The sequence below is a fragment of the Variovorax sp. YR566 genome (genome assembly GCF_051992195.1).
Classification (GTDB): domain Bacteria; phylum Pseudomonadota; class Gammaproteobacteria; order Burkholderiales; family Burkholderiaceae_C; genus Variovorax.
This window is the reverse complement of sequence record NZ_CP197092.1, coordinates 6,643,504-6,742,500: the sequence shown is the minus strand read 5'-3', so window position 1 is coordinate 6,742,500 and position 98,997 is coordinate 6,643,504. Positions and strand designations below refer to the sequence as shown.

General features: G+C 66.3%; 87 protein-coding genes, 2 rRNA genes and 1 riboswitch (1 of these 90 only partly in view). Of the genes, 58 read left to right on the top strand and 31 right to left on the bottom strand.

Features of this window, described 5'->3' with window-relative positions:
- Positions 1 to 309: 309 nt before the first annotated feature.
- Both ACTG4X_RS31580 and rrf read left to right on the top strand, forming a co-directional pair.
- Positions 310 to 3,182 (top strand): 23S ribosomal RNA (locus ACTG4X_RS31580).
- A 128-nt stretch (positions 3,183 to 3,310) separates the two neighbouring features.
- Positions 3,311 to 3,423 (top strand): 5S ribosomal RNA (gene rrf / locus ACTG4X_RS31575).
- A 74-nt stretch (positions 3,424 to 3,497) separates the two neighbouring features.
- On the opposite strand, the gene ACTG4X_RS31570 is transcribed toward rrf, so the two are convergent.
- The 5 genes from ACTG4X_RS31570 to hppD form a co-directional block, all read right to left on the bottom strand.
- Positions 3,498 to 4,430 carry an MBL fold metallo-hydrolase gene (locus ACTG4X_RS31570; RefSeq protein WP_097197873.1) on the bottom strand — a complete coding sequence of 311 codons (933 nt, stop codon included), beginning with the start codon at positions 4,428 to 4,430 and terminating at the stop codon, positions 3,498 to 3,500.
- Positions 4,431 to 6,125: an AMP-binding protein gene (locus tag ACTG4X_RS31565; protein WP_097197874.1), complete on the bottom strand. Its 1,695-nt coding sequence runs from the start codon at positions 6,123 to 6,125 to the stop codon at positions 4,431 to 4,433. It lies immediately after the preceding gene.
- 128 nt (positions 6,126 to 6,253) lie between these two features.
- The gene (phhA, locus tag ACTG4X_RS31560; RefSeq protein WP_093177222.1) at positions 6,254 to 7,126 is read right to left on the bottom strand and encodes a phenylalanine 4-monooxygenase; all 873 of its coding nucleotides are present in this window, start codon (positions 7,124 to 7,126) and stop codon (positions 6,254 to 6,256) included.
- Positions 7,127 to 7,141: 15 nt separating this feature from the next.
- On the bottom strand, positions 7,142 to 7,945 hold the full coding sequence (locus ACTG4X_RS31555; protein WP_097197875.1) for a transporter substrate-binding domain-containing protein: 804 nt from the start codon (positions 7,943 to 7,945) through the stop codon (positions 7,142 to 7,144).
- A 32-nt stretch (positions 7,946 to 7,977) separates the two neighbouring features.
- Positions 7,978 to 9,105: a 4-hydroxyphenylpyruvate dioxygenase gene (gene hppD / locus ACTG4X_RS31550; protein WP_093059826.1), complete on the bottom strand. Its 1,128-nt coding sequence runs from the start codon at positions 9,103 to 9,105 to the stop codon at positions 7,978 to 7,980.
- 144 nt (positions 9,106 to 9,249) lie between these two features.
- Between hppD and ACTG4X_RS31545 the strand changes: the two genes are divergently transcribed.
- From ACTG4X_RS31545 to lnt, 4 genes are all read left to right on the top strand, one after another.
- Positions 9,250 to 9,723 (top strand): Lrp/AsnC family transcriptional regulator, encoded by a 474-nt coding sequence (locus ACTG4X_RS31545; protein ID WP_093059828.1) that lies wholly within the window; start codon positions 9,250 to 9,252, stop codon positions 9,721 to 9,723.
- 108 nt (positions 9,724 to 9,831) lie between these two features.
- Positions 9,832 to 10,560, top strand: a complete 729-nt coding sequence (locus tag ACTG4X_RS31540; protein WP_093059830.1) for a GNAT family N-acetyltransferase — start codon at positions 9,832 to 9,834, stop codon at positions 10,558 to 10,560.
- Between the two features lie 99 nt (positions 10,561 to 10,659).
- The gene (locus ACTG4X_RS31535; RefSeq protein ID WP_007836122.1) at positions 10,660 to 11,538 is read left to right on the top strand and encodes an HlyC/CorC family transporter; all 879 of its coding nucleotides are present in this window, start codon (positions 10,660 to 10,662) and stop codon (positions 11,536 to 11,538) included.
- Positions 11,538 to 13,103 carry an apolipoprotein N-acyltransferase gene (lnt, locus tag ACTG4X_RS31530; RefSeq protein WP_440532816.1) on the top strand — a complete coding sequence of 522 codons (1,566 nt, stop codon included), beginning with the start codon at positions 11,538 to 11,540 and terminating at the stop codon, positions 13,101 to 13,103. Before ACTG4X_RS31535 ends, lnt begins: the two co-directional genes overlap by 1 nt.
- Before the next feature lie 3 nt (positions 13,104 to 13,106).
- On the opposite strand, the gene ACTG4X_RS31525 is transcribed toward lnt, so the two are convergent.
- The 7 genes from ACTG4X_RS31525 to ACTG4X_RS31495 all read right to left on the bottom strand — a co-directional run bounded on the left by ACTG4X_RS31525 (position 13,107) and on the right by ACTG4X_RS31495 (position 19,972).
- Positions 13,107 to 14,489, bottom strand: coding sequence for an FAD-binding oxidoreductase (locus ACTG4X_RS31525; RefSeq protein ID WP_440532815.1), 1,383 nt, complete (start codon positions 14,487 to 14,489; stop codon positions 13,107 to 13,109).
- A gap of 9 nt (positions 14,490 to 14,498) precedes the next feature.
- Entirely contained in the window at positions 14,499 to 15,311 is an 813-nt protein-coding gene (locus tag ACTG4X_RS31520) for an ABC transporter permease (protein ID WP_177142370.1), read from the bottom strand.
- Positions 15,308 to 16,138, bottom strand: coding sequence for an ABC transporter ATP-binding protein (locus ACTG4X_RS31515; protein WP_093059836.1), 831 nt, complete (start codon positions 16,136 to 16,138; stop codon positions 15,308 to 15,310). The genes ACTG4X_RS31520 and ACTG4X_RS31515 overlap by 4 nt, the downstream gene beginning before the upstream one ends.
- Before the next feature lie 16 nt (positions 16,139 to 16,154).
- Positions 16,155 to 17,138, bottom strand: a complete 984-nt coding sequence (locus ACTG4X_RS31510) for an ABC transporter substrate-binding protein (protein WP_093059838.1) — start codon at positions 17,136 to 17,138, stop codon at positions 16,155 to 16,157.
- Positions 17,139 to 17,225: 87 nt separating this feature from the next.
- Positions 17,226 to 18,089: a creatininase family protein gene (locus ACTG4X_RS31505; protein ID WP_093059840.1), complete on the bottom strand. Its 864-nt coding sequence runs from the start codon at positions 18,087 to 18,089 to the stop codon at positions 17,226 to 17,228.
- Positions 18,090 to 18,113: 24 nt separating this feature from the next.
- Positions 18,114 to 19,388 carry an amidohydrolase family protein gene (locus tag ACTG4X_RS31500; protein ID WP_440532814.1) on the bottom strand — a complete coding sequence of 425 codons (1,275 nt, stop codon included), beginning with the start codon at positions 19,386 to 19,388 and terminating at the stop codon, positions 18,114 to 18,116.
- Positions 19,385 to 19,972, bottom strand: coding sequence for an NAD(P)H-dependent oxidoreductase (locus tag ACTG4X_RS31495; protein WP_093059844.1), 588 nt, complete (start codon positions 19,970 to 19,972; stop codon positions 19,385 to 19,387). The genes ACTG4X_RS31500 and ACTG4X_RS31495 overlap by 4 nt, the downstream gene beginning before the upstream one ends.
- Before the next feature lie 316 nt (positions 19,973 to 20,288).
- Here ACTG4X_RS31495 and ACTG4X_RS31490 point away from each other — a divergent pair, with 316 nt between their 5' ends.
- The 6 genes from ACTG4X_RS31490 (at position 20,289) to ACTG4X_RS31465 (ending at position 25,446) form a co-directional block, all read left to right on the top strand.
- A complete protein-coding gene (locus ACTG4X_RS31490; RefSeq protein ID WP_440532813.1) occupies positions 20,289 to 20,921 on the top strand; it encodes a hypothetical protein in 633 nt (210 codons plus the stop codon).
- Positions 20,922 to 20,989: 68 nt separating this feature from the next.
- The gene (locus ACTG4X_RS31485) at positions 20,990 to 21,622 is read left to right on the top strand and encodes a hypothetical protein (RefSeq protein WP_143047759.1); all 633 of its coding nucleotides are present in this window, start codon (positions 20,990 to 20,992) and stop codon (positions 21,620 to 21,622) included.
- Positions 21,619 to 22,083 carry a hypothetical protein gene (locus ACTG4X_RS31480; protein ID WP_093177234.1) on the top strand — a complete coding sequence of 155 codons (465 nt, stop codon included), beginning with the start codon at positions 21,619 to 21,621 and terminating at the stop codon, positions 22,081 to 22,083. The genes ACTG4X_RS31485 and ACTG4X_RS31480 overlap by 4 nt, the downstream gene beginning before the upstream one ends.
- Positions 22,080 to 22,907 carry a COG1470 family protein gene (locus ACTG4X_RS31475; RefSeq protein WP_440532812.1) on the top strand — a complete coding sequence of 276 codons (828 nt, stop codon included), beginning with the start codon at positions 22,080 to 22,082 and terminating at the stop codon, positions 22,905 to 22,907. Before ACTG4X_RS31480 ends, ACTG4X_RS31475 begins: the two co-directional genes overlap by 4 nt.
- Entirely contained in the window at positions 22,904 to 25,024 is a 2,121-nt protein-coding gene (locus ACTG4X_RS31470; RefSeq protein ID WP_440532811.1) for an SdrD B-like domain-containing protein, read from the top strand. The genes ACTG4X_RS31475 and ACTG4X_RS31470 overlap by 4 nt, the downstream gene beginning before the upstream one ends.
- A 110-nt stretch (positions 25,025 to 25,134) precedes the next feature.
- Positions 25,135 to 25,446: a hypothetical protein gene (locus ACTG4X_RS31465; RefSeq protein ID WP_093177237.1), complete on the top strand. Its 312-nt coding sequence runs from the start codon at positions 25,135 to 25,137 to the stop codon at positions 25,444 to 25,446.
- Between the two features lie 60 nt (positions 25,447 to 25,506).
- Here ACTG4X_RS31465 and ACTG4X_RS31460 read toward each other — a convergent pair whose 3' ends face one another.
- Positions 25,507 to 26,634: a hypothetical protein gene (locus tag ACTG4X_RS31460; RefSeq protein WP_143047760.1), complete on the bottom strand. Its 1,128-nt coding sequence runs from the start codon at positions 26,632 to 26,634 to the stop codon at positions 25,507 to 25,509.
- A gap of 153 nt (positions 26,635 to 26,787) precedes the next feature.
- Positions 26,788 to 27,465, bottom strand: coding sequence for a TetR/AcrR family transcriptional regulator (locus tag ACTG4X_RS31455; RefSeq protein ID WP_176929073.1), 678 nt, complete (start codon positions 27,463 to 27,465; stop codon positions 26,788 to 26,790).
- Between the two features lie 178 nt (positions 27,466 to 27,643).
- Between ACTG4X_RS31455 and ACTG4X_RS31450 the strand changes: the two genes are divergently transcribed.
- The gene (locus ACTG4X_RS31450; protein ID WP_093059858.1) at positions 27,644 to 28,714 is read left to right on the top strand and encodes an asparaginase; all 1,071 of its coding nucleotides are present in this window, start codon (positions 27,644 to 27,646) and stop codon (positions 28,712 to 28,714) included.
- 69 nt (positions 28,715 to 28,783) lie between these two features.
- On the opposite strand, the gene ACTG4X_RS31445 is transcribed toward ACTG4X_RS31450, so the two are convergent.
- On the bottom strand, positions 28,784 to 29,599 hold the full coding sequence (locus tag ACTG4X_RS31445; protein WP_440532810.1) for a phosphatase PAP2 family protein: 816 nt from the start codon (positions 29,597 to 29,599) through the stop codon (positions 28,784 to 28,786).
- 172 nt (positions 29,600 to 29,771) lie between these two features.
- Here ACTG4X_RS31445 and glyQ point away from each other — a divergent pair, with 172 nt between their 5' ends.
- The 5 genes from glyQ to ACTG4X_RS31420 are packed head-to-tail and all read left to right on the top strand — an operon-like array spanning position 29,772 to position 35,209.
- Positions 29,772 to 30,695, top strand: coding sequence for a glycine--tRNA ligase subunit alpha (gene glyQ / locus ACTG4X_RS31440; RefSeq protein WP_093059862.1), 924 nt, complete (start codon positions 29,772 to 29,774; stop codon positions 30,693 to 30,695).
- Positions 30,696 to 30,710: 15 nt separating this feature from the next.
- Positions 30,711 to 32,843 (top strand): glycine--tRNA ligase subunit beta, encoded by a 2,133-nt coding sequence (glyS, locus tag ACTG4X_RS31435; protein WP_440532809.1) that lies wholly within the window; start codon positions 30,711 to 30,713, stop codon positions 32,841 to 32,843.
- 37 nt (positions 32,844 to 32,880) lie between these two features.
- Positions 32,881 to 33,459 carry a D-glycero-beta-D-manno-heptose 1,7-bisphosphate 7-phosphatase gene (gene gmhB, locus ACTG4X_RS31430; protein WP_093059864.1) on the top strand — a complete coding sequence of 193 codons (579 nt, stop codon included), beginning with the start codon at positions 32,881 to 32,883 and terminating at the stop codon, positions 33,457 to 33,459.
- Positions 33,459 to 34,229: a lysophospholipid acyltransferase family protein gene (locus ACTG4X_RS31425; RefSeq protein ID WP_093059866.1), complete on the top strand. Its 771-nt coding sequence runs from the start codon at positions 33,459 to 33,461 to the stop codon at positions 34,227 to 34,229. The genes gmhB and ACTG4X_RS31425 overlap by 1 nt, the downstream gene beginning before the upstream one ends.
- A gap of 41 nt (positions 34,230 to 34,270) precedes the next feature.
- The gene (locus ACTG4X_RS31420) at positions 34,271 to 35,209 is read left to right on the top strand and encodes a M48 family metallopeptidase (RefSeq protein WP_440534446.1); all 939 of its coding nucleotides are present in this window, start codon (positions 34,271 to 34,273) and stop codon (positions 35,207 to 35,209) included.
- Between the two features lie 575 nt (positions 35,210 to 35,784).
- Here ACTG4X_RS31420 and ACTG4X_RS31415 read toward each other — a convergent pair.
- The 4 genes from ACTG4X_RS31415 to ACTG4X_RS31400 form a co-directional block, all read right to left on the bottom strand.
- Positions 35,785 to 36,555 (bottom strand): SDR family oxidoreductase, encoded by a 771-nt coding sequence (locus tag ACTG4X_RS31415; RefSeq protein WP_093078323.1) that lies wholly within the window; start codon positions 36,553 to 36,555, stop codon positions 35,785 to 35,787.
- Between the two features lie 79 nt (positions 36,556 to 36,634).
- On the bottom strand, positions 36,635 to 37,555 hold the full coding sequence (locus ACTG4X_RS31410) for a pseudouridine synthase (protein ID WP_440532808.1): 921 nt from the start codon (positions 37,553 to 37,555) through the stop codon (positions 36,635 to 36,637).
- Positions 37,552 to 38,862 (bottom strand): leucine-rich repeat-containing protein kinase family protein, encoded by a 1,311-nt coding sequence (locus tag ACTG4X_RS31405; RefSeq protein WP_440532807.1) that lies wholly within the window; start codon positions 38,860 to 38,862, stop codon positions 37,552 to 37,554. Before ACTG4X_RS31405 ends, ACTG4X_RS31410 begins: the two co-directional genes overlap by 4 nt.
- Positions 38,863 to 38,872: 10 nt before the next feature.
- Positions 38,873 to 39,937 carry an MBL fold metallo-hydrolase gene (locus ACTG4X_RS31400; protein WP_093056766.1) on the bottom strand — a complete coding sequence of 355 codons (1,065 nt, stop codon included), beginning with the start codon at positions 39,935 to 39,937 and terminating at the stop codon, positions 38,873 to 38,875.
- Between the two features lie 106 nt (positions 39,938 to 40,043).
- On the opposite strand from ACTG4X_RS31400, the gene ACTG4X_RS31395 reads away from it, so the two are divergent.
- The 7 genes from ACTG4X_RS31395 to iaaH all read left to right on the top strand — a co-directional run bounded on the left by ACTG4X_RS31395 (position 40,044) and on the right by iaaH (position 48,514).
- Positions 40,044 to 40,472, top strand: coding sequence for a MerR family transcriptional regulator (locus ACTG4X_RS31395; protein WP_093056765.1), 429 nt, complete (start codon positions 40,044 to 40,046; stop codon positions 40,470 to 40,472).
- A gap of 29 nt (positions 40,473 to 40,501) precedes the next feature.
- The gene (gene can, locus ACTG4X_RS31390; RefSeq protein ID WP_093056764.1) at positions 40,502 to 41,290 is read left to right on the top strand and encodes a carbonate dehydratase; all 789 of its coding nucleotides are present in this window, start codon (positions 40,502 to 40,504) and stop codon (positions 41,288 to 41,290) included.
- A 33-nt stretch (positions 41,291 to 41,323) separates the two neighbouring features.
- Entirely contained in the window at positions 41,324 to 43,144 is a 1,821-nt protein-coding gene (gene aceK / locus ACTG4X_RS31385) for a bifunctional isocitrate dehydrogenase kinase/phosphatase (RefSeq protein ID WP_440532806.1), read from the top strand.
- A gap of 46 nt (positions 43,145 to 43,190) precedes the next feature.
- Positions 43,191 to 44,375 carry an acetyl-CoA C-acyltransferase gene (locus ACTG4X_RS31380; RefSeq protein WP_097197888.1) on the top strand — a complete coding sequence of 395 codons (1,185 nt, stop codon included), beginning with the start codon at positions 43,191 to 43,193 and terminating at the stop codon, positions 44,373 to 44,375.
- A gap of 86 nt (positions 44,376 to 44,461) precedes the next feature.
- Positions 44,462 to 45,709 (top strand): glutamate carboxypeptidase, encoded by a 1,248-nt coding sequence (locus ACTG4X_RS31375; protein WP_093056761.1) that lies wholly within the window; start codon positions 44,462 to 44,464, stop codon positions 45,707 to 45,709.
- 33 nt (positions 45,710 to 45,742) lie between these two features.
- A complete protein-coding gene (locus ACTG4X_RS31370) occupies positions 45,743 to 46,873 on the top strand; it encodes an acyl-CoA dehydrogenase family protein (protein WP_097197889.1) in 1,131 nt (376 codons plus the stop codon).
- A gap of 129 nt (positions 46,874 to 47,002) precedes the next feature.
- Positions 47,003 to 48,514 (top strand): indoleacetamide hydrolase, encoded by a 1,512-nt coding sequence (iaaH, locus tag ACTG4X_RS31365; RefSeq protein WP_440532805.1) that lies wholly within the window; start codon positions 47,003 to 47,005, stop codon positions 48,512 to 48,514.
- Here iaaH and ACTG4X_RS31360 read toward each other — a convergent pair.
- The gene (locus tag ACTG4X_RS31360; RefSeq protein WP_097197890.1) at positions 48,507 to 49,253 is read right to left on the bottom strand and encodes a helix-turn-helix transcriptional regulator; all 747 of its coding nucleotides are present in this window, start codon (positions 49,251 to 49,253) and stop codon (positions 48,507 to 48,509) included. The genes iaaH and ACTG4X_RS31360 overlap by 8 nt on opposite strands.
- 130 nt (positions 49,254 to 49,383) lie before the next feature.
- Between ACTG4X_RS31360 and ACTG4X_RS31355 the strand changes: the two genes are divergently transcribed.
- The 5 genes from ACTG4X_RS31355 (at position 49,384) to ACTG4X_RS31335 (ending at position 54,902) form a co-directional block, all read left to right on the top strand.
- The gene (locus ACTG4X_RS31355) at positions 49,384 to 51,171 is read left to right on the top strand and encodes a hybrid sensor histidine kinase/response regulator (RefSeq protein ID WP_179830371.1); all 1,788 of its coding nucleotides are present in this window, start codon (positions 49,384 to 49,386) and stop codon (positions 51,169 to 51,171) included.
- Positions 51,172 to 51,227: 56 nt separating this feature from the next.
- Positions 51,228 to 51,662, top strand: coding sequence for a YchJ family protein (locus ACTG4X_RS31350; RefSeq protein ID WP_093177258.1), 435 nt, complete (start codon positions 51,228 to 51,230; stop codon positions 51,660 to 51,662).
- Between the two features lie 26 nt (positions 51,663 to 51,688).
- Positions 51,689 to 51,794: riboswitch (TPP riboswitch) on the top strand.
- 90 nt (positions 51,795 to 51,884) lie between these two features.
- Positions 51,885 to 53,768 (top strand): phosphomethylpyrimidine synthase ThiC, encoded by a 1,884-nt coding sequence (gene thiC, locus ACTG4X_RS31345; protein WP_440532804.1) that lies wholly within the window; start codon positions 51,885 to 51,887, stop codon positions 53,766 to 53,768.
- 63 nt (positions 53,769 to 53,831) lie between these two features.
- Positions 53,832 to 54,524: an HAD family hydrolase gene (locus ACTG4X_RS31340; RefSeq protein WP_093056755.1), complete on the top strand. Its 693-nt coding sequence runs from the start codon at positions 53,832 to 53,834 to the stop codon at positions 54,522 to 54,524.
- A 51-nt stretch (positions 54,525 to 54,575) separates the two neighbouring features.
- Positions 54,576 to 54,902 carry a thioredoxin family protein gene (locus tag ACTG4X_RS31335; protein ID WP_093056754.1) on the top strand — a complete coding sequence of 109 codons (327 nt, stop codon included), beginning with the start codon at positions 54,576 to 54,578 and terminating at the stop codon, positions 54,900 to 54,902.
- A 70-nt stretch (positions 54,903 to 54,972) separates the two neighbouring features.
- On the opposite strand, the gene ACTG4X_RS31330 is transcribed toward ACTG4X_RS31335, so the two are convergent.
- Positions 54,973 to 56,001 carry an AraC family transcriptional regulator gene (locus ACTG4X_RS31330; RefSeq protein ID WP_440532803.1) on the bottom strand — a complete coding sequence of 343 codons (1,029 nt, stop codon included), beginning with the start codon at positions 55,999 to 56,001 and terminating at the stop codon, positions 54,973 to 54,975.
- A 143-nt stretch (positions 56,002 to 56,144) separates the two neighbouring features.
- On the opposite strand from ACTG4X_RS31330, the gene ACTG4X_RS31325 reads away from it, so the two are divergent.
- From ACTG4X_RS31325 to yfcF, 10 genes are all read left to right on the top strand, one after another.
- Entirely contained in the window at positions 56,145 to 57,317 is a 1,173-nt protein-coding gene (locus ACTG4X_RS31325; protein ID WP_093056752.1) for an isovaleryl-CoA dehydrogenase, read from the top strand.
- Positions 57,318 to 57,334: 17 nt separating this feature from the next.
- Positions 57,335 to 59,005: an AMP-binding protein gene (locus tag ACTG4X_RS31320; RefSeq protein ID WP_440532802.1), complete on the top strand. Its 1,671-nt coding sequence runs from the start codon at positions 57,335 to 57,337 to the stop codon at positions 59,003 to 59,005.
- On the top strand, positions 59,002 to 60,624 hold the full coding sequence (locus ACTG4X_RS31315; protein ID WP_093056750.1) for a carboxyl transferase domain-containing protein: 1,623 nt from the start codon (positions 59,002 to 59,004) through the stop codon (positions 60,622 to 60,624). The genes ACTG4X_RS31320 and ACTG4X_RS31315 overlap by 4 nt, the downstream gene beginning before the upstream one ends.
- A gap of 22 nt (positions 60,625 to 60,646) precedes the next feature.
- Entirely contained in the window at positions 60,647 to 61,510 is an 864-nt protein-coding gene (locus tag ACTG4X_RS31310; protein ID WP_440532801.1) for an alpha/beta hydrolase family protein, read from the top strand.
- Positions 61,511 to 61,527: 17 nt separating this feature from the next.
- Positions 61,528 to 62,328 carry an enoyl-CoA hydratase/isomerase family protein gene (locus tag ACTG4X_RS31305; RefSeq protein WP_440532800.1) on the top strand — a complete coding sequence of 267 codons (801 nt, stop codon included), beginning with the start codon at positions 61,528 to 61,530 and terminating at the stop codon, positions 62,326 to 62,328.
- A gap of 5 nt (positions 62,329 to 62,333) precedes the next feature.
- Positions 62,334 to 62,837 carry an SMI1/KNR4 family protein gene (locus ACTG4X_RS31300; RefSeq protein WP_093177268.1) on the top strand — a complete coding sequence of 168 codons (504 nt, stop codon included), beginning with the start codon at positions 62,334 to 62,336 and terminating at the stop codon, positions 62,835 to 62,837.
- Between the two features lie 12 nt (positions 62,838 to 62,849).
- Positions 62,850 to 63,524 (top strand): DUF4126 domain-containing protein, encoded by a 675-nt coding sequence (locus ACTG4X_RS31295; RefSeq protein ID WP_093177270.1) that lies wholly within the window; start codon positions 62,850 to 62,852, stop codon positions 63,522 to 63,524.
- Positions 63,517 to 65,520, top strand: coding sequence for an acetyl-CoA carboxylase biotin carboxylase subunit (locus tag ACTG4X_RS31290; protein WP_440532799.1), 2,004 nt, complete (start codon positions 63,517 to 63,519; stop codon positions 65,518 to 65,520). The genes ACTG4X_RS31295 and ACTG4X_RS31290 overlap by 8 nt, the downstream gene beginning before the upstream one ends.
- Before the next feature lie 69 nt (positions 65,521 to 65,589).
- Entirely contained in the window at positions 65,590 to 66,573 is a 984-nt protein-coding gene (locus ACTG4X_RS31285) for a DUF4349 domain-containing protein (RefSeq protein WP_440532798.1), read from the top strand.
- Positions 66,574 to 66,630: 57 nt separating this feature from the next.
- Positions 66,631 to 67,263, top strand: a complete 633-nt coding sequence (gene yfcF / locus ACTG4X_RS31280; protein WP_440532797.1) for a glutathione transferase — start codon at positions 66,631 to 66,633, stop codon at positions 67,261 to 67,263.
- Between the two features lie 15 nt (positions 67,264 to 67,278).
- Here the strand turns inward: yfcF and ACTG4X_RS31275 are convergent, their stop codons facing one another.
- The gene (locus ACTG4X_RS31275; protein WP_093056743.1) at positions 67,279 to 67,593 is read right to left on the bottom strand and encodes an EthD family reductase; all 315 of its coding nucleotides are present in this window, start codon (positions 67,591 to 67,593) and stop codon (positions 67,279 to 67,281) included.
- Between the two features lie 94 nt (positions 67,594 to 67,687).
- Between ACTG4X_RS31275 and ACTG4X_RS31270 the strand changes: the two genes are divergently transcribed.
- The 14 genes from ACTG4X_RS31270 to ACTG4X_RS31205 all read left to right on the top strand — a co-directional run bounded on the left by ACTG4X_RS31270 (position 67,688) and on the right by ACTG4X_RS31205 (position 78,893).
- Positions 67,688 to 68,608, top strand: a complete 921-nt coding sequence (locus ACTG4X_RS31270) for a 2-hydroxyacid dehydrogenase (protein ID WP_440532796.1) — start codon at positions 67,688 to 67,690, stop codon at positions 68,606 to 68,608.
- Between the two features lie 89 nt (positions 68,609 to 68,697).
- The gene (locus tag ACTG4X_RS31265; RefSeq protein WP_093177277.1) at positions 68,698 to 69,447 is read left to right on the top strand and encodes an IclR family transcriptional regulator; all 750 of its coding nucleotides are present in this window, start codon (positions 68,698 to 68,700) and stop codon (positions 69,445 to 69,447) included.
- Positions 69,444 to 69,839: a cupin domain-containing protein gene (locus ACTG4X_RS31260; protein ID WP_093078353.1), complete on the top strand. Its 396-nt coding sequence runs from the start codon at positions 69,444 to 69,446 to the stop codon at positions 69,837 to 69,839. Before ACTG4X_RS31265 ends, ACTG4X_RS31260 begins: the two co-directional genes overlap by 4 nt.
- Before the next feature lie 28 nt (positions 69,840 to 69,867).
- On the top strand, positions 69,868 to 70,884 hold the full coding sequence (locus ACTG4X_RS31255; protein WP_093056739.1) for a Bug family tripartite tricarboxylate transporter substrate binding protein: 1,017 nt from the start codon (positions 69,868 to 69,870) through the stop codon (positions 70,882 to 70,884).
- Positions 70,881 to 72,110 (top strand): CaiB/BaiF CoA transferase family protein, encoded by a 1,230-nt coding sequence (locus ACTG4X_RS31250; protein WP_440532795.1) that lies wholly within the window; start codon positions 70,881 to 70,883, stop codon positions 72,108 to 72,110. The genes ACTG4X_RS31255 and ACTG4X_RS31250 overlap by 4 nt, the downstream gene beginning before the upstream one ends.
- Positions 72,107 to 73,276, top strand: a complete 1,170-nt coding sequence (locus ACTG4X_RS31245; RefSeq protein WP_097197904.1) for an acyl-CoA dehydrogenase family protein — start codon at positions 72,107 to 72,109, stop codon at positions 73,274 to 73,276. The genes ACTG4X_RS31250 and ACTG4X_RS31245 overlap by 4 nt, the downstream gene beginning before the upstream one ends.
- 16 nt (positions 73,277 to 73,292) lie before the next feature.
- Entirely contained in the window at positions 73,293 to 73,586 is a 294-nt protein-coding gene (locus ACTG4X_RS31240; protein WP_440532794.1) for an acylphosphatase, read from the top strand.
- Positions 73,587 to 73,724: 138 nt separating this feature from the next.
- Positions 73,725 to 74,645, top strand: coding sequence for a hydroxymethylglutaryl-CoA lyase (locus tag ACTG4X_RS31235; RefSeq protein ID WP_440532793.1), 921 nt, complete (start codon positions 73,725 to 73,727; stop codon positions 74,643 to 74,645).
- A 3-nt stretch (positions 74,646 to 74,648) separates the two neighbouring features.
- The gene (gene rhtB / locus ACTG4X_RS31230) at positions 74,649 to 75,287 is read left to right on the top strand and encodes a homoserine/homoserine lactone efflux protein (protein WP_093056734.1); all 639 of its coding nucleotides are present in this window, start codon (positions 74,649 to 74,651) and stop codon (positions 75,285 to 75,287) included.
- Between the two features lie 65 nt (positions 75,288 to 75,352).
- Positions 75,353 to 75,841: a YbaK/EbsC family protein gene (locus tag ACTG4X_RS31225; RefSeq protein WP_093056785.1), complete on the top strand. Its 489-nt coding sequence runs from the start codon at positions 75,353 to 75,355 to the stop codon at positions 75,839 to 75,841.
- Positions 75,838 to 76,104, top strand: coding sequence for a DUF1289 domain-containing protein (locus ACTG4X_RS31220; protein ID WP_093056733.1), 267 nt, complete (start codon positions 75,838 to 75,840; stop codon positions 76,102 to 76,104). Before ACTG4X_RS31225 ends, ACTG4X_RS31220 begins: the two co-directional genes overlap by 4 nt.
- Positions 76,101 to 76,757, top strand: coding sequence for a 2-hydroxychromene-2-carboxylate isomerase (locus ACTG4X_RS31215; protein ID WP_093078364.1), 657 nt, complete (start codon positions 76,101 to 76,103; stop codon positions 76,755 to 76,757). Before ACTG4X_RS31220 ends, ACTG4X_RS31215 begins: the two co-directional genes overlap by 4 nt.
- A gap of 172 nt (positions 76,758 to 76,929) precedes the next feature.
- Positions 76,930 to 78,624: an MFS transporter gene (locus ACTG4X_RS31210; RefSeq protein WP_093056731.1), complete on the top strand. Its 1,695-nt coding sequence runs from the start codon at positions 76,930 to 76,932 to the stop codon at positions 78,622 to 78,624.
- Positions 78,625 to 78,743: 119 nt separating this feature from the next.
- Positions 78,744 to 78,893: a hypothetical protein gene (locus ACTG4X_RS31205; RefSeq protein ID WP_019656389.1), complete on the top strand. Its 150-nt coding sequence runs from the start codon at positions 78,744 to 78,746 to the stop codon at positions 78,891 to 78,893.
- Positions 78,894 to 78,902: 9 nt separating this feature from the next.
- Here ACTG4X_RS31205 and ACTG4X_RS31200 read toward each other — a convergent pair whose 3' ends face one another.
- Positions 78,903 to 80,015 (bottom strand): ABC transporter substrate-binding protein, encoded by a 1,113-nt coding sequence (locus tag ACTG4X_RS31200; protein ID WP_093056730.1) that lies wholly within the window; start codon positions 80,013 to 80,015, stop codon positions 78,903 to 78,905.
- Between the two features lie 185 nt (positions 80,016 to 80,200).
- Positions 80,201 to 81,313 carry an ABC transporter substrate-binding protein gene (locus ACTG4X_RS31195; protein WP_093078365.1) on the bottom strand — a complete coding sequence of 371 codons (1,113 nt, stop codon included), beginning with the start codon at positions 81,311 to 81,313 and terminating at the stop codon, positions 80,201 to 80,203.
- A 186-nt stretch (positions 81,314 to 81,499) separates the two neighbouring features.
- On the opposite strand from ACTG4X_RS31195, the gene uvrA reads away from it, so the two are divergent.
- Complete coding sequence (gene uvrA / locus ACTG4X_RS31190; protein WP_440534445.1) at positions 81,500 to 87,250, top strand: excinuclease ABC subunit UvrA; 5,751 nt, start codon at positions 81,500 to 81,502, stop codon at positions 87,248 to 87,250.
- A gap of 40 nt (positions 87,251 to 87,290) precedes the next feature.
- On the opposite strand, the gene ACTG4X_RS31185 is transcribed toward uvrA, so the two are convergent.
- From ACTG4X_RS31185 to gabT, 7 genes are all read right to left on the bottom strand, one after another.
- Positions 87,291 to 88,769 (bottom strand): NAD-dependent succinate-semialdehyde dehydrogenase, encoded by a 1,479-nt coding sequence (locus ACTG4X_RS31185; RefSeq protein ID WP_426390525.1) that lies wholly within the window; start codon positions 88,767 to 88,769, stop codon positions 87,291 to 87,293.
- Positions 88,770 to 88,819: 50 nt separating this feature from the next.
- Positions 88,820 to 89,779, bottom strand: a complete 960-nt coding sequence (gene speB, locus ACTG4X_RS31180) for an agmatinase (protein WP_440532792.1) — start codon at positions 89,777 to 89,779, stop codon at positions 88,820 to 88,822.
- A gap of 15 nt (positions 89,780 to 89,794) precedes the next feature.
- Positions 89,795 to 90,613, bottom strand: a complete 819-nt coding sequence (locus ACTG4X_RS31175; RefSeq protein ID WP_093056725.1) for an ABC transporter permease — start codon at positions 90,611 to 90,613, stop codon at positions 89,795 to 89,797.
- 34 nt (positions 90,614 to 90,647) lie between these two features.
- Positions 90,648 to 91,904 carry an ABC transporter permease gene (locus ACTG4X_RS31170; protein WP_093056724.1) on the bottom strand — a complete coding sequence of 419 codons (1,257 nt, stop codon included), beginning with the start codon at positions 91,902 to 91,904 and terminating at the stop codon, positions 90,648 to 90,650.
- A 30-nt stretch (positions 91,905 to 91,934) separates the two neighbouring features.
- Complete coding sequence (locus tag ACTG4X_RS31165; protein ID WP_440532791.1) at positions 91,935 to 92,963, bottom strand: ABC transporter substrate-binding protein; 1,029 nt, start codon at positions 92,961 to 92,963, stop codon at positions 91,935 to 91,937.
- 61 nt (positions 92,964 to 93,024) lie between these two features.
- Entirely contained in the window at positions 93,025 to 94,128 is a 1,104-nt protein-coding gene (locus ACTG4X_RS31160) for an ABC transporter ATP-binding protein (RefSeq protein ID WP_440532790.1), read from the bottom strand.
- Between the two features lie 30 nt (positions 94,129 to 94,158).
- On the bottom strand, positions 94,159 to 95,451 hold the full coding sequence (gene gabT, locus ACTG4X_RS31155) for a 4-aminobutyrate--2-oxoglutarate transaminase (protein ID WP_093056721.1): 1,293 nt from the start codon (positions 95,449 to 95,451) through the stop codon (positions 94,159 to 94,161).
- A gap of 170 nt (positions 95,452 to 95,621) precedes the next feature.
- On the opposite strand from gabT, the gene ACTG4X_RS31150 reads away from it, so the two are divergent.
- From ACTG4X_RS31150 to ACTG4X_RS31140, 3 genes are all read left to right on the top strand, one after another.
- Positions 95,622 to 97,031, top strand: coding sequence for an aminotransferase-like domain-containing protein (locus tag ACTG4X_RS31150; RefSeq protein WP_093056784.1), 1,410 nt, complete (start codon positions 95,622 to 95,624; stop codon positions 97,029 to 97,031).
- Positions 97,032 to 97,180: 149 nt separating this feature from the next.
- Complete coding sequence (locus ACTG4X_RS31145) at positions 97,181 to 98,230, top strand: ornithine cyclodeaminase (protein WP_093056783.1); 1,050 nt, start codon at positions 97,181 to 97,183, stop codon at positions 98,228 to 98,230.
- 36 nt (positions 98,231 to 98,266) lie between these two features.
- A protein-coding gene (locus ACTG4X_RS31140) for a histone deacetylase family protein (protein WP_440532789.1) crosses the window boundary here: on the top strand, positions 98,267 to 98,997 show its 5' portion. The gene runs 310 nt beyond the window's last position; only the first 731 of its 1,041 coding nucleotides appear in the window; its start codon is at positions 98,267 to 98,269; its stop codon lies beyond the right edge, outside the window.

Below are 98,997 nucleotides of genomic sequence, written 5' to 3'. Positions count from 1 at the left end.
CTTATTCAACACCAAAGCGGCTTCCTGCGAAGGCATGAGGCTTCTTTGTTGTTGATCAGGATCTCTTGATCAATCGGCTGTTCTTTAAAAATTCATAGAGTCGAATCAGCGTTGCTGATGGAAACTGCACATTCGTAAAGGTTTAGTGCAGACCGTGCCATCAGCAACATAGAATTTTTGATTGCGTCAAAAGAAACTTCAATTTCGAGTCAAATCGAATTTTGAATGTAACGGCATAACGCGCCAGGTGAAAGACCTGGCAATTCCTTGATTGACTTTGGTTTCCGTGAGGAAACGTCAAAGTTATAGGGTCAAGTGAATAAGAGCACGTGGTGGATGCCTTGGCAATGATAGGCGACGAAGGACGTGATAGCCTGCGATAAGCTTCGGGGAGCTGGCAAATTAGCTTTGATCCGGAGATTTCCGAATGGGGAAACCCACCGAAAGGTATCGCATGATGAATACATAGTCATGCGAGGCGAACCGGGTGAACTGAAACATCTCAGTAGCTCGAGGAAAAGACATCAACCGAGATTCCGAAAGTAGTGGCGAGCGAAATCGGAGAAGCCTGTTAGTGATAGCACAAGACATAACGGAACAGCTTGGAAAGGCTGGCCATAGCGGGTGATAGCCCCGTACGTGAAATGACCTGTGTGGTACTGAGCTAACGACAAGTAGGGCGGGACACGAGAAATCCTGTCTGAATATGGGGGGACCATCCTCCAAGGCTAAATACTCATCATTGACCGATAGTGAACTAGTACCGTGAGGGAAAGGCGAAAAGAACCCCGGGAGGGGAGTGAAATAGATCCTGAAACCGCGTGCTTACAAAAAGTAGGAGCCTCGTAAGGGGTGACTGCGTACCTTTTGTATAATGGGTCAGCGACTTACATTCAGTGGCAAGGTTAACCGAATAGGGAAGCCGTAGAGAAATCGAGTCCGAATAGGGCGATCAGTCGCTGGGTGTAGACCCGAAACCAAGTGATCTATCCATGGCCAGGATGAAGGTGCCGTAACAGGTACTGGAGGTCCGAACCGACTAGTGTTGCAAAACTAGCGGATGAGCTGTGGATAGGGGTGAAAGGCTAAACAAACTTGGAAATAGCTGGTTCTCTCCGAAAACTATTTAGGTAGTGCCTCAAGTATTACCATCGGGGGTAGAGCACTGTTTTGGCTAGGGGGTCATGGCGACTTACCAAACCAAGGCAAACTCCGAATACCGATGAGTACAGCTTGGGAGACAGAGCACCGGGTGCTAACGTCCGGACTCAAGAGGGAAACAACCCAGACCGCCAGCTAAGGTCCCTAAAATTGGCTAAGTGGGAAACGAAGTGGGAAGGCTAAAACAGTCAGGATGTTGGCTTAGAAGCAGCCATCATTTAAAGAAAGCGTAATAGCTCACTGATCGAGTCGTCCTGCGCGGAAGATGTAACGGGGCTAAGCCAGTTACCGAAGCTGCGGATTTGCAATTTATTGCAAGTGGTAGGAGAGCGTTCTGTAAGCCTGTGAAGGTGCGTTGTAAAGCGTGCTGGAGGTATCAGAAGTGCGAATGCTGACATGAGTAGCGTTAAAGGGGGTGAAAAGCCCCCTCGCCGTAAGCGCAAGGTTTTCTACGCAACGTTCATCGGCGTAGAGTGAGTCGGCCCCTAAGGCGAGGCAGAGATGCGTAGCTGATGGGAAACAGGTCAATATTCCTGTACCGATATATAGTGCGATGTGGGGACGGATCTTAATAGGTCATCCGGGTGTTGGATATCCCGGTTTAGTTGGATGTAGGCGTGCATTAGGCAAATCCGGTGCACATATACCGAGGCCAACGATCGAGCCAGCTTGCTGGTGAAGTGACTGAACGAGGTTCCAGGAAAAGCCACTAAGCTTCAGCTATATACGACCGTACCGCAAACCGACACTGGTGCGCGAGATGAGTATTCTAAGGCGCTTGAGAGAACTCAGGAGAAGGAACTCGGCAAATTGACACCGTAACTTCGGAAGAAGGTGTGCCCTATTAGTGTGAAGTGAACAACGGAGCATGAATGGGTTGCAAAAAATCGGTGGCTGCGACTGTTTATTAAAAACACAGCACTCTGCAAACACGAAAGTGGACGTATAGGGTGTGACGCCTGCCCGGTGCTGGAAGATTAAATGATGGGGTGCAAGCTCTTGATTGAAGTCCCAGTAAACGGCGGCCGTAACTATAACGGTCCTAAGGTAGCGAAATTCCTTGTCGGGTAAGTTCCGACCTGCACGAATGGCGTAACGATGGCCACACTGTCTCCTCCTGAGACTCAGCGAAGTTGAAATGTTTGTGATGATGCAATCTCCCCGCGGAAAGACGGAAAGACCCCATGAACCTTTACTGTAGCTTTGTATTGGACTTTGAACAGATCTGTGTAGGATAGGTGGGAGGCTTTGAAGCAGGGTCGCTAGATCTTGTGGAGCCAACGTTGAAATACCACCCTGGTGTGTTTGAGGTTCTAACCTAGGTCCATTATCTGGATCGGGGACAGTGCATGGTAGGCAGTTTGACTGGGGCGGTCTCCTCCCAAAGCGTAACGGAGGAGTTCGAAGGTACGCTAGTTACGGTCGGACATCGTGACGATAGTGCAATGGCATAAGCGTGCTTAACTGCGAGACTGACAAGTCGAGCAGATGCGAAAGCAGGACATAGTGATCCGGTGGTTCTGTATGGAAGGGCCATCGCTCAACGGATAAAAGGTACTCTGGGGATAACAGGCTGATACCGCCCAAGAGTTCATATCGACGGCGGTGTTTGGCACCTCGATGTCGGCTCATCTCATCCTGGGGCTGTAGCCGGTCCCAAGGGTATGGCTGTTCGCCATTTAAAGAGGTACGTGAGCTGGGTTTAAAACGTCGTGAGACAGTTTGGTCCCTATCTTCCGTGGGCGCTGCAGATTTGAGGAAGCCTGCTCCTAGTACGAGAGGACCGGAGTGGACACACCTCTGGTGTATCGGTTGTCACGCCAGTGGCATTGCCGAGTAGCTAAGTGTGGAAGAGATAACCGCTGAAAGCATCTAAGCGGGAAACTCGTTTCAAGATGAGATCTGCCGGGGCCTTGAGCCCCCTGAAGAGTCGTTCAAGACCAGGACGTTGATAGGTCAGGTGTGGAAGCGCAGTAATGCGTTAAGCTAACTGATACTAATTGCTCGTGCGGCTTGACCCTATAACTTTGATCAGTCTGATCAAGGTGTTATGCCAAGTTGACGCATTCAAAACAATTCGCCAAAAGCTGATTCCAAACTCTATGAATTCGTTTGATTGATCATGTGATCAGTCAGACAACCCTTTATGCCTGATGACCATAGCGACGTGGTACCACTCCTTCCCATCCCGAACAGGACAGTGAAACGCGTCAGCGCCGATGATAGTGCGGGTTCCCGTGTGAAAGTAGGTCATCGTCAGGCTCTTACAGCCCAGAAACCCCCAGTCAGAAATGACTGGGGGTTTTTGCTTTGGAGGGACGCAATCAGGAAGCGAACTAGGTATTGCGAATACCTGGAGTGCTCATCTCAGCTGCGCCTGCGGCAACCAATTCCGCCAAGATCTCCTTAGTCAATTGATCTAAATCGACAGCGCCGAAAAAGCGTGATCGAATGGCTTCGAGATAAGCGGTACTCCGCAACCAGGTATTCCAATCCGCGGCAGAGATCGATTGCACCTCCAGCAGCTTGAACTTCATCAACACCTTGATGGCGTGCCGTGCGTGTTTCACGGGATCGCGCTGCAAGCCATCGAGTCGCCGACGCGCGACGGACAAGGCCTTATCGACGTCATCGAAGACAGCGCCATGCCCCGGAATCACCTGCCTCGGTGCAAGCTCCCCAATCAGATCCAACGTAGCGCCCACATCTTCGAACGACGGTTCGCCGGCCAGCTCGGGAAACGCAATGCCAAATCCGTTCTCCCACAGGGCATCCGCTGAAATCAGCGTCCGTGATTCCGCGTCGAACAGAATGACCGAATGAGGATCGTGGCCTGGTGCGGCATGCACCTGCCACGGCCTGTCCCCGAGCACGCATTCCGTCCCAGGCTGCAGCAACCCCGTAAAGCCAAATCGTGGACACGTCTGCCCCGTAGCCAAGAAACTCAACCCGCGTTGATCCCAACGCTCCACCAGTGCAGCCTCGCCTGGCGGAATGTCCGTGCGAGCCAATGGATAGCGCGCCTGCAGCGCCGCGTTCCCCCCGCAATGGTCGCTATGGAGATGCGTATTCAGGATGCGATCAAGCGGCCGCTCCTTCAGCACCGATTCGACCAAGGCCAAGGTCTGATCGGCATGCGTCGCATACCCCGTATCGACCACAGCCCTCTCTTCATCGCCTACGAACAGCACATTGTTCGAAGACAACCATCCTCGCTCAAACACAATGACATTCGCCGGCAGCCCGGCGCTCGCCGACGAATGACTCATTCAGGCGACTGCAGCTGTGCGAAGCTCACGGCGCAGGATCTTCCCCACATTGGTTTTCGGCAGCGATTCCCGGAACTCGATGTGCTTCGGCCGCTTGTAGCCCGTGAGCTGCGAGTGACAGTACTGGAGCACGGCATCTTCGGTCAGCGTCGGGTCCCTGCGGACCACGAAGACCTTGATGGCCTCGCCCTGTTTCTCATCAGGCACACCCACCGCCGCGCACTCCACAACGCCAGGGCACAACGAAATCACGTTCTCGAGCTCGTTCGGGAACACGTTGAAACCGCTCACCAGAATCATGTCTTTCTTGCGGTCGACGATGCGGCTGTAGCCGTCTTCCTGCATCACGGCGATATCTCCGGTGCGCATGAAGCCGTCCGTGGTGAACGCTGCTGCAGTCTCGGCGGGCTGGTTGTAGTAGCCCGTCATCACGTTCGGCCCCTTGATGCAGAGCTCGCCAGACTGACCGATCGGCAGCGAATTTCCGTCATCGTCCTTGATCGCGATCTCAATGCTGGGCAACGGTAGCCCAATCGTTCCGGTGAACTTCGTGTTCGATACCGGATTGTTCGTCCCGATCGCGCAGGTCTCACTCATGCCCCAGCCTTCGATCATCGGACAGCCGGTGGCCTCGAACCACTTGCGCGCCGTACCTTCCGAGGCCGCCATGCCGCCTGCCTGCGAAACGAACAGCGTCGAGAAGTCGATCGATTTGAACTCTGGGTGCATCAATAGCGCATTGAACAGCGTGTTCACCGCCGGCAGCATGTGGAACGGCCGCTTCTTCAGCACAGCAATGAACTTGTTGAAGTCCCGCGGGTTCGGGATCAGCGTCATGTGCGAACCCTGGCGGATCACCAGCAGGCACAGCGTCAGCGCGAAGATGTGATACAGCGGCAGCGCCGCGATGCTGTTGACCTTCGCGAGGTCACCGGCGCGCGACAGCGCCGGCGTGAACCAGGCCTCGGCCTGCAGCGTTGCCGCCACGATGTTGCGATGGGTCAGCACCGCGCCTTTCGACAGGCCGGTCGTGCCGCCCGTGTACTGCAGGAACGCGATCGAATCGAGCGTGCTCTGATCGGGCCCCAGCGTGCGGCCGCGTCCTTCGGAGATGGCCTGGGTGAAGGGCGTCACCGTGCGCCCATCGCTCAACGGCAACTTGTAGGCCGGCACGAGCTTCGCCAGATGGCGCACCGCCACAGTGATCCACGCGCCGTACAACCCACCCAGCAGGTCGCCCATCGACGTCATGACCACGTGCTTCACGGGCGTGCGCTCGATCACCTTTTCAAGCGTTGCCGCGAAGTTCTCGAGGATGACGATGGCCGTTGCCCCGGAGTCCTTCAGCTGGTGCTCCAGCTCCCGCGCCGTGTACAGCGGATTGACGTTGACGCAGGTGTAGCCCGCACGAAGCACGCCGCACATGGTGACCGCAAACTGCGGAATGTTGGGCAGCATGATCGCCACGCGCGCCCCAGGCTCGAGCCCGCGCGACTGAAGCCAGGCGCCCATTGCCTTCGACAGCGTGTCGAGCTCCCCGTAGGACATCCAGCGCTCCATGCAGACTGAGAACGGCCGGTCGGCATAACGGCCGAAGGCCTCGTCGAACATGTGAGGCAACGACCGGTACTGCTCGGGATGAATCTCGTGCGGCACGCCAGCCGGATAGTTTTGTTGCGCGGATGTTGTCTGCATGCAAGCTCCTTTGGCGCGGATTGTGGGAGGCAGTGCGCCTCCGCCGCCAGCGGGCTTGTCCTAGGGGGCGGGTGTGTGCTGTCGCGCGCGCGATAGCTGCGCGGCGCGACTCACAACCCTTCAGGAATTCAGGCCTTGCCCGATTCGCCCGGTAGCAGCACCCCGGCTTCGATATCGGATGCGACCTTCAGTGACTCGTACAACGGCGTGAAGTCGGGCGCCGTGAAGTCGAACAGTTGGGCGAAGCTGTCGATCACGAAATAGTTGGCTTGGTAGGTGTCGATCTTGTAGCGCGTGCGCATGGTGCGCAGCAGGTCCAGCGGCAGCCGGCGCGGCTCGTCGCTGAGCACCGCGTGCTTCAGTTCGCCCACCGAGCTCAGGATGCCGGCGCCGTAAGCGCGCAGGCCGTCTGGTTGGCGGATCAGCCCGAACTCCACCGTGTACCAGTAGAGCCGCGCGAGCTTCTCGCCAGCGCCCAGTTCGTGCGCCTTGATGCCGCCTGCGCCGTAGCGCTGCACGTAGTCGGCAAAGGTCGGGTCGAACAGCATCGGCACGTGGCCGAACAGGTCATGGAACACGTCGGGCTCGACGATGTAGTCGAACTCTTCGGGCTTGCGGATCCAGTCGGTCACCGGAAACTTGCGGTTCGCGAGCAGCGTGAAGAACGGCAACTCCGGAATCAGCCCCGGCACCGCCACGATCTCCCAGCCCGTTGCGCGGTGCAGCCGTTCGTTGAGTTCCTCGAAGCGCGGGATGCGGTCCTTCACGCCGAGCGAAGGCAGTGCCTTGATGAAGGCGTCGCAGGCCAGCCCCGGCAACTGCGCTGCCTGGCGCTCATAGAGCCGGCGGTACGTGTCGTGATCGGCTTCCGTATAGCTGGCCCAGTCCTGCGGGCAGGTGTAGTCGGCCAGCACCGCGCCGCCGCGCGAGTAGTCGCCGCGGGGCGGGCGGTCCGAGGCGCCGTAGACGGCAGGGGTGACAACAGCGGCAGGGGTTTCCATGAGATCGGTCTTGAGTTACTTGAGCCAGCGGTCCATCGTGCGCTGGAAGTCGCCGCCGGCTTGCTGCAGGTGCAGCCATTGGTCGACATACGACTTGAAGGCCACGTCGTCGCGCGGCAGCATCCAGGCCATTTCGCCGTACTGCAGCGGCTTGTCGGGGTTGATCGCGCACAGGCCCGGCTTGAGCTTCTGCTGCGTGATGGCCTCGGCCGCTTCGGTCACGAACACGTCGGCGCGGTTGGCGAGGATCTCGTCGAAGATCGTCACGTTCTCGCCGTGCAGCGTGAGCTTGGCTTGCTTGAAATTGGTCCGGGCGAAGCGTTCGTTGCTGCCGCCCGGGTTGAAGATGACGCGCACCGACGGCTTGTCGATGGCGGCCACGCTCTGGTACTTGGACACGTCCGCGCAGCGCGCAATGGGCGTCTTGCCGTTGACCATGTAGGGGGCGCTGAAGAAGGCGCGCTTCTGCCTGTCGGTGGTGACCGACACGCCGCCCACGGCGATATCGCACTTGCCGGCGCTCAGGTCGGGCAGCAGGTTGGCCCAGGTGGTCTTGACCCACTCGGGCTTCGCGCCAAGGCTGGCGCTGAAGCCAGTCATCAGGTCGACGTCGATGCCCTCGAAGGCGCCGTCCGTCTTCTGGAAGCTGAAGGGCTTGTAATCGCCCGGCGTGCAGATGCGCAGCACCGCGGCCTTCTGCACCGCATCGAGGTGCGAGCCGGCCACCGGCGCGGCCGCCGGTGCCATGGCACAACCCGAAAGAACGGCGGCAGCTGCCGCGATGAAGGTCAAACCGATTGAAGACGTACAGCTGCGCATGCGGGCTCCAGAAGCAATAAGGGAAGGGGCCCTTATTTTGCGGCGCTCAGCACGCCGCGGCGCATCTGGTCGAGCTCGATGCTCTCGAACAGCGCCTTGAAGTTGCCGTTGCCGAAGCCGTCGTCGCCCTTGCGCTGGATGAACTCGAAGAAGATCGGGCCCAGCTGGTTCTCGCTGAAGATCTGCAGCAGCAGCGCGTCCTTCTTGCCGTCGATCAGGATCTTGCGCTTTTGCAGCTCTTCCACGCTCTCGCCGTGGCCGGGGATGCGCTTGTCGACCAGCTCGTAGTACGTGTCGATGGTGTCGAGCAGCGTCACGCCGTTGGTGCGCAGCGCGTCGACCGTGCTGTAGAGGTCGTCCGAGCCCATCGCGATGTGCTGGATGCCTTCGCCTCGGTACATGTCCAGATACTCCTGGATCTGGCCAGCCTGTTCCTTGCCCTCTTCGTTGATCGGAATGCGAATCTTGCCGCAGGGGCTGGTCATGGCCTTGCTCTTCACGCCCGTCACCTGGCCTTCGATGTCGAAGTATTTGATCTCGCGGAAGTTGAAGAGCTTTTCGTAGAAGCCGGCCCAGACGTTCATGCGGCCGCGATACACGTTGTGCGTCAGGTGGTCGATGTAGGTCAGGCCGTTGCCGAACGGCGAAAGCGCCTGTTCCGGCGCAACGCCTGGCAACGCCTCGAAGTCGACGTCGTAGAAGCCGATGTTGCCGATGTCGCCGGGCTTCGCACCGTTCTTGCCGGGCCAGCGGTCCACCAGGTAGATCAGGCTGTCGCCGATGCCCTTGATGGCGGGAATGTTCAGTTCGCCGGGACCGGCCTTGTCGGCAAAACCCCATGCGCCGAGTGCCGTGGCGCGTTCGTAGGCTTGCTTGGCATCCTGCACGCGGAAGGCGATGGCGCACACGCTCGGACCGTGCTCGCGAGCGAACTTCTGCGCGAAGGAATCGGGCTCCGCGTTCAGGATGAAGTTGATCGTGCCTTGGCGGTACAGCAGCACGTTCTTGTGGCGGTGCTTGGCCACGGCCTTGAAGCCCATGCGTTCGAACACCTTGCCCATGGCGACCGGATCGGGTGCCGCGTACTCGATGAATTCGAAGCCGTCGGTGCCCATGGGGTTCTCCCAGGGCGTGAAGGCGGGTGCGTCGGCTTGGCTCATGTGCGGTCTCCGGTGGGGTGGAAATTGAATGAATAAGGCGCTAAATCGGCCGGTCATGCAATGTAGGGTGGATGCCTCTCAGGTTTTCTGCGTTTCCGGGCGCTCATGGTGGCTCTTGCGCAGTAAAACTGCAAGAATGATGAAATGGAAGCTCTGGACAAGATTGATAGGATGATTCTGCGCACGCTGCAAGCAGACGGGCGCGCAACCTACGACCAGATCGCGGAGCAGGTGAGCCTGTCGCCCAGCGCCGTGCTGCGGCGGGTCAAGCGCCTGGAAGAACACCGCGTGATCGACCGCTACGTGGCCCTGGTCCAGCCCGAAGCCATCGGCCTGGGGCTGACCGCCTACCTCAACGTGCGGCTCGAAAAGCACACCGAGACCCACAAGCGCAACCCGATGGACCTGTTTCGCGCCAGCGTGCAGACCTGGCCGGAGGTGGTCGAATGCGCCGCGCTCACCGGCGACATGGACTACCTGCTGCGCGTCGTGGTGGCCGACATGGCCCACTACAGCCGCTTCATCATGGACACCCTGCTCAAGCACCCCAGCGTGGAAGACTGCAAGACCAGCTTCGTGCTGGACCGTGTCAAAGCCACAACAGCTGTTCCGGTTTAGCTACATCTGGTTGCGTGAGCGCCACGTCCCTCGGTACTGGTTCACGAATGTGTCCCGCGATTGACCCTGTGGACTTGTTGTTTAAGGGAAAACCCTTACATTTGAGCCATGCTTACCGCCAAGACCCTTCTCAAAGCGTCTCTCGGCCTCGGCTCTTTCCTGAAAGCGCCGATGGTTGAAGCGCAACCACGCGCCGTCAGCGCGCCTCAACCCGTCATGGTGCCGATCCGCTCGATCGGCCCGCGCGAACGGGAGCGCATCGCCCGCCACCTGCTCGAACTCACCCCGCACGACCGCTACCTGCGCTTCGGCTACGCGGCGGCCGACGAACAGGTCCAGCGCTACGTCGACAGCCTCGATTTTGAGCGCGACGAGCTCTTCGGCATCTACAACCGCCGCCTCGACCTGATCGCGATGGCGCACCTGGCCTTCGCGCCCGGCGATGAGCACAGCGACTGCGCCGAATTCGGCGTGTCGGTTTCGGCGCACGCTCGCGGCCGGGGCTACGGCGCCCGCCTGTTCGAGCGCGCCGTGGTCGTGGCCCGCAACGAAGGCGTGGGCATGCTCTTCATCCATGCGCTGAGCGAAAACGCCGCCATGCTGAAGATCGCCCGCAACGCCGGCGCCACCGTGGTGCGCAGCGGCTCCGAAGCCGAAGCCCACCTGGAGCTGCCCAGCGCCACCTTCGACAGCCGCATGAGCGAAATCGCCCTGGAGCACTACGCCGCGGTCGACTTCGCGCTCAAGAGCCGCGCCAAGCAGTTCTGGGCCTTCCTGGCCAGCCTGCAGGAAGTGCGCAGCGGCATGCGCGACGCCCGAAAAAAATCGGCTCCCTGAGGGAACGCGGCGCCTCCAACCGGCTTATGCCAGCCGTGGGGTAGAGCGTGTCACACGCAATCCGGTATCCTTGTCCCTCCTCAACTAAGCCCTCCCGCAGTGGCCGACCCTCACCCTGAACGCGCTCCCGTTGAACGGGAAGACAAGCGCGGCTTTCTCCAGAAGCTCGCCGAATTCATCCACCCCGGTCCCGACTCGCGCGACGAGCTGATCGAAACCCTGGCGGACGCCGAGGACAACGAGGTGATCGGCGCAGAGTCGCGCGTGATGCTCGAAGGCGTGCTGCGCATGGCCGACATGACCGCCGGCGACGTCATGGTCGCCGCGCCGCGCATGGACCTGGTGAACATCGACGCGCCGTTCGATGCACTGCTGCACCTCATCATCGACACCGCGCACTCGCGCTTCCCGGTGTACGAGGGCGAAAAAGAAAACATCATCGGCATCCTGCTGGCGAAAGACCTGCTCAAGCTGCAGCGTGCGCCGGGCCTGAACATCCGCGCGCTGCTGCGCCCGGCGACCTTCGTGCCCGAGAGCAAGGGCCTGAACGACCTGCTGCGCGAGTTCCGCGGCAACCGCAACCACCTGGCCATCGTCATCGACGAGTTCGGCCGCGTGGCCGGGCTCATCACCATCGAGGACGTGCTCGAGCAGATCGTCGGCGAGATCGAGGACGAGTTCGACATTGCGGAAGACGAGGGCGACATCTTCGGCCTTGCCGACCACACCTACCGTGTTTCGGGCGACACGCCCATCGAGCGCGTGGCCGAGGCCTTCGGCATCGTCTTCGACGAAGAACAGCTCAGCGAAGACTTCGACACCATCGGCGGCCTGATCGCGCACGAGATGGGCCACGTGCCCAAGCGCGGCGAGCACCATGCGATCGGCGGCTTCGACTTCGTGGTGCTGCACACCAAGGGCGGCGCGGTGCGCTGGTTCAAGGTGTCCCCGGCCCGCGGCGGCGACGCGGCCGACTGATGCGCGGCGCGCCGGCTTCCTCTTCCGCCAACCTGTTCCGCCTGCTCGGCTTCGGTGTCGCCGGGCTCGCGCAGGCGCTTTCGATGGCTTCGCCCGTGGGCGGCAAGCCGCTGTGGTGGCTGCAGCTGCTGTCGCTCGGTGCGTTCGTGTGGCTGCTCGACGGCCTGCGGGCGCAGGGCGCGGGCTGGCGTCGGGCCGGCCTGCACAGCTGGCTGTTCTCCACCGCCTGGCTCACCGGCAGCTTCTGGTGGCTCTTCATTTCAATGCACACCTACGGCGGGCTGCCCGCGCCGCTCGCGGCCATCGCCGTGCTGGCGCTGGCCGCGGCGCTGGGGCTGTACTACGCGGTTGCTGCTGCCTGGTTCGTGGTGCGCGGTCCGAAGGGGCGGGTAACGGGCGCGCTCGTCTTCGCTGCGCTGTGGACGTTGGCCGAGCTTGTGCGCGGCAGCTGGTTCACGGGCTTTCCGTGGGGCGCTGGCGGCTATGCGCATGTCGAAGGTCCGCTGGCCGCGCTCGCGCCGTGGGTCGGTGTCTACGGCATTGGTGCCGCGGCTGCGCTGGTCGTTGCGCTGGTCGCGCTGCATCGACCCGTTCGCGGCCTGGAGCTTGCGCAGGGGCTGGTGCTGATCGCGCTGGTGTTCGCGGTGCCGCATCTGGTGCCATCACTGAATGGCGACGTTCAGGGCGCCAAGGGTTCGACCGGCAAGCTCCAGGTCGCGCTCCTGCAGGGCAACATCCCGCAGGACGAAAAATTCATTCCCGGCGGCGGCATAGAAACTGCGCTGCGCTGGTACGGCGAACAGCTGCGCGATGCCAGGGCCTCGCTCGTCGTGACGCCCGAAACCGCCTTGCCGCTGCTGCCGCAGCAGTTGCCGGCCGGCTACCTCGATGCGATCCAGGCGCGCTACAGCCAGGGCACGCAGGCCGCCATCGTCGGCCTGCCGATGGGTGGGCAAGGCAGCTACAGCAACTCGGTGCTTGGCTTCCAGCCCGGCGCTGTGCAGCCCTACACGTACAGCAAGCACCACCTGGTGCCTTTCGGCGAGTTCATTCCACTGGGCTTTCGCTGGTTCATCCAGATGATGAACATCCCGCTCGGCGACTTCGAGCGCGGCGGGCTCGCGCAGGCGCCTTTCGTCTGGCAGGGCCAGCGCATCGCGCCGAACATCTGCTATGAAGACTTGTTCGGCGATGAGATCGGCGCGAACTTCCGCGACGAGGCCACGGCGCCCACCATCCTGCTCAACGTGAGCAACATCGCGTGGTTCGGCGACTCGGTCGCCATCGACGAGCACCTGTCGATCTCGCGCATGCGCGCCCTCGAGTTCGCGCGGCCGATGGTGCGCTCCACCAACACCGGCGCCACGGTCGTGATCGACGCCGAAGGCCGAGTGACGCACGAACTGCCGCGCCTCACGCGCGGCGTGCTCGAAGCCAGCGTCGAGGGCCGTCGGGGCCTCACGCCCTATGCGCGCTGGGTGGCGCCATTCGGCCTCTGGCCGCTGTGGATATTGGCGATGGCCATCGTGGCAGCAGCCTTCGTGCAAGGCCGCCGCCAGCGCTGAATCTCAGGCGGCGGGCGCAGCCTTCACCGGCCAGTCGCGCAGCTTGCCGGGGTTCAGCAGGCCCATCGGGTCGAAGCGTTTCTTCACCGCGATGACCTCGGGCGGCAACGGCCCGCCGGCCTTGCCGTCTTCCACGATGTTCACGTGCGGGTTGTTGATGTGCACGTCGTGCTCGCGATGGATGCGGATGATCTCGTTCAGCCGCTCCTCGGTGCTGAAGCGCACCAGCTGCAGCCCGCTGCAGGTCATGAGCCCCGCCACGTTGCGCAGGAACTCGATGTGCATCATCACCTCGCCGCCCAGCAGCTTCTCCATCTCGATGACCTGTTCGACGTGCCTGCCGGGAATGAACCCGCTCTGCAGGTAGGTCAGCGTCGGGTCGATCTTCAGCGCGTGCAGCGTCGTGTGGTTCCAGGTGAACTCCATCAGCGTGCGGTTGCTCTTCTGCACCTCGTCGGCCGTCTTGCGGTAGCTCACGGTACCGCCGTGCGCTTCTACCAACAGCATCATCGCGGGCTCGCTCGACTCGGCCACCAGCGACAGCACCGTGTGGCAGCCCTTCGGCAGGTGCGCGGCCAGCTGCGCGAGGTGGTCGGAGATCGGCGCTGCGAAGAATGAGATGCCGCGCTTCACGATGCCCGGCGCGTGTGCGAGCTTGTCCGCGAAGTTCAGCGTGTTCTCGAAGTCGTCGAAAGTCACCAGCGTTTCGAGCCATGGATGCGCGGGCGCCAGCGCAATTTCCAGCTCCAGCACGAGGCCGTTGGTGCCCCACAGGTGGTGCATGCGCATCGCCTCGGCGCCGCGCAGTTCAACCACCTGCGGCTCGGCCTCGATGGTCATCGCGCGAATGCCAAGCACATTGCCCGGCGCACCCAGCGGTCCGTAGTTGATCGAGCCCACGCCGCCGAAGCCGCCGCCGAACAGGCCGCCCAGCGTCGCACTGCGGTAGGTCGAGGGCACGCAGCGCATTTCCTGCCCCGTGGGCTTCGTCTGCTTCTCCAGCTCGCCCAGGCGGATGCCGGCCTGCGCCCGCGCCACGCCGGGCCGCACCCACAGGCAGGTGTTGTAGCCCGTCATGTCGAGCACCACGCCGCCGGCCAGCGGGGTGGTCTGGCCGTAGTTGCCGGTGCCGCTTCCGCGGATGGTGATCGGCACGCAGCGGCGCGCGCAGGCACCGACCACCGCGCGAATCTCTTCCTCGGTGCGCGGGCGCACGACCACGTCGGCGCGCTTGTCTTTCAGCTGGCGCGTGAGGACGGGGCTGAACCAGGAGAAGTCTTGCGACAGCCGTGTGACGCGGCTTTCATCGGTGATCCAGTCGAGATCGGGCAGCTCGAGCAGCAACTGCTCGATGGCGCTGTCGAGCGTGAGGGTGGGAGCATTCATGGTCAAGGTTCAATCCTGGGAAAGTTCGCTCGCGTGCCACGAGCCCAGCGCCAGCTTGGTCAGCCAGGCCATCAGCACGAAGAGCGCGACACCGGTCAGAGAAATGAGCAGCAGGGCCGCGAACATGCGCGGAATGTTCAGCTGGAAGCCCGCCTGCAGGATCTGATACGCGAGCCCCGCGCCCGAGCCACCCGTGCCGGCCACGAACTCCGCCACCACCGCGCCGATCAGCGCAAGGCCGCTTGAAATGCGCAGGCCGCCGAAGAAGTACGGCAGCGCGCTCGGAATGCGCAGCCGCACCAGCTGCTGCCAGCGTGTTGCGCGGTTCAGCTTGAAGTAGCTCTGCAGGTCGGGATCGATGCTGCGCAGGCCGAGCGTGGTGTTGCTGATGATCGGGAACAGCGCCACCAGCGCCGCGCACACCGTCATGGCCGCCACCGGGTTCTTCACCCAGATGATGATCAGCGGCGCCACCGCCACGATGGGCGTCACCTGCAGCAGCACTGCGTACGGAAAGAGCGCGGTCTCGATGCGCTTGCTCTGCACGAACAGGAACGAGATCAGCACGCCCGCCACGGTGGCCAGCAGGAACGACAGCACCGTGATCTTCAGCGTGACCAGCAGTGCATTGCCCAGCGGTGCCCAGTCGGTCACCAGCGTCTGCATCATCAGGTAGGGCGAGGGCACGAGGTAGGGCGGCAGTTCCATTGCCACCACCATCCATTGCCACAGCGCGACCAGCACCACGCCGATCAGCACTGGGTAAAGCACGCGCTGCACGCGCGGCTGGTTCAGCAGGGGCGTGGCTTTCACTTTTGTCATCGCGCGGTCTCCTCGTCGGCGCTGCTGGCGCGCAGCAGGCTGTCCTGCAGCCGCTTGGCGTAGCGCGCGAACTCGGGCGTCACCATGAAGTCGGCGCTGCGCGGATAGGGTTCGTCGATGCGGAACTCTTCCACCACGCGGCCCGGCCGCGCGGCCATCATCACCACGCGGCTCGACAAAAACACCGCCTCGTGAATCGAGTGCGTCACGAAGATCACCGTGAGCTTCTTCTTGCGCCACAGCTCCAGCAGGTCGGCATCGAGCTTGTGGCGCGTGATTTCGTCGAGTGCACCGAAGGGCTCGTCCATCAATAGCAGGTCGGGCTGCGTGACGAGGCCGCGCGCAATCGACACGCGCATCTGCATGCCGCCCGAGAGCGCACGCGGCAGCGCATCGGCAAACTTCTCGAGTCCCACCAGCGCGAGCGATTCCATCACCCGCGCATCGGCCTCCTTGCGCGGCACGCCGGCCAGGTCAAGCGGCAGGCGCACGTTGGTCCGCACGCTGGCCCACGGCATCAGCGTGGGCGACTGGAACACGAACGACAGCTTGTGCGGGCAATCGTGAAGCTGCGCCACGGGCCTGCGCCACACCAGCAGCCGGCCGTCGCTGGGTTCGAGCATGCCCGCCACCATCTTCAGCAGCGTGCTCTTGCCGCAGCCCGAGGGGCCCAGCAGCGTGACGAATTCGCCCTCGGCGATCGACAGGTCCACCGGCAGCAGCGCCTGCGTGCCGTTGGGATACGTCTTCTCGGCCGAGAGCACTTCCACCGCGGGCATGGCAGGCGCCGTTGGCGGCGCGAGGGTGTGAGGTTCGATGCGATTCATGAAAGGCTGAGGCTCGTCAGGGCAGGACCTTGGCGTCTTTCACGAACTCGGTCGTGTAGGTCTTCGCCAGTTCGACCTTGGCCGGGTCGAGCAGCTTCGCGGTCACGAGGAAGTCGTAGCTCGCCTTGGAGCGCGCATCCGTCATCACGCCGATGCCGAGCTTGGCCGCGTCTCCGCCGGTGACCATGCCCATCTCCTTGAGCTTGGCCACGCTGTAGGCCAGCTGATCGTCGGTCATGTTGGGGTTGTCTTTCTTGATGAGCGCGTTGGCGGGCGCCGGGTCGGCGAGGTAGCTCTTCCAGCCCTCGGCCGAGGCCTTCACGAACGCGGCGACCTGCTTGCTGCGCTCCTTCACCGTTTTATCCATGCACGACACGGTGGTCGCGTACGCGGGGAAGCCGTGGTCGCTGAACATCAGCACCGTGCTCTTCACGCCTGCTTTCTGGATGGCGTAGGGCTCGGAGGTCAGGTAGCCCTGCTGCGCGGTGTTCTTGTCCGCCACGAAGGGCTGGATGTTGAAGGTGTAGGGCCGCGTCTGTTCGTCGGTGAAGCCGAACTTGGCCTTCAGCCACGGCCAGTAGCCGCGCTGGGCCTGCGCGCCGATCAGCAGCGTCTTGCCCTTCAGGTCTTCGAATTTCTTCACGTCGTCGTGGGCGATCAGCACCTGCGGATCTTTCTGGAAGAAGGCCGCCACGTTGACCACCGGCACGCCGCCTTCGCGCACCTGCATCATCTGGATGTCGCTCGAACCCATGATGCAGTCGGCCTGGCCGGCGGCCATCATCTGCGTGATGTTGACCTGCGGGCCGCCCATCTTGATGGTCACGTCGAGGCCGTACTTCTTGTAGATGCCCTGCGCCACTGCCTGGTAGAAGCCGCCGTGCTCGGCCTGCGCGTACCAGTTGGTCATGTAGGTGAACTTGTCCTCGGCCTGCGCGGGCGCGGCGGCGAGGAAGGCGATGGCGGCGGCGCCGGCCAGGGACAGTGCGAAGGAGCGCATGGTGGAAACCTCTAGAGGGCAGGGAGTTGAAGGAAGAAGAAGCGAGAAAGCGAAGGGGCCGTTGCAAGAAGCGGGCTCAGGCCCACCTCAGGCCGGTTGGAAGCTCTGCTGGATGAAGCCCTGCTGATGGCCGCGCTCCCAGGTGGCTTCTTCGCGCACGACCCAGCGCAGCGCGTACAGCTCGGTCAGCGCCTGCACCCAGCTGTCGGAGAGCGTGTCGAGAATGGCTTCGCCCTGCTCGCGCGTGGCCGTGGTCGGGTCGCCGATCACGCCGCTGGGGCCGAAGTCGCGCGCGGTCCATGCGCAGGCCGGGCGGCCGTCGGCCGACAGCAGCTTGATCGGGAAGGGCGGCGGAAAGTTGGCGACCGCGCGCTCCATGTGCACCGTGTCGGGTGCGAGCGCGAGCATCAGCGCGGTTTCGGAATGGCCGGCGTGCATCGCGAGCTTTTTCTCCTGCTCGCTCACCTGCTTGCTGGCCGCACTCGGCAGGCGCGACACGCCATGCGGCACGATCACGAAGTCGCCGTGGCGCAGGCGCAGTTCGCGCGCTGCCATTTCCAGCACCTGCGGCTGCCCGCCGTGGCCGTTGGCGAACAGCAGCTTGCGAAAGCCCGAGCGGTACACCGATTCGCCGATCTCGATCACCGTCGACAGCAGCGTGGTGCCCGTGAGCGTCATGGTGCCGGGGAAGTGCAGGTGCTCTTCCGACTTGCCATACGTGATGGTCGGCAGCGCGAAGGCGCGCACCTCGGCGGGCAGCTTCTCCAGTGCCTTGCCCATCACGCCCGAGCAGATCACGCTGTCGACCGAGCACGGCAGGTGCGGCCCGTGCTGCTCGATGGCACCGCAGGGCAGCACGATGACGGTGTTCTCGCGGTCGGGCAGCGCGGCGATTTCAGTCCAGCTCAGATAGGGCAGGAAGCGGTGGGGCGGGATGTAGCCGTGGAGCATGGGGAATCCTTGTGCGTTCGTTCGTTACCGGGGAAGGAAGGGCGTTGCGTCGCCGTGCGCCACGCGGCCATCGCGCAGCACCACGCGGGTGGCGGTGCGCGAAGGCCAGCCATGGCGGTCGGCCTGCGTGAACAGCACCAGGTCGGCGGCGCGGCCCACCAGCGTGGGCGTGGCGGGCGCGGGGGCGCGCTGCAGCCAGTCGCTGCGGCACAGCGCCTGCGACCAGGTGTCGAAGGGCTCGTCGAGCTGTGCCACCAGCGCGGCCGTGCCCAGCGCTTCGACAGGGTCGAAGCTGCCGAGCCGGCAGAAGGGGTCTTGCACGTTGTCGCTGGCAAACAGCAGCGGAATGCCGCGCTCGCGGGCTTCCTTCACCAGCGTGATGCCGCGCTGGCGCGGCGTGCGGCCGGTGACGGCGTCCTGCAGCAGCAGATTGGTGGCGGGCAGCGAGACGACCGTGATCGGCGCACGCGCCACCGCATCGAGCGTGGCGAAGGCCTGCGCCTCGGGCTGGGCAGCGAGCGCGCAGATGTGTCCGCAGACCACGCGGCCTTCGTGGCCGATCTCGCGCAGGATGCGCGCCGTGGTCTGCAGGCCGAGCGCCGAGGCGTTGAGTTCTTCGTCGACATGCAGGTCGATGTCGAGATCGCAGGCCTGCGCCGACACCAGCAGGTTGCGCAGCGCGTTCTCGCTCCAGTTGGTGGAGTGAACGAAGCCGCCGAGCAGCGCATGCGGCCCTGTGGCCTTCACCTGCTTTGCGAGGCGCATCGCCTGCGCCGCGTCTTCGAACAGCGGCAGCTTGATGAGGCTCACCTGTTCGAGCCGCACCCTGCCGGCCCATTCCTGCGCCAGTTCGGCCATCACGGGCCAGGCCATCGGCACCGAGTCGGGCTCCCACCAGTCGACGTGCGTGCGCACGTGCGTGGTGCCGCACTCCCATGCCCACTGCAGCCCACGCGCGGCGCGCTCGCGCACGTCGTCGGGCGTCCAGTGCACGCGGTCGCTCAGCATCGCGTCGATGGCGCCGAGCAGGCCGGGCTGCACCTGTTTCATGCGCGGCAGGGTGAAAGCCTTGTCGAGGTGGGTGTGGGCGTCGACGAAGCCGGGCAGGGCCAGCGTGCCGGCAAGGTTCCAGGCTGATGGTGACGACGGCGCTGCGGACGTGGCGGGCTGCACAGATTGCACGCGGCCGGCTTCGATCGCAATGCGCGCCAGCATGGGAACGCCGTCGCGCTGCGGCCAGCCCGTGGGCAGCAGCCAGCGCGGCAGCCGCACGTTGTCGAGGAGTGAGGGCGCGTTCATGCGAAACGCGCCATGGCTTGCCCCACGCGCGCCATGAAGCGCTTGAGCTGGGGCTCGGTCGCGATGTTCATGTGGTAGTGGGCGTGGTAGTCCACCTTCGCGCGCTGCCCGGTCAGCCGCTTCATGTATCGCGTGACGATCTTGCGCGGCGGATCGCCCATGTAGATCGCCATCCAGCGCGGCCGGCCGTAGGTAACGACGGCGCTGATGCGCTTGATGTGCGTGAGCATCGGCTTCACGTTCGCCGGGTCGCTGATGTCGAAGGCCACGCCCGGCATGAAGAGCCGGTCGAAGTAGCCCTTGAGCATGGCCGGCAGGCCGAAGCACCAGGTCGGAAAGCAGAAAACGATGCCCTCGGCCCACTGCAGCCGCTCCACATAGGGCTTCAGCGGCAGCTGGTTGGCCGGCACGTCGTGGTAGCCCAGCCGTTCCTCGCGCGACAGCACCGGGTTGAAGCCCTCGGCGTAAAGGTCGCAGTCGTCCACCTCGTGCCCGGCGGCGCGCAGGTTCTTCAGCACCTCCTGGTGCAGGGCGGCGTGGAAGCTGGTTTCAACCGGATGGCAGTAGACGACGAGCACGCGCATGGTGTGTTTGACCGCTTAATCAGAGCAAGTGGTCAGGTTATGCAAGCGACGTGCCAGTGTGGGTGCACCGGTTTGGGGAGGCGTGGTTACGGAGCGACGCGGCGGTTAGAAGGCTCGCCCTGGCTCGACTGGATTTCGTAACAAAAGTCACGGAAGTCCGCAAAAACGCAACGAGCTGCGAGCGACTTCTACGCTTTACGTAACACTCTCACACCCTTTCTTCTAATTGTTAACTAAAATTCACACTTCCAAAGTTGTGAACTTTGGACCTCATTTATCCTCTTCATCAACCCAATCGATTCACCGAGAGCTCATCTTGAAAAAACTACTCCTGGTTGCAGCCATCGCGGGCGCCCTTCCTTTCGCTGCGCAAGCAGAGTCCAATTTCACGAGCGCGGCTTCGGGCGCGCTCAGTGCCACGGCGCGCCTCAACTTCACGGTGACGATTCCTCGCGTGATGTATCTGCAGGTCGGTACCGGTACCAACTTCAGCACCGTCAGCACGGTCGACGGTCTGACCTTCACGGTGCCGGGCGCATCGGTCGGCGCGGGTGGCACCATCGCCGGCGCGGGCGGTGACCTGACCGGGGGCGCAGTCACGGTCCGCGTGCTGGGCAACGCCGGCAACCTGTCGCTCAACTCCGGCGTGACCGGCCAACTGAGCAACGGCACCAACACCATTCCCTGGAGCGCCATCACCGTGACGGCGGCTCCGCTCACCGCAGGCACGACCGCGGGCTTCACCAACGCCGCCATCACCCACCCGGCCTTCAGCGCCACGACGGGCGCGGGCCCGACCGCCACGGCCTTCACCGCCGTGAACACGGTGGTGCGCCAGGAAAGCAAGTGGACCTTCGCGTACGACAACACCGGCGTGTACGCGCCCGGTACGTACGGTGCCACGGTGGCCAACAACGGTGTCGTGACCTACACGCTCACCTCGCCCTGACCCTTCGTCATCGCAACGGGAAGAAGGCGGCCTGGCGCCGCCTTTTTTTCCGCCGCGGGAGAAACCACTTGAGATCGCGTCGCCCCTCCTTCGAACAGCTCCGCCTCGTGGCGTGCCTTGCGGCCGCCCTCGGCGTGCAGGTGCCCGCGCACGCCTACACGGTGGGTATCGCTTCCGCATCGCGCTCGCTGTACCTGCAGGTCGGTGTCGGCAACATGGCTCAGGCCAATCCCAATTCCGCAGGCAACAACACGACGCGAAACAACGTGACCGTGACCGTGCCCGCGGCGGCGCTGTTCACCGGTGCCGCGCAGACGATGCAGACCGACAGCACCGTCACCGTCAGCCCGATCGACGGCGCGGCCTATTGCACTCCAGTGGGGAAGGTCTACATCGGCAGCTTCTTCCGCACCACCGGCTCTTCCAACAACAGCGCCACGCTCACCGTGAGCACACCGGCGACCCTGTCCAGCGGCAGCGCCACCATTCCATTCAGCAGCATTGCGTGGACCGGCACCGGCACCGGCCAGTTCGACTCGGAGATCCCGAGTGGCTCGTTCAGCAGCACCCTGCTCACGCTGGTCTCCGTCGCCAAGAACACCTGGTCGGAAAGCTGCCTGCTGTTCACCTACACCAATCCGGGCATCATGCCGGCCGGCACCTTCACCGGCACGGCCACCTACACGCTGACGGCGCCATGAAAAACGCCTGCCGCGCGCTCGCCGCCGCCCTGCTGGCCCTGCTCGCCGTGCAGGCGAACGCCGCCACCTACCGTGTGGACGACACCGGCACCGTGGTCGGCCAGGCGGTCACGCCGATGCGCTGGCGCCAGCCCGTGCCAGGCCGCGTCGCGGACAACACCATCGAGGGACAGGTCTCCGTGGCGCTGCGCCTGAACCTGTCGCAGTGGGTGATGCGCCAGGCCCGCATCTACATGCTGCTGGCCCCGACCGAGAACGAACGTCTGGTCGCCACCTGGCGCACCCAGGGCCGGCTGCTTCCCGGCTCCATGCGCGGCGGCGACCGCGTGCTGGTCTTCGAGGGCGTGGTGCGCGAACCCTTCCTGCAGGAAACCATCCTGCTGAACCTCACAGCCGACGGCCGCGCGCTCGAGCGCGCCCAGTCGCTGCAATTCAACTTCGAGATCGAGATGACGCCATGACGCGCGCGATCAGACTTTCTTCCCGCCTTCTGCGCGCACTGGCGCTGGTGGCAATCCCCGCATGGGCGGCCCTCGCGGGCACCGGCGCACAGGCCCAGTTCGCGCTGGCCGTCTCGCCCCCGCGCATGGAACTGACCGGCAAGCCCGGCGAGCGCGTGCGCGACGTGATCGAACTCACCCACTCGGACGCACGCCAGGGCGAATACACATTCAAGACCGCCGACTGGACGCTCAAGCCCGACGGCTCGGTCGATTTCAGCGACGAGCTGGTGCCGGGCAGCTGCCGGCCCTGGGTGGCCATCGAGCGCCGCGAACTCAGCATCGCCGCCGGCAAGCCCTACCGCTACCGCTTCGAGGTGACGCCGCCGCCCGACACGCCACCAATGGAATGCCGCTTCGCCGTGCTGATCGAGGGCAAGGAGCGCACCACCGCGCCAGGCACCCCGGTGGCAATGGCCGCACGCATCGGCGTCATCGCCTACGTGGCGATCGGCGACGTCCAGCCCGTACTCGACATTGCCGGCGCCACCGTGAAGACGGTGAACGGCCAGAGCCTGCCGGTGCTGCGCATCCGCAATACCGGTACGGCGCACGGCCGGCTCGCGGGCTTCCTGAATGGCACCGACGCCAGCGGCGCGCGGCTCGAGTTCCAGCCCGCCACCACCCCGATCATGCCGGGCGAGACGCGCGACATCGCGCTTACGGCGACCAAGCCCGGCGACACGGATGCGACTGTCGCGGTGCGCTTTCCGGTCACCGTGACCGGCTCGCTCGAGTGGGGCAAGAGCGGCTCCACCAAAGTCAACGAACGCTTCGCTCAATGAAGAAGCGGGCCCTGCGAACCGCGCTCGGACTCTGCAGCGCAGGCACGGCCTTGGCCGGTGCCGGCGCGTGGGCCCAGGAGCCGGCATCAGCAGGCGCCCCGCCGGCCGCCGCCGCGTATGTGGACCGCGTGCTCGAAGAGGGCGCTGTGGTGCCCGAGGCCCCGCAGATTGAAGAGGTCAGCACCGGTTGGCCGCGCGGCTGGAGCGCCGAGCTGCAGTCCAGTCGGCAGAGCAGCAGCGCCATCAAGACGCAGAGCCAGACGCTGAACTTCTCCGGTTTTCTCGACACGCCCAACTACGGCGCCTTCTCCGCCAACCTCAACCTGAACCGCAACCCTGCCCCGGTGTACGGCTACGGCGTGTTCGGCAGCAGCGGCTCGCCCTACAGCGTCGTGCCCTTCACCGCGAGCAACAACAGCACCTGGCGCATCGACCAGCGCGCGATGCCCTTCAACGGTGGCTGGTTCGGCAACAGCGCCATCGGCAACATCAACATGGCCAGCACGCCGCTCGCGCGGGGCGTCGGCCGGGTGTTCCTGCCCAGCCTGCCGATCGAAGGCGTGTCGGTGAGCGTCGAGCAGCCGGGCCGCACGCAGCTCAATGCCTCGGCCGGGCGGCTCGGCTACTTCGACGGATTGGCCTTCGAGGGCTTCTCGGCCGGCCGCGGCACGGCCGCCAGCGTGGGCGCGCAGACGCAGATCGCCGGCGGCGACGGTCCGCTGGCGCTGGGCCGCACCGACGCCGCGGTGCAGTTCGTCGAGGCGCGCAACGTCAACACCAACGGCCTGACCGGCTACGCGCGCGACACCCGCACGCTGTGGGGTGCCGTCTCGTGGCAGGGCCTCGCGCCCTGGGCCGATGCGCTCGGCAGCGGCACTGGCAGCATCGGCGACCGCGTCGGCGGCATGCGCGTGCAGGCCAACCTCGTGCACAGCGCGGGCCAGCCATCGGACGCGACCTCGCAAGCGCCCTCCGACTCGGCCACCGGCGGTTGGCTCGATGCGGCGTGGCGCACCGACTGGCTGCAGCAGAACGCTTCAGTGTTCTATTTCCAGCCTTCGCTGCGCTGGGGCTCGGACACGCTGCCCAACAACCTGCGCGGCGCCTCGTGGCGCGGCGACATTTCCACCCGCCAATGGCAGCTGGGCGGCAACGTCGAGCTGAGCGACAGCGTGAGCGGCCCGCAACGCCGCTCGCTCTATGCCAACGTGTTCGGCCGCTACCGCTTCGATTCGCGCGACGCGGTCTCGGGCAACGTGGCCGTGCGCAGCGGCAGCTATGCCGCGCAATCGGCCCAGGTGACGTGGGAGCACCAGTCCGACTGGGGCTACACCCAATGGCGCACAGACGCGGCCCACGGCGTGGATCTGCGCGTGCTGCGCACCGGCGTCGACCACGCCTGGCGCGTAGGCGAGGCACAGACGCTCTCGACCTCGCTGGCCATCGAGCAATCGGACCGCTCGGGCAGCAGCCAGCGCACCGTGTACTGGGGCGTGCTCGGCACGACACCGCTCGTGGCTGGAGCCCGACTCGACCTGAGCCTGCGCGGCAGCAACGGCATCGGCGGCAACAGCTCGCGCTTTCTCAGCGCCAATGCGCGGCTGGCTTGGCCGCTGGGCAGCGGCTGGTCGTTCATCACACAACTCACAGCTTCGCGTGGGCAGGAGGCGCTCGACCCCACCGTGGTGTCGGCTCTCACGACCGCCACGCTGCAGCCGACGCTGATCGTGCCTTCCACCCGCTCGTTCATGCTGGTGCTGCGCTACGAAGGCCGTGCTGGCTCGGCCAGCGCGCCCATTGGCGGCGCGCCGGGCATGGGCGACGGCCGGCTCGAAGGCCATGTGTTCTTCGACCAGAACAACAACGGCCGGCGCGAAGCCAGCGAGGGCGGGGTCGGCGGCGTCACCGTGCGCATCGACCGCCGCTACGTGACCCAGACCGACGCGCAGGGCTTCTACAGCTTCCCGTCGGTGGCTGGCGGCAGCCACGAGGTTGAGGTGGTCCAGGACACCCTGCCACTGCCCTGGAGCAGCAGCCCGGGCTCGTCCACCCAGCGCGTCGACATCCGCGTGCGCGGCACCGCCGTGTCCGACTTCGGGGTCCAGAAGGACCGCTAAACAAAAAAACGCCAGCAGCCTAAACTTCCCGCCGTTGTCGCCGATATCCGGAAGTCGGGTGCCGCCCATGCAGCGCCCGAACCTCATGTTCTTACGACGGATCGGGCCTTATGACGGGAAGTTGGCTTCAATCGGGGCGCGGCGCGCTGGTCGTGTTGCTGCTCACGCCGATGCTGTGTGTGGCGGAGAACGGCTTCGGCAGCAACGCCGCGACGGCGCGGCTGCGCATCACCGTGATCGTGCCGCCCGTGTTCCGCGTGCTTCAGGTCACGCCGACCGCGGAGGGGTACGACTACCGCATCTGGACCAACATGAAGTCGATCATGCTCGGCGGGCGCGAATACCGCTTCACGCGCCTGGGCGAAAACACGCTGACCCTGCGCATCCCGCCGGAAGGCGTATGGATCGTTCACGGGCTGTAGGCCGCTTGCGCCATGAAAGAGGCCCGCGCGTGGCGGGCCCGCGCGTGGCGGGCCCGCAGCTCAGTTCTGGTTGCTGGTCTCGGTCCGGTCCGGCGACAGGCACAGCGGGCCCGTGCAGGCCGACGATCTGAAGAAAATCGGCGAGTCGGGTTCGCCGAAGTAGCGCAGCCCGTTGGCCGTCTGCGCATTCGCCTGCGCTGCATTGGCCTCCTGCAGGCCGAACACGGGGTCCGGGTTGTCCAGGAACTCGTACTCGAAGCTGCTCGACTGCGTCGTGTCCTTGACGTAGTAGATGTAGTCCTTGGACTCACCGTTCTCGTCCTTCAGGAAGCGGTCCTTCAGCAGGCGATAGCCTTGCGCGCCCTGTTCGCGGATCTGCGCCTTGACGTCCTTCACCTCGCCGCCGACGACGCTCAGCGGGCTGATCACCGCCTTGAAGCTGTAGCGTGCCGGGCTGCTCAAGTCTTTCAGGAAGAACTGGTAGCCGCCCTGGTTGACCAGGAAGGGCGTGGCCCACGGCCGGTAGCCGTTCGCGCCTTGCGCGTTCGCGCGATTCACGTAGTCGGCGACGTTCTCTGCATACAGCTCGGCCGTCACGTCATAGGTGGCAGACGAGCCGAGATCCTTGCGGTAGAGCACGGCGAACTCGGGGTCGAGGTTGCTGTTGAGGTCGATGGGCGCCAGGATCTTGAGCAGCACCATGCCCCTGGCTCCCTGTTCCTTTGCCTGCTGCAGCAGCGCCTGCAGCGCGGTGGTCTGCAGGATGTCGTAGGTCAGGCGCTTGTACTCGTAGCTGTAGGTGGTCTCGGTGTCCTTGACCATCATGAAGGTGTCCTGCAGCCGCACGATGGAGCCCCCGGCCTCGCCCTCGAGGTAGCGGTAGCCGGCGGCGCCTTCCCGGTTCAGCAGGGCAATGTAGTCGGTGAAGCGTTTTTCGGCCGTTTCGGTATCCGGGTCGCGGTCCTGCTCGAATTTCAGGAACTTGTAGCTGGCCGCGATCGGCGTGGGGGCCGGGTTGGTTCCGGGGCCGGGTTCGGGCGGCGGCTCGGGGCTGGGGCCGCCCGGTCCGGGCGCCGGAGGCACCCAGCCGACCGGGAGACTCCCGAAGTTGCCGCCACCACCACCACCGCCGCCGCAAGCGACCAGTGCCGCCGTGGCCAGCGCGACGAAAAGCAATCTTGTCCTCATGATCCTCAACCTCCTGTTTTCGGTATTCGCCATGCCGGAAGAGCCCGGCAGCGAAGGGTGCGAAGGTAGAGGCGTGGCGCCGGCGTCACCAGTGCCAAAAGTCACACGGCGAAACAGGTGCGCGCACTGGGTGCGGGCAAGCAGGACGGAAAACTAGGCCTTGATGCCGCAGCCGTTAAGCACGAAGGCTACGAGCTCGCGCGCGATCGGTTCGCGATCGATGGGCGCGTCGGGCGGCAGGCCGAGCATCACGCGCGTCTGGATCGCGTAGTCGGCATAGCTCTGGGTCATGGCCCAGATGTGCATCAGCAGGATGCGCGCGTCGAGCGGGCGCATCAGCCCGCGCGCGATCCAGCCGTTGATGATGTCCACCTTCTTCTGCGTCCAGGCCCGTGCGTTGGGCCAGTAGCGGTCGAGGTTGCGGCCGCCGTCGAGGATCTCGCGCGTGAAGATGCGCGACATCTCGGGGCTGTCGATGGCGTGGTCGAGCTTCTTGCGGATGTAGTCGCCGAGCACCGTTGCAGGGTCGTTCGCGTCCTCGAACGAGAACACCACCTTCCACGCATGCAGCACCTGCATCAGCAGCTCTTCGTAGAGCTCTTCCTTGCCGGCGATGTAGTAATGAAGCTGGGGCTTGGTGAGGCCCGCGCGCGCCGCGATGGCCTGGGTCGAGGTGCCCTTCAGGCCGTGCAGGCTGAACTCGGCGACCGCCGCGGTGCGGATCGCCGCCATGATGCGTTCGCGCCCGGGCCGCGCGCGCGACAGCGGGCCGTCGGGGGCGGGCATTTCCTGGGCGGTCGAGACGGGGAGGGCGGCGGGATCGGCGTTCATGATGGCGGTGGGCGGCAGGGCGCGCGGTCGATGGTAATACCTCGCCCTTGTCCGGGTCGTCCTTGGCCCTCGTGCATGACCGCATGCCATGCCGGCATGGGCAGGCAGGGCATGCGGGCACGGTTCATGTATCTTCCTCGCCGCCCCGAAAAATTCCACCTCAACACAGGAGTTCTCCATGTACCTCTCCCCCCGTTTCCGTGCCTTCGCGGCCGGCGCCGCATTGCTGGCTGCCAGCGCGCTTGCGCAGGCGCAGCAGGCACTGCCCAACGTGGTGATCCTCGCCACTGGCGGCACCATCGCCGGGGCCGGTGCCTCGGCCGTCAACAGCGCCACGTACGCGGCCGCCAAGGTCGGCGTCGAGAAGCTGATCGCCGGCCTGCCGGAACTCTCCAAGGTGGCCAACGTGCGCGGCGAACAGGTGTTCCAGGTCGCATCGGAAAGCCTGACCAACGACAACCTGCTGACGCTGGCCAAGCGCGTATCGGCACTGTCGAAGCAAGCGGACGTGGACGGCATCGTCATCACCCACGGCACCGACACGCTTGAAGAAACCGCCTACTTCCTGACCCTGACCGTGCACACCAACAAGCCGATCGTCGTGGTCGGCTCGATGCGTCCGGGCACTGCGCTGTCGGCCGACGGCGCGCTCAACCTGTACGACGCCGTGAACGTGGCGGGCAGCAAGGACGCGATGGGCAAGGGCGTGCTGGTGACGATGAACGACAACATCGACAGCGGCCGCGACGTGAGCAAGAACGTCAACATCAAGACCAATGCGTTCTCCAGCCAGTGGGGCCCGCTGGGCATGATCGTCGAGGGCAAGAACTACTGGTTCCGCGCACCGGTCAAGCGCCACACCATGAACTCGGAATTCGACATCGACAGCATCACCGCGCTGCCGCCGGTCGAGATCGCGATGGGCTACGAGGGCGTGTCGTCGGTGGCCATCGACGCCATCGCCAAGAGCGGCGCCAAGGCGCTGATCCACGGCGGCACGGGCAATGGCTCGGTGGCCGACCGCATCGTTCCGAACCTGCAGAAGGCGCGTTCCGACGGCGTGATCGTGATTCGCAGCGCGCGCGTGCCCGACGGCTTCGTCATTCGCAACGCCGAGCAGCCCGACGACAAGTACGACTGGGTGGTTGCGCACGACCTGCGCCCGCAGAAGGCGCGCATCCTGGCCATGGTTGCCCTGACCAAGACCAACAACACCAAGGAACTGCAGCGCATCTTCTGGGAGTACTGATCTCCCCTCGGGTGCATTCGGCACCCTTCCCGGATCGGGCCGCAGCGGTGAAAGCCGCTGCGGCCTTTTTCATGTGCGTGTGCCGCGATGGTGCCGTGCGTACTCGATGCTCGCGATGCAGATCGCCAGCCAGGCACCGCCCGAGCACAGCCCCGCGAGCACGTCGCTAGGAAAGTGCGCCCGCACGAAGATGCGGCTGCAGGCCACGGTGACGACCACCGCCGTTGCCGCCATCACCGACGGCACCCGCCAGCGCGGCGGCAGCATGCGCAGCCCCAAATAGCCCAGCATGCCGTAGAGCACCATCGAGCCCGAGCTGTGGCCGCTCGGAAAGGAATAGCCCGACACCTGCGCGAAGCCGAAGTCGTGCACCGGCCGGGCGCGCTCGAAGATGAGCTTGAGCACGTGGTTCAGCACCCCGTTGCCGGCGATGGCTACGACCCAGCCAGCCGCGAAACCGCGGTGCCCGCAAAGCCACAGCGCCACCGCCACGCCAGCGCACAGCAGCACTGCGACGATCGGGTCGGCCATGTGGGTGAGCCATGAGAATGCCTCCCGCACGACCGGCGGCGTGTGCGCGCCCACGGCGCGGCTGATCGTCTCGTCCAGCAGGCCCATGGGCCGACCGTCGCCGAGGCCTTCCGCCACTTCGGCGAACAGCCAGGCCAGCGCGACCACCGACGCAGCACCGATGGCCAGTCCGCCGAACAGCAGTCCGGCGCCCGGCTCGGGCTGCGCCGCATGCCGGCGCCGCAGGTGCTCGAAGCCCCAGGCCGCGAGGCCGGCGGCGGCGGTCAGCGCGACGAGAAGAATCAGGAATCCGGGCCAGGCCTGGGCGCCGAGGCGCTCTCCCAGGGCGATCAATGCGGCATCTTCAACGGGCATGGGCGAGGCGGGCGGACGGCAGGGGCAGGCGAATCACGGCGTGTCGGCAGGAGTTCCAAAAGGGGAGGCCGAGCATAGCGGCCCGTTCCTGACCGCCCGCTGCCTCGTAAAATAGCCGGTTCGTTGCGCCGCGGGTTCTTCTCCCACCGGGCGGCCGCCTTCACGCAGAGCCATGCTGACCTTCCAACAAATCATTCTCAAACTGCAGTCGTACTGGGCCGACAAGGGCTGCGCGCTGCTGCAACCGTACGACATGGAAGTGGGCGCGGGCACCTCGCACACCGCCACCTTCCTGCGCGCGCTCGGCCCCGAACCCTGGAAGGCCGCCTACGTGCAGCCCAGCCGCCGCCCCAAGGACGGCCGCTATGGCGAGAACCCCAATCGTGGCCAGCACTACTACCAGTACCAGGTGGTGCTCAAGCCGGCGCCCTCGAACATCCTCGAGCTCTACCTCGGCAGCCTCGAGGCCCTGGGCTTCGACCTGAAGAAGAACGACATCCGCTTCGTGGAAGATGACTGGGAGAACCCCACGCTCGGCGCCTGGGGCCTGGGCTGGGAGGTCTGGCTCAACGGCATGGAAGTGACCCAGTTCACCTACTTCCAGCAGGTCGGCGGCCTCGATTGCAAGCCGATCACCGGCGAAATCACCTACGGTCTCGAGCGGCTGGCCATGTATCTGCAGGGCGTGGAAAACATGTACGACCTGGTGTGGACCGAAGGCCACGGTGGCAACAAGCTCACCTATGGCGACGTGTTCAAGCAGAACGAAGTCGAACAGTCGGCCTACAACTTCGAGCACAGCGACGCCGAGTTCCTGTTCACCGCCTTCAACGCGCACGAAAAGCAGGCCAAGCACCTCATGACCGAGCAGCTCGCGCTGCCGGCCTACGAGCAGGTGCTGAAGGCCGCGCACAGCTTCAACCTGCTGGACGCGCGCGGCGCAATCAGCGTGACCGAGCGCGCGGCCTACATCGGCCGCATCCGCAACCTGGCGCGCAGCGTGGCGCAGAGCTACTACGACAGCCGCGAGCGCCTGGGCTTCCCGATGGCGCCGCGCGAATGGGTCGCGCAGATCCCCCCGAAGAAGGCCGCCTGAGCGATGACGACCCCCATGAACAAGAACTCCCTGCTGGTCGAACTGTTTGTCGAAGAACTGCCGCCGAAGGCACTGAAGAAGCTCGGCGATGCTTTCGCGGGCGTGCTGCGCGAACAACTGGTGGCGCAAGGCCTGGCCGAAGCCGGCTCGGTGCTCACCGCCTATGCCTCGCCGCGCCGCCTGGCCGCGCACCTCACGCACGTGGCCGAGCGCGCCGCCGACAAGGCCGTGTCGCAAAAGCTGATGCCCGTGGCCGTCGGGATCGACGCCTCGGGCCAGCCCACGCCCGCGCTGCTCAAGCGCCTGGGCGCGCTCGGCGCCGACGCCTCGGCCGTGCCCGGCCTGAAGCGCGCGATGGACGGCAAGGCCGAAGCCCTGTTCTACGAAAGCACCGCCAAGGGCGCCACGCTGGCCGAAGGCCTGCAGAAGGCGCTGGCCGAGGCGATTGCCAAACTGCCGATTCCCAAGGTCATGAGCTACCAGCTCGAAAGCGGTTGCGAAATGCCGGGCTGGAGCAGCGTGAGCTTCGTGCGCCCCGCGCACGGCCTCGTGGCGCTGTATGGCGACGCCGTGGTGCCCATCGAAGCGCTGGGCCTGAAGGCCGGCCGCGAAACGCACGGCCATCGCTTCGAGGCGGCGGTCGATCCGGTCGTGCTGCGCGACGCCAACAGCTATGCGCTGCAGATGCAGGAAGACGGCGCCGTCATCGCGAGCTTCGAAGCCCGCCGCGCCGAAATCGCGCGCCAGCTTGCAGCGGCCGCGGTGAAGGTCGGCGGCGGCTCGGTGCCCATCCACGACGACGCGCTGCTCGACGAAGTGACCGCGCTGGTCGAGCGCCCCAACGTGCTGGTCTGCAGCTTCGAGCGCGAGTTCCTCGAAGTGCCGCAGGAATGCCTGATCCTCACGATGAAGGCCAACCAGAAGTACTTTCCGCTGCTCGACGCATCGAGCAGGCTCACCAACAAGTTCCTGGTCGTCAGCAACATCAGCCCCGACGATGCGAGCGCGGTCATCGGAGGCAACGAGCGCGTGGTGCGCCCGCGCCTGGCCGACGCCAAGTTCTTCTTCGACCAGGACCGCAAGAAGTCGCTGGCCTCGCGCGTCGAGTCGCTGGGCAAGGTGGTCTATCACAACAAGCTGGGCACGCAGGGCGAGCGCGTGGAGCGCGTGATGCGCATCGCGCGCGGCATTGCGGAGAAGATCGGTGACACGGCCTTGGCCGCGCACGCCACGCAGGCCGCCCAACTCGCCAAGGCCGACCTCGTGACCGACATGGTCGGCGAGTTCCCCGAGCTGCAGGGCACCATGGGCCGCTACTACGCGCTGCACGACGGGCTCGACGCATCGGTGGCCGACGCCATCGAAGACCACTACAAGCCGCGCTTTGCCGGCGACGAGCTTCCGCGCAACAGCGTGGGCCTCGTGGTCGCGCTGGCCGACAAGCTCGAAACGCTGGTCGGCATGTTCGGCATCGGCAACCTGCCCACCGGCGACCGTGACCCGTTCGCGCTGCGTCGCCACGCGCTGGGCGTGATCCGCATGCTGATCGAGAAAGACCTGCCGCTGGGCCTCGACGCCTTGCTGCAGGATACGGCCGCGCAGTTCAGCGGTATCGCCGGTTTCGAAAGCAGCCGCGCTACGGGCGAGCTGCAGGACTTCATCCTCGATCGCCTCGCCGGCAGCCTGCGCGAGCAGGGCGCCAGCGCACAGGAAGTCGATGCCGTGCTGGCTCCGCGCCCGCAGCGCCTGGGCGAAGTGCCCAAGCTGCTGGCCGCGGTGCGTGCCTTTGCCGCCTTGCCCGCCGCCGCCGCACTGGCAGCTGCGAACAAGCGCATCGGCAACATCCTCAAGAAGGCCCCCGAAGCCGACGCGCACGTCAGCGAGCTGCTGCTGCAGGAGCCGGCCGAAAAGGCGTTGCACGCAGCCATGGCACAGGTCGTGCCCGCTGCCAACGCACAGTTCGAAGCTGGCGACTACACCGCCTCGCTGCAGACGCTGGCCGCGCTGCGCGAGCCGGTCGACGCCTTCTTCGACGGCGTGATGGTCAATGCCGAACAGGCCGACCTGCGGCTCAACCGCCTGGGCCTGCTGATGTCGCTGCACACCGCGATGAACCGCGTGGCGCAGCTCGAACGGCTGGCTGTCTGAGCCCATTCACGACGCCTCCCCCAGGAGTGGCACCACCATGAAACTCGTCATCCTCGACCGCAACGGCACGATCAACGTGCACCGCGAAGACTTCGTGAAGAGCGACATCGAGTGGACGCCGCTGCCCGGTGCGCTCGAGGCCGTGGCGCGGCTCAACCATGCGGGCTGGCACGTGGTGATTGCATCCAACCAGTCGGGGCTGGGCCGGGGGCTGTTCGACATGGCTTCGCTCAACGCGATGCACGCCAAGATGCACAAGATGCTCGCGGCTGTAGGCGGCAAGGTCGATGCGGTGTTCTATTGCCCGCACAGCCCCGACGAGGGCTGCGAGTGCCGCAAGCCCAGGCCTGGCCTGTTCCTGCAGATCGGCGACCGCTACGGCATCGACCTCAAGGGCACTCCGACCTGCGGCGACAGCCTGCGCGACCTGCAGGCGGGCGCGGCTGCCGGCTGCGAGCCGCACCTGCTGCTCACGGGCATGGGCGCGGCCTGCCGCGGCGTCGATCCGCTGCCTTCCGAATACCCGGCGAACACGTTGGTCCACGACGATCTCGCCGCCTTTGTCGACTTTCTGCTCGCGCGCGAAGCGCGGGCCGCACTGCAGGTGGCTGTCTGATGGCGTTTTTCCGTTCCGTTCTCCACGCGCTGTGGATGCTCGTCACCGTGATCCCCTGGGGCATCATCATGTGCGTCAGCTCGCTCTGGAAGCGCGGCATTCCGCTCTACTGGATGGCGGAGCAATGGCTCAGCTGGGCCATCGGCGGCGCGCGCGTGCTGCTGGGCATCAAGACCCGCGTGAGCGGCATGGAGAACCTGCCGACCGACAAGCTCGCCGGCGCGGTCCTGCTGGTGAAGCACCAGTCCACGCTCGAGACCTTCCTGATGCCCACGCTGATGCCGCACCCGCTGGCCTACGTGTTCAAGAAGGAGCTGATCTACATCCCCTTCTTCGGCTGGGCGATGGCGCGGCTGGACATGATCCACATCGACCGCAGCCAGCGTGCGCAGGCCTTCAACAAGGTGGTGAACCAGGGCCGCAAGCTGCTCGCGCAGGGCATCTGGATCATCATGTTCCCCGAGGGCACGCGCATTCCGCGCGGGCAGAAGGGCACCTACAAGAGCGGCGGCACGAGGCTCGCCTGCGAGACCGGCGTGCCGGTGATCCCCATTGCCGTGACTTCGGCCAAGGTGTGGCCGCGCAAGGCCTTCATCAAGCGCCCGGGCGTGGTCGACGTGTCCATCGGCCCGGCGATTCCGAGCGTGGGCCGCAAGCCTGATGAGTTGATGCGTGAGGTCGAGGCCTGGATCGAGGCCGAGATGCGCCGCCTCGACCCCGAGGCGTATGTCGACAGCCCTCTGCAGCCCACGCAAGAAGCGGTGAGCTGAAGAGGAAAAGAGAGCCCGTCATGGGATTGCTTCGGTTCACGATGGATCTTTTCGAGGGGCTGGGCAGCGAGTTTGCGCCCCCAGCGCCCGCACCGGCGCGGACGCGCAGGGTGAAGAAGCCGAAGCTGGTGGCACCGCCGGCCGTGCCTTTGGCTCCGCCCGCACCCGTCGACCCGCATGCGCCACCCGCGGTGCCGCTGGCCGACACGCTGACGCTTGCGAACTTCGCGCATCCGCAGGCCACGCGCGAAGTGGTGCTCGGCTCCGCGCGCGTGGCCTATGAATTCAAGCGCGGCAAGCGCAAGACGATCGGCTTTCTCGTGGGGGCCGAAGGGCTGTCGGTGCGCGCGCCGCGCTGGGTGGCGCTGCGCGATGTCGATGCGGCCATTCATGAGAAGTCGGACTGGATCCTGCGCAAGCTGACGGAAACGCAGCAGCGCCATGCGCGCGTCGAGGCCACTCGCATCGAGTGGAAGGATGGGGCCGGGTTTCCGTTTTTGGGCGAGCCGGTTGTGATGCAGCTTGATCCGAAGCATGGCTTTGCGAGTGTTGGCGGCACGCTTGACGACGCTGTTGAAGAAGGTGGGCCGCGGGTGCTGCGGCTGGCTGTGGCTCAGAACGCGGAGCCTTCGCAGATTCGTGATGCGGCGCAGGCGTGGTTGATGCGGCAGGCGCGCAAGCTGTTCATCGAGCGGCTGGATCACTTTGCGCCGCTGCTTGGGGTGCAGTGGCAGAAGCTGTCGCTGTCGAATGCTTCGACGCGCTGGGGTAGTGCCAGTGCGGATGGGTCGATTCGGCTGAACTGGCGGTTGATTCACTTTCGGCTGCCGGTGATCGATTACGTTGTTGCGCATGAGCTGGCGCATCTGCGGGTTATGGATCACTCGCATCGGTTCTGGGAGACGGTTGAGAGTGTTGTGCCTGACTACGACTTGCTGCGGCGGCAACTGAAGGATGAAGCGGTTCCTCGCTGGGGCTGAATTTGTCGTTGGTATGGGTTTGCTTCCCGGGGCCGGGACTCGCCCCGGCGGGCGACCTACTTTTCTTTGCTTCGCCAAAGAAAAGTAGGCAAAAGAAAGGCGACCCCACTGTCTGCGACCCCTTCGCTTTGCGAAGGGGCAACCTGTGGTGCTCGCGTTTCGCGGGGTCTCGCCCAAACTCGCTTCGCTCAGACAAGGGCGAGCCCTGATCCGCGAAACGCTGCGCTCCTCGGCGCAGCCAGAGGGGAGGGGAGACGGAACGGGCCTTTGCTTCGCTCGGCTTGGTATCGGCTGTTCAGAGGCCGAGCGCAGCGATGGCCTGTTGGGCTCCCCAATCCCTTCTGGCTGCGCCGAGGAGCGCAGACGTAGGAGGGATCAGGGCCGCAGCTGTCTGAGCGGAACGAAGTGCAGCGAGTTCTGCGGACCCCCTCCGGAGTCGAGCACCGCAGGTTGCCCGTAGCGAAGCGGAGGGACGCAGACAGTAGGGTCGCCTTTTCTTTGGCTACTTTCTTTTGGCGAAGCAAAAGAAAGTAGCTCGCTCGCCGGGGCGAGACCCGGCCCCGGAAAGAAAAAACTCAACGAGCGTGCGTAACCCCCCCATCCACAACCAACGTAGACCCCATCACATAGTCCCCCGCACGCGAGGCCAAGTAGATAGCCGCCCCAGCCATATCCTCAGGCACCCCAATACGCCCAGCCGGAATCCGCTCCTTCACCTCATCCCCGTGATCCCGCGCCAGCTTGTTCATGTCAGAAGCAAACGCACCAGGCGCAATAGCACTAACCACAATCCGATCCTGCGCCAACCGAAGCGCCATCCGCCGAGTCAACTGAATCAGCCCAGCCTTGCTCGCCGCATACGAATAAGTCTCCTGCGGATTGACCGAAATCCCGTCGATAGAAGCGATGTTGATCACCTTCGCCAGGTGGTCCGTCGCAGCCTTCTTCAGCATCGGCGTCAACGCCTTGGTCAGAAAGAATGGCGTCTTCAGGTTCAGGTCCACCACCTTGTCCCATCCACTCTCGGGAAACTCTTCATAAGGCGCGCCCCAGGCCGCACCGGCGTTGTTCACGAGGATGTCCAGCGAGCCTTCGTGCTTCGAATAGGCATCGACCAGCGCCTGCGCACCTTCGAGCGTCGACACGTCCGCAGGCAGCGACACGCAATGCCCAAAGGCCGACAGCTCCTTCGCGGTTTCGTCGCAGGCTGCGGCCTTGCGAGCCGAGATGTACACGCGCGCTCCCTGGGCCAGAAAGCCCTCTGCGATCATGCGGCCGATGCCGCGCGAGCCGCCGGTGATCAGCGCCGTGCGGCCCTTCAGCGAGAAGAGTTGGGTGGTGTCCATGGTGCGGGTGTCTCCTGAATGAAAGATCGGCAATGCAAGTTCAGGAAACGAGCTTAGTGCGCGCCGCGCCGCGCGCGCGTCACCTCGGTGTCAGCGACAGGCTCCGGGGGCTCGTGAAGCTGCGCAGGTCGCCGGTCACCGGATCGAGGAAGGCCAGCGACCGGGCCAGCAGCTGCAAGGGCTTGCCGAAGTCGTCCGCGCCCTCGGGCAGCAGCACGGGGTAGATCGGGTCGTTCACGATCGGCATGCCCAGTGCCATGCAGTGCACGCGCAGCTGGTGCTTGCGGCCCGTCACCGGCGAGAGCTTCAACAGCGCATGGCCATTGCGCACCTCCTGTACCTCGATGCGGGTCTCGGAATTGGGCTCGCCGGGCTCTTCCCGCACGCGCATGAAATGTTCGTCGTCGACCAGGCGGCTGCGATAGACCTCGGGCACCGACGACACGCCCTCGCGCCACGGCACGACGGCCTCGTAGTGCTTGGCGATGCGGCGCTCGGGAAACATCGCCTGGTACGCGCCGCGCGTGGCGTGCCGCACCGAGAACAGCACCAGCCCCGAGGTGCTGCGATCGATGCGGTGCATCGGCACGAGGTCGTCGAGCTTCAGCTTGCGTTTGAGGCGCACCAGCAGGCTTTCCTGCAGGTACTTGCCGGTGGGCGTGACGGGCACGAAGGGTGGCTTGTCCACGACCAGCAGATCGTCGTCCTGGAACACGATCTGCTCTTCGAAGGGGATGGGCACTTCGTCGTCGAGCGTGCGGTAGTAGTACACGCGCAGCGGCGACTGGTAGCGGCGCGTGGCGGTCACGGGCATGCCATGCTCGTCGATGACGTCGTTCGCTTCGATGCGCTCGAGCCAGGCCTGGCGCGTGATCGCGGGAAAACGCTCGATCAGGAATTCGGCAATGGTCGGCCAGGGGCCGGAAGACAGGCCGACGCAGCTCGGGCCTACGCCGTCGCGCGTGGGTAGCGGCAGCTGCGGCGGTCGGCGCCGGGTCATGGCGATGAAGATGCCTGCTGCAGCAACGACAGCGCTTGGGCGAAGGTCGGGCGCGCGGCGGCGTCGGGCTGCAGGCAGCGGTCTTTCAGCGTGGTCACCGATGCGGGCACCGCGTCGGTGCAGCGTTCGAGCAGTTCTTCCAGCAGGCAGCCGAAGGCGCGCATTTCCAGCGCCTGGAACGCGCGCGTCTGTGCCGCGTCGAGCGCGCCGGTCATCCAGGCCGCGCCGAAGTCGCCGAGCCGGCCGCCGCGCTGTGCGTGCCACAGGATGTTGTGCGCGTAGAGGTCGCCGTGAAGAATCCCTCGCGCATGCAGGTGCTGCATGGCGGAGGCGATGTCGCGTGCGATGCGCAGCGCCACGTTGGGCGTCCATCGCGCTTCTTCGGCATAGACGTCGCGCGTGCATGAAGCAAGGCTCGGTGGCCCCGCGAGGGTGACGAATGACGGATCGACCAGCCCCATCACCAGGCCTTCCGTGCCTTCGGGGTGCCCGTCGATGCGGCTCTGCGCAGCGATCAGCGTGGGGTGCACGCCGGCCGCGATGCAGGCGGCCATTTCACTGTGCGGCCAGCCGTCGCTGGTGACTGCGCCCTTGAAGAGCTTGACCGCCACCTGCTGTGCTTTGCCGAGCGTGGCTTGATGGATCACACCCGACGCGCCTTCGCCGAGCTTCCTGCCCAGCGCCAGTTCGCGCCAGTCGATGTGCGGCACCGACTGCGCGGTGATCGCCGCCTCCTCGGCCTGCGTGTCGAAGGGGTTGCCCGCGCAGGCGAGCCATGACAGGCGCGGCAGCGAGGGCAGCCATGCGGGCAGTGTCTCGAAGCGGTTGGCCGAGATGCGCAGCAGTTCGAGCTGCTCGAGCGCGGTCATCGACTGCGGCAGTGCGCGCAGGCGGTTGCCCGCCAGCATCAGCTTCTGCATCCGCGTGCATTCGCCGAGGGAGTCGGGCAGTTCTTCGATCTGGTTGTCGGTGAGGATCAGCCAGCGCAACGAGGCCGGCAACGCCGCGGCCGGCACCGTGCGGATCTGGTTGGCCTTGAAGCCGACGATGTCGAGGTCGTGGCACCGGCCGATCGACTCGGGCAGCGTGGTGAAGCGGTTGTCCGAGCAGAACAGCACGCGCAGCCTGTGCAGGCGGTTCAGGTCGTCGGGCAGCGTGTCGAGTGCATTGCCCGACAGGTTCAGCACCTCGAGCGAATCCGCGAGGTCGAAAAGCTCGCGCGGAAACTCGGTGAGTCCGCACGAGAGATCGATTCTTTTTGCGCCTGCCAGCCGGCCCGCGCGCAGCTGAGCCAGCATGTCGTCCATCCGGGGGAGTTTAGGCGGCCTTCGCGCCGAAGCGGTAGATGCCGTCCTTGCCCAGTTCGCGCTTCACCTGGCCGGAGAACCACAGTAGGTGCAGGTGGGCCACCGTTTCGCCCATGGCGAAGGTCATCTGGTGCAGGTCGAGCTCGCGCTTGAACAGAATCGGCAGGCCTTCGGCCGCCGTCAGCGCGCGTGCCGTGCAGGCTTCGAGCAGCTCTGCCAGCCGGTCGCGGTGGTGCTCCTGCAACTGGTCGACGCGTCGGTGGATGCCCCGGAAGGGCTTGCCGTGCGAGGGCAGGCCCAGCGTGTCGGCCGGCAGGGCCTTGAACTTGTCGATGCTGTCGAGAAAAAGGCGCAGCGAGTTCGCCTCGGGTTCGCCCGCGTGCACGCTCACGTTGGTGGAAATGCGCGGCAGCATCATGTCGCCGCCCAGCAGCAGCTTCAGGTCGTCGCAATACAGCGCGATGTGCTCGGGCGCGTGGCCGTAGCCGCTGATGCAGCGCCAGTCGTGGCCGCCAATGGTGACGATGTCGCCGTCGAGCATGCGCACGAAGCTCTCGGGCACCGAGGGCACCATGTTCGCGTAGTAGTTGGTGCGCGCGCGGATCTTGGCGATGGATTCGGGGTCGGTCAGGCCGTGCGAGGCAAAGAAGCGCGCCGCCGGTTCGCCGCCCGCCAGGGTGTCGCCGGCCGTGCTGAGCACGCGGGCCACGTGGTAGTCGGTCGAGCTGATCCACAGCGGTGCGTTCCAGCGGGTGCAGAGCCAGTCGGCCAGTCCGATGTGGTCGGGATGCATGTGCGTGACGATGACGCGCAGGATCGGCATGCCCTGCAGCTGCGTCTCGAACACCTGCTCCCACTGCGCGCGCGCCTCGTCGCGGGCGATGCAGCAGTCGACCACCGTCCAGCCCTCGACGCCGTCGAGGGTGTCGCGCAGCAGCCAGAGGTTGATGTGGTCGAGCGCAAAGGGCAGTCGCATTCGAATCCAGCGCACGCCGGGCGCCACTTCCAGGGTTTCACCGGGCTCGGGGAGCGTGTCGCCGAGGGGGTAGTGGAGTTCGCGTTCGAGGAGGTTCATGTAAGATTGACGTTTACGTAAACGTCATGGAGTAGTGGCACCATTGTAGGGATCGCGGCGCAAACCTGCTGTCGCGCCCGTAACGCCCCTTCTCCAGACCCCCGCCATGCCTGCGCAAACCTTCACCATCAGCCAGCTCGCGAAGGAATTCGACCTCACGACGCGGGCCATCCGCTTCTACGAGGACATGGGCCTGCTCACGCCCGAGCGGGCCGGCCTGCAGCGCATCTACAGCGCGCGCGACCGCGCCCGGCTCACGCTCACGCTGCGCGCCAAGCGCCTCGGCCTGAGCCTGACGGAGGCAAAAGACATCCTCGACATGTACGACAGCCCGCGCGACACCGTGCCGCAGCTGGAAAAATTCCTCGGCGTGCTGGGTGCCCACCGGGCCCAGCTCGAGGCGCAGCTGGCCGAGCTGCAAGCCAATCTCGCGGAGGTGCGGGAGCACGAAAAGAAGGGGCGGGCCACCCTTGCCAAGGCGCAAAAAGCGAAAGAGACGAACAAGACGCGCAAGCCCGCCGAAGCCAGAGCCTGAAAAACACGACTCATCGACAATAGCCGCCTATGCCCGACAACACCGATAACCTCGACGACCTCTTTGCCCACAACCGCGCCTGGTCTGCCCAGATGGAGCGCGACCGGCCCGGTTTCTTCACCAGCCTGGTGAAGCAGCAGACGCCGCGCTACATGTGGATCGGCTGTTCCGACAGCCGCGTGCCCGCCAACCAGATCACCGGCCTGGAGCCGGGTGAAGTGTTCGTGCACCGCAACGTCGCCAACATCGTGGTGCACTCCGACCTCAATGCGCTCTCGGCGATCCAGTTCGCGGTGGAGCACCTGAAGGTCGAGCACATCATGGTGGTCGGCCACTACGGCTGCGCCGGCGTCAAGGCCGCGCTCAGCGGCAAGCGCATCGGCCTGGCAGACAACTGGATCCGCCACATCCAGGACGTGCGCGACCGCCACAGCGTGATGCTCGAAAGCCTGCCCGAAGAAGCGCGCGTCGATGCGCTGTGCGAGCTCAACGTGGCCGAGCAGGTGGTCAACGTGGCTGTCAGCACCGTCATGGTCGACGCCTGGGCGCGCGGCCAGAAGGTGCGCATCCACGGCTGGACCTTCGGCGTGCACGACGGCCTGCTGCAGGACCTGGGCCTGAGCGTCGACGGTGCCAAGCCGCTCGACGCGGTGTACAAGGCTGCGGTGCAGCGCATCCGCTACAAGTGGAGCAAGCCCGGCGAGGTGATCCAGTCGCTGACGCTGCAGGGCACGCAGGTGAACCAGTCGGTGCAGGAGGCGCAGGCCATGACGCCGCAGCCCGAGGCCGACGGCACGACAGACGCCGCCGCTGCCTGAGCGGCCCGGGCGCCTCCAACTGCCTGCCCGCCCATGTTCCCGCAGCGCCTCGATTCGCCGCTGGCCTACGACATCGCGAAGGCGATGATGGACGGCTTCAACCGGCACTACCGGTTGTTCCGCGCCGAGTCGGCGCGCGCCAAGCACCGTTTCGAAACCGCTGACTGGCACGGCCAGCAGCGGGCGCAGCGCGAGCGCATCGAGTTCTACGACCTGCGCGTGAGCGAGGCCGTGGCCCGGCTTGAAAAAGAGTTCAAGGCCGGCGACCAGCCCATGGACGTGTGGCACCAGATCAAGCTGCACTACATAGGCCTGCTGGTGGACCACCACCAGCCCGAGCTGGCCGAGAGCTTCTTCAACTCGGTGACCACGAAGATCCTGCACCGCGCGTACTTCCAGAACGACTTCATCTTCGTGCGCCCGGCCATCAGCACCGAGTACATCGAGCCGCGCGGCGCGCCCACCTACCGGCCGTACTATCCGGAGCCCGAAACGCTGGCCGACACCCTCGAGCAGATGCTCGACGACTTCGCTCTGCTCGGCAGCTTTGCCAACAAGCGCCGCGATGCGGAGCGCGTGGCGCACGTCATCCTGAACCGCTTCCACCAGGTCAAGCTGCGCGCCAACTTCCAGCTGCAGGTGCTGTCGGGCCTGTTCTTCCGCAACAAGGGCGCGTACGTGGTCGGCAAGATCATGAACGGCTTCACCGAGATTCCGTTCTCGCTGCCGATCCTGCACGACAGCCACGGCAAGTTCTACATCGACGCGGCGCTGTTCGGCGAAGACGACCTGCAGATGCTGTTCAGCTTTGCGCGCGCGTACTTCATGGTCGACATGGAGGTGCCCTCGGCCTGGGTGCAGTTTTTACGCTCGCTCATGCCGCGCAAGCCGCGCGCCGAGATCTACAACGCGCTCGGCCTTGCCAAGCAGGGCAAGACGCTGTTCTACCGGGACTTCCTCTCGCACCTGAACTATTCGAGCGACCGGTTTCGCATCGCGCCCGGCATCAAGGGCATGGTGATGCTGGTGTTCGACCTGCCGTCGTTCCCCTTCGTGTTCAAGGTCATCAAGGACTTCTATCCGCCGCAGAAAGACACCACGCGCGAGCAGATCAAGGGCAAGTACATGCTCGTGAAGCAGCACGACCGCGTGGGCCGCATGGCCGACACGCTGGAGTACAGCGACGTGGGTTTTCCGCTCGATCGCTTCGAGCCCGAGCTGATCGAGGAAATCCGCAAGTTCGCGCCCAGCCAGCTCGAGATCGGCGACCGCGACGGCAACGGGGAAATGGAAGTCGTGGTCAAGCACGTCTACATCGAGCGGCGGATGATCCCGCTCAACATCTACCTGCAGGAAGCCTTCGACACGCTGGCCCACCCCGAGAGCCCGGCGCATGCCAGGCGCGCGAAAGACCAGCTGGAGCACGCGGTGATCGAGTACGGCAATGCCATCAAGGACATGGTCGCAGCCAACATCTTCCCTGGCGACATGCTGTGGAAGAACTTCGGTGTCACGCGCGGCGGCAAGGTCGTGTTCTACGACTACGACGAAATCGAATACGTCACCGACTGCAAGTTCCGCAAGGTTCCCACGCCGCGCAACGAAGAAGACGAGATGAGCGGCGAGGTCTGGTACTCGGTGGGTCCGAAGGACGTGTTCCCCGAAACCTTCGAGCCCTTTTTGCTGGGCAACAAGGACGTGCGCGAAGCCTTCATGGCGCACCACGCCGACCTGCTCGACGCCGCCTTCTGGCAGCACCACAAGGAACGCATCCAGGCCGGGCAGATGCTCGATGTGTTCCCGTACGAAGAATCGCAGCGCTTCCAGCACGAAGGGCACGCGACGCATTTCTGACCGATCGCTTCTTGATTCCGCTTTCACACTTCTGAAGGAGACCTCCATGTCCGAATCCATCGTCATCGTCGGCGCCGCCCGCACCCCCATGGGTGGCTTTCAGGGCGACTTCTCGTCCCTCTCCGCGCACGACCTCGGCGGCGCAGCCATCAAGGCCGCCGTCGAGCGCGCCGGCATCGCGCCCGAGAGCGTGGGCGAAGTGCTGTTCGGCAACTGCCTGATGGCAGGCCAGGGCCAGGCCCCGGCGCGCCAGGCGGCCTACAAGGGCGGCCTGCCCGACAGCGCAGGGGCAGTCACGCTCAGCAAGATGTGCGGCTCGGCCATGAAGGCCGCAATGCTCGCGCACGACCTGCTGCTGGCCGGCACGCACGACGTGATGGTGGCCGGCGGCATGGAAAGCATGACCAACGCGCCCTACCTCATGCTCAAGGGCCGCGGCGGCTACCGCATGGGCCACGACCGCATCTTCGACCACATGATGCTCGACGGCCTCGAAGACGCCTACCAGCCGGGCCGCTCCATGGGCACCTTCGGCGAAGACTGCGCGGCCAAGTACAAGTTCACGCGCGAGCAGCAGGATGCGTTTGCCATCGCCAGTGTCGAGCGCGCCAAGAAGGCCACCGACACCGGCCTCTTCAAGGACGAGATCGTGCCCGTCACGGTCAAGGGCCGCGGCGGCGACACCGTCATTTCGATCGACGAAGGCCCGGGCAAGGTCAAGCTCGACAAGATTCCCACGCTGAAGCCCGCGTTCAAGAAAGAAAACGGCACTATCACCGCCGCATCGAGCTCGTCGATCAACGACGGCGCGGCCGCGCTGATCATGATGACCGAGTCGCACGCGAAGAAGATCGGCGCCAGGCCCATCGCCCGCATCGTCGGCCACGCCACGCACGCGCAGCAGCCCGAGTGGTTCTCGACCGCGCCCGTCGGTGCCGTCGCCAAGCTGTTCCAGAAGACCGGCTGGAAGGTGAAGGACGTCGATCTGTGGGAAGTGAACGAAGCCTTCGCCGTGGTGCCGATGGCACTGATGCACGAGCTCGACGTGTCGCACGAGATCGTCAACGTGCACGGCGGCGCCTGCGCGCTGGGCCACCCGATCGGCGCCAGCGGCGCTCGAATCATGGTCACGCTGATCCATGCGCTGAAGGCGCGCGGCAAGAAGCGCGGCGTGGCGACGCTTTGCATCGGTGGGGGCGAAGGCACCGCGGTGGCACTCGAATTGCTATAAAAACAATGGCCGGGGCGTCCGAGGGATGGGCGTTTGCCGGCTTTTTCATTCAGACACTTCAAACAATGCGTAGAGCAGGAGATTTCATGCGCCCATCCATCCACCGTACCGCCATCGCCGCCGTGCTGGCCACCGCCTTCGTGGCGGGCGCCACCTGGGCCCAGAAGCGCGACAACGTGCTGTTCCAGGCTGCCACCGACGAGCAGCCCGCGGTGATCAAGACGCTGGAAAAGCTGGTCAACATCGAGACCGGGACCGGTGACGCCGAAGGCATCGCCGCCGCCGGCAGCTACCTCGAGGGCGAACTCAAGAACCTGGGCTTCACCGTCACGCGCAGCAAGTCGGCCGGCATCGTGGTGGGCGACAACATCGTGGGCAAGATCAAGGGCCGCGGCGGCAAGAACCTGCTGCTGCTCTCGCACATGGACACCGTGTACCTGAAGGGCATCCTCGCGAAGGCGCCGTTCAAGATCGAAGGCGACAAGGCCTACGGCCCCGGCATAGCCGACGACAAGGGCGGCAACGCCGTCATCCTGCACACGCTCAAGCTGCTGAAGGACTACGGCGTGCGCGACTACGGCACCATCACCGTGCTGTTCAACACTGATGAAGAAAAAGGCTCCTTCGGCTCGCGCGACCTGATCCAGGAAGAAGCCAAGCTGGCCGACTACGTGCTCTCCTTCGAGCCCACCAGCGCCGGCGACGAGAAGCTCTCGCTCGGTACCTCGGGCATCGCCTATGTGCAGGTCAACATCACCGGCAAGGCCTCGCATGCGGGCGCGGCGCCCGAGCTGGGCGTGAACGCGCTGGTCGAGGCTTCCGACCTCGTGCTGCGCACCATGAGCATCGACGACAAGTCGAAGAACCTGCGCTTCAACTGGACCATTGCCAAGGCCGGCAACGTGTCGAACATCATCCCCGCCAGCGCCACGCTGAATGCCGACGTGCGCTATGCGCGCAACGAAGACTTCGATGCCGCGATGAAGACGCTGGAAGAACGCGCGCAGCAGAAGAAACTGCCTGAGGCTGACGTCAAGGTGATCGTCACGCGCGGCCGCCCGGCCTTCAATGCCGGCGAAGGCGGCAAGAAGCTGGTCGACAAGGCCGTGGGCTACTACAAGGAAGCCGGCGGCACGCTGGGCGTGGAAGAGCGCACCGGCGGCGGCACCGACGCAGCCTATGCGGCGCTCTCGGGCAAGCCCGTGATCGAGAGCCTGGGCCTGCCGGGCTTCGGCTACCACAGCGACAAGGCCGAGTACGTGGACATCAGCGCCATTCCGCGCCGCCTGTACATGGCCGCGCGCCTGATCATGGATCTGGGCGCCGGCAAATAAGCACGAACAGAAGAAAAGACAGGAGACAACGCCATGCTGCTCAGCACCGACCAGGAAGCCATCCGCGACGCGGTGCGCGATTTCTCGCAAGCCGAACTCTGGCCACTTGCGCCCAAGTGGGACCGCGAGCACAGCTTTCCGAAGGAAGCCCACCAGGGCCTCGCGGCGCTGGGCGCCTACGGCATCTGCGTGCCCGAAGAGAACGGTGGCGCCGGCCTCGACTACCTCACTCTCGCGCTGGTGCTGGAAGAAATCGCTGCCGGCGACGGCGGCACCAGCACCGCCATCAGCGTGACCAACTGCCCGGTCAATGCCATCCTCATGCGCTACGGCAACGCGCAGCAGAAGAAGCAGTGGCTCGAACCGCTGGCGCAGGGCCAGATGCTCGGCGCCTTCTGTCTCACCGAGCCGCAGGCAGGCAGCGATGCCTCGAGCCTGCGCACCACGGCGCGCAAGGACGGCGACGCCTACGTGATCGACGGCGTGAAGCAGTTCATCACCAGCGGCAAGAACGGTCAGGTGGCCATCGTCATCGCGGTAACGGACAAGGGCGCAGGCAAGCGCGGCATGAGCGCGTTCATCGTGCCGACCGATGCGCCGGGCTACAACGTCGCGCGCCTCGAAGACAAGCTGGGCCAGCACAGCAGCGACACAGCGCAGATCAACTTCGACGGCTGCCGTATTCCGCGCGAGAACCTGATCGGCGCGGAAGGCGAGGGCTACAAGATCGCGCTCGGCGCGCTCGAAGGCGGCCGCATCGGCATTGCCGCGCAGAGCGTGGGCATGGCACGCAGCGCCTTCGACGTGGCGCTGGCCTATGCCAAGGAACGCCAGGCTTTCGGCGGCTCGATCTTCGACCAGCAGGCCGTGGGCTTTCGCCTTGCCGAGTGCGCGACGCAGCTCGAGGCCGCGCGCCAGTTGATCTGGCATGCCGCGAGCCTGCGCGACGCCGGCTTGCCCTGCCTGAAGGAAGCCGCCATGGCCAAGCTGTTCGCCAGCGAGATGGCCGAACGCGTGTGCAGCGCAGCCATCCAGACGCTGGGCGGCTACGGCTACGTGAACGACTTTCCGCTGGAGCGCATCTACCGCGACGTGCGCGTGTGCCAGATCTACGAGGGCACTTCGGACATACAGAAGCTGCTGATTCAACGCGCGCTGGCGTGAGCGACATGCGGCCGGGGCGGGTGATGTTCCGGTAGCGCCACAACCCCGCCCGTCTGTCATCGGTTTGGATGACAGACAGATACGCGCAGCAGGCGCAGCATGGTGGCCTCTTTGTCGGAGGTCTTTGCCATGTCCATCTTCAGAACCGCTTCCCCCGCATTGGCACTCCTGTGCATCGGTGCCGTGGCCCTGTCGGCGCGCGCGCAGCTCGCAGCCCCTGATATTTCCACTCTGACCGCGACCGAAGCCGTGCAGCAGCTGTGCGCCGGCACCGTCACCAGCGAGCAGTTGGTAACGGCGTATCTCGCCCAAGCCAAGGCCAAAGCCAACCTCAACGCCTTCATCACGCTAGACGAAGCCGGCGCGCTGAAGGCCGCGCGCGCCGCCGATGCACTGCGCAAGCGCGGTGGCGCCTGCAAGCCGCTGGCCGGCCTGCCGGTGGCCATCAAGGACAACATCCAGGTGCAGGGCCTGCCCGCAACGGCCGGCACACCCGCGCTCAAGGGCTTCGTGCCCTCCGCCGACGCCCCGGTGGTGGCCAGGCTGCGCGCGGCCGGTGCGGTGGTGCTCGGCAAGACGAACATGCACGAACTGGCCTTCGGCGTCACCGGCTACAACTCCGCGTTCCAGACCGGCCCCGAGGTGGGCGTGCGCAATGCCTACGACGCGACGCGCATCGCGGGCGGCTCGTCGTCGGGCAACGGCACCGCGCTGGGTGCGCGCATGGCGCCTGCTGCGCTGGGCACCGACACGGGCGGGTCGGTGCGCATTCCGTGCGCGTTCAACGGCTGTGCATCGCTGCGTCCGACAGTGGGGCGCTATCCGCAGCAGGGCATTGCGCCGATCTCGCACACGCGCGACACGGCGGGGCCGATGGCGCAATCGATGGCCGACGTGGCGCTGCTCGACGGCGTCATTGCCGGCGGCAAGCCGCTCAAGCCTGCCGACTTGAAGCGCCTGCGCCTTGGCGTGGTGCCGGCCATGCAGGCCAATCTCGACGCCGACACGCGCGCCGCCACCGATGCCGCGTTTGCGAAGCTGCGCGCGGCCGGCGTCACGCTGATCGATGTGGAGATGCCGAAGCTGATGGAGCTCAACGGCGCGGTTGGCTTTCCGCTGGCGCTCTACGAGGCGCACGACGACATGGTGACCTACCTCGCGAAGTACCGCACGGGTATCGACATTGCACAGCTCACGGCCGGCATCGCCAGCCCCGACGTCAAGGGCACTTTCGAGACCTTCGTCATCCCGCGCAAGCTGCCTGCGGCCAGCGGCGTGGTCGATGCGAAGCCGGTCTACGAGAACGCGATGCGCGTCGCGCGCCCCGCGCTGCAGAAGCTCTACCGCGACACCTTCGCGAAGAACAGGCTCGACGCACTGGTGTTCCCGACGGTGCCGCGCGTGGCACTGGCCGCGGGGGCCGAAGCCAGCAGCCCCGAGAACTTCGGCTCGCTGATCCAGAACACCGACCCGGGCAGCAACGCCGGCATACCGGGCGTGCAGTTGCCATCGGGCCTCGGCGCAACCAGCGGCCTGCCCGTGGGCCTGGAGCTGGACGGCCCTGCCGGCAGCGACCGCAAGCTGCTGGCCGTGGGCATGGCGGTGGAGCAGGTGCTCGGCCGGCTGCCGGCGCCTAAGTGAGCGCGAGCGGCATGGCCCAGCCTGCGAGCGCCGAGCGGCGCTCGATGCCCAGCTTGTCGAAGATGCGCCGCAGGTAGGTGCGCACGGTGGGCACGCCTACCGCGAGGCGGCGCGCGATCTCCTTGTCGGTGAGCCCTTCGCGCACGCAGCGGGCCACTTCCTGCTCGCGCACGCTCAGCAAGGCCCACGCGGCTTCGCGCGCCCCGGACGCCGGAGCAGTCGCGCGCTGCGCCCGTTGCAGGGCGCCCGCGAACGCCGGCTCGATCAGGTCGAGCAACGCCTTCTCGTGATCGCCGAAATCGCTGCGCCCCTTGCGGCGCCAGATGCGCAGGTCTCCCAGCGCGCGTTCGCCCTCGAAGGCATGCAGGTTCATGCCCCAGTGCAGCCCGTCGCGCGCGAGAAAGTCGTTGAAGAATGCGGTGCGCATCAGCTCGCGCTGCGGCATCACTTCGGTCACGCGTGTGGCGCGGCGGCGCGACTGCAGCACGAATGTGATCGGGTCGTGGTGCTGGTGCCACTGCGCATAGCTGTCGAGATTCGCGGGGTCCATGTGCAGCGCCACGCGCGCGCCGAAGTTGCTGCTCGCGGCGTCCCACACGAAGGAGGCGAACTGGTCCGCGTGCAGCAGGTCGAGCAGCGCCCAGCCCAGGCGTTCGCGGATCTCCTGCTCGCCGCGGTCTTCCGCCAGCAGCGTGAAAACGCCGCGCAGTGCGTGCTGTTCAGAGCCTGTGAGGTACATACATCGCCGACTTTCTCGAGGGAGCCGTTGTAACGCTAACGTTTAGCAAGCGCCGCGCCAAGGGTGGATGCCCGCGAATGCATGCGCCGCGCGGTCATGCATATCGCGCAGAATCGACGGCAGCCCGGCCATGCCATCGACAACTCCCATCACCGAACACGCATCCAGGCCGCTGCTGAAGCGGTTCCGTGACTATTGGATCGAGGCGCCCAACGCCAATCCGCTGGTGGACCAGAGCCTGGCGCGCGCCTATGTGATCGACACGCGGGACACGCCGCTGTCAGCCGCCGTCACGGCCGCGGTGTTCTGGATGCTGTTCCTCGTTCTCACCGGCAATCGCGGCACGCTCGTGTGGGCCGTGCTGGTGCACGCGATGCAATGGAACATGCACCGCCATCTGCACCGGCTGGATCCGGCCGCCATCGATGCAGCCACTGCCGCGCGCACGCGCCGGCGGCTGGAGTTGCGCATGCTGTTCCCGGGGCTGGTGTGGGCGTTGGCGCCGTGGCTGTTCTTCCCGCATGGCGACCTTGCCCACATCCTGCTCATGTACTTCTTCGTGAGCGGCACGACCAGCGTGATCATTGCCGCGCTTGCCCAGTGGTGGCTGGCCGCCCTGTGCTTCGGCGTCCCGGTGTTCCTGAGCCTGGCGCTGCGGCTGGTGCTGGAGCCGGGCAGCGTGACGGTCATCATGGGGTGCCTTGCGGTGTCGCAGCTCGTGGCGGCCCTGCACTATGCGCGCAAGCAAAACCGGTTGATCGTCGGCTCCATCGAGAACGGCTTCGAGAACGCGCGCCTGGCCGAAGCGCTGTCGCGCCAGCTCGACCACGTGGCACAGCTTGCCGCGCAGCGCGCCCGCATCTTTGCGGCCGCCAACCACGACCTGCGCCAGCCCATGCATGCGCTGGCCATCTTCGTCGACGCGCTGGACACGCGCAATCCGCCCACGGCCGAGAACCTGCGCTTCATGCGCGACAGCGTAGATGCCCTGCGCGGCTCCATCGATGCGCTGCTGGACATCGCGCAGCTCGACGGCGGCGTGGCGCCCGTTCGCCCCGAGCCGATGCGCCTGCAGCCGCTGTTCGATGCGCTGCACGGGCGCTTTGCGGCGCTGGCCGCGGCCAAGGGGCTGCACCTGCGCGTGCGCCCCACGCGCGCCGCGGTGCAGGCGGACGCGCGCATGCTCGCGCGGCTGCTCGGCAATCTGGTGGACAACGCGATCAAGTACACCCCCTCGGGCACCGTGCTGGTCTGCGCCAGGCATGTGACGCCGGGCGCCTGGCGCATCGAGGTGCGCGATTCCGGCGTGGGCATCGACGCGCGGCACCAGGCGCAGGTGTTCGAGGAGTTTTTCCAGATCGACAACCCCGGACGCGACCGCAGCCGCGGGCTCGGGCTGGGCCTGTCGCTGGTGGCGAGCATGGCGCAGGTGATGGGTTCGCGCATTCAGGTGCGCACCGCACCGGGCCGCGGCAGCACCTTCTCGCTGGTGCTCGATAAGACGGCCGCGCCACCGGCAGATGACGACCTGGCCGTGCCGGCCGGGTCACCGGAAGAAGCTGCCGCCCTTCGCATCCTGGTGCTCGACGACGAGCAACCCGTGCGCGAGGCCATGCGTTCGCTTCTGTCCGCCTGGGGCCACGAGGTGGTGCTGGCGGCCAACCCGCGCGAAGCCTTGCAGCACGGCGGCGTGTTCGACCTGATGCTGAGCGACCTGCGCCTGGGCAGCGGCCTCTCGGGCCTGGCCGCCGCGCAGGCCCTGCAGGCGGTCGGCAAGGCGCGCAACGTCGTCATCCTCACCGGCGAAACCGCGCATGCGACGCGGGCCGAGGTCGAGCGCGCGGGCTATGCGCTGATCTACAAGCCGGCGGGCGCGCAGGCCCTGCAGGAAGCCATTGCCGCAAGCCGGCCTGCCTAGCCTCGGGGCTTGCCCTGTCCGCGCCCGGCCCGCAAGGTGTTCCAATAGCGGTCTTCATGAGCGCCAACGATCCCACCACCGGACCTTGCCCCTGCGGCCGTACAGACCGCCGCGACAAGCCCATCGGCTACGCCCTGTGCTGTGGCCGCTATCTCGACGATTTCGGGAACACGCCCGCGCCGGACGCCGAATCGCTGATGCGTTCGCGCTATTCGGCCTTCGTGCTGGAGCGCGGCGAATACCTGCTCGCCACCTGGCATGCGTCGAAGCGGCCGGCCTCGATCGAGTTCGAGCCGGGCGTCAAGTGGCTGGGGCTGGACATCCGCTCGCGCTCGGTGCTCGACGCGGACCATGCCGAAATCGAGTTCGTCGCGCGCCAGCGCAGCGCGGCCACGGGTGCCGCCACGCGCCTGCACGAGCGCAGCCGCTTCGTGCGCGAAGGCGACCGCTGGTACTACCTGGACGGCGACCTGCAAGTACCCCTGGGTTGACGCACCGGGCCGAGGCCCGCACAATCGGCCCCGCTCCGGGGTGCACGCATGTGGCGTGCTGAGATGGCAAAGCAGCCGACCCGCGAACTTGATCCGGGTCATACCGGCGTAAGAAGAGCTGCACTCCCTGACTTCGGTCCGTCACTCCCCCTTCCGTGACGGGCTTCCCGAAGCCCACCGAGCGATTGCGGAGCACCCTTTCCTCAACAAGGAGTGCCTCCGATGAATGCCCCCGACAAGTTCACCACGCTGCTTTCGCTCACGCGCGAGCCTTTTCCCGCGTCGCACAAGTGCGTCATTCCGGGCAGCCGGCCCGACCTGTTCGTGCCCGTGCGCGACGTGCAACTCACCAACGGCGAGACCGTGTCGCTCTACGACACCTCGGGCCCGTACACAGACCCGAAGGTCGAGATCGACGTGCGCCGCGGCCTGCCCGACGTGCGCGGCGCCTGGGTGCTGGAGCGCAACGACACCGAAAGTTACGAAGGCCGCACGCACCACGCGCTGGACGACGGCGCCAAGAACGAAGACCGCGACGCGCAACGCCTGGCCGAACTGCGCGCCGGTGCCTCGGCACTGCAGCGCACGCCGCGCCGCGCGAAGTCGGGCGCCAACGTCACGCAGATGCACTACGCGCGCCGCGGCATCGTCACGCCCGAAATGGAGTACGTGGCCTTGCGCGAGAACGGCAAGCGCGAGTGGATGGCCGAATACCTTGCCAACGAAGAGCGCGCCAGGCGCGTGATGGGCAACCCGATGGGCGCGACCATTCCGCGCATCATCACGCCCGAGTTCGTGCGCGACGAAGTGGCCCGCGGCCGCGCGATCATTCCCGCGAACATCAACCACCCCGAAGTCGAGCCGATGGCCATCGGCCGCAACTTCAAGGTGAAGATCAACGCCAACATCGGCAACTCGGCTGTCACGTCGAGCATCGAGGAAGAGGTCGAGAAGCTGGTGTGGGCCATTCGCTGGGGCGCGGACAACGTGATGGACCTGTCGACCGGCAAGAACATCCACACCACGCGCGACTGGATCGTGCGCAACTCGCCGGTGCCCATCGGCACGGTGCCCATCTACCAGGCGCTCGAGAAGGTGGGCGGCGTGGCCGAAGACCTGACCTGGGAGATCTATCGCGACACGCTGATCGAGCAGGCGGAGCAGGGCGTCGACTACTTCACCATCCACGCCGGCCTGCGCCTCCCGTTCATCCACCTCACGGCCGACCGCATGACGGGCATCGTGTCGCGCGGCGGATCGATCATGGCCAAGTGGTGCATCGCGCACCACAAGGAGAGCTTTCTCTACACGCACTTCGAAGACATCTGCGACATCATGAAGGCCTACGACGTGAGCTTCTCGCTCGGCGATGGCCTGCGTCCCGGCTCGGGCGCCGACGCCAACGACGAAGCGCAGTTCGCCGAGTTGCGCACGCTGGGCGAACTCACGCAGATCGCATGGAAGCACGACGTGCAGACCATGATCGAAGGGCCGGGCCACGTGCCGATGCACATGATCCAGTCGAACATGGACGAGCAGCTCAAGCACTGCCACGAGGCGCCGTTCTACACGCTCGGGCCGCTGACCATCGACATCGCGCCGGGCTACGACCACATTGCCAGTGCTATCGGCGCGGCCATGATCGGCTGGGCCGGCACCGCGATGCTTTGCTACGTGACTCCGAAGGAGCACCTGGGGCTGCCGGACCGCGACGACGTGAAGCAGGGGATCATTGCCTACAAGATCGCCGCGCATGCGGCGGATGTGGCAAAGGGGCATCCGGGGGCTCGCTCGCGCGACGATGCGCTGAGCAAGGCGCGCTTCGAATTCCGCTGGCAGGACCAGTTCAACCTGGGCCTCGACCCCGACACCGCGCGCGAATTCCATGACGAGACGCTGCCGAAGGATTCGAGCAAGGTGGCGCATTTCTGTTCGATGTGCGGGCCCAAGTTCTGCTCGATGAAGATCACGCAGGAAGTGCGCGAATACGCAGCGAAGAAGGGCGTGGCCGAGGCAGCCGCCATGGCCGAGGGCATGGAAGAGAAGTCGAAGGAATTCATGGCCGGCGGCGGCGAGATGTACATCCCCATCCGTCCGATAGCCTGAGCTTCCTCCTGCGAAAAGGGGGCGTTGCTACCATGGGGCCAATCACCGAACTCCGGCACCGCAATGACCCCCTTTCCTTTTTCCGCCGTTCTCTTCGACTGCGACGGCGTGCTCGTCGATTCCGAACCCATCACCAACCGCGTGCTCGCCGAAATGCTCGGCGAGCTCGGCTGGCACATCACGACCGAGGAATCGATGAACACCTTCACCGGCAAGGCGGTGAAGGACGAGGCGGCGCTCATCGAGACGAAGACCGGCGTCAGGATCACCGACGACTGGCTCAAGACCTTCCGCGCCCGCCGCAATGAGGCGCTGGAGCGCGACCTCGTCGCCATTCCCCACGCGCCCGCCGCCATTCGCGAAATCCATTCAAGGCTCAAGGGCCGCATCGCCTGCGCATCGGGAGCGGACCGCCACAAGGTCGAACTGCAACTCGCCAAGGTCGGCATGCTCGACTATTTCCAGGGCCGCATCTTCAGCGGACACGAGATGCCGCGCTCCAAGCCGCACCCCGACGTGTATCTCGCTGCGGCGGAAGCCCTCGGTGTCGACCCGAAGCGCTGCGCCATCGTCGAAGACACCGTCACCGGCGCAATGGCCGGCGTGGCCGCAGGAGCCACCGTGTTCGGCTACAGCACGGGCGAATCAGGCCACAGCGGCCCCGGACCGCTGCTGAGCGTGGGCGCGGTGAAGGTGTTCAGCGACATGGCCGAACTGCCGGCGCTGCTTTCGGGCTACGGGCTGCAGGCGGCCTGAGTTTCTGGTGGAATGCAGGGCGCAACTCCCGAGCCGCAGGAACCACTTCCCATGACTTCCGAATACAAAACCGAGCAGCCCGACCGCAGCGAGATCGACGCGCTCACCGGCCCCGCCGTGGTCGAGTTCGGCACCAACTGGTGCGGCATCTGCAAGGCCGCCCAGCCGAACATCGCCGAGGCCTTTGCCAAGTACCCGGACATTCGCCGCATCAAGGTCGAAGACGGCAGCGGGCGTCCGCTGGGTCGTTCGTTCAACGTGCGCCTGTGGCCCACGCTGGTGTTCATGCGTGACGGCAAGCAGGTTGCGAAGCTGGTGCGGCCTGAGGACAGTCAGTCGATTGCCGACGCGCTTGCGTTGATCGCGCAGCCTAGCTGACGCGTCATTCCCGGAGGGGAGTACCCGGTGTCATTCGCACGCACCCCGAACGTGCCCCAAACGCCCTCCGCTACAGCCCCTGCTGCCGAAAGTCGCGAGGCGCATGCCCCGTCCACTGCAGGAACGCCCGCGAAAAACTCTTCTCGTTGCGAAACCCCACGGCCAGCGCCACCTGCTTGACAGGCCGCGTGGTGCGGCGCAACAGGTCGACAGCCATCTCGTGGCGCACCTCGTTCTTCAGCACCTGCAGCGAAGTGCCTTCCTCGTGCAGCTGCCGGTGCAGCGTGCGGCTCGATACGTTGAGCAGCCCGGCCAGCGCCTCGGCCGTGGTGGCCTCGCTGGCGCGTGAGCGCAGCAGCTCGCGCACGCGCTGGCCCAGCAGGCGGTCGCGCCGGTACTGCAGGATTGTGAGCGGCAGTGCGCGCCTGAGCATGGTGCGCAGCGCGCGTTCGTCTCGCTGCAGGGGCAGGGCGAGATAGCGCTCGTCGAAACTGATGCCCGCCTGCGGCGCGTCGAAGCGCACGTCTGGCGTGAACATCAGCGGATAGGCGTCGCTGTGCGGCGGCGCGGCAAACGGAAAGCTCGCGTGTCGCAGCGAGATGCGCGAGTCGATGGCCCAGCACATGTAGCCGTGCACGAAGCGCAGGGTGGTCACCAGGCAGAACTCGCGGAAGGCGTCGTCCAGCGGGACGTTCTCGGCGATGCGCAGCGTGGCCACGCCGCCGGCCACTTCGAGCGACAGGCCGATGTCCTCGGTCAGCAGCCGGTGGTGGCGGCACCAGCGCTTGATGGCCACGCCCAGGTCGGGCGAGCTCAGGGAGGCGCGGCACAGCAGGCCGTAGGTGCCCCAGGGCAGGCGCCGCGAGAACCAGCCGAGTGTTTCGTCGTCGAGCTCCTGCATGGCGTGGCCCGACAGCACCTCGAACTGCGCGGCCGTCACCCGCGCGCCCGGCCGGGCCAGTTCGCGCGGCGTGATCTGTGCCGCCTTCAGCGCCTCGGCGGGGTCCATGCCATAGCGCTCGTAGCCCTGCACGATAGCTCTCACGAAGGCCATCGGCGTGACGGCGCGGGCGGGTCTGAGGAACGACGGGGGCGACATGGTTCGACGGATCGGTCGTGGCGTGATTTGCAACCATTGTGGCGCCAATTGCGGCACGGCGAGGCGTAAGCTGCGATCTTTCGCAAGCGCCATCCAGCGCGGGTGGCATTGCGCGCAGACCCCCTTCAGAGGAGACAAACCCCATGCACGATCCCGGCCTGAACTTCGACCTGGGCGACACCATCGACTCGCTGCGCAGCGCCATCCAGGACTTCGCCGCCAACGAAATCGCGCCGCGCGCCGCCGACATCGACCGCGACAACCTGTTCCCGCACGACCTGTGGAAGAAGCTCGGCGACCTAGGCCTGCACGGCATGACGGTGAAAGAGGAATTCGGCGGCACCGAGCTGGGCTACCTGGCGCACATCGTGGCCATGGAAGAAGTCTCGCGCGCCTCAGCCTCGGTGGGCCTGTCTTACGGCGCGCACTCCAACCTGTGCGTGAACCAGATCCACCGCAACGGCAGCGACGCGCAGAAGAAGAAATACCTGCCCAAGCTGGTGAGCGGCGAGCACGTCGGCGCGCTGGCCATGAGCGAGCCCAACGCCGGCTCCGACGTGGTGAGCATGAAGCTCAAGGCCGAGAAGAAGAACGGCTACTACGTGCTCAACGGCGGCAAGATGTGGATCACCAACGGCGGCGACGCCGACACGCTGGTCATCTACGCCAAGACCGAGCCCGAGATGGGCGCGCGCGGCATGACGGCCTTCATCGTCGAGAAGAACTTCAAGGGCTTTTCCGCTGGCACCAAGCTCGACAAGCTCGGCATGCGCGGCTCCAACACCTTCCCGCTGTTCTTCGACAACTGCGAAGTACCCGAAGAGAACGTGCTCGGCGGAGAAGGCCAGGGCGCAAGGGTGCTGATGAGCGGCCTCGACTACGAACGCGCAGTGCTCTCGGGTGGCCCGCTGGGCATCATGGCTGCGTGCATGGACGCGGTGCTGCCCTTCATCCACGAGCGCAAGCAGTTCGGCCAGAGCATCGGCGAGTTCCAGCTGATGCAGGGCAAGCTGGCGGACATGTATTCGACCTGGCAGGCCACGCGTGCGTACGTGTATGCCGTGGGCAAGGCCTGCGACCGCAACGACCATGCGCGCACCTTCCGCAAGGATGCGGCGGGTGCCATCCTGTACTCCGCAGAGAAGGCAACGTGGATGGCCGGCGAGGCAATCCAGGCGCTGGGCGGCGTTGGCTACACGAAGGACTTTCCGGTCGAGCGGCTGTGGCGCGATGCCAAGCTGTACGAGATCGGCGCGGGCACCAGCGAGATCCGCCGCATGCTGATCGGCCGCGAGCTGTTCTCCGAAACCGCCTGAAGGAAGGACGCATCGCCATGGCGCTCTTGACCCAAAGCATGGCGCAAGGCGCCACCGATGTCCCCCTCATCGAACAACCCATCGGCGACTTCTTCGACGACATGGTCGGCAAGCAGCCCGACCGCGAGGCGCTCGTCAGTCGCCACGAAGGCCAGCGCTACACCTACCGCGAGCTGCAGGCCGAATCGAACAAACTCGCCAGCGCGTTGCTGAACCTCGGCCTTGCGCCCGGCGATCGCGTCGGCATCTGGTCGCACAACAACGTGGCGTGGGTGCTGATGCAGATCGCCACCGCCAAGGTCGGCCTGATCCTCGTCAACATCAATCCCGCTTACCGCACTTCAGAGCTCGAGTACGCGCTCAACAAGGTCGGCTGCAAGGCGCTGGTGACGATGGCGCAGTTCAAGACCAGCGACTACCTCGGCATGCTGCGCGAACTGGGCCCGAAGCGTGTGCCGCAACTGGCCCACACCTTCTGGATCGACAAGGCCGGGCAGGGTGACGAGCAGCCCGGCATGCAGCGCTTTTCGCAACTGCTCGCAAGCGGCGATGCCAGCGACCCGCGGATCGCACAGGTGCAGAAGACGCTGAAGGCCACCGACCCCATCAACATCCAGTTCACCAGCGGCACCACGGGCTTTCCCAAGGGCGCGACGCTCACGCACCGCAACATCCTGAACAACGGCTTCTTCATCGGCGAGTGCATGAAGCTCTCGCCCGCCGACAGGCTGTGCATTCCGGTGCCGCTGTATCACTGCTTCGGCATGGTGCTGGGCAACCTGGCCTGCCTCACGCACGGCTCGGCCATCGTGTACCCGAACGACGGCTTCGACCCGCTCACCGTGCTCGAGACCGTGCAGGCAGAGAAGTGCACCGGCCTGCACGGCGTGCCCACCATGTTCATCGCCGAGCTCGACCATCCGCGCTTCAAGGAGTTCGACCTGTCGACGCTGCGTACCGGCATCATGGCCGGCTCGCCTTGCCCCATCGAGGTGATGAAGCGCGTGGTCAGCGAGATGCACCTGAGCGAGATCACCATCGCCTACGGCATGACCGAGACCAGCCCCGTGAGCTGCCAGAGCAGCACCGATACGCCGCTGGACCGCCGCGTGTCGACCGTGGGCACGGTGCAGCCGCACCTCGAAGTGAAGATCGTCGACCCCGAGACCGGTGCCGCCATGCCGGCCGGCCAGTCGGGCGAGCTGTGCACGCGCGGCTACTCCGTCATGCACGGCTACTGGGACGACGAGGCCAAGACCCGCGAGGCCATCGACGCCGAGCACTGGATGCACACCGGCGACCTCGCGACCATGGACGGCGAGGGCTACGTCAACATCGTCGGCCGCATCAAGGACATGGTGATCCGCGGCGGCGAGAACATCTACCCGCGCGAGATCGAAGAATTTCTGTACCGCCACCCGAAGGTGCAGGACGTGCAGGTCGTCGGCCTGCCCGACAAGAAGTACGGCGAAGAGCTGTGCGCCTGGATCATCGTCAAGCCCGGCCAGAGCGCCACCGAAGAAGAAGTGCGCGAGTTCTGCAAGGGCCAGATCGCGCACTACAAGGTGCCCAAGTACATCCGCTTCGTCAGCGAGTTCCCGATGACGGTGACCGGCAAGATCCAGAAATTCAAGATCCGCGATGCCATGACCGAGCAACTCGGCCTTAGCCAAGAAAAAACAGCATGAGCCAACTCGAAACCAAACTCAACGCCCGCTCGGCGGACTTCCAGGCCAATGCAGCAGCCATGCGCGCGCTGGTCGATGACCTGCGCACGCAGTTCGCGAAAGTGGAGCAGGGCGGCGGCGAGGCAGCGCGTGCCAAGCACACCGCACGCGGCAAGCTGCTGCCGCGCGACCGCGTGGCCGAGCTGCTGGATCCGGGCACGCCCTTCCTCGAGATCGCGCCGCTGGCTGCGCATGCGATGTACCTCGATGCCAAGGGGGCCGAGTCGGCGCCGGGCGCCGGCATCATCGCGGGCATCGGCCGCGTGAATGGCGTCGACTGCATGATCGTGTGCAACGACGCGACGGTGAAGGGCGGCACCTACTATCCGATGACGGTGAAGAAGCACCTGCGCGCGCAGGAGATCGCCGAGCAGAATCGCCTGCCCTGCATCTACCTCGTCGACTCGGGCGGTGCCAACCTGCCGAACCAGGACGAGGTGTTCCCCGACCGCGAGCACTTCGGCCGCATCTTCTACAACCAGGCCAACATGAGCGCCCAGGGCATTCCGCAGATCGCGGTGGTCATGGGCTCGTGCACGGCCGGCGGCGCGTACGTGCCGGCGATGAGCGACGAATCGATCATCGTGAAGAACCAGGGCACCATCTTCCTGGGCGGCCCGCCGCTCGTGAAGGCGGCCACGGGCGAGGTCGTGACGGCTGAAGACCTGGGCGGTGGCGACGTGCACACGCGCCTGTCGGGCGTGGTCGACCACCTCGCGCAGAACGACCTGCATGCGCTGGCGCTCGCGCGCTCGGCGGTGGCCAACCTCAATGCGAAGGCGGCCGAGGCCCCGGCCAAGGCCGAGGTGCGCGCGCCCGCTTTCCCGCGCGAGGAGCTCTACGGCGTGATCCCCACCGACACGCGCAAGCCCTTCGACGTGCGCGAGATCATCGCGCGCGTCGTCGACGGCAGCGAGTTCCATGAGTTCAAGGCGCGCTTCGGCGCCACGCTGGTCTGCGGTTTTGCCGAGATCGAGGGCATGCCCGTGGGCATCGTCGCCAACAACGGCATCCTGTTCAGCGAGTCGGCGCAGAAGGGCGCGCACTTCATCGAGCTGTGCTGCCAGCGCAAGATTCCGCTGGTGTTCCTGCAGAACATCACCGGTTTCATGGTGGGCCGCAAGTACGAGAACGAGGGTATCGCGCGCCACGGCGCCAAGATGGTGACGGCCGTGGCCACCGCCAACGTGCCCAAGTTCACCATCATCATCGGCGGCAGCTTCGGCGCCGGCAACTACGGCATGTGCGGCCGCGCGTACAGCCCGCGCTTCCTCTGGATGTGGCCCAACGCACGCATCAGCGTCATGGGCGGCGAGCAGGCCGCGAGCGTGCTGGCCACGGTGAAGCGCGACGGCATCGAACTGAAGGGTGGCAGCTGGAGCAAGGAAGAGGAAGAAGCCTTCAAGGCGCCGATCCGCCAGCAGTACGAAGACCAGGGGCACCCTTACTACGCCACCGCGCGCATCTGGGATGACGGGATCATCGATCCGGCGGATACGCGGCGCGTGCTGGCGCTGGGGTTGGCTGCGGCACGGAATGCGCCGATTCCCGAGCCGAAGTTCGGCATCTTCCGCATGTAAGGCTCGGGACGGAAACGCTCTCATGACGCTGCGCCGGCTCACACTCATCGCCGCCTTGCTTTGCTTAGTGTTGGGCGCGCACGCGCAAAGCGTGGCGCGCCGCGACATCGAGATACCGATGACGGTCAAGGGCTTCTTCGGCGAGTCGCACATCAAGCTGGCCGCCACCGAATACAGGCCCGAGGGCGACGGACCGTTCCCGGTGCTGGTGATCAACCACGGCACGCCGCGCTCGCCCACCGACTTTCCCAAGACGCAGGACCGCTACGCGCGGCAGGCCGAGATGTTCGCGAAGCACGGCTTCCTGGTCATCAATCCGCTGCGGCGCGGCTACGGCAAGTCCGATGGGCCGTGGGCCGAGAACTACTTCAGCTGCGCCAACCCCGACTACGTGCAGGCGGGCCTCGAAACTGCGAAGGACATCAGCGCCGCGCTCGACTACGCGCGCACGCTGCCGTATGCCGACGCGCAGCACATGGTGCTGCTCGGCAAATCGGCCGGTGGCTTCGGTGTGCTGGCGTTGTCGAGCCTGAACCCCGAGGGCGTGGTCGGCACCATCAACTTTGCGGGCGGGCGCGGCTCGCGCGGGCCGGACGACGTATGCAACGAAGCGAAGCTGGTCGATGCCTTCGGCCGCTACGCATCGACCACCAAGGTGCCGATGCTGTGGGTCTATTCGGAGAACGACCACTTCTTCGGCCCCGCATTGGCGAAGCGGCTGCTGGAGGCCTACAAAGCCAAGGGCGTCGACGTGCGTTTCGAGGGCGTGCCGCCCTACGGCAGTGACGGCCATGCCTTTTTCGAAGGCCGCGACAACGCCGCCATCTGGGTGCCGATGGTGGATCAGTTCCTCGCGAAGCTCGGCCTGCCCCGGCACTTGCAATGAACGAAAAGACAAGCAACATGAGCGCATACACCAAGCTGAAACTGACCCTCGAAGGCGCCATCGCCCGCATCTGGCTCGACCAGCCCGACGCACGCAACGCTTTCGACGACGCCGTCATCGCCGAGCTGACACAAGCCTTCACCGAAGCCGGCGCCGCGCCACAGGTCAAGGCCATCGTGCTCGGCGCCAACGGCCCGGCCTTCTGCGCGGGCGCGAACCTCAACTGGATGCGCCGCATGGCCGACTACACGCGCGGCGAGAACGTCGCCGACGCGGGCAAGCTGGCCGCCATGCTGCGCACGATTGCCGAGTGCCCCAAGCCCACCATCGCGCGCGTGCAGGGCGATGTGTATGCGGGTGGCATGGGGCTGGTGGCCGCGTGCGACATGGCCGTGAGCGTGGACACCGCGTGGTACTGCCTGAGCGAAGTGAAGATCGGCCTGGTGCCCGCGACCATCAGCCCGTACGTGCTGCGCGCGATGGGCACGCGCGCCTCGCAGCGCTACTTCCTCACGGCCGAGCGTTTCACGGCCGCCGAGGCGCACCGCATCGGCTTCGTGCATGAAGTGGTCGCAGCCGATGCGCTCGATGCCAAGGTCGACGAACTCTTGAAGGCGCTGACCGGTGCGAGCCCTGCTGCCGTGCGCGCCTGCAAGCAGCTGATTGCCGACGTTGCCGGCCGCGAGATCGACGATGTGCTGATCGCGAAGACCGTCGAGGGCATCGCCGACATTCGTGCGAGCGACGAAGGCCGCGAGGGCGTGCAGGCCTTCCTGCAGAAGCGCAAGCCCTCGTGGCTGGAAACGAACAAGGCCTGAACACCATGACGCATGACGCACTCATCGAACGCATGGACGCGTGGCTGGCTGCCCATCGCGCGGACTACCACGCGGTGCTGCAGCCCGGTGTGAGCGACGCTGACCTCGATGCCTTCGAGGCGAAGTTCTCGCTGAAGCTGCCGGAGGCCTTTCGCGCGCTCTACCGATGGCGCAACGGCCAGCCGAACAGCAGCTTCGACAGCCTGCAGGACAACCGCATGTTCAGCGCGCTCGAGGACATCGCCGACACCAAGGAGATGCTCGACGACATGATCGGCTCCGACTTCGAAGACCCGTCCACGTGGCGGCGCGGCTGGGTGCCGTTTCTGTCGAACGGCGGCGGCAGCCACTTGTGCGTGGACATCGATGCCGAGGGCGGCGGCGAGCCGGGCCAGCTGATCGCCTTCTGGAAGGCGGACGAAGACCGCCCCGTCGAGCATGCGTCCGTCGAGGCATGGCTCGCGGACCTCGTGGCTTCCATGGAAGCCGGCACCATCGAATTCGACTGAGGACTGATCGCCATGAACACCAGCCTCGACATGCCCCAGCTGATCGCACTGGCCGCCGCCATCGGCTGGGCCAGCGGCGTGCGCCTTTACCTGGTCGTGCTGCTGACCGGCGTGGTGGGCTATTTCGGCTGGGTGCCGCTGCCGAGCGGGCTGCAATTGCTGGCGCATCCGGTCGTGATCGCGGCCAGCGGCTTCATGGTGTTCATCGAATTCTTCGCGGACAAGATCCCCGGCCTCGATTCGCTGTGGGACGTGGTGCACACGGCCATCCGCATCCCGGCCGGCGCGGCGCTCGCGGCCAGCGTGTTCGGCGCCGACCATGGCGCGATGGCCGTCGTCGCGGCGCTGGTGGGCGGCAGCTTCGCGGCCACGGCGCATGCGGCCAAGGCCACGACGCGCGCGGCCATCAACACATCGCCCGAGCCGTTTTCTAACGTGGGCGCTTCGCTGGTCGAAGACACGATGGTGCCGGCGGGCCTGTGGCTCGCGGTGGCGCATCCCTTCGTCTTTCTCGTGCTGTTCGTGCTGGTGCTTGTGCTGAGCGTGTGGCTCATCCGCAAGAGCTGGCGTTTCCTCAAGGCGCTGTTCGCCCGCGTGGCCCGCATCTTCAGCGGCCGACCCGATCCGGGCGTGGTGCCCGCGTTCCAACTGAAAAAGAATCCTCCGGGAGACACTCCGAATGTTTAAGAAGATCCTGATCGCCAATCGAGGCGAAATCGCTTGCCGGGTTGCCGCGACGGCGCGCCGCATGGCCATTCGCACGGTCGCCGTGTACTCCGATGCCGACGCGCATGCCAACCACGTTCGCGCCTGCGACGAGTCGGTGCACCTCGGCGGCAGCGCCCCGAAGGACAGCTACCTGCGCTGGGAAAAGATCCTCGAAGCCGCCAAGGCCACGGGCGCCGAGGCCGTGCATCCGGGCTACGGTTTCCTCAGCGAGAACGAAGAGTTCGCTCAGGCCTGCGCCGACGCGGGCCTGGTCTTCATCGGCCCGCCGCCTTCGGCCATCAAGGCCATGGGCCTGAAGGCCGAGTCGAAGCAGCTGATGGAAAAGGCCGGCGTGCCGCTGGTGCCGGGCTATCACGGCCATGACCAGAACCCGCAGCTGCTGCAGCGCGAGGCCGATCGCATCGGCTACCCGGTGCTCATCAAGGCCAGCGCGGGTGGCGGCGGCAAGGGCATGCGCGCGGTCGACAAGGCCGAAGACTTCGCCGCTGCGCTGGCCTCGTGCCAGCGCGAGGCCATCAACAGCTTCGGCGACGATGCGGTGCTGATCGAAAAGTACGTGCAGCGCCCGCGCCACATCGAGATCCAGGTGTTCGGCGACACGCACGGCAACTACGTCTACCTGTTCGAGCGCGACTGCTCGGTGCAGCGGCGCCACCAGAAGGTGCTCGAAGAAGCGCCCGCGCCCGGCATGACCGAGGCGATGCGCAAGCAGATGGGCGATGCCGCCGTGGCCGCGGCACGTGCGGTGAACTACGTGGGCGCGGGCACGGTGGAATTCATCGTCGAGCAGCGCGAGGGCGGCGAGATGAACTTCTTCTTCATGGAGATGAATACGCGCCTGCAGGTTGAACACCCTGTGACCGAAGCAATCACCGGCCTCGACCTCGTCGAATGGCAACTGCGCGTGGCATCGGGCGAGACGCTACCCGCGAAGCAGCAAGAGCTGCAGATCCACGGCCATGCCATCGAGGCACGCATCTGCGCCGAGAACCCCGACAACAACTTCCTGCCCGCCACCGGCACTTTGCGCGTGTATCGCAAGCCGCAAGCCACGGCCTTCCAGCGCAGTCGCGTGCGCATCGACGATGGCGTGCGCGAGGGCGGCGAGATCTCGCCCTTCTACGACTCGATGATCGCCAAGCTCATCGTGCACGGCACTACACGCGAAGAGGCGCTGGCCCGGCTCGACGCCGCGCTGGCGCAGGTGCAGATCGTGGGCGTGTCGACCAACGTGCAGTTCCTGCGCGGCATTCTGGCGACGGAGTCGTTCTCGAAGGCCAACCTCGACACCGCGCTGATCGAGCGCGAGCGCGCCGTGCTGTTCGACCGCGAAGCGCTGGGCCTGCCGCTGGCCGCCGCCGCCGCGATCACGCGCACGCTGGTCACCGAACGGCCGGTTGGCGTGCCCGACCCGTTCGAACGCCGCGACGGCTGGCGCTCGCACGGCGAATACCTGCGCCGCTTCGACTTCGAATTTCGCGGCGCCGAACAGATCGCCCTGCTGACCTACAAGCGCGACGGCAGCCTGTGGCTCGAAGCCGGCGGCGCCGAAGGCCCGCTGGTGGTCGGGCAGTTCCCGTCGGGTGAGTTCGAGGTCGAGTTCGCGGGCAACCGCCAGACGCTCGACGTGCACGTCGATGGCGCCACCGCCCACATCTTCGCCTCGAAGGGCGCCACGAAGATCACCGCCATCGATCGCCTCGCCCACGCTGGCGACACGCAGGCCGAAGGCGGCCGGCTCACTGCGCCTATGCCGGGCAAGGTCGTGTCCTTTGCGGTCAAGGCCGGCGACAAGGTCAGCCGTGGCCAGCCGCTGGCGGTGATGGAGGCCATGAAAATGGAGCACACCATCGCAGCGCCGGCCGACGGCACGGTGGAAGAGCTGATGTTCGCGCCGGGCGAGCAGGTGGCCGAAGGCGACGAGTTGTTGCGAATGGGTGCTGCGGCCGCCTGAAAAAACTTAACCCCGTTCCGGGCGCCTGCCCGTATCAGCTGCGGTAGTCATCATTCAAGGGAACTCTCCATGACCTATCGCACGCCTTCCGGTTCGCCCCGTTTCATCTTTGCCCGCCACCGCGCGGGCATCGTCCTGCTGGCCCTGGCGGCCGCGCTGTCGCTTGCCGGTTGCGACCGCAGGAACAACGAGACTGCCGCGCTTGCCGAGCCGGCCTCGCCGCCGCCCGCGCCCATGCAGGCTGCAGCTGGCTATGCCGGTGGCATGGCCATGAGGAAGGAGGCGCGGATGCGTTCCGCGGAACCGGCCTCGGCACCGTCGGCCACCGACCAGTCGCAGGACAACACGCCGCTGCAGCGCTTCCTGGCCGTGCGGCAGGACTTGAACGTCGAGGTGCCGGCCGAGCAGCTGGCCGATGCCTGGGGCAAGGTGCGCGACCTGTGCGGTTCGCTGAAGTGCGAGCTGCTGTCGTCTTCCCTGTTGCGCGAGACGCCGCAACAGCCCGGCAGCGCCATGCTCGAGATGCGCGTGGAACCCGCCGATGTCGACAAGCTGCTCGGCGGCCTGGCCGGCGTGGCGAACGTGGTCTCGCACACCACCACCAGCGAGGACAAGACCGCCGAGGTGATCGACGTCGAGGCCCGCATCAGGAACCGCACCGAGTTCCGCGACAGCCTGCGCACGATGCTGCGCGACACCGTCACCAAGCGCACCATGGCCGACCTGCTGGCCATCCAGCGCACGCTGTCGGACACGCAGGCCGAGCTCGACGCCATCGCCACGCAGCGCAAGGTGCTGGCGCAGCAGACCAGCAAGCAGCACATCCAGATCCAGTTCACGCCCAGGCGCGCGCTGGTGAGTGGCAGCGATGGGTACAGCCCGATGGGGCATGCGCTGCGTAACGCGGGCTCGGTGCTGGCGGAAAGCGTGGGCTCGCTGATCACCTTCATCGCGGCGGTGCTGCCGTGGCTGGTGCTGGTGGTGCTGCCGATGGGATGGCTGGTGCGCGTGCTGTGGCGTCGTCGCCGCGCCACAGCCAGGGAAGCCAAGTAAGTAAGATCGCGGGAGGGTCGGTTTGAGGCCCTTTTTCTTACGCAGGAGCCTTTCTCGATGCCGGATCCGCTACGTCTCTACGTGGATGCCCAGTTCACCAGCCCCTATGCCATGTCGGTGTTCGTGGCGCTACATGAAAAGCAGCTGGACTTCGACTTGTCCCCCGTCGACCTTGGGGCGCTGGAGCACAGGGCGGCCGGCTTCTCGCAGCTCTCGCTGACGCAGCGCGTGCCGACGCTGGTGCACGGCAACTTCTCCCTGTCGGAGTCGTCCGCGATCACCGAGTACATCGACGAGACCTTCGCACAGGGAACGGCGCTGTACCCGGCCGAGCCGCGTGCCCGAGCCCGCGCGCGCCAGCTGCAGGCCTGGCTTCGCAGCGACCTGATGCCGATCCGCCAGGAGCGCTCGACCGAGGTGATCTTCTACGGCCCGGCGAGCGCGCCGCTGTCGGCGGTGGCGCACCAGTCGGCGAAGACGCTCTTCCAGGTGGCGCAGGCGCTGCTTCCCGATGACGCGGAGAACCTGTTCGGCGAGTGGTCCATCGCCGACGTCGACCTGGCGCTGATGCTGAATCGCCTGGTCATGAACGGAGACGCCGTGCCGCAGCAGCTGGCGTCGTACGCGGACCGGCAGTGGCAGCGGCCGTCCGTCCAGAGCTGGGTGGCGCTGGAGCGGCCGCTGCGCTGAGGGCGAGGCGGCCCGTCAGCCCACCACCACTTCGCTGATCTGTATCACCGGCGCGATGTCGGTGTAGTTCTTCACGTCGCCCCTGATCTCCTTCGCATGCGGTCCGAAGGCATTCTGGAAGGCCTCGACCGATTCGGCGAACACGTGGCACATGGCGACATAGGTGGGCGCGGAGTCCGGTGCGCCGCCGGTAAGGCCCTTGTCGATGGTGTACGAGAGGCATGCATCGCCCATGCGGGCCTTGATCAGGGGCATGTGTTTTTCGCGGTAGTAGTCGTGATCGAACCGTGCGCCGGGGGCGTGGGGATACATCACGCTGAATTTGATCATGTAGGGGTCTCCTGAGGTGAGCGTTCGAGGATAGGAGATGGCCAGTGCCCGCACAAGCCGAGGGCGACGCGGGCGCGACCTAAGATGCGTGCCCATGCGAATCACCGTCTACCTCACCGACAACCGCCCAGACCCCTGGATCGAAGGCCTGAAGGCCGAACTCCCCGACGCCGTCATCGAAGCATGGAAGCCCGGCGCGCCGCAGGCCGACCATGCCGTGGTCTGGGCGCCGCCGCAGGAGTTTCTCGATGAGCAGCCCAAGCTGCGCGGCATCTTCAACATCGGCGCGGGCGTCGACGCGCTGCTCAAGCTCAAGGTGCCGGCGCACACGCGCATCGTGCGGCTCGACGACGCGGGCATGTCGGTGCAGATGGCCGAGTACGTCTGCCACACGCTCATTCGCCATTTCCGCGAGTTCGACGCCTACGAGGCCGATGCACGCGAAGGCAAGTGGAGCTACCGCAAGCCGAAGCTGCGGCGCGACTTCCCGGTCGGCATCATGGGCCTGGGCGTGCTCGGCGAGCGCGTGGCCAAGGCCGTGGCGCAGTTCGAGTTTCCGGTGCTGGGCTGGAGCCGTTCGCCAAAAGAGATCGACGGCGTGCGCGTGTTCAGCGGCGAGGCGCAGTTCGACGAGTTCCTGTCGTCCACGCGCGTGCTGGTCAACCTGCTGCCGCTGACCGAGGCGACGCGCGGCATCCTCAATCGCAACACGCTGGGCAAGCTGCGGCCCGAGGGCTATCTCATCAGCATCGCGCGCGGTGGCCATCTGGTGGAGGACGACCTCATTCCGATGCTCGACGCGGGCCAACTCGCGGGCGCGACGCTCGATGTGTTCCAGGTCGAGCCGCTGCCGGCCGAGCATGCCTTCTGGCGGCATCCCAAGATCACCGTGACACCGCACGGCTCGGCGCGCACGCTGCGCGAGGAGTCCATCACCCAGATCGCCGGGAAGATCCGCGCGATGGAGCGGGGCCTGCCGGTCGCCGGCGTGGTCGATCCCGCGCGCGGCTACTGACGGCACAAGCTGCGTCAGGCCCGCCGGAATAGGGTGCGGGCAGGGGAAACCCCGAAGCGCAAGTTTTTCACAAGTATGAAAATCTTTTCATGACTGTGAAAACCGCGTTTCGGGTGATCGAGATCGTCGAGCTCTTTGCCCGCGAGAAGCAGCCGCTGGCGTTGTCCGAGATGGCGCGCCTGCTCGACATGCCGGTGTCGAGCTGCCTGGGCCTGATCCGCACGCTCGAAGAGCAGGGCTACATGTACGAGACCGGCCGCCGCCAGGGCTACTACCCGACGGGCCGGCTGCTTGCGATGGCGCAGGTCATCGCCGCCCACGACCCGGTGCTCGACCGGGTGAAGGCCACGCTCGAGGAACTGCGCGACGCCGCGCGCGAGACGGTGGTCTTCGCCAAGTTCCGCGATGCGGGCCTGGTGGTCTACCTGGAGGTGCTGAGCGCGCCGCAGAGCATCCGCTACACGGCCGAATCGGGCGAAACGCGCCCGGCCTACGCCAATTCGCTGGGCCGCGCGCTGCTGTCCACGCTCGACGCCGAAGCGCGCCGCAAGCTGCTGGGCGGCATGACGCTCGCGCCGCTGACCGAGGCCACGCTCACTACCGCAGACGCCATCGAGGCCGAGCTGCAGCGCTCCGCTGCGCGCGGCTGGTACGGCAACCTCGGCGAAAGCATTCCCGACCTGATCGGCCTGGCCTGGCCGCTGCGCATCGGCGGCGAAGCCTATGCCATCTCGGTTGCAGGCCCGCGCTACCGCATGGAGGCGCGCATCGAGGAGATCGCCGCAATGCTGCGCTCGGCCTGCCTCGCCATCGAACCCAAGACAGAAAGCCCCCGATGACTGCAACGACCGCTGCCCCACGCTACTTCATCCGCGAGGACGAGATCGCCGGCTACCACCCCGCCAACCACACCGGCACGCTGAACAAGCGCCTGATCGGCCCCGAGACCGTGGGCGCCAGGCAGCTCGAAGTGCTGGTCGGCCACATCCAGAAGGGCAAGGGCGCGCTGCCGCATGCGCACCCGGGCATCGAGCAGGTCTGCTACATGCTCGAAGGCCGCGCGGTCGCCGAGGTGGGCGGCCAGCGGCAGGAGCTTCACCCCGGTGACAGCTGCTTTTTTCCGGCCGACGCGATGCACACCTTCACGGTGGTGAGCGACGAGCCGGTGCGCGTGCTGGTGATCTACAGCCCGCCGTACGAGGAATCGCCGGAGCGCGTGATCCGGCCCTGAACCGACACAACAACCGGAGACAAACCACATGCAGACGACGAAGAACGCGACAGGTCAAACGGTCGCGGTGGCGAACCGCCGCCGTTTCATTTCCATCGGCGCGGCCGCGGGGCTTGCCGGCACCGTGCCATGGGCCTTCGCGCAGGACGGCTACCCGAAGCAGCCGATCAGGCTCGTCGTGCCCTTCGCGGCCGGCAGCGGCACCGATGCAGTGGCGCGCATCACCGGGCAGATGCTCGGCGAGGCGCTCAAGGCTTCGGTCATCGTCGACAACAAGGCCGGCGCCAACGGCGTGATCGCGGCCGAGTTCGTCGCCAAGGCACCGCCTGATGGCTACACGCTGTTCATGACGACCAACACCACGCACTCGGCAAACCCGAGCCTGATGAAGTCGCTGCCCTACGACCCGGTGAAAGACTTCGCGCCCGTCAGCCGCATGGGCAACCTGCCGTTCATGCTGGTGGTCAACAACGACCTGCCCGTCAAAAGCGTGGCCGAGCTGCTGGCCTGGGGCCGTGCGCACCCCGGCAAGCTGACCTATGCGAGCGGCAACAGCACCGGCATCGTGAGCGGCGCCACGCTGTCGCGCATGAGCGGCGTGCCGATGCTGCACGTGCCCTACAAGAGCACGCCGCCTGCAATTGCCGACCTGATCGGCGGGCAGGTGTCGATGATGGTGGTCGACCTCGCCGCGGGCCTTGCCACGGTGAAGGCCGGCAAGATGCGCGCGATTGCCGTCACCACGCAGGAGCGCACCAAGCTCTTTCCCGAGCTGCCGCCGCTGGCCGACACGCCGGAGCTGAAAGGCTTCGACATCACTTCGTGGAACGGCGTGTTCGCACCGGCCGGCACGCCGCGCGACATCGTGCTGAAGCTCAACAAGGCGCTGTCCGAGATGGCCAACGGCGCGGCCTTCCGGGAGCGTGTGGCGAAGCTGGGCTTCGATGCCTTCGGCAGCACGCCGGAAGAGCTGGGCGCGTTCACCGTGTCGGAGCTTGCGAAGTGGAAGAAGCTGATCCAGGCCGCGGGGATCCAGCCCGAATGAGTGCGACCGGACCTCTGGAGGGCATCCGCATCCTCGACCTCACGGCCGTGGTGATGGGGCCGTATGCAACGCAGACGCTCGGCGACCTTGGCGCCGACATCATCAAGGTCGAGCCGCCCGGCGGCGACAACCTGCGTGCCGTCGGCCCGATGCGCCACCCGGGCATGGGCGCGATGGCGATGCACCTCAACCGCAACAAGCGTTCCATCGTGCTCGACCTCAAGCAGCCCGAGGGGCGCGAGGCCTGCCTGAAGCTGGCGGCGGGGTGCGATGCGCTGATCTACAACACGCGGCCGCAGGCGATGGCGCGGCTCGGGCTTGGCTATGAAGCCGTGGCCGCGGTCAACCCGAAGATCGTCTACCTCGGCGCCTTCGGCTATGGCGAGCAGGGGCCCTATGCCGGCAAGCCCGCCTACGACGACCTCATCCAAGGTGCAGCAGGCGTTGCCTCGCTGTTCGCGCAGCAAAGCGGCGGCGCGCCGCGCTACGCACCCGTCACGCTGGCCGACCGCGCCGTCGGCCTGCAAGCCGCCATCGCATTGCTCGCCGCCGTGCTGCATGCCCAGCGCACCGGCAAGGGCCAGGCCGTCGAAGTGCCCATGTTCGAAGCCCTGTCGCAGTTCGTCATGGGCGACCACCTCGGCGGCCACAGCTTCGAGCCGCCGCTCGGTCCCACCGGCTATGCGCGCCTGCTCGCACCGCATCGCAAGCCCTACGCCACGGCCGACGGCTACCTCAGCGTGCTCATCTACAACGACAAGCACTGGCAGGCCTTCTTCGACGTGATCGGCCGGCCCGAGCTGCGCAGCTCGCCGATGTTCGGCACGCACACCGCGCGCGCCGCGAACATCGGCGCGGTCTATGCCTTCGTGGCCGAGGTGATGGCCACGCGCACCAGCGACGAATGGTTTGCCGCGCTCGATGCCGCGGACATTCCCGTCGCGCGGCTGCACAGCACCGACAGCCTGCTCGACGACCCGCACCTGCGCGCCGTCGGTTTCTACCCCGAGCTCGACCATCCGACCGAGGGCCGCATCCGCACCCTCGCGCCGGTCGGTCGCTACAGCGCAACGCCCACCGCCATCCGCCGCCCCACGCCGCGCATCGGCGAGCAGAGCGTGGAGTTGCTGCGCGAAGCGGGCTACGGCGACGAGGCCATCGAACGCATGCTTGAACGCGGCGTCACGCTGCAACCGGACCCATTGAAGAAAGACGGCGAAGAATGAATTTCTCCCTGAACGAAGACCAGCGCTCGCTCGTCGCGGCCATCGAACGCCTTTGCGAAGACTTTCCCGCCGACTACTGGCGCGACCACGACGACCGTGCCGTGTTCCCGCACGAGTTCCACCGCGCCGTGGCCGAGAGCGGCTGGCTCGGCATCGCCATGCCCGAGGCGCAGGGCGGCGCGGGGCTCGGCATCACCGAGGCGGCGCTGATGATGCGCGCCATCAGTGCCTCGGGCGCGGGTATGTCGGGCGCGTCGTCGGTGCACATGAACATTTTCGGGCTCAACCCGGTGGTGGTGTTCGGCAGCGAGGAGCAGCGCCAGCGCTTCCTGCCGCCGCTGATCGCCGGCAAGGAGAAAGCCTGCTTCGCCGTGACCGAGCCCGACGCGGGGCTCGACACCACCAGCCTCAAGACGCAGGCGGTGCGCCAGCCGGATGGCGGCTACCTGCTGCACGGCCGCAAGATCTGGATATCGACCGCGCAGGTGGCCGACCGCATGCTGATCCTCACGCGCACCACGCCGCTCGACCAGGTGAAAAAGCCCACGCAGGGCCTCACGCTGTTCTACACGCCGCTGGACCGCAGCAAGGTCGAGGTGCGCGAGATCCACAAGCTGGGCCGTGCGGCGGTGGACTCGAACATGCTTTTCATCGACGGGCTCGAAGTGCCGGAAGAAGACCGCATCGGCGAGGAAGGGCGCGGCTTCGAATACATCCTGCACGGCCTCAACCCCGAGCGCATATTGATCGCGGCGGAAGCCATCGGCATCGGCCGCGCGGCGCTGCGCATCGCCTCGCAGTACGCGCAGGAGCGCGTCGTGTTCGGCCGGCCGATCGGCCAGAACCAGGGCGTGGCGCATCCGCTGGCGCGTGCGTGGGCCAACCTGGAAGCGGCAGATCTGATGATGCTCAAGGCCGCCACGCTGTACGACGCCGGCGAGCCCTGCGGCATCGAAGCCAATGCCGCCAAGTACCTCGCGGCAGAAGCTGCTCACGACGCCTGCCAGAACGCAGTGCTCACGCTGGGCGGCATGGGCTATGCGAAGGAATATCACGTTGAGCGCCTGCTGCGCGAGAGCTACATTCCGCGCATTGCACCCGTGAGTCCGCAGATGATCCTGAACTTCATCGCCGAGAAGGCGCTCGGGCTGCCCAAGTCGTACTGATCTGCACCACCACGCCATGAACAACGACGCCATCGTCACCCGCCACCTCGGCATCCGCGGCCGCGTGCAGGGCGTGGGCTACCGCTGGTCGATGGTGCAGGCGGCGAAGCGGCTCGGCGTGCGCGGCTGGGTGCGCAACCGGCGCGACGGCAGCGTGGAGGCGCTCGCGGCCGGCGAGGCTGCGGCGGTGGATGCGTTGATCCGCTGGGCGCACCAGGGGCCGGACGGTGCGCGCGTGGAAGCGGTCGACGTGAGCGATGCGGCTACGCACGGCGTGCCCGAGGGCTTCGAGCAGCGCGAAACCGCCTAGTACCCGCCGGCTGGCGCCATTTGCAACCCCGCAGGCGGGCATTGCTACCTTCCGCGGCTTGTGTACCAAGCAGGGCAATTGCATGTGTCGGACAATCGAAGGCGGTTTCTCATCCTCCCGCGACACAAGAGACATCCCATGAAACTCCCCACCAAAGTCAAGATCGTCGACGTCGGCCCGCGCGACGGCCTGCAGAACGAAAAGCAGCCGGTTTCCGCTGAGGTCAAGATCGGCCTCGTGCACCGCCTGCAGGACGCGGGGCTCAAGGAGATCGAAGTCACCAGCTTCGTCAGTCCCAAGTGGGTGCCGCAGATGGCCGACAACGCCGAGGTGATGCACGGCATCAAGCGCGAGCCCGGCGTGCGCTATTCGGTGCTCACGCCCAACATGAAAGGCTTCGAGGCCGCCATCGCCGCGCCGCGCGAAGAGTGGCCCGACGAGATCGTGGTGTTCGGCGCAGCCAGTGAGGCCTTCAGCCAGAAGAACATCAACTGCTCCATTGCCGAGAGCATCGAGCGCTTTGCGCCCGTGGTGGCCGCGGCGCTCGAGAAGGGCATCCGTGTGCGCGGCGCCATGTCGTGCACCGTGGGCTGCCCCTATGAAGGCGAGATCGCGCCGGCCAAGGTCGGCTACCTCGCGCAGCTGATGAAGGGCATCGGCGTGCAGCGCGTGGACGTGGCCGACACCATCGGCGTGGGCACGCCGCGCAAGGTGCAGGCGGCGATGGAGGCCACGCTGGCGCACTTCGATGTCGACGCCATTTCCGGCCACTTTCACGACACTTACGGGCAGGCGCTGGTCAACACGCTGGCGGCGCTCGAGATGGGCGTGTGGAACTTCCAATCGTCCTCGGCCGGCCTGGGCGGCTGCCCGTACGCCAAGGGCGCGACCGGCAACGTGGCGACCGAAGACGTGGTCTACATGCTGCACGGCATGGGCATCGAGACCGGCATCGACCTCGACAGGCTGATCGACGCGGGCGTGTACATCAGCGAGGCGCTGGGCCGCGAGCCGAACTCGCGTGCCTCGAAGGCCATCCGCACCAAGCGGGCGGGTTGAAGCATGGACCTGCAAGTCTGGCTCGCATTCCTGGTGGCGAGTTGCGTCATCGCCGTGTCGCCCGGTTCGGGCGCGGTGCTCAGCATGAGCCATGGGCTCAGCTACGGCGTGCGGCGCACCACGGCGACCATCGTGGGGCTCCAGCTGGGGCTCGCCGTGATCCTGCTGGTGGCCGGGCTCGGCGTGGGCGCGGTGCTCACCGCCTCGGCCACCGCGTTCACGGTCATCAAAGTGGTCGGCGCTTGCTACCTTCTGTGGCTGGGCTGGCGCCAGTGGCGCGCGCCCGTTGCGAAGATCGACGGCAACGCGCAGGAGGCGGCCTCCGAGCCCGACCTCACGGCGCCGCAGCGCGTGCTGCGCGGCTTCCTGACCAACGTGACCAACCCCAAGGGCATCGTCTTCATGGCGGCCGTGCTGCCGCAGTTCATCCAGCCGACGCGGCCGCTGTGGCTGCAGCTGCTGGTGCTGCTGGCCACGACGGTGATGGTCGACGTGACTGTGATGCACGGTTACGCCTGGCTGGCCGCACGGCTGCAGGGCGTGCTTCGCAGCGTGCGCGCCCGGCGTGCGCAGAACCGCGTCTTCGGCGGCGTGCTGATGGCGATGGGCGCATTCCTGTTTGCATTCAAGCGCAGCGCGTAGAGGCTGCGGACCCGTTTCCTCATTCCCCCGGCACCACGGTGCCTGATAGATTCGAATCCATGTCCATGTGCGGCTCTGAACTCCACTCCCTCCCCGAAGGCGTCCAGCGCGTCTCCCGCGTGCTGCAGGACGCCGGCCACCCCCATTCGCCACGCATGCTCGACGACGCCTGCCGCACCGCGCAGCAGGCGGCCGACGCGCTCGGCATCTCCGTCGGGCAGATCGCCAAGAGCATCATCTTCCGCCGCAAGAGCGACGAAGTGGCGGTGCTGGTCATCACCTCGGGCGACAAGCGCGTGGACGAGAAGAAGGTCGATGCGCTGGTCGGCAAGACCGGCCGCGCCGATGCCGACTTCGTGAAGGCGCGCACCGGCTTCACCATCGGCGGCGTCTCGCCTGTGGGGCACGTGACCAAGCCCGTGGTGCTGATCGACCGCGAGCTGTTCCGCTTCGAGGAAATCTGGGCGGCCGCGGGCCATCCGCATGCGGTGTTCCAGCTGCGCCCGCATGACCTCGAGAAGCTCACCGGCGCGCCGGTGGCGGACGTGGTGTGAATTTCGACGAGGCGGAAACGCTCGCCGAACGCGCCGTGGCCGTGCAGGCCATGGCGCAAGACGTGCCCTCGCCGTGCTCGTCGGTGTGCCGCATGGACCGCCTGAGCGGCTTCTGCGAAGGCTGCCTGCGCACCATTCCCGAGATCGCGGGCTGGAGCAAGATGGAAGACGAAACGCGGCGCCATGTGTGGCGAGCGATAGAGTTGCGGGCCAAGGCCGGCATCTGGCGGGCTCCAGCCGACACAGGAGACAGGCACGCATGAAGCACATCGACTTCTATCTCGACTTCATCTCGCCCTACGCGCATCTCGCGTTCGAACACCTGCCCGAGGCGCTCGAAGGCCTGAACTACAGCGTGGCGTACAAGCCGGTGCTGCTGGGCGCGCTGCTCAAGCAGCACGGGCAACTCGGCCCGGCAGAGATTCCGTCGAAGCGCAGCTGGACGTATCGCCACGTGCTCTGGCTGGGCCATGCGAACGGCATCGAGATCGAGATGCCGGCCTCGCATCCTTACAACCCGCTGGCCCACCTGCGGCTCGCGCTGTCGACCAGTGACGACGGCAGCATCAGCCGCCTTGTGGCAGAGACCGTCTTCCGCCACGTGTGGCGCGGCGGTGAAGAGCCTGGCGACGCCACGCGCCTTGCTGCGCTCACCGCACAGCTGAAGCCGAAGCGCGAAGCGAACAGCGACGAGAGCAAGGCCCTGCTCAAGCGCAACACCGACGAGGCCCTGCAGCTCGGCGTGTTCGGCACGCCGGCCTATGTGGTCGATGGCCGCCTGTTCTGGGGCTTCGACGGCCTCCAGATGCTGCGTGCCTATCTGATGGGCGACGCATGGTTCGACGGCCCGCAATGGACCTTGGCCGACCAGCGCCCATCCCTGCTGCGCAGCAGCAAGAACCAGGCACCTAGGTAAAACCCGGTAAGGGCCGAATTTCTTACAGGCTGAAACGCGCTGCGCGGGTTTCACCCTAATCCGTAAGCGTCGGTTCAGTTTCGCGCAAGGCTCGGGTCAGTCGCGCCTCCAAGAATGCCTCACGGTCCCGAATGCCGGGAACCGCAACGAACGCATACACAGGAGATGACCAATGGCAGCCACACTAGATTCGAGGGGAGTGCCGCATCCGGCCCCCCGGCCCATGTCAGCGGAGGAGAAGAAAGTCATCTTCGCCTCCTCGCTCGGCACCGTGTTCGAGTGGTACGACTTCTACCTCTACGGTTCGCTGGCCGCGATCATCGCGAAGCAGTTCTTCAGTGGTCTGGATGCGGGCGCGGCCTTCATCTTCGCGCTGCTGGCGTTCGCCGCCGGCTTCCTGGTGCGTCCGTTCGGCGCCATCGTGTTCGGCCGCCTGGGCGACATGATCGGGCGCAAGTACACCTTCCTGGTCACGATCCTGATCATGGGCCTGTCGACCTTCATCGTCGGCCTGCTGCCCAGCTACGCGACCATCGGCGTCGCGGCGCCGGTGATCCTGATCGCGCTGCGCATGCTGCAGGGCCTGGCGCTCGGCGGTGAATACGGCGGTGCCGCCACTTACGTGGCCGAGCACTCGCCGCACGGCAAGCGCGGCGCCTACACCTCGTGGATCCAGACCACGGCAACGCTCGGCCTGTTCCTGAGCCTGCTGGTGATCCTGGGCGTGCGCGAATGGCTCGGCGAAGCGGTGTTCAACGACTGGGGCTGGCGCATTCCGTTCCTGGTGTCGATCCTGCTGCTGGGCATCTCGGTGTGGATCCGCCTGTCGCTGAGCGAATCGCCGGCCTTCCAGAAGATGAAGGCCGAGGGCAAGACCTCGAAGGCGCCGCTGTCCGAGTCGTTCGGCGAGTGGAAGAACCTGAAGATCGTCATCCTGGCGCTGGTCGGCCTCACCGCAGGCCAGGCGGTGGTCTGGTATTCGGGCCAGTTCTACGCGCTCTTCTTCCTGACGGCGCAGCTGAAGGTCGATGCGACCACGGCCAACCTGATGATCGCCGCCGCGCTGCTGCTCGGTACGCCGTTCTTCGTGGTGTTCGGCACGCTGTCGGACAAGATCGGCCGCAAGCCGATCATCATGGCCGGCTGCCTGCTGGCCGTGGTCACCTACTTCCCGGTCTTCAAGATGCTGACCGAAGCCGCCAACCCCGACCTGGCCCGCGCACAGGCCACGGCCGCCGTCACGGTGACGGCCGACCCGGCGACCTGCTCGTTCCAGGGCAATCCGGTGGCACGCGAGATCGACTTCCGCAGCTCGTGCGACATCGCCAAGCGCTACCTCGTGCAGAACTCGGTGAGCTATGAGAACGTGGCCGGCGCGCCGGGTTCGAAGGCCATCGTGAAGATCGGCGACAAGTCGGTCGAGGCGCCGGTCGGCAACGTCGCGAACTCCAAGTTCGACGAGAACTCCGCCAAGGAAATCGCTGCCTTCAAGAAGGGCGTGGCCGAAGACCTGAAGGTTGCGGGCTACCCGGCCAAGGCCGACCCAGCCAAGATCAACAAGGTGATGACGGTGCTGCTGCTGTTCTGGCTGGTGCTGCTGGTGACCATGGTCTACGGCCCGATCGCCGCGATGCTGGTCGAGCTGTTCCCCACGCGCATCCGCTACACCTCGATGAGCCTGCCGTACCACATCGGCAACGGCTGGTTCGGTGGCCTGCTGCCGACCACGGCCTTCGCCATCGTGGCCTCCACCGGCAACATGTACAACGGGCTTTGGTATCCGATCATCATTGCCGGCATCACGCTGGTGGTGGGCACGATCTTCATCCGCGAAACCAAGAACGTGGACATCTACGCGAACGACTGAGCGTCGCTCGCACAGGAGGGCGCCATGCCCTCCGTTCAACAAAGAGGCTTCATGCCAACCGCATGAGGCCTTTTTCTTGAACCCCTCGAATCAATCAACCTCGTCAGGAGACAACACCCATGTGGAAACTCGTCGTCGGCTTCGTCATCTTTGCCGCCATTGCTCTGTACGTGATCTCCAAGGCCGGCGACAAGGTCGACATGTCGGGCGAGAAGCACGGTGGCGATACCACCACGCACGAGCCTGCGCCCGCCGCTGCGCCCAAGTAAGGCGCCGCCTTATCTTTTGAATTTGCCGTCGCTGACGATCGACAGGTCTACGAAGTCGATGCCCGTGTGGTCCGTCGGCGAGTAGCTCACGTCGAGCCCGCCGCCCACGTCGTACTGGAAGTTGTTGAGCGTGGCGATGAGCTTTGCGCGCGTGGGCTTCGGGCCCGTGCGGCGCAGCGCCTCCACCATCACCTTGGTGGCGACGAAGCCTTCGAGCAGCGCGGGCGACAGGTCGTTCTGGCCCTTGGCCTTGGCCAGCGCCAGCGCTTCCTTGATGAGCGGGTGGCCGAAGGAGCGCTCGTAGGGCAGCACCTGCGTGATGATCACGCCGGCACTCGCCGAGCCCAGTTCCTTGATGAAGCCCGAGGCCGCGTTGTTCGACAGCGTGATGATCTGCGCCGCCGAGCCCGCGGCGCGCAGCGCCTTGATGCCGTCGGTCACGGCAGTGCCCGAGCCGATCCACAGCACCGCCTGCGCGTTGGCCTTGGTCAGCTGCGGAACGATCGCCGCGAAGTCGGGCTTGTTGCGGTCGGCCAGCGCGACCACGGCCGGCTTCAGGTTCGCTTTCTCGAAGCCCTTGTTCGCGCCTTCCATCGCGTCCTTGCCGAAGGAGTCGTCGGCTTGCACCACGGCGATGCGCTGGATGCCGGTGGTCTGCAGGTGCTGCACGGCCTTCTCGGCCTCGCGCTGATAGGTCGAGCGCACGTTGAAGATGTTCTTCTGCAGCGGCTTGTGCAGCGCCATCGCACCCGTCGAAGGGCCGACCAGCGCCACGCCGTACTTGTCGAGCAGCGGAATCACCGCGAGCGTGTTGGGCGTGCCGCGGTTGAGCAGCAGCGCGACGACCTTCTTGTCTTCGATGAGCACGCGCGTGTTCTCCAGCGAGCGCTTGGCGTCGAGGCCGTCGTCCATGCGGATCACCTCGATCTGCTCGCCGTTGATGCCGCCCTGGGCGTTGACCTGGTCGATGACCAGTTGCGAGCCCATGATGGTTTCCTTGACGCTGGCCGCCACCGGCCCCGAAAGGTCGGCCGACTGGCCGATCAGGATCTGGGCCGATGCGCCCGGGGCCGCCATGGCCAGGAGCAGCGCCACGGCGCAGGACGTGAACGTCTTTTTCATCGAGCAAAGCCTTTCCACGAAGCGGAGTGCTTCTGTCAGCAGGTGTGTAATGTGTTGCTGAACGTCACTTGCCGCCAGTTCGCGGAAACCCTGTCAAACCAAGGTTTGCAGAATGCCCAGAGCCCACGGCCCGCCGGTTTTGCCGGCGGGCCGTTGGTTCGAAAGGCGTAGTCGAGGGGCGGGGCTCAGCGCTTGAAGCGCCCGTCGCTGATGATCGAAAGGTCCGCGAAGTCGATGCCGCTGTGGTCCTGCGGCGAATAGCTCACTTCAAGCCCGCCGCCCAGGTCGTAGCCCTTGAGGCCTTCGAGCGCAGCGACCATCTTCGCGCGCGTGGGCTTGGGGCCCGCGCGGCGCAGCGCCTCCACCAGCACCTTGGCCGAGGCGAAGCCTTCGAGCATGGCCGGCGACAGCTCCGCCTGGCCCTTGGCCTGTGCGAGTGCCTGGGCTTCCTTCACCATCGGCTGGCCGAGCGAGCGCTCGTTCGGGAACACCTGCGTCACGATCACGCCCTTGCTCGCGTCGCCCAGCTGCTTGATGAAGCCCGAGGAGGCGTTGTTCGACAGCGTGACCACCTGCGCCGCCGAGCCGCCCGCGCGCAGCGCCTTGATGCCGTCGACCACGGCAACGCCCGAGCCGATCCACACCACGGCCTGCGCATTGGCGTCCTTGATGGCCGGCACGATGACCTTGTAGTCGGGCTTGTCGCGGTCGGCCGGAATGGTCACGACCGGCTTGGCCTTGCCCTTGGCGAAGCCGGTCATCGCGCCTTCGAGTGCGTCCGTGCCGAACGAGTCGGTCACGTGCACCACCGCGATCCGCGTGAGGCCGATGGTCAGCAGGTGCTGCACGGCCTTCTCGGCCTCGCGCTGGTAGGTGGCGCGCACGTTGAACACGTGCTTCTGCAGCGGCTTGTGCAGCACCATCGCGCCGGTGGAGGGGCCGATGAGCGCCACGTCGTACTTGTCGAGCCACGGGATGATGGCCTGCGAATGCGGCGTGCCGCGGCTCATGAACAGCGCCAGCACCTTCTTGTCTTCGATCAGCACGCGAGCGTTTTCGCTGGCGCGCTTCACGTCGAAGCCGTCGTCCATGCGCAGTATTTCGATCTTCTCGCCGTGGATGCCGCCCTGGGCGTTGACCGAGTCGATCAGCAGCTGCGCGCCGCCGATGGTCTCGTTCACGCTCGCGGCCACCGAGCCGGTCACGCCGGTGGTCTGGCCGATCAGGATCTGGGCCGACGCACCCACGGCGCTGAGGGCCAGCAGGGCGGCGGCGCAAAGCATGCGCGTCTTTGTCATGGAAGTCTTTCGAGGGAATGCAGGAACTGGCGCGGAAACATGTGAAAACAAATGTCGTATTTGTTTCTGAAAGTGTCTGAAACTCCATCCGGACAAACCCCTGCGCGGCCACCGACCTTGTGACGCAATGCGCAAACCCGTCATGGAGCACTCCCTAGAATGTTTGCCCCACCCCCCAAGGCACTCATGACACAGGGCTCCATCCGGATTCGCGGCGCGCGCCAGCACAACCTCCAGAACCTCGACCTCGACATCCGCACCGGCGAGATGACGGTGGTCACCGGGCCCAGCGGCTCGGGCAAGTCCAGCCTCGTTTTCGACACCCTCTACGCCGAAGGCCAGCGGCGCTACGTGGAGACCTTCTCCGCCTACGCCCGCCAGTTCCTGGACCGCATGGACAAGCCGGCCGTCGACAAGGTGGAGGGCGTGCCGCCCGCCATCGCCATCGACCAGACCAACCCGGTGCGCTCCTCGCGCTCCACGGTCGGCACGATGACCGAGCTGAACGACCACCTGAAGCTGCTCTTCGCGCGCGCGGCCAACCTGTTCGACCGCGAAACCGCGCTGCCGGTGCGCCACGATTCGCCCGACAGCATCTACGCGCAGATCGTCGAGCGCGCCGCCGCGGCGGGCGATCCGCGCCTCGTGGTCACCTTTCCGGTCGAGCTGCCCGCGAGCACCACGGCCGAGGAAGTCACGCAGTGGCTGTCGGCCAGCGGCTTCACGCGCGTGCAGGCCGAGCGCGAGGTGGCCACGCCCACCGGGCCGCGCAAGGTGCTCGACGTGGTGGCCGACCGCTTCCGCGCATCGAGCACCGAGCGCTCGCGCGTGGTCGAGGCCATCGAGGTGGCGCTCAAGCGCGGCAGCGGGCGCGTCACGGTGCATGCCACGGGCGCCGAAGAAAACGCATCGGCCGATGTGTGGAAGTTCTCCACCGGCCTGCACTGCCCCGAGAGCGACATCCGCTACGCCGACCCGATCCCGTCGATGTTCTCGTTCAACTCGGCCGTGGGCGCCTGCGAAACCTGCCGCGGCTTTGGCCGCGTGATCGGCGTCGACCTGGGCCTGGTGATTCCGAACGACAAGCTCACGCTGCGAGCCGGCGCCATCAAGACCATCCAGACGCCCGCCTGGAAGGAAGCGCAGGACGACCTCATGCGCCACGCCGAAACCGCCGGCATCCCGCGCGACACCCCCTGGAACAAGCTCACCGACGAGCAGAAGCACTGGGTGATCGAAGGCACGCCCAACTACAAGGAAGGCAACTGGAACAAGCAGTGGTACGGCGTGCGGCGCTTCTTCGGCTACCTGGAGAGCAAGGCCTACAAGATGCACATCCGCGTGCTCTTGTCCAAATACCGCAGCTACACGCCATGCCCCACCTGCAGCGGCGCGCGCCTGAAGCTCGACAGCCTGCTGTGGCGCATCGGCAGCAAGGAAGACGCCGACGCCGTGCTGCCGCCCGAAAAGCGCTTCATGCCCACGGGCGCCAAGTGGACGCGCGCGCAGCTCGAAGCCCTGCCGGGCCTGTGCCTGCACGACCTGATGCTGCTGCCCATCGAGCGGCTGCGCAGGCTCTTCGACCGCGTCGAGCACCACGGCAACGGCCACACGGTGAGCGAAGGCGAAACGCAGGCGCTGAAGCTGCTGTTCGAAGAAATCACCACGCGCCTGCGCTACCTGCACGACGTCGGCATCGGCTACCTCACGCTCGACCGCCAGAGCCGCACGCTGAGCGGCGGCGAAGTGCAGCGCATCAACCTCACGACGGCGCTCGGCACCTCGCTGGTCAATACGCTCTTCGTGCTCGACGAGCCCAGCATCGGCCTGCACCCGCGCGACATGAACCGCATCACCGAGGCCATGCTGCGCCTGCGCGATGCCGGCAACACGCTGGTGGTGGTCGAGCACGACCCGGCCGTGATGCTCGCCGCCGACCGCGTGATCGACATGGGCCCGGGCCCCGGCGCGCGCGGCGGGCAGATCGTGTTCGACGGCACCACCGACCAGCTGCGCGACGCCGACACGCTCACCGGCCAGTACCTGGGCGGGCGCAAGAAGATCGGCATGGGCTTCAAGCGGCTCGTGAGCGAGAACACGCACCGGCTCATCCTCGAAGGCGTGCGCGAGCACAACCTGAAGAACATCGCGGTCGAGTTCCCGCTGGCGCGCCTGGTGTGCGTTACCGGCGTCAGCGGCTCGGGCAAGTCCACGCTGATCCAGGACGTGCTGGCGCCCGCGCTGATGCGCCACTTCGGCAAGGCCACGGAAACGCCCGGCGCGCACGACCGCATGCTCGGCGCCGACCACCTGGGCGACGTGGTGTTCGTCGACCAGTCGCCCATCGGCAAGACCGCGCGTTCCAACCCCGCGAGCTATGTGGGCGCGTGGGACGCCATCCGCGAGATCTTCGCCACCGCGGCGCTGTCGCGCCAGCGCGGCTACACCGCGAGCAAGTTCAGCTTCAACTCCGGCGACGGGCGCTGCCCGACCTGCGGCGGCTCGGGTTTCGAGCACGTCGAGATGCAGTTCCTGTCCGACGTGTACCTGCGCTGCCCCGATTGCGACGGCAAGCGCTACCGCCCCGAAATCCTCGAAGTGCGCGTGGAGCGCAAGGGCAAGAGCTACAACGTGGCCGACGTGCTCGACCTCACCGTGGCCGAAGCGGCCACCGTGTTCGAGGCCGACCGCGACGTGCTGCGCGTGCTGCAGCCGATTTCCGACGTGGGCCTGGACTACGTCAAGCTCGGCCAGCCCGTGCCCACGCTGAGCGGCGGTGAGGCGCAGCGCCTGAAGCTCGCGGGTTTCCTGGCCGAGGCTGCCAAGAACGCGACCTCGAGCAAGCAGTCGGTGGCGCGCAAGGGCACGCTCTTCCTGTTCGACGAGCCGACCACCGGCCTGCACTTCGACGACATCGCGCGGCTGATGCGCGCGCTGCGCAAGCTGCTCGACGCCGGCCATTCGCTGATCGTCATCGAGCACAACCTCGACGTGATCCGCGCGAGCGACTGGCTCATCGACCTCGGCCCCGAAGGCGGCGAGGGCGGTGGCCAGGTGGTGGCAGAAGGCACGCCGGAGCAGCTGCGCGAGAACCGCGCTTCGCTCACCGGCGCCGCGCTGGCCGACTACGAACTCGCCATCGGCCCCGACGCCTACAAGGTGGCCGAGCGCGCCGCGCGCCGCTACATCGCCAATGCGAAGACGGCGCCGGGCAGCAACGCGATCGAGATCGTCAACGCGCGCGAGCACAACCTGAAGAACCTCAGCGTCGACATTCCGCGCGGCAAGTTCAGCGTGGTGACCGGCGTGAGCGGCTCGGGCAAGTCGACGCTGGCCTTCGACATTCTTTTCAACGAAGGGCAGCGCCGGTACCTCGAATCGCTCAACGCCTATGCGCGCAGCATCGTGCAGCCGGCAGGCAGACCCGAGGTGGACGCGGTGTACGGCATTCCGCCGACCGTGGCCATCGAGCAGCGCCTGTCGCGTGGCGGCCGCAAGAGCACGGTGGGCACCACCACCGAGGTGTGGCACTTCCTGCGGCTGCTGTACGTGAAGCTGGGCATCCAGCACTGCATTCACGACGGCGCCGCTGTGCAGCCGCAGACGCCCGACAGCATCGCCGCGCAGCTCATGCGCAACTTCAAGGGCCAGCACATCGGCCTGCTCGCGCCGCTGGTGAGCAGCCGCAAGGGCGTGTACACCGAGCTGGCCGACTGGGCGCGCCCGCGCGGCTTCACGCACCTGCGCGTGGACGGCGACTTCCTGCCGACCACCGGCTTCCCGCGCATCGACCGCTTCAAGGAGCACAGCATCGAGCTGCCCGTGGCCAGCCTCGACGTGCTGCCATCGAAGGAGACCGAGCTGCGCGAGGCGCTGACCAAGGCGCTCGAACACGGCAAGGGCGTTGTGCACGTGCTGAGCCAGCTCGACGGCCTGCGCGCCGCGATGATGGCGGGCGTGTCCGCCGCCGGCATCGGCCGCGTGAACGTGTTCTCCACGCTGCGCGCCTGCCCGGTGTGCAGCACCAGCTACGCCGAGCTCGATCCGCGCCTGTTCAGCTACAACAGCAAGCACGGCTGGTGCCCCGATTGCGTGGGCACGGGTGTCAAGCTCAGCAAGGACCAGCGCAAGGTGTTCGACGACTCCGTGCTGGCCGACGACAACAAGGGCCGCGAGCAGACCTTTGCAGAACCCGAGGTCGAGGACCTGGCCGACGTGGTCTGCCCGACCTGCGAGGGCACGCGCCTGAACGCCACGGCCCGCGCCGTGGGGTTCGGCACCGCGGCTGACGGCTCGGGCGGCATCGGCATCACCGAGCTGGCGCGCATGAGCGTGACCGAGGTGCGCCAGTGGTTCGAGGGGCTGACGCTCACGGGCCGCGAAGCGGAGATCGCGCGCGATCTCGTGCCCGAGATCAAGAGCCGGCTCGAGTTCCTCGAAGAAGTGGGCCTGGGCTACCTCACGCTCGACCGTGGCGCGCCCACGCTTTCAGGCGGCGAGGCGCAGCGCATCCGCCTGGCGGCGCAGCTCGGCAGCAACCTGCAGGGCGTGTGCTACGTGCTCGACGAGCCGACCATCGGCCTTCACGCGCGCGACAACCAGATCCTGCTCGACGCGTTGCACAAGCTCGGCGACAAGGGCAACACGCTGGTGGTGGTGGAGCACGACGAAGACACCATCCGCCGCGCCGACCACATCATCGACATCGGCCCGAGCGCGGGCAAGCGCGGCGGCCGGCTGGTGGCCGAGGGCTCGGTGGCCGACATCCAGAACGCCGGCGATTCGCAGACCGGCCGCTACCTGCGCGATGCCATCAAGCACCCGCTGCAGGCGCGCCGCCTCGTGCCTTCGCCCAACCCCAAGGCCACGGACAACGGCGAATGGCTCACCGTGCACGGCGCCGACCTGCACAACCTGCAGGACGTGACCGCCACGCTGCCGCTGCACCGACTGGTGGTGGTCACGGGCGTCAGCGGCTCGGGCAAGTCGACGCTCGCGCGCGACGTGCTGCTGGCCAACGTGCATGGCATCGTGGTGCAGCGCATGACCAAGGCGGGCCGCGACGCCGACGCCGCCGGCAAGCGCCCGGCGTGGGCCGGCTGCAGCAAGGTCGAGGGCTACGAGACCATCGACCGCGTGCTCGAAGTCGACCAGACGCCCATCGGCAAGACGCCGCGCAGCTGCCCGGCCACCTACATCGGCTTCTGGGACACCATCCGCAAGCTCTTCGCCGACACGCTCGAAGCCAAGGCGCGCGGCTACGGCCCGGCGCGCTTCAGCTTCAACACCGGCGAAGGTCGCTGCCCCGGTTGCGACGGTGCGGGCGTGCGCACCATCGAGATGAGCTTCCTGCCCGACGTGAAGGTGCCCTGCGAGGTGTGCCACGGCGCGCGCTTCAACCCCGAGACGCTGGCCGTGAGCTGGCGCGGCAAGAGCATCGGCGACGTGCTGAAGATGGAAGTCGACGAGGCCGTCGAGTTCTTCGCCAGCATGCCCAACATCGCCCACCCGCTGCAGCTGCTGAAGGACGTGGGGCTCGGCTACCTCACGCTGGGGCAACCCTCGCCCACGCTGTCGGGCGGCGAAGCGCAGCGCATCAAGCTGGTGACCGAGCTGAGCAAGGTGCGCGACGACATCACCCGCCGCGGCCAGAAGGCGCCGCACACGCTGTACGTGCTCGACGAGCCGACCGTGGGCCTGCACATGGCCGACGTCGAGAAGCTGATCCACGTGCTGCACCGGCTGGTGAACGGCGGCCACAGCGTGGTGGTGATCGAGCACGACCTCGACCTGATCGCCGAGGCCGACTGGATCCTCGACCTCGGGCCCGAGGGCGGCAACGCCGGTGGGCGCATCGTCGCGGCGGCGCCGCCGGAAGAAGTGGTGCGGCTCGGCACGCACACCGGCGTGGCCTTGGCGCCAGTGCTGGCGCGATAGGTAGGGCAGGGCGGGGCTTGCCCCCGCCTTCTTCCTCCTCTTATTTCTGGATATCGCCCAGGCAGAGGTACTTGATCTCCACGTAGTCGTCCATGCCGTGGTGCGAGCCTTCGCGCCCCAGGCCCGACTGCTTCACGCCGCCGAAGGGCACGTGCTCGGTGGCGATCACGCCGGCGTTGATGCCGACCATGCCGTATTCCAGCGCTTCCGCCACGCGAAAGATCCGGCCCACGTCGCGTGTGTAGAAGTAGCTCGCGAGGCCGAACTCGGTGTTGTTTGCCGCGTCGATGCCGTCCTGCTCGGTCTTGAAGCGGAACACGGGCGCGAAGGGGCCGAAGGTTTCTTCGCGTGCGCACAGCATGTCGGGGGTGGCTTCGGCAATCACGGTCGGCTCGAAGAACTGGCCCTGCATCCTGTGGCCGCCCGCCAGCACCTTGCCGCCCTTGGCGATGGCGTCGGCTACATGGCGCTGCACCTTGTCGATGGCCGCATCCTCGATCAGCGGGCCCTGCATCACGCCGTCCTCGAAGCCGTTGCCGACCTTGAGTGCCTTCACCTTGGCCGCGAACTTCTCGACGAAGGCGTCATAGATGCCTTCCTGCACATACAGCCGGTTCGCGCACACGCAGGTCTGGCCGGCGTTGCGGTACTTGCTCGCGATGGCGCCTTCGACAGCCGAATCCACATCCGCATCGTCGAACACCAGGAAAGGCGCGTTGCCGCCCAGCTCCAGCGACAGCTTCTTGACCGTCGGCGCGCACTGGCTCATCAGGATGCGGCCCACTTCGGTGGAGCCCGTGAAGCTCAGGTGGCGCACGACGTCGCTCTCGCACAGCTCCTTGCCGATCGCGATGCTGTTCTGGCTGTCGGCCGTGAGCACGTTGAGCACGCCCGCCGGAATGCCGGCCCGCACGGCCAGCTCCGCAGCGGCCAGCGCGGTCAGCGGCGTGAGTTCGGCCGGCTTGATGACGACCGTGCAGCCCGCGGCCAGTGCCGGCGCCACCTTGCGGGTGATCATGGCCAGCGGAAAATTCCACGGCGTGATCGCCGCGCACACGCCGATGGGCTGCTTCATCACCAGCAGGCGGCGGTTGTTGTCGAACTGCGGCAGCACCTCGCCGTTCACGCGCTTGGCTTCCTCGGCAAACCACTCGATGAAGCTCGCGCCGTAGGCAACCTCGCCCTTGGCTTCGGCAAAAGGCTTGCCCTGCTCGGCGGTCATCAGGCGGCCCAGGTCTTCGGTGTTGGCGATCAGCAGGTCGAACCACTTGCGCAGCACGATGCTGCGCTCCTTGCCGGTCTTGCCGCGCCAGGCGGCGAGCGCCTTGTTGGCGGCAGCGATGGCGTGCGCGGCGTCTGTGCGCGTGAGGTTGGCCACGTCGACCAGCTTCCGGCCGGTGGCCGGGTCGTTCACGTCGAAGCGGCTCGCGCCCGCAATCCACTCGCCTGCGATCAGCGCATCGGTCTTGAGCAGGGTCGGGTCGTTCAGCAGCGCGAGGGGAGATGTCTTCGTGTCCATGGTGTCGTGTTGTCTCTAAAGAAGTGAGTAGCCGGTGCAAGCACCCGGTGTCAGCGAAAAGGTACGCCCGGAAGCACGCAGAGCATTTCGTAAAGCAGATTGGCCCCGAGCAGCGCAGTGTTTCCGCTCGTGTCGTACGGCGGGCTGACCTCTACCAGGTCGGCGCCCACCACGTTCAGCCCGCGGCAGCCGCGCACGATTTCCAGCGCCTGAGGCACGGTGAGCCCACCGATCTCCGGCGTGCCCGTGCCGCCGGCGAACGAAGGATCGATGCCGTCGATGTCGAAGCTGATGTACACCGGATGCGTCGGCCCGATGCGCTCGCGCACCTGCGCCATCAGCGGCGCCAGCGACTGGTACCAGACCTCGTGCGCCTGCACCACTGTGAAGCCCTGTTCGCGCGGCCAGTCGAAATCGTCCGCCGCATAGCCGGTGCCGCGCAGGCCGATCTGCCAGACCTTGTCGCAAGCCAGCAGGCCCTCTTCGACGGCGCGCCGGAACGGTGTGCCGTGCGCGATGCGCTCGCCGAACATGTCGTCGTTCACGTCCGCATGCGCATCCACATGCACCAGCGCCACCGGGCCATGTTTGCGCGCCAATGCGCGCAGGATCGGCAACGCGATGGTGTGGTCGCCGCCCAGCGTCAGCGGCGCGCAGCCGGCGGCCAGCACCGTGTCGTAGAAGTCCGAGATGATGTCGATCGATTTTTCGAGCGAATAGGTGTTGATCGGCACGTCGCCCAGGTCGGCCACGTTCAGCTTGTCGAAAGGCGCCGCGCCGGTGGCCATGTTGTAGGGCCGCAGCAATGCCGACTCCGCACGGATCTGGCGCGGTCCGAAGCGCGCGCCCGGCCGGTTGGAAGTGCCGATGTCCAGCGGCACGCCGATGAACGCCGCGTCCAGCCCTGCCGGAGACGTTGCAGCGGGCAGCCGCATCATCGTGCCGGGGCCGGCGAAGCGCGGCATCGTGTTGCCGCCCAGCGGCTGGTTGGGTGTTGTGTTGGTGGGCATCGTGCGTGTGCGGGTTCAGCGCCGCCGGCCGCGCAGCCATTCGAGCGCAAGCAGCAGCGTGGTGGTGAAGATGATCAGCAGCGTCGCCACGGCGGCGATGGTGGGCGAGATGTTCTCGCGGATGCCCGTGAACATCTGGCGCGGCAGCGTGACCTGGTCCGGCCCCGCGAGGAACAGCGTGACCACCACTTCGTCGAACGAAGTGGCAAAGGCGAACAGCGCGCCCGAGATCACGCCCGGCGCAATCACCGGCAGCGTGACGCGCATGAAGGTCCTGAACGGTGTCTCGCCCAGGCTCAGCGATGCGCGCACCAGGTTCTGGTTGAAGCCGGCCAGCGTGGCGAGCACGGTGGTCAGCACGAAGGGCGCGCCCAGCGCCGCATGCACCACGATCAGCCCGAAGTAGGTGTCGGCCAGTCCGATGGGCGCGAAGTAGAGATACGTGGCGACGCCCACCACCACGATCGGCACCACCATCGGCGAGATCAGCACGCTCATGAGCAGGCCCTTGAAGGCGAAGCTCGTGCGCGACAACCCCACTGCCGCCAGCGTGCCCAGCACGGTGGCCAGCACCGTGGCGGCCGGCGCGACGATGAAACTGTTGCGCGCCGCGCGTGCCCACTCGGGCGATTCGAAGAGGTTGCGATACCACCGCAGCGACCAGCCGGGAATCGGGTAGGCCAGGAACGAACTGTCGGAGAACGACAGCGGAATCACCACCAGGATCGGCGCCAGCAGGAAGGCCAGCACCGCGACACAGCCGCCGCGCACCAGCCACCAGCCGAGCTTGTCGGCGAAGGTGGCATAGGCCGGGAATTGGGGAAGCTTCAACATGCTTGTCTGTCTTTCGTGCGGCTTTTCGTGCTGCTCATCCGAGGCTCAGCTCGGCCTTGCCGATGCGGCGGTACACGGCATACAGAATCAGCGTGGCGACCAGCAGTACGGAGCCCAGCGCGCACGCCATGCCCCAGTTGATTTCGACGTTGGTGTAGCGCGCGATGTAGTAGCTCAGCATCTGGTCGTCCGCGCCGCCGAGCAGCGCCGGTGTCACGTAGTAGCCGATCGCCAGGATGAAGACCAGCAGCGCGCCGGCGCCGATGCCCGGGTAGGTCTGCGGCACGTAAACGCGGAAGAAGGCCGCCAGCGGCGAGCTGCCCAGCGAGACGGCCGCGCGCAGGTAGGTGGGCGGCACGCTCTTCATGACGCTGTACAGCGGCAGGATCATGAAGGGCAGCAGGATGTGCACCATCGCGATGATCACGCCGGTGCGGTTGAACAGCAGCGCCAGCGGATGGTCGATCAGGCCGATGCCCATGAGGCCCCGGTTGACCAGCCCCTCGGACTGCAGCAGCACGATCCAGGCCGCTACGCGCACCAGGATGGAAGTCCAGAACGGCACCAGCACCAGGATCATCAGCACGTTGGCCTTGCGCGCGGGCAGCGTCGACAGCCACCACGCCAGCGGATAGGCCAGCAGCAGGCAGAAGAAGGTGACGACGGCGCTGATCTGGAAGGTGCGCAGCAGGATGCCGGCAAAGGCGCGCTGGTCGGCGGGCATGCGCTCGACCTCGCCGGCCACGTCGCGCCGCAGGTCGACCGAGGCGAGCAGGTAGTCGGGCGTCCAGCGCGAGCCGTTCTTGGCAATCGCCTGCCAGTACGGCGCCTCGCCCCAGCGCGGGTCGAGCTCCAGCATGCGCGCCTTGACCTCTTCCGGCGTGCCGGCGATCGGCAGCGCACGGAAGGTGCCCATCACCAGCGAGCGGGCGCCGGCGATCTCGGTGTTGAGGCGGCGCGCCAGGGCGCCCGCGTCGGAGCTGTCGGGCAGCTGGGCGAGATCGGCCGCGATGGCTGCAAAGGCCGCCGGCGCGGGCGCCTCCTTGCGGTTCCAGCCGTCGAGCGCGCGCACGGTGCGCGGCAGCGCGTTGGCCACCTCGGGGTTTTCTACCGCACGCTGCAGCAGCGCCACGATGGGCACCAGCAGAGTCAGCAGCAGAAACACCAGCAGCGGCACCGTGAGCGCAAACGCGCGCCACTTCCGGCGGGCTTCGGCGCGCGCCAGCGCACGCCGCAGTTCGCCGGGCGGCGCTTCTGCTGGAACCAGGGGGACAGACGTTGCCGCGTGCATGGACTCTTTCGCGCTCGCTCGTTTGCCCGTTTACTGCGTGGCCCAGGATGCGAAGCGCTTCTCGAGCGCCTCGCCCTGGTCGGCCCAGAAGCCGACGTTGAACTGCAGCGCATCCTTGGCGTTGGTCGACGAGGTCGGCAGGTCGGCCAGCACCTTGCTGCTCAGCGAAGTCAGCGCCTTGGTGTTGGTGGGGCCGTAGGCGATGTTCTGGGCATAGACCGCCTGGTTGGCCGGTTGCATCGCGAACTGGATGTACTTCAGCGAGGCTTCCTTGTTCGGTGCGCCCTTCGGGATCACCAGGTAGTCGAGGTCGTAGATGCCGCCCGGCCAGTAGATCTTGAGGTCGCGGCCTTCGCGGTTGGCGGCGTCGATGCGGCCGTTGTAGACGGTGGTCAGCACCACGTCGCCGGCCACCAGGAACTGCGGCGGCTGCGCGCCGGCCTCCCACCACTGGATGTTCGGCTTGAGTTCGGTGAGCTTCTTGAATGCGCGGTCGGCGCCTTCCTTGGTGCCGAGCACCTTGTAGACATCAGCCGGCTTCACGCCGTCGGCCATGAGCGCGAACTCGAGGTTGTAGCGCGCGCCCTTGCGCATGCCGCGCTTGCCGGGGATCTTCTTCACATCCCAGAAATCGGCCCAGCTGCTGGGCGCGGTCTTGAGCTTCTCGCCGTTGTAGGCCATCACGGTCGACCACACGAACAGGCCCACGCCGCAGTCGGTGACGGCGGCCGGCAGGAAGTCTGCCTTGCTGCCGATCTTGGAATAGTCGAGCTTCTCGAACAGGCCCTCGTCGCAGCCGCGCGCCGCGTCGGGCGACTCGACCTCGACCACGTCCCAGGTGACCTTCTTCGTCTCGACCATGGCCTTGATCTTGGCCTGCTCGCCGTTGTATTCGACCGGAATGATCTTGGTGCCGGTCTTCTCGAAGGGCTCGTAGTAGGCCTTCTTCTGCGCATTGGCGTTGGCGCCGCCGAAGTTGACCACGGTGAGCTGCTGCTGGGCAAAGGCCGGCAGTGCGAAGCTGGCGGCGACGGTGCAGGTGAGGAGAGTCTTTTTCATGGTGGAAGTCTTCCTGGGTGATGAAAGCAAAGAAAGGAAACGAGGGAACAACAAGCCGGATTCAGGAGGCATAGATGCGCGCATGCGCCATCGGAAATTCGAGCACCACCGCTTCGCCGGCCTGCGGCGCGGCGGCACCTTCGAGGCCGTTCAGCGGCAGCTTCACGGTGGCTTCGGCCTGGTCGCCGCCGACGCTGCACAGCAGCCGCAGGTGGTCGCCGAAGTAGATGACGCGCGCCACCTGGGCGGCGAGCATGTTGGCGCGCGGCGCGGGCGGACTGCGGTGCAGCACCACCCGCTCGGGGCGGATGCAGGCCTCGACGGTCGCGCCCGCGGCAGCGCCGCTGACGTTGAGCCCGTGCAGCACGCGGCCGTCGGGCAGCTTCATTTCTGCATGCTCGCCACTGCGGCCCTGTTGGCCCAGCTGGCCCTTGAGCACGGTGTTGTCGCCGACGAAGCCGGCCACGAAGCGGTTGGAAGGCGTCTCGTACAGCCGGTCGACCGTGTCCAGCTGCTGGATCACGCCTTCGTTGAACACCGCCACGCGGTCGCTCATGGTGAGCGCCTCGCCCTGGTCGTGCGTCACGTAGACGAAGGTCACGCCCAGCTGGCGGTGCAGGTCCTTGAGCTCGATCTGCATGTGCTCGCGCAGTTGCTTGTCGAGCGCGCCGAGCGGCTCGTCCATCAGCACGAGCTGGGGCTCGAACACCAGCGCGCGCGCCAGCGCCACGCGCTGCTGCTGGCCGCCCGAGAGCTGGCCGGGCAGGCGGTCGGTCATGCCGCGCAGCTGCACCATGTCGAGCGCGCGCTGAACGCGGCGCTGCTGCTCGTCCTTGGGCACCTTGCGCACCGTCAGCGGATAGGCCACGTTCTGGCCCACGCTCAGGTGCGGGAACAGCGCGTAGTTCTGGAAGACCATGCCGAAGTTCCGCTTGTGCGGCGGCGTGCCGGTGATCTGCTTGCCGTCGAGCAGGATCTCGCCCGAGGTCGGCGATTCGAAGCCCGCCAGCATCATCAGCGTGGTGGTCTTGCCCGACCCCGAAGGCCCGAGCAGGCTCAGGAACTCGCCACGGTGAATGTCCAGATCGAGCTGGCGCACCACCAGGTGTTCGCCGTCGTAGGTCTTCTGGACGCGCTGGAAGCGCACCAAGGGTTCTGCTGTCATGGAGGAGGAATTAAGGAAAGGATCTGTCGATCAGCGCAGTGCGGCGAAGCTGTCCGCGAGAAGCGCCAGGCCTTCGTCCACAAGCAAGTCGGATGCCGTGAGCGGCACCAGTACGCGAATTACATTGCCGTAGGTGCCGCATGACAGCAGGATTAACCCGCGCCGCGCCGCCTCCGCGACCACCTTGCGGGTCAGCGCGGCATCGGGGCGCGACGTGTCGCCCTGCTCGAACAGCTCGACGGCCACCATGGCGCCGAGCCCGCGCACGTCGCCGATGGCAGGCACGTCGGCCGCGATGCGGCGCAGGCCGGCCGTGAGCCGCTCGCCCAGCGCCCGGCTGCGCGCCAGCAGTTGCTCGTCGTCGAACACTTTCAGCACCGCGAGCGCCGCGGCGCAGCCGATGGGGCTGCCGGCATAGGTGCCGCCCAGACCGCCGGGCGCGGGGGCGTCCATTACCTCGGCGCGGCCCACCACGCCGGAGATGGGGAAGCCGCCCGCCATCGACTTGGCGGTGGTGATCAGGTCGGGTGCCACGGGCCACTGCTCGCTGGCGAACCAGGTGCCGGTGCGGCCCGCGCCGGTCTGCACCTCGTCGGCAATGATCAGGATGCCGTGGCGGTCCGCCAGCGCGCGCAGGCCTTCGACGAAGTCGTTGGGCGCCACGTAGAAGCCGCCCTCGCCCTGCACCGGCTCCAGGATGAAGGCCGCCACGCGCTCGGGCTCGATGTCGTTCTTGAACAGCAGCTCGACCGAATGCAGTGCATCGTCCACGCTCACGCCGTGCAGCGCATTCGGGTACAGCGCATGGAACACCTCGCCCGGGAAGGGGCCGAAGCCGATCTTGTAGGGAGCCACCTTGCCGGTGAGGCCGAGCGTCATCATCGTGCGGCCGTGGTAGCCGCCGGTGAAGGCAATGACGCCGGGGCGCCGGGTGTGGGCGCGGGCGATCTTGACGGCGTTCTCCACCGCCTCGGCGCCGGTGCTCAGGAAGATCGACTTCTTCGCGAACGCGCCCGGTGCCAGTGCATTCAGGCGCTCGGCCAGCTCCACATAGGGCTCGTAGGCCACCACCTGGAAGCAGGTGTGCGAATAAAGATCTACCTGCGCCTTGACGGCGGCGCTGATCTCCGGGTGGCAGTGGCCGGTGTTGAGCACCGCGATGCCGCCGGCGAAGTCGATGTAGCGGCGGCCCTCGACGTCCCACAGTTCGGCGTTGGCGGCCCGGCTGACGAAGATTTCATGGGCCTGGCCGACGCCGCGGGCGACGGCCGCGTTGCGGCGGGCCATGAGGGCGGCGTTGCTGAGGTGGGGTTCGCGTTGCATGGTACGACCTGTGCTTTGGTGCTGTGAAGAAGGAATCCCGGCACTCTAGGTCGCGCGATTCGATCCAGCCATGTACACCGGAAGTGATCGCCCGGAAGACTGTACTGGTCTTGTATCCTGTACATACTTTCCTCAATATGGTGCAGGCCGGACTGCCGGAGACACCCCCGATGCTCATTCTTCGCCCCGAACAGCCGACGCCGCTGGTAAGCCAGATCGTGGAAGGGCTGCGCGGACTGATCGGCGCCCAGAAGCTCAAGGCCGACAGCAAGCTGCCGTCGATCCGCGCCTTTGCCGCGGCCCACGGCGTCAGTGTCTTCACGGTGGTCGAGGCCTACGACCGGCTGGTGGCGCAGGGCCTGCTGGTCTCGCGCGCCAACGCGGGCTTCTTCGTCAAGCGGCGCAGCGAAGACAGCGCCGCCGGTGCGGCCAGCGTGCCCCGCCCGGACCCCCGCTTCGACGCCCGCTGGTATCTGCAGCAGATCTTCGAGAACCGCAACCTCCCGCTCAAGCCCGGCTGCGGCTGGCTGCCGCACGACTGGCTGTTCGAGGACGGCATGCGCCGCAGCCTGCGCCACCTGGCCTCCGAAGGCACCGACATCGGCGGCTACGGCCTGCCCTTCGGCCACATGGCGCTGCGCATGGCAACGGCCGAGGCGCTGTCGGAGCAGCAGATCGTGGTCGAGGCCGCGCAGGTCCTGCTGACCCAGGGGTCCAGCCAGGCGCTGGACCTGGTCGCGCGCCGCCTGCTGAAGCCGGGTGATTCGGTGCTGGTGGACGACCCGGGCTATCCGAACCTGATGTTCATGCTGCGCTTCCTGGGCGTGGAGATCATCGGCGTGCCGCGCACCCCAACGGGCTACGACATGCCCGCGCTCGAGGCGCTGCTCGCGGTGCACCGGCCCAAGGCCTTCTTCACCCAGCCCCGGCTGCAGAGCCCGACCTGCTCGATGGCCTCGCTGCCGCAACTGGTGCAACTGCTCCAGCTGGCCCAGACGCACGACTTCACGCTGGTAGAGAACGACATCTACGCCGAGATGGACGCATCGATGCGCCCCTCGCTCGCCAGCCTGGGGCAGCTGCGCCGCGTGGTCTACGTGGGTAGCTATTCGAAGACCATCTCGCCGAACATCCGCGTCGGCTACGTCGTTGCCCAGCCGGAGCTGCTCGAAGAACTGGCGCAGCTCAAGATGGTTTCGGGCCTCACCTCGTCCGACATCACCGAGCGCCTGGCCTTCGGCACCGTGACCGACGGCCGCTGGCGCAAGCATCTCAAGGCCCTGCGCGACAGGCTCGCGCAGGCGCAAGGCAGCGTCGCGAGGCGGCTGGACGGGCTTGGCTTCGAGCTGTTCCATGAAGCCGCGGCCGGCATGTACCTGTGGGCCCGGCACCCGGACATTGCCGACAGCGCCGAGCTTTCGCGGCGCGCCGCGGCGGAGGGAATCATGCTCGGCCCGGGCCAGCTGTTCCTGGTCAACCCGCATCCCACCGGCTGGCTCCGGTTCAACGTGGCCTTCAGCGAAGACGAGCGGCTGTGGCGCTTTCTTGAGCGCAACATCGAAGAGCACAGGCACGACTGACGGTTGGCAGGGCCGGGGCTCGCAAAGGCCAGCAAGCAGGCGCACAATGGCTCGAACCCTTGGCGCAGGCGCATCCTGAATCAGCCATGGTGGAGTGAACATGTGAGGGGATGAAGCGCCGTGCCGGGGGCTACGCAAGGAGCCGCGCCATGACCCGCTTCATCGATGTTCACAGCCTGGTCCGCCTGGTGGACGAGACAGGCATTCCCCAGTTCCTCACCGCGCTGGCCGATGCGCTGCGCGACGACTTCCTGCGGTGGCGCGAGTTCGACAAGAAGGCGCGCGTGGCCAGCCATTCGCACCTGGGCGTGATCGAGCTGATGCCCGTGGCCGACGACGGCGCCTATGCCTTCAAGTACGTCAACGGGCATCCGCACAACACGCAGGTCGGGCTGCCGACAGTCATGGCTTTCGGCGTGCTGGCGGAAGTCGATACGGGCTATCCGGTGCTGCTGTCAGAACTTACGCTCACCACCGCGTTGCGCACGGCTGCTACCTCGGCGATGGCGGCGCAGGCCTTGGCGCGGCCCGATTCGCGCAGCCTCGCGCTGATCGGCAACGGCTCGCAGAGCGAGTTCCAGGCGCTGGCTTTTCATGCGCTATTGGGCATCGAAGAAGTGCGCGTGTTCGACACCGACCCGCACGCCACCGACAAGCTGGTGCGCCACCTGTCGGCCTGCACGTCGCTGGACATCGTGCGCGCGCACTCCGTGGCCGATGCGGTGCGCGGCGCCGACATCGTCACCACCGTTACCGCCTGCCAGGGGCGCGCGACCGTGCTCACGCCCGACATGATCGAGCCGGGCATGCACATCAACGCCGTGGGCGGCGATTCGCCCGGCAAGACCGAGCTGCACCCCGACGTGCTGCGCAAGGCGCGCGTGTTCGTCGAGTACGAGCCGCAGACCCGCGTCGAGGGCGAGATCCAGCAGATGCCCGCCGACTTTCCGGTGCACGAGCTGTGGCGCGTGCTGCTCGGCGAAGTGCCCGGCCGCGAAACCCCTGCGCAGGTCACGCTGTTCGATTCGGTGGGCTTCGCGCTGGAGGACTACACGGCGCTGCGCTACATCCAGCGCCTTGCCACGGAGCGCGGCATCGGCCAGCAGATTGCACTGGTGCCCGAGCTCGACGACCCGAAGGACCTGTTCGGCCTCACGGCCTCGGGCCGGCGCCGGGCGGTGCTGCGGCGTGCGGCATGATGGGCGGCTTCACCACCGCCGATCCTGCTTTTCTCCATGCTCACCATCTACAACGACCAGCACGTTCTTCACCAGGGCAAAGTCGAGATGTTCCGCGGCGAACTCGTGCCGTGCTTCGAGGTGCCCGCCCGCGTCGATCATGTGAAGCATGAGCTGGAGCGCAGGGGCTTCGGCACGCTGCAGGCACCCGATGCATTCGACGAGGCGCTGCTGGCCAAGGTGCATGCACCGCGCTACCTGGACTTCATCGCGCATGCATGGGAAGAGTGGGTCGCGCTGGACCCGACCAACGTCTCGCGTGATGCGCTGCCTTCGTACTGGCCCACGCGCGGCATGCGCACCGACGTGCTGCCGAAGAGCTTTCCGGCGCGCATGGGGCTGTTCTCGTTCGATGCGGGCACGCCGCTGATGGCAGGCAGCTGGGCGGCGGCGCGGCACGGCGCGGCCTGTGCGTGGACCGCGGCGCAGCGCGTCATTGGCGGCGAGCGCGCGGCCTTCTCGCTCTCGCGGCCGCCGGGCCACCATGCCGGCGCCGACTTCTTCGGCGGCTACTGCTTCCTCAACAACGCCGCCGTCGCTGCGCAGGCGCTGCGCGACGCGGGCGTCGAACGCGTGGCCGTGCTCGACGTGGACTACCACCACGGCAACGGCACGCAGGCCATCTTCTATGAGCGCAGCGACGTGCACTTCGCGAGCCTGCACGGCGACCCGCTGACCGACTACCCGTATTACCTGGGCCATGCCGACGAGCGCGGCGCGGGGCAGGG

What these genes read in the sequence shown, in the direction of transcription:
- ACTG4X_RS31295 (WP_093177270.1), top strand. Translation starts at nt 62,850, where the DNA reads ATGAACACCAGCCTCGACATGCCCCAGCTGATCGCACTGGCCGCCGCC.
- ACTG4X_RS31210 (WP_093056731.1), top strand. Translation starts at nt 76,930, where the DNA reads ATGGCAGCCACACTAGATTCGAGGGGAGTGCCGCATCCGGCCCCCCGG.
- ACTG4X_RS31255 (WP_093056739.1), top strand. Translation starts at nt 69,868, where the DNA reads ATGCAGACGACGAAGAACGCGACAGGTCAAACGGTCGCGGTGGCGAAC.
- ACTG4X_RS31165 (WP_440532791.1), bottom strand. Translation starts at nt 92,963, where the DNA reads ATGAAAAAGACTCTCCTCACCTGCACCGTCGCCGCCAGCTTCGCACTG.
- can (WP_093056764.1), top strand. Translation starts at nt 40,502, where the DNA reads ATGCCCGACAACACCGATAACCTCGACGACCTCTTTGCCCACAACCGC.
- ACTG4X_RS31350 (WP_093177258.1), top strand. Translation starts at nt 51,228, where the DNA reads ATGAGCGCCAACGATCCCACCACCGGACCTTGCCCCTGCGGCCGTACA.
- speB (WP_440532792.1), bottom strand. Translation starts at nt 89,779, where the DNA reads ATGCCCACCAACACAACACCCAACCAGCCGCTGGGCGGCAACACGATG.
- ACTG4X_RS31375 (WP_093056761.1), top strand. Translation starts at nt 44,462, where the DNA reads ATGCGCCCATCCATCCACCGTACCGCCATCGCCGCCGTGCTGGCCACC.
- ACTG4X_RS31425 (WP_093059866.1), top strand. Translation starts at nt 33,459, where the DNA reads ATGGCGTTTTTCCGTTCCGTTCTCCACGCGCTGTGGATGCTCGTCACC.
- lnt (WP_440532816.1), top strand. Translation starts at nt 11,538, where the DNA reads ATGCGCGGCGCGCCGGCTTCCTCTTCCGCCAACCTGTTCCGCCTGCTC.
- ACTG4X_RS31200 (WP_093056730.1), bottom strand. Translation starts at nt 80,015, where the DNA reads ATGAAAAAGACGTTCACGTCCTGCGCCGTGGCGCTGCTCCTGGCCATG.
- thiC (WP_440532804.1), top strand. Translation starts at nt 51,885, where the DNA reads ATGAATGCCCCCGACAAGTTCACCACGCTGCTTTCGCTCACGCGCGAG.
- ACTG4X_RS31320 (WP_440532802.1), top strand. Translation starts at nt 57,335, where the DNA reads ATGGCGCTCTTGACCCAAAGCATGGCGCAAGGCGCCACCGATGTCCCC.
- uvrA (WP_440534445.1), top strand. Translation starts at nt 81,500, where the DNA reads ATGACACAGGGCTCCATCCGGATTCGCGGCGCGCGCCAGCACAACCTC.
- ACTG4X_RS31235 (WP_440532793.1), top strand. Translation starts at nt 73,725, where the DNA reads ATGAAACTCCCCACCAAAGTCAAGATCGTCGACGTCGGCCCGCGCGAC.
- ACTG4X_RS31410 (WP_440532808.1), bottom strand. Translation starts at nt 37,555, where the DNA reads ATGACCCGGCGCCGACCGCCGCAGCTGCCGCTACCCACGCGCGACGGC.
- ACTG4X_RS31460 (WP_143047760.1), bottom strand. Translation starts at nt 26,634, where the DNA reads ATGAGGACAAGATTGCTTTTCGTCGCGCTGGCCACGGCGGCACTGGTC.
- hppD (WP_093059826.1), bottom strand. Translation starts at nt 9,105, where the DNA reads ATGAGCCAAGCCGACGCACCCGCCTTCACGCCCTGGGAGAACCCCATG.
- iaaH (WP_440532805.1), top strand. Translation starts at nt 47,003, where the DNA reads ATGTCCATCTTCAGAACCGCTTCCCCCGCATTGGCACTCCTGTGCATC.
- ACTG4X_RS31215 (WP_093078364.1), top strand. Translation starts at nt 76,101, where the DNA reads ATGAAGCACATCGACTTCTATCTCGACTTCATCTCGCCCTACGCGCAT.
- ACTG4X_RS31355 (WP_179830371.1), top strand. Translation starts at nt 49,384, where the DNA reads ATGCCATCGACAACTCCCATCACCGAACACGCATCCAGGCCGCTGCTG.
- phhA (WP_093177222.1), bottom strand. Translation starts at nt 7,126, where the DNA reads ATGGAAACCCCTGCCGCTGTTGTCACCCCTGCCGTCTACGGCGCCTCG.
- aceK (WP_440532806.1), top strand. Translation starts at nt 41,324, where the DNA reads ATGTTCCCGCAGCGCCTCGATTCGCCGCTGGCCTACGACATCGCGAAG.
- ACTG4X_RS31205 (WP_019656389.1), top strand. Translation starts at nt 78,744, where the DNA reads ATGTGGAAACTCGTCGTCGGCTTCGTCATCTTTGCCGCCATTGCTCTG.
- ACTG4X_RS31510 (WP_093059838.1), bottom strand. Translation starts at nt 17,138, where the DNA reads ATGCGCTCCTTCGCACTGTCCCTGGCCGGCGCCGCCGCCATCGCCTTC.
- ACTG4X_RS31330 (WP_440532803.1), bottom strand. Translation starts at nt 56,001, where the DNA reads ATGTCGCCCCCGTCGTTCCTCAGACCCGCCCGCGCCGTCACGCCGATG.
- rhtB (WP_093056734.1), top strand. Translation starts at nt 74,649, where the DNA reads ATGGACCTGCAAGTCTGGCTCGCATTCCTGGTGGCGAGTTGCGTCATC.
- ACTG4X_RS31265 (WP_093177277.1), top strand. Translation starts at nt 68,698, where the DNA reads ATGACTGTGAAAACCGCGTTTCGGGTGATCGAGATCGTCGAGCTCTTT.
- ACTG4X_RS31245 (WP_097197904.1), top strand. Translation starts at nt 72,107, where the DNA reads ATGAATTTCTCCCTGAACGAAGACCAGCGCTCGCTCGTCGCGGCCATC.
- ACTG4X_RS31475 (WP_440532812.1), top strand. Translation starts at nt 22,080, where the DNA reads ATGACGCGCGCGATCAGACTTTCTTCCCGCCTTCTGCGCGCACTGGCG.
- ACTG4X_RS31540 (WP_093059830.1), top strand. Translation starts at nt 9,832, where the DNA reads ATGCTTACCGCCAAGACCCTTCTCAAAGCGTCTCTCGGCCTCGGCTCT.
- ACTG4X_RS31395 (WP_093056765.1), top strand. Translation starts at nt 40,044, where the DNA reads ATGCCTGCGCAAACCTTCACCATCAGCCAGCTCGCGAAGGAATTCGAC.
- ACTG4X_RS31565 (WP_097197874.1), bottom strand. Translation starts at nt 6,125, where the DNA reads ATGCAGACAACATCCGCGCAACAAAACTATCCGGCTGGCGTGCCGCAC.
- ACTG4X_RS31175 (WP_093056725.1), bottom strand. Translation starts at nt 90,613, where the DNA reads ATGTTGAAGCTTCCCCAATTCCCGGCCTATGCCACCTTCGCCGACAAG.
- ACTG4X_RS31240 (WP_440532794.1), top strand. Translation starts at nt 73,293, where the DNA reads ATGAACAACGACGCCATCGTCACCCGCCACCTCGGCATCCGCGGCCGC.
- ACTG4X_RS31275 (WP_093056743.1), bottom strand. Translation starts at nt 67,593, where the DNA reads ATGATCAAATTCAGCGTGATGTATCCCCACGCCCCCGGCGCACGGTTC.
- ACTG4X_RS31400 (WP_093056766.1), bottom strand. Translation starts at nt 39,937, where the DNA reads ATGAACCTCCTCGAACGCGAACTCCACTACCCCCTCGGCGACACGCTC.
- ACTG4X_RS31290 (WP_440532799.1), top strand. Translation starts at nt 63,517, where the DNA reads ATGTTTAAGAAGATCCTGATCGCCAATCGAGGCGAAATCGCTTGCCGG.
- ACTG4X_RS31465 (WP_093177237.1), top strand. Translation starts at nt 25,135, where the DNA reads ATGACGGGAAGTTGGCTTCAATCGGGGCGCGGCGCGCTGGTCGTGTTG.
- ACTG4X_RS31325 (WP_093056752.1), top strand. Translation starts at nt 56,145, where the DNA reads ATGCACGATCCCGGCCTGAACTTCGACCTGGGCGACACCATCGACTCG.
- ACTG4X_RS31360 (WP_097197890.1), bottom strand. Translation starts at nt 49,253, where the DNA reads ATGTACCTCACAGGCTCTGAACAGCACGCACTGCGCGGCGTTTTCACG.
- ACTG4X_RS31260 (WP_093078353.1), top strand. Translation starts at nt 69,444, where the DNA reads ATGACTGCAACGACCGCTGCCCCACGCTACTTCATCCGCGAGGACGAG.
- ACTG4X_RS31520 (WP_177142370.1), bottom strand. Translation starts at nt 15,311, where the DNA reads ATGACAAAAGTGAAAGCCACGCCCCTGCTGAACCAGCCGCGCGTGCAG.
- ACTG4X_RS31305 (WP_440532800.1), top strand. Translation starts at nt 61,528, where the DNA reads ATGAGCGCATACACCAAGCTGAAACTGACCCTCGAAGGCGCCATCGCC.
- ACTG4X_RS31285 (WP_440532798.1), top strand. Translation starts at nt 65,590, where the DNA reads ATGACCTATCGCACGCCTTCCGGTTCGCCCCGTTTCATCTTTGCCCGC.
- ACTG4X_RS31380 (WP_097197888.1), top strand. Translation starts at nt 43,191, where the DNA reads ATGTCCGAATCCATCGTCATCGTCGGCGCCGCCCGCACCCCCATGGGT.
- ACTG4X_RS31340 (WP_093056755.1), top strand. Translation starts at nt 53,832, where the DNA reads ATGACCCCCTTTCCTTTTTCCGCCGTTCTCTTCGACTGCGACGGCGTG.
- ACTG4X_RS31160 (WP_440532790.1), bottom strand. Translation starts at nt 94,128, where the DNA reads ATGACAGCAGAACCCTTGGTGCGCTTCCAGCGCGTCCAGAAGACCTAC.
- ACTG4X_RS31515 (WP_093059836.1), bottom strand. Translation starts at nt 16,138, where the DNA reads ATGAATCGCATCGAACCTCACACCCTCGCGCCGCCAACGGCGCCTGCC.
- ACTG4X_RS31300 (WP_093177268.1), top strand. Translation starts at nt 62,334, where the DNA reads ATGACGCATGACGCACTCATCGAACGCATGGACGCGTGGCTGGCTGCC.
- ACTG4X_RS31195 (WP_093078365.1), bottom strand. Translation starts at nt 81,313, where the DNA reads ATGACAAAGACGCGCATGCTTTGCGCCGCCGCCCTGCTGGCCCTCAGC.
- ACTG4X_RS31470 (WP_440532811.1), top strand. Translation starts at nt 22,904, where the DNA reads ATGAAGAAGCGGGCCCTGCGAACCGCGCTCGGACTCTGCAGCGCAGGC.
- ACTG4X_RS31495 (WP_093059844.1), bottom strand. Translation starts at nt 19,972, where the DNA reads ATGCGCGTGCTCGTCGTCTACTGCCATCCGGTTGAAACCAGCTTCCAC.
- ACTG4X_RS31500 (WP_440532814.1), bottom strand. Translation starts at nt 19,388, where the DNA reads ATGAACGCGCCCTCACTCCTCGACAACGTGCGGCTGCCGCGCTGGCTG.
- ACTG4X_RS31525 (WP_440532815.1), bottom strand. Translation starts at nt 14,489, where the DNA reads ATGAATGCTCCCACCCTCACGCTCGACAGCGCCATCGAGCAGTTGCTG.
- gabT (WP_093056721.1), bottom strand. Translation starts at nt 95,451, where the DNA reads ATGCAACGCGAACCCCACCTCAGCAACGCCGCCCTCATGGCCCGCCGC.
- ACTG4X_RS31225 (WP_093056785.1), top strand. Translation starts at nt 75,353, where the DNA reads ATGTGCGGCTCTGAACTCCACTCCCTCCCCGAAGGCGTCCAGCGCGTC.
- ACTG4X_RS31370 (WP_097197889.1), top strand. Translation starts at nt 45,743, where the DNA reads ATGCTGCTCAGCACCGACCAGGAAGCCATCCGCGACGCGGTGCGCGAT.
- ACTG4X_RS31450 (WP_093059858.1), top strand. Translation starts at nt 27,644, where the DNA reads ATGTACCTCTCCCCCCGTTTCCGTGCCTTCGCGGCCGGCGCCGCATTG.
- ACTG4X_RS31315 (WP_093056750.1), top strand. Translation starts at nt 59,002, where the DNA reads ATGAGCCAACTCGAAACCAAACTCAACGCCCGCTCGGCGGACTTCCAG.
- ACTG4X_RS31415 (WP_093078323.1), bottom strand. Translation starts at nt 36,555, where the DNA reads ATGGACACCACCCAACTCTTCTCGCTGAAGGGCCGCACGGCGCTGATC.
- ACTG4X_RS31445 (WP_440532810.1), bottom strand. Translation starts at nt 29,599, where the DNA reads ATGCCCGTTGAAGATGCCGCATTGATCGCCCTGGGAGAGCGCCTCGGC.
- ACTG4X_RS31505 (WP_093059840.1), bottom strand. Translation starts at nt 18,089, where the DNA reads ATGCTCCACGGCTACATCCCGCCCCACCGCTTCCTGCCCTATCTGAGC.
- ACTG4X_RS31170 (WP_093056724.1), bottom strand. Translation starts at nt 91,904, where the DNA reads ATGCACGCGGCAACGTCTGTCCCCCTGGTTCCAGCAGAAGCGCCGCCC.
- ACTG4X_RS31150 (WP_093056784.1), top strand. Translation starts at nt 95,622, where the DNA reads ATGCTCATTCTTCGCCCCGAACAGCCGACGCCGCTGGTAAGCCAGATC.
- ACTG4X_RS31455 (WP_176929073.1), bottom strand. Translation starts at nt 27,465, where the DNA reads ATGAACGCCGATCCCGCCGCCCTCCCCGTCTCGACCGCCCAGGAAATG.
- ACTG4X_RS31545 (WP_093059828.1), top strand. Translation starts at nt 9,250, where the DNA reads ATGGAAGCTCTGGACAAGATTGATAGGATGATTCTGCGCACGCTGCAA.
- ACTG4X_RS31420 (WP_440534446.1), top strand. Translation starts at nt 34,271, where the DNA reads ATGGATCTTTTCGAGGGGCTGGGCAGCGAGTTTGCGCCCCCAGCGCCC.
- glyQ (WP_093059862.1), top strand. Translation starts at nt 29,772, where the DNA reads ATGCTGACCTTCCAACAAATCATTCTCAAACTGCAGTCGTACTGGGCC.
- ACTG4X_RS31555 (WP_097197875.1), bottom strand. Translation starts at nt 7,945, where the DNA reads ATGCGCAGCTGTACGTCTTCAATCGGTTTGACCTTCATCGCGGCAGCT.
- ACTG4X_RS31270 (WP_440532796.1), top strand. Translation starts at nt 67,688, where the DNA reads ATGCGAATCACCGTCTACCTCACCGACAACCGCCCAGACCCCTGGATC.
- ACTG4X_RS31405 (WP_440532807.1), bottom strand. Translation starts at nt 38,862, where the DNA reads ATGGACGACATGCTGGCTCAGCTGCGCGCGGGCCGGCTGGCAGGCGCA.
- ACTG4X_RS31310 (WP_440532801.1), top strand. Translation starts at nt 60,647, where the DNA reads ATGACGCTGCGCCGGCTCACACTCATCGCCGCCTTGCTTTGCTTAGTG.
- ACTG4X_RS31185 (WP_426390525.1), bottom strand. Translation starts at nt 88,769, where the DNA reads ATGGACACGAAGACATCTCCCCTCGCGCTGCTGAACGACCCGACCCTG.
- ACTG4X_RS31480 (WP_093177234.1), top strand. Translation starts at nt 21,619, where the DNA reads ATGAAAAACGCCTGCCGCGCGCTCGCCGCCGCCCTGCTGGCCCTGCTC.
- gmhB (WP_093059864.1), top strand. Translation starts at nt 32,881, where the DNA reads ATGAAACTCGTCATCCTCGACCGCAACGGCACGATCAACGTGCACCGC.
- ACTG4X_RS31145 (WP_093056783.1), top strand. Translation starts at nt 97,181, where the DNA reads ATGACCCGCTTCATCGATGTTCACAGCCTGGTCCGCCTGGTGGACGAG.
- yfcF (WP_440532797.1), top strand. Translation starts at nt 66,631, where the DNA reads ATGCCGGATCCGCTACGTCTCTACGTGGATGCCCAGTTCACCAGCCCC.
- ACTG4X_RS31250 (WP_440532795.1), top strand. Translation starts at nt 70,881, where the DNA reads ATGAGTGCGACCGGACCTCTGGAGGGCATCCGCATCCTCGACCTCACG.
- glyS (WP_440532809.1), top strand. Translation starts at nt 30,711, where the DNA reads ATGAACAAGAACTCCCTGCTGGTCGAACTGTTTGTCGAAGAACTGCCG.
- ACTG4X_RS31570 (WP_097197873.1), bottom strand. Translation starts at nt 4,430, where the DNA reads ATGAGTCATTCGTCGGCGAGCGCCGGGCTGCCGGCGAATGTCATTGTG.
- ACTG4X_RS31335 (WP_093056754.1), top strand. Translation starts at nt 54,576, where the DNA reads ATGACTTCCGAATACAAAACCGAGCAGCCCGACCGCAGCGAGATCGAC.